General features: G+C 68.9%; 102 protein-coding genes, 1 tRNA gene and 2 pseudogenes (1 of these 105 running past the window's edge). 65 read left to right on the top strand and 40 right to left on the bottom strand.

The features are described 5' to 3' along the window. Positions 1-856, bottom strand: the 5' portion of a protein-coding gene (locus ABZ345_RS27965; protein ID WP_359854792.1) for an oxygenase MpaB family protein. It extends 272 nt beyond the left edge of the window; the window shows 856 of its 1,128 coding nt (coding positions 1-856); it begins with the start codon at positions 854-856; the stop codon falls past the left edge of the window. 173 nt (positions 857-1,029) lie between these two features. Here ABZ345_RS27965 and ABZ345_RS27960 point away from each other — a divergent pair, with 173 nt between their 5' ends. From ABZ345_RS27960 to ABZ345_RS27935, 6 genes are all read left to right on the top strand, one after another. Continuing rightward, entirely contained in the window at positions 1,030-1,686 is a 657-nt protein-coding gene (locus ABZ345_RS27960) for a TetR/AcrR family transcriptional regulator (RefSeq protein ID WP_359854790.1), read from the top strand. Positions 1,687-1,913: 227 nt separating this feature from the next. Continuing rightward, positions 1,914-2,789, top strand: coding sequence for an SDR family oxidoreductase (locus ABZ345_RS27955; RefSeq protein ID WP_359854788.1), 876 nt, complete (start codon positions 1,914-1,916; stop codon positions 2,787-2,789). A 55-nt stretch (positions 2,790-2,844) separates the two neighbouring features. Next, the gene (locus ABZ345_RS27950) at positions 2,845-5,997 is read left to right on the top strand and encodes a cytochrome P450 (RefSeq protein ID WP_359854785.1); all 3,153 of its coding nucleotides are present in this window, start codon (positions 2,845-2,847) and stop codon (positions 5,995-5,997) included. 3 nt (positions 5,998-6,000) lie between these two features. Then, complete coding sequence (locus ABZ345_RS27945) at positions 6,001-7,155, top strand: hypothetical protein (protein ID WP_359854783.1); 1,155 nt, start codon at positions 6,001-6,003, stop codon at positions 7,153-7,155. 51 nt (positions 7,156-7,206) lie between these two features. Further along, positions 7,207-8,529, top strand: a complete 1,323-nt coding sequence (locus tag ABZ345_RS27940; RefSeq protein WP_359854780.1) for an NAD(P)-binding domain-containing protein — start codon at positions 7,207-7,209, stop codon at positions 8,527-8,529. Next, positions 8,526-9,929 carry an aldehyde dehydrogenase family protein gene (locus ABZ345_RS27935; protein WP_359854778.1) on the top strand — a complete coding sequence of 468 codons (1,404 nt, stop codon included), beginning with the start codon at positions 8,526-8,528 and terminating at the stop codon, positions 9,927-9,929. The genes ABZ345_RS27940 and ABZ345_RS27935 overlap by 4 nt, the downstream gene beginning before the upstream one ends. Here the strand turns inward: ABZ345_RS27935 and ABZ345_RS27930 are convergent, their stop codons facing one another. Further along, positions 9,930-10,991 carry an AraC family transcriptional regulator ligand-binding domain-containing protein gene (locus ABZ345_RS27930; protein ID WP_359854775.1) on the bottom strand — a complete coding sequence of 354 codons (1,062 nt, stop codon included), beginning with the start codon at positions 10,989-10,991 and terminating at the stop codon, positions 9,930-9,932. A 141-nt stretch (positions 10,992-11,132) separates the two neighbouring features. Here ABZ345_RS27930 and ABZ345_RS27925 point away from each other — a divergent pair. After that, a pseudogene (locus tag ABZ345_RS27925) lies at positions 11,133-11,330 on the top strand (IS982 family transposase); the annotation flags it as partial. Between the two features lie 8 nt (positions 11,331-11,338). Here ABZ345_RS27925 and ABZ345_RS27920 read toward each other — a convergent pair. Further along, positions 11,339-11,677: a hypothetical protein gene (locus ABZ345_RS27920; protein ID WP_359854772.1), complete on the bottom strand. Its 339-nt coding sequence runs from the start codon at positions 11,675-11,677 to the stop codon at positions 11,339-11,341. 77 nt (positions 11,678-11,754) lie between these two features. Here ABZ345_RS27920 and ABZ345_RS27915 point away from each other — a divergent pair, with 77 nt between their 5' ends. Next, entirely contained in the window at positions 11,755-13,707 is a 1,953-nt protein-coding gene (locus tag ABZ345_RS27915; RefSeq protein ID WP_359854769.1) for a tetratricopeptide repeat protein, read from the top strand. A 92-nt stretch (positions 13,708-13,799) separates the two neighbouring features. Here ABZ345_RS27915 and ABZ345_RS27910 read toward each other — a convergent pair whose 3' ends face one another. The 3 genes from ABZ345_RS27910 to ABZ345_RS27900 all read right to left on the bottom strand — a co-directional run bounded on the left by ABZ345_RS27910 (position 13,800) and on the right by ABZ345_RS27900 (position 16,821). Continuing rightward, complete coding sequence (locus ABZ345_RS27910; RefSeq protein WP_359854766.1) at positions 13,800-14,339, bottom strand: FAD-dependent monooxygenase; 540 nt, start codon at positions 14,337-14,339, stop codon at positions 13,800-13,802. 124 nt (positions 14,340-14,463) lie between these two features. Then, on the bottom strand, positions 14,464-15,276 hold the full coding sequence (locus ABZ345_RS27905) for a hypothetical protein (protein ID WP_359854763.1): 813 nt from the start codon (positions 15,274-15,276) through the stop codon (positions 14,464-14,466). Positions 15,277-15,885: 609 nt separating this feature from the next. After that, positions 15,886-16,821, bottom strand: a complete 936-nt coding sequence (locus ABZ345_RS27900; protein ID WP_359854761.1) for a CPBP family intramembrane glutamic endopeptidase — start codon at positions 16,819-16,821, stop codon at positions 15,886-15,888. A 483-nt stretch (positions 16,822-17,304) separates the two neighbouring features. Between ABZ345_RS27900 and ABZ345_RS27895 the strand changes: the two genes are divergently transcribed. Both ABZ345_RS27895 and ABZ345_RS27890 read left to right on the top strand, forming a co-directional pair. Further along, on the top strand, positions 17,305-17,460 hold the full coding sequence (locus tag ABZ345_RS27895) for a hypothetical protein (protein ID WP_359854758.1): 156 nt from the start codon (positions 17,305-17,307) through the stop codon (positions 17,458-17,460). Beyond that, positions 17,453-18,286, top strand: coding sequence for an NB-ARC domain-containing protein (locus ABZ345_RS27890; protein WP_359854756.1), 834 nt, complete (start codon positions 17,453-17,455; stop codon positions 18,284-18,286). Before ABZ345_RS27895 ends, ABZ345_RS27890 begins: the two co-directional genes overlap by 8 nt. Here ABZ345_RS27890 and ABZ345_RS27885 read toward each other — a convergent pair. After that, the gene (locus tag ABZ345_RS27885; RefSeq protein ID WP_359854753.1) at positions 18,226-19,608 is read right to left on the bottom strand and encodes a lysine 2,3-aminomutase; all 1,383 of its coding nucleotides are present in this window, start codon (positions 19,606-19,608) and stop codon (positions 18,226-18,228) included. The two genes, ABZ345_RS27890 and ABZ345_RS27885, sit on opposite strands and share 61 nt — an antisense overlap. 130 nt (positions 19,609-19,738) lie before the next feature. Here ABZ345_RS27885 and ABZ345_RS27880 point away from each other — a divergent pair, with 130 nt between their 5' ends. Together ABZ345_RS27880 and ABZ345_RS27875 are read left to right on the top strand one after the other, a co-directional pair. Continuing rightward, positions 19,739-20,197 (top strand): FxsA family protein, encoded by a 459-nt coding sequence (locus ABZ345_RS27880; protein WP_359854750.1) that lies wholly within the window; start codon positions 19,739-19,741, stop codon positions 20,195-20,197. Further along, on the top strand, positions 20,194-20,754 hold the full coding sequence (locus ABZ345_RS27875) for a GNAT family N-acetyltransferase (protein ID WP_359854747.1): 561 nt from the start codon (positions 20,194-20,196) through the stop codon (positions 20,752-20,754). Before ABZ345_RS27880 ends, ABZ345_RS27875 begins: the two co-directional genes overlap by 4 nt. A gap of 186 nt (positions 20,755-20,940) precedes the next feature. Here ABZ345_RS27875 and ABZ345_RS27870 read toward each other — a convergent pair whose 3' ends face one another. Continuing rightward, on the bottom strand, positions 20,941-21,336 hold the full coding sequence (locus ABZ345_RS27870; protein ID WP_359854744.1) for an SsgA family sporulation/cell division regulator: 396 nt from the start codon (positions 21,334-21,336) through the stop codon (positions 20,941-20,943). A gap of 152 nt (positions 21,337-21,488) precedes the next feature. On the opposite strand from ABZ345_RS27870, the gene ABZ345_RS27865 reads away from it, so the two are divergent. From ABZ345_RS27865 to ABZ345_RS27810, 12 genes are all read left to right on the top strand, one after another. Then, the gene (locus ABZ345_RS27865; RefSeq protein ID WP_359854741.1) at positions 21,489-22,448 is read left to right on the top strand and encodes a TIGR03885 family FMN-dependent LLM class oxidoreductase; all 960 of its coding nucleotides are present in this window, start codon (positions 21,489-21,491) and stop codon (positions 22,446-22,448) included. Then, positions 22,445-23,953 carry an alpha-amylase family protein gene (locus ABZ345_RS27860; RefSeq protein ID WP_359854738.1) on the top strand — a complete coding sequence of 503 codons (1,509 nt, stop codon included), beginning with the start codon at positions 22,445-22,447 and terminating at the stop codon, positions 23,951-23,953. The genes ABZ345_RS27865 and ABZ345_RS27860 overlap by 4 nt, the downstream gene beginning before the upstream one ends. Positions 23,954-24,023: 70 nt before the next feature. Then, positions 24,024-25,034 (top strand): L-erythro-3,5-diaminohexanoate dehydrogenase, encoded by a 1,011-nt coding sequence (locus ABZ345_RS27855; protein WP_359854736.1) that lies wholly within the window; start codon positions 24,024-24,026, stop codon positions 25,032-25,034. Beyond that, positions 25,027-26,574, top strand: coding sequence for an amidohydrolase (locus ABZ345_RS27850; protein WP_359854904.1), 1,548 nt, complete (start codon positions 25,027-25,029; stop codon positions 26,572-26,574). Before ABZ345_RS27855 ends, ABZ345_RS27850 begins: the two co-directional genes overlap by 8 nt. Before the next feature lie 3 nt (positions 26,575-26,577). Further along, positions 26,578-28,146 carry a lysine 5,6-aminomutase subunit alpha gene (locus tag ABZ345_RS27845; protein ID WP_359854733.1) on the top strand — a complete coding sequence of 523 codons (1,569 nt, stop codon included), beginning with the start codon at positions 26,578-26,580 and terminating at the stop codon, positions 28,144-28,146. Further along, positions 28,143-28,886 (top strand): OAM dimerization domain-containing protein, encoded by a 744-nt coding sequence (locus tag ABZ345_RS27840; RefSeq protein ID WP_359854730.1) that lies wholly within the window; start codon positions 28,143-28,145, stop codon positions 28,884-28,886. Before ABZ345_RS27845 ends, ABZ345_RS27840 begins: the two co-directional genes overlap by 4 nt. Before the next feature lie 26 nt (positions 28,887-28,912). Continuing rightward, positions 28,913-29,281: a hotdog fold domain-containing protein gene (locus ABZ345_RS27835; RefSeq protein WP_359854727.1), complete on the top strand. Its 369-nt coding sequence runs from the start codon at positions 28,913-28,915 to the stop codon at positions 29,279-29,281. A gap of 59 nt (positions 29,282-29,340) precedes the next feature. Further along, the gene (locus tag ABZ345_RS27830) at positions 29,341-30,756 is read left to right on the top strand and encodes a DUF4331 domain-containing protein (protein ID WP_359854725.1); all 1,416 of its coding nucleotides are present in this window, start codon (positions 29,341-29,343) and stop codon (positions 30,754-30,756) included. A gap of 15 nt (positions 30,757-30,771) precedes the next feature. After that, positions 30,772-31,809, top strand: coding sequence for a tetratricopeptide repeat protein (locus ABZ345_RS27825; protein WP_359854722.1), 1,038 nt, complete (start codon positions 30,772-30,774; stop codon positions 31,807-31,809). Next, on the top strand, positions 31,806-33,104 hold the full coding sequence (locus ABZ345_RS27820) for a sulfite exporter TauE/SafE family protein (protein WP_359854720.1): 1,299 nt from the start codon (positions 31,806-31,808) through the stop codon (positions 33,102-33,104). The genes ABZ345_RS27825 and ABZ345_RS27820 overlap by 4 nt, the downstream gene beginning before the upstream one ends. Before the next feature lie 15 nt (positions 33,105-33,119). Further along, positions 33,120-33,428 (top strand): membrane lipoprotein lipid attachment site-containing protein, encoded by a 309-nt coding sequence (locus ABZ345_RS27815; protein ID WP_359854718.1) that lies wholly within the window; start codon positions 33,120-33,122, stop codon positions 33,426-33,428. Positions 33,429-33,503: 75 nt separating this feature from the next. Next, positions 33,504-33,857 (top strand): GntR family transcriptional regulator, encoded by a 354-nt coding sequence (locus tag ABZ345_RS27810; protein ID WP_359854715.1) that lies wholly within the window; start codon positions 33,504-33,506, stop codon positions 33,855-33,857. A gap of 6 nt (positions 33,858-33,863) precedes the next feature. Here ABZ345_RS27810 and ABZ345_RS27805 read toward each other — a convergent pair whose 3' ends face one another. Beyond that, positions 33,864-34,847 carry a methyltransferase gene (locus tag ABZ345_RS27805; protein ID WP_359854712.1) on the bottom strand — a complete coding sequence of 328 codons (984 nt, stop codon included), beginning with the start codon at positions 34,845-34,847 and terminating at the stop codon, positions 33,864-33,866. Between the two features lie 121 nt (positions 34,848-34,968). Between ABZ345_RS27805 and ABZ345_RS27800 the strand changes: the two genes are divergently transcribed. Further along, on the top strand, positions 34,969-36,081 hold the full coding sequence (locus ABZ345_RS27800; RefSeq protein ID WP_359854709.1) for a LuxR C-terminal-related transcriptional regulator: 1,113 nt from the start codon (positions 34,969-34,971) through the stop codon (positions 36,079-36,081). Position 36,082: 1 nt separating this feature from the next. Here ABZ345_RS27800 and ABZ345_RS27795 read toward each other — a convergent pair whose 3' ends face one another. Continuing rightward, positions 36,083-36,490, bottom strand: coding sequence for a DUF6228 family protein (locus ABZ345_RS27795; RefSeq protein WP_359854706.1), 408 nt, complete (start codon positions 36,488-36,490; stop codon positions 36,083-36,085). A gap of 119 nt (positions 36,491-36,609) precedes the next feature. On the opposite strand from ABZ345_RS27795, the gene ABZ345_RS27790 reads away from it, so the two are divergent. The 5 genes from ABZ345_RS27790 to ABZ345_RS27770 are packed head-to-tail and all read left to right on the top strand — an operon-like array spanning position 36,610 to position 47,357. Further along, a complete protein-coding gene (locus tag ABZ345_RS27790; protein ID WP_359854703.1) occupies positions 36,610-37,776 on the top strand; it encodes an acyl-CoA dehydrogenase family protein in 1,167 nt (388 codons plus the stop codon). After that, on the top strand, positions 37,773-39,995 hold the full coding sequence (locus tag ABZ345_RS27785) for an acetate--CoA ligase family protein (RefSeq protein WP_359854700.1): 2,223 nt from the start codon (positions 37,773-37,775) through the stop codon (positions 39,993-39,995). The genes ABZ345_RS27790 and ABZ345_RS27785 overlap by 4 nt, the downstream gene beginning before the upstream one ends. Then, positions 39,992-41,599 carry a 5-guanidino-2-oxopentanoate decarboxylase gene (locus ABZ345_RS27780; protein ID WP_359854698.1) on the top strand — a complete coding sequence of 536 codons (1,608 nt, stop codon included), beginning with the start codon at positions 39,992-39,994 and terminating at the stop codon, positions 41,597-41,599. Before ABZ345_RS27785 ends, ABZ345_RS27780 begins: the two co-directional genes overlap by 4 nt. Positions 41,600-41,649: 50 nt before the next feature. Further along, positions 41,650-46,737 (top strand): NACHT domain-containing protein, encoded by a 5,088-nt coding sequence (locus tag ABZ345_RS27775; RefSeq protein ID WP_359854696.1) that lies wholly within the window; start codon positions 41,650-41,652, stop codon positions 46,735-46,737. 59 nt (positions 46,738-46,796) lie between these two features. Further along, a complete protein-coding gene (locus tag ABZ345_RS27770; protein ID WP_359854693.1) occupies positions 46,797-47,357 on the top strand; it encodes a DUF4360 domain-containing protein in 561 nt (186 codons plus the stop codon). Here ABZ345_RS27770 and ABZ345_RS27765 read toward each other — a convergent pair. Next, positions 47,320-48,927, bottom strand: coding sequence for a ribulokinase (locus ABZ345_RS27765; RefSeq protein WP_359854690.1), 1,608 nt, complete (start codon positions 48,925-48,927; stop codon positions 47,320-47,322). The two genes, ABZ345_RS27770 and ABZ345_RS27765, sit on opposite strands and share 38 nt — an antisense overlap. A 30-nt stretch (positions 48,928-48,957) precedes the next feature. Here ABZ345_RS27765 and rho point away from each other — a divergent pair, with 30 nt between their 5' ends. Further along, positions 48,958-49,983 (top strand): transcription termination factor Rho, encoded by a 1,026-nt coding sequence (gene rho, locus ABZ345_RS27760; RefSeq protein WP_359854687.1) that lies wholly within the window; start codon positions 48,958-48,960, stop codon positions 49,981-49,983. Positions 49,984-50,044: 61 nt separating this feature from the next. Further along, a complete protein-coding gene (locus tag ABZ345_RS27755) occupies positions 50,045-51,286 on the top strand; it encodes an RNA-guided endonuclease TnpB family protein (RefSeq protein ID WP_359854685.1) in 1,242 nt (413 codons plus the stop codon). Here the strand turns inward: ABZ345_RS27755 and ABZ345_RS27750 are convergent. Next, complete coding sequence (locus ABZ345_RS27750; protein ID WP_359854683.1) at positions 51,267-52,763, bottom strand: APC family permease; 1,497 nt, start codon at positions 52,761-52,763, stop codon at positions 51,267-51,269. The two genes, ABZ345_RS27755 and ABZ345_RS27750, sit on opposite strands and share 20 nt — an antisense overlap. 90 nt (positions 52,764-52,853) lie before the next feature. Between ABZ345_RS27750 and ABZ345_RS27745 the strand changes: the two genes are divergently transcribed. Further along, entirely contained in the window at positions 52,854-53,984 is a 1,131-nt protein-coding gene (locus tag ABZ345_RS27745; protein ID WP_359854680.1) for a Glu/Leu/Phe/Val dehydrogenase dimerization domain-containing protein, read from the top strand. 148 nt (positions 53,985-54,132) lie between these two features. Continuing rightward, positions 54,133-54,750, top strand: a complete 618-nt coding sequence (locus ABZ345_RS27740) for a DUF1062 domain-containing protein (protein WP_359854677.1) — start codon at positions 54,133-54,135, stop codon at positions 54,748-54,750. Here ABZ345_RS27740 and ABZ345_RS27735 read toward each other — a convergent pair. From ABZ345_RS27735 to ABZ345_RS27715, 5 genes are all read right to left on the bottom strand, one after another. After that, positions 54,693-55,250, bottom strand: a complete 558-nt coding sequence (locus ABZ345_RS27735; RefSeq protein WP_359854674.1) for an EF-hand domain-containing protein — start codon at positions 55,248-55,250, stop codon at positions 54,693-54,695. The genes ABZ345_RS27740 and ABZ345_RS27735 overlap by 58 nt on opposite strands. A 17-nt stretch (positions 55,251-55,267) precedes the next feature. Beyond that, complete coding sequence (locus ABZ345_RS27730; RefSeq protein ID WP_359854671.1) at positions 55,268-57,646, bottom strand: excinuclease ABC subunit UvrA; 2,379 nt, start codon at positions 57,644-57,646, stop codon at positions 55,268-55,270. A 53-nt stretch (positions 57,647-57,699) separates the two neighbouring features. Beyond that, on the bottom strand, positions 57,700-58,416 hold the full coding sequence (locus ABZ345_RS27725) for a GNAT family N-acetyltransferase (protein WP_359854668.1): 717 nt from the start codon (positions 58,414-58,416) through the stop codon (positions 57,700-57,702). Position 58,417: 1 nt separating this feature from the next. Then, on the bottom strand, positions 58,418-58,972 hold the full coding sequence (locus ABZ345_RS27720) for an EF-hand domain-containing protein (RefSeq protein ID WP_359854666.1): 555 nt from the start codon (positions 58,970-58,972) through the stop codon (positions 58,418-58,420). A gap of 75 nt (positions 58,973-59,047) precedes the next feature. Then, entirely contained in the window at positions 59,048-61,120 is a 2,073-nt protein-coding gene (locus ABZ345_RS27715; protein ID WP_359854664.1) for a hypothetical protein, read from the bottom strand. Positions 61,121-61,376: 256 nt separating this feature from the next. Between ABZ345_RS27715 and ABZ345_RS27710 the strand changes: the two genes are divergently transcribed. The 4 genes from ABZ345_RS27710 (at position 61,377) to ABZ345_RS27695 (ending at position 65,949) form a co-directional block, all read left to right on the top strand. Continuing rightward, complete coding sequence (locus ABZ345_RS27710) at positions 61,377-62,165, top strand: hypothetical protein (protein ID WP_359854661.1); 789 nt, start codon at positions 61,377-61,379, stop codon at positions 62,163-62,165. Between the two features lie 86 nt (positions 62,166-62,251). Continuing rightward, positions 62,252-63,499: a hypothetical protein gene (locus tag ABZ345_RS27705; RefSeq protein WP_359854658.1), complete on the top strand. Its 1,248-nt coding sequence runs from the start codon at positions 62,252-62,254 to the stop codon at positions 63,497-63,499. Positions 63,500-63,538: 39 nt separating this feature from the next. Next, a complete protein-coding gene (locus ABZ345_RS27700) occupies positions 63,539-64,738 on the top strand; it encodes a MoxR family ATPase (RefSeq protein ID WP_359854655.1) in 1,200 nt (399 codons plus the stop codon). Between the two features lie 2 nt (positions 64,739-64,740). After that, on the top strand, positions 64,741-65,949 hold the full coding sequence (locus ABZ345_RS27695; protein ID WP_359854901.1) for a VWA-like domain-containing protein: 1,209 nt from the start codon (positions 64,741-64,743) through the stop codon (positions 65,947-65,949). Positions 65,950-65,954: 5 nt separating this feature from the next. On the opposite strand, the gene ABZ345_RS27690 is transcribed toward ABZ345_RS27695, so the two are convergent. Further along, positions 65,955-66,149, bottom strand: a complete 195-nt coding sequence (locus ABZ345_RS27690; protein WP_045313734.1) for a PspC domain-containing protein — start codon at positions 66,147-66,149, stop codon at positions 65,955-65,957. A 134-nt stretch (positions 66,150-66,283) separates the two neighbouring features. Between ABZ345_RS27690 and ABZ345_RS27685 the strand changes: the two genes are divergently transcribed. After that, positions 66,284-67,540: a hypothetical protein gene (locus ABZ345_RS27685; protein ID WP_359854652.1), complete on the top strand. Its 1,257-nt coding sequence runs from the start codon at positions 66,284-66,286 to the stop codon at positions 67,538-67,540. Here the strand turns inward: ABZ345_RS27685 and ABZ345_RS27680 are convergent. Further along, positions 67,444-68,049 (bottom strand): TetR/AcrR family transcriptional regulator, encoded by a 606-nt coding sequence (locus ABZ345_RS27680; RefSeq protein ID WP_359854649.1) that lies wholly within the window; start codon positions 68,047-68,049, stop codon positions 67,444-67,446. The two genes, ABZ345_RS27685 and ABZ345_RS27680, sit on opposite strands and share 97 nt — an antisense overlap. A gap of 27 nt (positions 68,050-68,076) precedes the next feature. Next, a complete protein-coding gene (locus ABZ345_RS27675; protein ID WP_359854646.1) occupies positions 68,077-69,465 on the bottom strand; it encodes a class I adenylate-forming enzyme family protein in 1,389 nt (462 codons plus the stop codon). 37 nt (positions 69,466-69,502) lie between these two features. On the opposite strand from ABZ345_RS27675, the gene lnt reads away from it, so the two are divergent. Together lnt and ABZ345_RS27665 are read left to right on the top strand one after the other, a co-directional pair. Next, a complete protein-coding gene (gene lnt / locus ABZ345_RS27670) occupies positions 69,503-71,050 on the top strand; it encodes an apolipoprotein N-acyltransferase (RefSeq protein WP_359854644.1) in 1,548 nt (515 codons plus the stop codon). After that, the gene (locus ABZ345_RS27665) at positions 71,034-71,798 is read left to right on the top strand and encodes a polyprenol monophosphomannose synthase (protein WP_045313704.1); all 765 of its coding nucleotides are present in this window, start codon (positions 71,034-71,036) and stop codon (positions 71,796-71,798) included. The genes lnt and ABZ345_RS27665 overlap by 17 nt, the downstream gene beginning before the upstream one ends. A gap of 1 nt (position 71,799) precedes the next feature. On the opposite strand, the gene ABZ345_RS27660 is transcribed toward ABZ345_RS27665, so the two are convergent. Together ABZ345_RS27660 and ABZ345_RS27655 are read right to left on the bottom strand one after the other, a co-directional pair. Next, on the bottom strand, positions 71,800-72,849 hold the full coding sequence (locus ABZ345_RS27660; RefSeq protein ID WP_359854641.1) for a hypothetical protein: 1,050 nt from the start codon (positions 72,847-72,849) through the stop codon (positions 71,800-71,802). A gap of 1 nt (position 72,850) precedes the next feature. Next, on the bottom strand, positions 72,851-73,009 hold the full coding sequence (locus ABZ345_RS27655) for a hypothetical protein (RefSeq protein ID WP_359854638.1): 159 nt from the start codon (positions 73,007-73,009) through the stop codon (positions 72,851-72,853). 75 nt (positions 73,010-73,084) lie between these two features. Here ABZ345_RS27655 and ABZ345_RS27650 point away from each other — a divergent pair, with 75 nt between their 5' ends. Genes ABZ345_RS27650 through ABZ345_RS27635 form a run of 4 tightly spaced genes read left to right on the top strand, consistent with a single transcriptional unit; the run spans position 73,085 to position 75,653 of the window. Further along, positions 73,085-74,041, top strand: coding sequence for an aldo/keto reductase (locus ABZ345_RS27650; RefSeq protein ID WP_359854636.1), 957 nt, complete (start codon positions 73,085-73,087; stop codon positions 74,039-74,041). Positions 74,042-74,087: 46 nt separating this feature from the next. Then, positions 74,088-74,873: a MerR family transcriptional regulator gene (locus ABZ345_RS27645; RefSeq protein WP_359854633.1), complete on the top strand. Its 786-nt coding sequence runs from the start codon at positions 74,088-74,090 to the stop codon at positions 74,871-74,873. Between the two features lie 10 nt (positions 74,874-74,883). Further along, a complete protein-coding gene (locus ABZ345_RS27640; protein ID WP_359854630.1) occupies positions 74,884-75,180 on the top strand; it encodes a hypothetical protein in 297 nt (98 codons plus the stop codon). Beyond that, positions 75,177-75,653 (top strand): TspO/MBR family protein, encoded by a 477-nt coding sequence (locus tag ABZ345_RS27635; RefSeq protein ID WP_359854627.1) that lies wholly within the window; start codon positions 75,177-75,179, stop codon positions 75,651-75,653. The genes ABZ345_RS27640 and ABZ345_RS27635 overlap by 4 nt, the downstream gene beginning before the upstream one ends. Here the strand turns inward: ABZ345_RS27635 and ABZ345_RS27630 are convergent. Together ABZ345_RS27630 and ABZ345_RS27625 are read right to left on the bottom strand one after the other, a co-directional pair. Beyond that, positions 75,646-76,011 carry a hypothetical protein gene (locus ABZ345_RS27630; protein ID WP_359854624.1) on the bottom strand — a complete coding sequence of 122 codons (366 nt, stop codon included), beginning with the start codon at positions 76,009-76,011 and terminating at the stop codon, positions 75,646-75,648. The two genes, ABZ345_RS27635 and ABZ345_RS27630, sit on opposite strands and share 8 nt — an antisense overlap. Continuing rightward, complete coding sequence (locus tag ABZ345_RS27625; RefSeq protein WP_359854621.1) at positions 75,972-78,560, bottom strand: AAA family ATPase; 2,589 nt, start codon at positions 78,558-78,560, stop codon at positions 75,972-75,974. Before ABZ345_RS27625 ends, ABZ345_RS27630 begins: the two co-directional genes overlap by 40 nt. 103 nt (positions 78,561-78,663) lie before the next feature. Between ABZ345_RS27625 and ABZ345_RS27620 the strand changes: the two genes are divergently transcribed. From ABZ345_RS27620 to ABZ345_RS27595, 6 genes and pseudogenes are all read left to right on the top strand, one after another. Then, positions 78,664-78,743, top strand: a tRNA-Tyr gene (locus ABZ345_RS27620). A 79-nt stretch (positions 78,744-78,822) separates the two neighbouring features. Next, on the top strand, positions 78,823-79,314 hold the full coding sequence (locus ABZ345_RS27615; RefSeq protein WP_359854618.1) for a Gmad2 immunoglobulin-like domain-containing protein: 492 nt from the start codon (positions 78,823-78,825) through the stop codon (positions 79,312-79,314). 10 nt (positions 79,315-79,324) lie between these two features. Next, positions 79,325-80,542: an MFS transporter gene (locus tag ABZ345_RS27610; RefSeq protein ID WP_359854899.1), complete on the top strand. Its 1,218-nt coding sequence runs from the start codon at positions 79,325-79,327 to the stop codon at positions 80,540-80,542. A 159-nt stretch (positions 80,543-80,701) separates the two neighbouring features. Beyond that, entirely contained in the window at positions 80,702-86,170 is a 5,469-nt protein-coding gene (locus tag ABZ345_RS27605) for a carboxyl transferase domain-containing protein (protein WP_359854615.1), read from the top strand. Between the two features lie 68 nt (positions 86,171-86,238). Beyond that, positions 86,239-86,499 (top strand): annotated as a pseudogene (locus tag ABZ345_RS27600) (DUF2625 family protein); the annotation flags it as partial. Positions 86,500-86,635: 136 nt separating this feature from the next. After that, entirely contained in the window at positions 86,636-87,106 is a 471-nt protein-coding gene (locus ABZ345_RS27595; RefSeq protein ID WP_359854907.1) for a hypothetical protein, read from the top strand. Here ABZ345_RS27595 and ABZ345_RS27590 read toward each other — a convergent pair. Then, a complete protein-coding gene (locus ABZ345_RS27590) occupies positions 87,075-87,965 on the bottom strand; it encodes a 5'-nucleotidase (RefSeq protein ID WP_359854612.1) in 891 nt (296 codons plus the stop codon). The two genes, ABZ345_RS27595 and ABZ345_RS27590, sit on opposite strands and share 32 nt — an antisense overlap. A gap of 41 nt (positions 87,966-88,006) precedes the next feature. Here ABZ345_RS27590 and ABZ345_RS27585 point away from each other — a divergent pair, with 41 nt between their 5' ends. Continuing rightward, positions 88,007-88,231, top strand: a complete 225-nt coding sequence (locus ABZ345_RS27585; protein WP_359854609.1) for an SMR family transporter — start codon at positions 88,007-88,009, stop codon at positions 88,229-88,231. 75 nt (positions 88,232-88,306) lie between these two features. Here ABZ345_RS27585 and ABZ345_RS27580 read toward each other — a convergent pair whose 3' ends face one another. The 3 genes from ABZ345_RS27580 to ABZ345_RS27570 form a co-directional block, all read right to left on the bottom strand. Then, a complete protein-coding gene (locus ABZ345_RS27580; protein WP_359854606.1) occupies positions 88,307-89,641 on the bottom strand; it encodes a glycosyl hydrolase family 18 protein in 1,335 nt (444 codons plus the stop codon). A 115-nt stretch (positions 89,642-89,756) separates the two neighbouring features. Next, positions 89,757-90,494, bottom strand: coding sequence for an SDR family oxidoreductase (locus ABZ345_RS27575; protein ID WP_359854603.1), 738 nt, complete (start codon positions 90,492-90,494; stop codon positions 89,757-89,759). A gap of 4 nt (positions 90,495-90,498) precedes the next feature. After that, positions 90,499-92,181 carry a serine/threonine-protein kinase gene (locus ABZ345_RS27570; protein WP_359854600.1) on the bottom strand — a complete coding sequence of 561 codons (1,683 nt, stop codon included), beginning with the start codon at positions 92,179-92,181 and terminating at the stop codon, positions 90,499-90,501. 93 nt (positions 92,182-92,274) lie between these two features. Between ABZ345_RS27570 and ABZ345_RS27565 the strand changes: the two genes are divergently transcribed. Continuing rightward, positions 92,275-92,925, top strand: coding sequence for a Clp protease N-terminal domain-containing protein (locus ABZ345_RS27565; RefSeq protein ID WP_359854597.1), 651 nt, complete (start codon positions 92,275-92,277; stop codon positions 92,923-92,925). Here the strand turns inward: ABZ345_RS27565 and ABZ345_RS27560 are convergent. Next, a complete protein-coding gene (locus tag ABZ345_RS27560) occupies positions 92,879-93,847 on the bottom strand; it encodes a WYL domain-containing protein (protein WP_359854594.1) in 969 nt (322 codons plus the stop codon). The genes ABZ345_RS27565 and ABZ345_RS27560 overlap by 47 nt on opposite strands. A 107-nt stretch (positions 93,848-93,954) precedes the next feature. Between ABZ345_RS27560 and ABZ345_RS27555 the strand changes: the two genes are divergently transcribed. The 5 genes from ABZ345_RS27555 (at position 93,955) to ABZ345_RS27535 (ending at position 97,068) form a co-directional block, all read left to right on the top strand. Next, positions 93,955-94,368 (top strand): VOC family protein, encoded by a 414-nt coding sequence (locus ABZ345_RS27555; protein WP_359854592.1) that lies wholly within the window; start codon positions 93,955-93,957, stop codon positions 94,366-94,368. Positions 94,369-94,449: 81 nt separating this feature from the next. Beyond that, positions 94,450-94,839: a response regulator transcription factor gene (locus ABZ345_RS27550; protein ID WP_359854589.1), complete on the top strand. Its 390-nt coding sequence runs from the start codon at positions 94,450-94,452 to the stop codon at positions 94,837-94,839. A 144-nt stretch (positions 94,840-94,983) separates the two neighbouring features. Continuing rightward, entirely contained in the window at positions 94,984-95,547 is a 564-nt protein-coding gene (locus ABZ345_RS27545) for a sigma-70 family RNA polymerase sigma factor (protein WP_359854587.1), read from the top strand. 1 nt (position 95,548) lies between these two features. Further along, positions 95,549-96,598, top strand: a complete 1,050-nt coding sequence (locus tag ABZ345_RS27540) for a carboxyl transferase domain-containing protein (protein ID WP_359854584.1) — start codon at positions 95,549-95,551, stop codon at positions 96,596-96,598. After that, positions 96,595-97,068: a hypothetical protein gene (locus ABZ345_RS27535; protein WP_359854581.1), complete on the top strand. Its 474-nt coding sequence runs from the start codon at positions 96,595-96,597 to the stop codon at positions 97,066-97,068. The genes ABZ345_RS27540 and ABZ345_RS27535 overlap by 4 nt, the downstream gene beginning before the upstream one ends. Here the strand turns inward: ABZ345_RS27535 and ABZ345_RS27530 are convergent. Then, on the bottom strand, positions 97,034-98,362 hold the full coding sequence (locus tag ABZ345_RS27530) for an FAD-dependent oxidoreductase (protein ID WP_359854578.1): 1,329 nt from the start codon (positions 98,360-98,362) through the stop codon (positions 97,034-97,036). The two genes, ABZ345_RS27535 and ABZ345_RS27530, sit on opposite strands and share 35 nt — an antisense overlap. 43 nt (positions 98,363-98,405) lie before the next feature. Beyond that, the gene (locus ABZ345_RS27525) at positions 98,406-99,392 is read right to left on the bottom strand and encodes a helix-turn-helix transcriptional regulator (protein ID WP_359854575.1); all 987 of its coding nucleotides are present in this window, start codon (positions 99,390-99,392) and stop codon (positions 98,406-98,408) included. A gap of 89 nt (positions 99,393-99,481) precedes the next feature. Between ABZ345_RS27525 and ABZ345_RS27520 the strand changes: the two genes are divergently transcribed. After that, the gene (locus tag ABZ345_RS27520; RefSeq protein WP_359854572.1) at positions 99,482-99,871 is read left to right on the top strand and encodes a cupin domain-containing protein; all 390 of its coding nucleotides are present in this window, start codon (positions 99,482-99,484) and stop codon (positions 99,869-99,871) included. Next, complete coding sequence (locus ABZ345_RS27515) at positions 99,868-100,257, top strand: DUF1304 family protein (protein ID WP_359854569.1); 390 nt, start codon at positions 99,868-99,870, stop codon at positions 100,255-100,257. Before ABZ345_RS27520 ends, ABZ345_RS27515 begins: the two co-directional genes overlap by 4 nt. Here the strand turns inward: ABZ345_RS27515 and ABZ345_RS27510 are convergent. From ABZ345_RS27510 to ABZ345_RS27500, 3 genes are read right to left on the bottom strand one after another with little or no spacing between them, the layout of a single operon-like run. Beyond that, complete coding sequence (locus ABZ345_RS27510; protein ID WP_359854566.1) at positions 100,254-100,907, bottom strand: response regulator transcription factor; 654 nt, start codon at positions 100,905-100,907, stop codon at positions 100,254-100,256. The two genes, ABZ345_RS27515 and ABZ345_RS27510, sit on opposite strands and share 4 nt — an antisense overlap. Next, on the bottom strand, positions 100,904-103,432 hold the full coding sequence (locus ABZ345_RS27505) for a histidine kinase (RefSeq protein WP_359854563.1): 2,529 nt from the start codon (positions 103,430-103,432) through the stop codon (positions 100,904-100,906). The genes ABZ345_RS27510 and ABZ345_RS27505 overlap by 4 nt, the downstream gene beginning before the upstream one ends. Before the next feature lie 6 nt (positions 103,433-103,438). After that, positions 103,439-103,648 carry a hypothetical protein gene (locus ABZ345_RS27500; protein ID WP_359854560.1) on the bottom strand — a complete coding sequence of 70 codons (210 nt, stop codon included), beginning with the start codon at positions 103,646-103,648 and terminating at the stop codon, positions 103,439-103,441. 124 nt (positions 103,649-103,772) lie between these two features. On the opposite strand from ABZ345_RS27500, the gene ABZ345_RS27495 reads away from it, so the two are divergent. After that, positions 103,773-104,180, top strand: a complete 408-nt coding sequence (locus ABZ345_RS27495; protein WP_359854557.1) for a protein-tyrosine phosphatase family protein — start codon at positions 103,773-103,775, stop codon at positions 104,178-104,180. Here ABZ345_RS27495 and ABZ345_RS27490 read toward each other — a convergent pair. Continuing rightward, positions 104,177-104,845 carry an MOSC domain-containing protein gene (locus ABZ345_RS27490; RefSeq protein WP_359854554.1) on the bottom strand — a complete coding sequence of 223 codons (669 nt, stop codon included), beginning with the start codon at positions 104,843-104,845 and terminating at the stop codon, positions 104,177-104,179. The two genes, ABZ345_RS27495 and ABZ345_RS27490, sit on opposite strands and share 4 nt — an antisense overlap. Positions 104,846-104,855: 10 nt before the next feature. Then, a complete protein-coding gene (locus ABZ345_RS27485; RefSeq protein ID WP_359854551.1) occupies positions 104,856-105,245 on the bottom strand; it encodes a MerR family transcriptional regulator in 390 nt (129 codons plus the stop codon). 283 nt (positions 105,246-105,528) lie between these two features. Between ABZ345_RS27485 and ABZ345_RS27480 the strand changes: the two genes are divergently transcribed. Beyond that, the gene (locus ABZ345_RS27480; protein WP_359854897.1) at positions 105,529-106,563 is read left to right on the top strand and encodes an aldo/keto reductase; all 1,035 of its coding nucleotides are present in this window, start codon (positions 105,529-105,531) and stop codon (positions 106,561-106,563) included. Position 106,564: 1 nt separating this feature from the next. Here ABZ345_RS27480 and ABZ345_RS27475 read toward each other — a convergent pair whose 3' ends face one another. Genes ABZ345_RS27475 through ABZ345_RS27465 form a run of 3 tightly spaced genes read right to left on the bottom strand, consistent with a single transcriptional unit; the run spans position 106,565 to position 109,727 of the window. After that, a complete protein-coding gene (locus ABZ345_RS27475) occupies positions 106,565-107,686 on the bottom strand; it encodes a hypothetical protein (protein ID WP_359854548.1) in 1,122 nt (373 codons plus the stop codon). Next, on the bottom strand, positions 107,683-109,197 hold the full coding sequence (locus tag ABZ345_RS27470) for an alkaline phosphatase D family protein (RefSeq protein ID WP_359854545.1): 1,515 nt from the start codon (positions 109,195-109,197) through the stop codon (positions 107,683-107,685). The genes ABZ345_RS27475 and ABZ345_RS27470 overlap by 4 nt, the downstream gene beginning before the upstream one ends. 11 nt (positions 109,198-109,208) lie before the next feature. Next, the gene (locus ABZ345_RS27465) at positions 109,209-109,727 is read right to left on the bottom strand and encodes an FAD-dependent oxidoreductase (protein ID WP_359854542.1); all 519 of its coding nucleotides are present in this window, start codon (positions 109,725-109,727) and stop codon (positions 109,209-109,211) included. Positions 109,728-109,793: 66 nt separating this feature from the next. On the opposite strand from ABZ345_RS27465, the gene ABZ345_RS27460 reads away from it, so the two are divergent. Beyond that, entirely contained in the window at positions 109,794-110,276 is a 483-nt protein-coding gene (locus ABZ345_RS27460) for a MarR family transcriptional regulator (protein WP_359854539.1), read from the top strand. Here the strand turns inward: ABZ345_RS27460 and ABZ345_RS27455 are convergent. Continuing rightward, positions 110,200-110,763 carry a helix-turn-helix domain-containing protein gene (locus tag ABZ345_RS27455; protein ID WP_359854537.1) on the bottom strand — a complete coding sequence of 188 codons (564 nt, stop codon included), beginning with the start codon at positions 110,761-110,763 and terminating at the stop codon, positions 110,200-110,202. The genes ABZ345_RS27460 and ABZ345_RS27455 overlap by 77 nt on opposite strands. Positions 110,764-110,871: 108 nt before the next feature. On the opposite strand from ABZ345_RS27455, the gene ABZ345_RS27450 reads away from it, so the two are divergent. Together ABZ345_RS27450 and ABZ345_RS27445 are read left to right on the top strand one after the other, a co-directional pair. After that, positions 110,872-111,822, top strand: coding sequence for an SDR family NAD(P)-dependent oxidoreductase (locus tag ABZ345_RS27450; protein WP_359854534.1), 951 nt, complete (start codon positions 110,872-110,874; stop codon positions 111,820-111,822). Then, positions 111,819-112,751, top strand: coding sequence for an SDR family NAD(P)-dependent oxidoreductase (locus ABZ345_RS27445; RefSeq protein WP_359854532.1), 933 nt, complete (start codon positions 111,819-111,821; stop codon positions 112,749-112,751). Before ABZ345_RS27450 ends, ABZ345_RS27445 begins: the two co-directional genes overlap by 4 nt. Positions 112,752-113,630 lie beyond the last annotated feature (879 nt).

Raw genomic sequence — 113,630 nt, 5'->3', positions numbered from 1 at the left:
GACTCAGCAGCAGCTGGGCCTGGATGCGCAGTTGGGAGACGTGGAAGTTCTTCTTGACCGAGTCGTGCTGGATCTTGTGGAAGCTCTGTCCGGTCGCGGGGATGACGTCCATGGTCCGGCTGGGCGTGAACATGTCGTCGTACTTCTCGTAGAGCGCCTTCAGCTCGGCCATCGTCGTGGGGATCTCTCCCTCGGGCGAGTCGAAGAGGCGGCAGTACACGGCCACCTCGGCGATGTACTGGTCGCGCTGCTCGGGGGTGAGGCGGTGCGGGGCCTTGCCGTCGCGGAAGGCGAGGTTCTCGTAGACCCACAGCATGGTGTGCATCTCGGTGAGCGCCGCCCACATGGCCTCGCGCGGGCCGTTGGCCTGGTAGCCGCCGAGCTCGGGATGGGCGATGTCGATGAGGTCACCGGCCACCTTGGCGTGGATGTTGTGCAGGTGCCGGGCGACGCGGCGGGCGGTGGGGGTGTCACCGAGCCACATGGGGGCGTGGATCCCGGAGTTCCGCTGCTGCCGGTCGAAGCGGTCGAAGATGGTGAGTTCGCCCTTGCGGGCCTTGCGCGAGATCGGGTCCCAGTCGCGCACCCCCGCCAGGATCGGCTTGTACGTCAGCTGGAGCACGAACTGCGCGGGGCTCTGGAAGAAGACAGTGGCCGGGTGCAGCAGCACGTCCCACGCAATACTGCCCGGTCCGAACACGCCGTAGTCCGGCGTCCCGTCCTCCTTGAGGGAGCCGCCCGCGGGGGTCGGCTCGCCGAACCGGCGCCACCGTGACTCGGTGCCGAGCATGCGCTCTTTGGTGACGACCGGGTCGACCCGGCCGGCGGTCTCCGGGCTCTTGTCTGTGGCAGCCATACCGAACTCCTTTGTTCACCGCTGGGCGAGGAAGGCGCTGGACCGGGCGGCCGTCGTCTCCGGCGCAACGCTCCCGAGGGGGCGCCGAGTCGGGCCGTATGAGACCGAGGCGACTCTCCCAAAGTTGCTTGTTAAGCGTTCAGCAACCATTCGGAAGGTAATAGGCTCGGCGCATGTCGTCAACCCCGCTGAACTCCGAAACCGCAGCTCCCGTCCCGCCGCGCACCAAACAGGAGCGGCGCGACCAGGCGGAACGAGCACTCCTGGACGCCGCGAGTCGGCTCGTCGCGCGCAGGGGCGTTGACCAGACCTCGGTGGCGGATGTCGGCGCGGAGGCCGGATACAGCCGAGGACTGGTCAACCACCACTTCGGATCGAAGGTGGTGCTGCTGCAACGCGTGGCGCGAGAGAGCCAGCGGGGGATTGTCGAGATGATCGACGGCCTCACCGGGGATCCGCTGGAGTTGCTGGTCGGGATGGTCCGCTCCTACCTCACCTGGGCCGCCCAGGAGCCAGAGGCTGCCCGTGCTTTCTTCGCGCTGTGGGGTGCGTCCCTGCCAGAGGAATCGGTCGTGCGAGAGGTGTTCGTGGAGTTCGACCGCGCTATCCGAGCCAAGGTCGAGACGTACGTGCGCTCCGGTCAAGAGGACGGGACGGTCAGGACGGACGTCGACCCGGCCGGCGTGGCGACCGCGATCACCGGGATGCTGCGCGGCACCGCGGCCCAACTACTGGTGGCACCCGAGGCGTTCGCCCTGGAGGCCGCGTCTACCACATGTGAGCAGTTCGTCCGCCGGATGCTGGCCGCGCGAGGTGAAGCGCGCCGCTGAACGTGAACGGGCCGTCGCGCGCAGCACAGGATCGGCGAGACAGGCCGCTGCCGGATCCATGGCCGTCCGTCGAAGGTGGGGCGAGGTATGGCCGCCGACGGGCGGTTTCGTTTTGCCGGCGTGGCCGCTGCGGTTCCCTCTCTGGCCGCGTCGGCCAGTTCCAGGCCCGCCGCACCCAAATAACTTCGTGACAAGAGATGAACGGCCGTCACGAAGGGGCACCCGCCATGAGCTACGACTTCCGGGACAAGGTCATCGCCGTCACGGGAGGCGCGGGCGGCATCGGCAGCGCCATGTGCCACCGGTTCGCCTCCGGTGGCGCCCAGTGCGTCGTGGTCGACATCGATGAGGCCCGCGCGCAGAAGGTCGCGGGTGAGCTGCCCGGCGCTGGCCACCTCGGCGTGGGCTGCGATCTCCTGAACTGGACGCAGATCAAGCAGCTGTTCGAGCGGATCGGCGAGGAGTACGGCCGGCTCGACGTGCTGGTCAACAACGTCGGCATGACCAGCACCGAACGGTTCGACGAGCGGGACATCCCCAGCATCGAGCGCGAGATCGCGCTCAACATGACCTCGCCGCTGGTCACCACGCGGCTCGGGATCGGGCTGCTGTGGAAGTCGCGCGACCCGCGGGTGATCAGCACCGTGTCGCTCGCCGGCCTCTTCCCGCAGGGCGAGACGCCGGTGTACTGCGCGTCCAAGTTCGGGTTGCGCGGCGCGATGCTGTCGATCGGGCTCGACCTGCGTGAGAAGGGCATCCTGGCCGGATCGGTGCTGCCGTCCGCGACCGACACGCCGATGCTGCGCGGCGAGGCCGTCGAGGGCGGCAACTCCATGCAGTTCCAGGAGCCGCCGCAGCAGCCGTCCGACGTCGTGGCCGCCGTGGTCAGCATGCTCGACAAGCCGCGGCTGGAGGCCTACGCCCGGCCGCGTGAGTCGTTCAGCGCACGACTGGCGATGCTCGTGCCCAACCTGCTGCCGAAGATCCTTCCGTTCTTCCGCAAGCGCGGTGACGCCGGGCTGGTCCGCTACCTCGAGGACCTGGAGCGCCGCGGGCTCGCCCGCCGCACCGGCGGCCGCTGGGAGCTCGTGCACGAGCGCTGACGCTCGCACGCCCTCACGAACCTGAACCACCACAGCGCGAAAGGCACAACCTGCGATGACGCACGTCTCCGCCACCGAGCCGATTCCCGAGCGCCGGTCCTGGCCACTGGTCGGCCACGCCCTCGACATCCCCAGTGGCGTCGACGGTCTGCTGCACGTCATGGCAGAGGCCAAGGAGCTCGGACCGCTGTTCAAGCTGCGCGTGTTCGCCCGGGAGATCAACTTCGTCTCCGGGCTCGACCTCGTCACCGAACTGTCGGACGAGACCCGGTTCCGCAAGAACCTGCACCCCGATCTGGTGCTGCTGCGCGACATCGGCGGCGACGGGCTCTTCACCGCCTACAACGACGAACCGAACTGGCAGAAGGCCCACGACGTCCTGATGCCCGCCTTCTCGCTCGGCGCCATGCGCGGCTACCACTCGACGATGCTCGACGTGGCCAAGACGTTGATCGAGAAGTGGGACAACGCCGAGGACGCCGTCGACGTCGCCGAGGACATGACCCGGCTGACGTTCGACACGATCGGCCTGTGCGGGTTCGGCTACGACTTCGAGTCGTTCGCCCGCACCGAGCCCCACCCGTTCGTCACGGCGCTGACGCGGGCGCTCGACTTCGCCCAGGCGAAGGGCGAGGCGTTGCCGTGGAGCGGGCTGTTCCAGTGGGGCAAGGCCGAACAGTTCCGCGAGGATCTGGCCTGCATGCAGAACCTCGTGGACGACGTCATCCGCCGCCGCCGCGCCTCCGGTGACACCGGCACCGACGACCTGCTCGGCCGGATGCTGCACACGCGCGACGAGCGGACCGGTGAGCCGCTGGACGACGTGAACATCCGCCACCAGGCGATCACGTTCATCATCGCCGGTCACGAGACGACCAGTGGTGCGCTGTCGTTCGCGCTGCACTACCTGACCAAGCACCCGGAGGCACTGGCACGGGCACAGGCCGAAGTGGACGCGCTGTGGGGCGACACCGAACCCGAGCCGGAGTACGGCGACATCGGCAAGCTGACCTACCTCCGGCAGGTGCTGGGCGAGAGCCTGCGGCTGTGGCCGACCGCGCCGGTGTACGGCGTCGAACCGGTGGAGGACACCGTCATCGGCGGCAAGTACGCGGTGCGCAAGGGCGAGGGCCTGCTCGTGCTGATCCCGCAGCTGCACCGTGACCCGGCTTGGGGCGACAACGTCGAGCTGTTCGACCCGGAGCGGTTCGCACCGGAACGCGAGGAGACCCGGCCGGTGCACCTGTTCAAGCCGTTCGGCAGTGGTGAACGCGCCTGCATCGGCCGCCAGTTCGCGCTGCACGAGGCGACGCTGGTGCTCGCGTTGCTGGTGCACCGCTACCGGTTCATCGACCACACCAACTACCAGCTCAAGATCAAGCAGTCGCTGACCCTCAAGCCGGATGCCTTCACCTTGCAGCTGGCGCGGCGCTCCAGCGGTGAGCGACGCCGTCCGGCCGCCATCGTGAGCACCGGCCACACGACGGCCGGGGCCACCACAGTCAGTCGTGCAGCAGGTACCGCGCTGGCCCTGCTGCACGGCTCCAACCTCGGCACCTGCACGGGCATCGCCGGGGACCTCGCCGTCGACGGCGAAGAGCGCGGTTTCGCCACGACGGTCGCGCCGCTGAACGACCTGGCGGGCAAGCTCACCGCGGACAGCGGTCCGGTGGTGATCGTGGCTGCCTCGTACAACGGCCGTCCCACCGACGACGCGGCGCGGTTCCTCGCGTGGACCGAAGAGCTGGAACCCGGTTCGCTGCAAGGACTTCCGTACGCCGTGCTCGGCGTCGGCGACCGCAACTGGGCCGCCACCTACCAGCGCGTGCCCGCGTTGATCGACGAACGGCTCGCGGCGGCGGGCGCGGTCCGACTGCTGGAACGCGGTGCTGCGGACGCCGCCGGTGACTTCGCCGGCACCGTCGACCGCTGGACCTCGGACCTGTGGACCGCGCTGCTGGAGCGGTACGGCACCGCTCGAGCCGCCGCGGTCGCAGACGAGCCCAGCACCGGGGTCTACGAGCTGGAGGACGCCTCCGAGTCCGTCACCGGTGAGCTCGCCGCGCGGCACGGAGTCCAGCCCATGGAGGTGCTGGAGGCCTACGAGCTGGTGGACGTGGACCACCCGCTCGGCCGGTCCAAGCGGTTCCTGCGCGTGCGGCTGCCGGAAGACGTCACCTACCTCACCGGCGACCACTTCGCGGTCCTCCCGCACAACCCGGACGATCTGGTGCAGCGCGTCGCCGCCCGCTTCGGGCTCGACCTCGACCGCACGGTGCGGGTCAAGTCCCGCCGCCGCGGCCGCAACAGCCTGCCGGTCGACCGCCCGTTGACGCTGCGCCGCCTGCTGACCGACCTCGTCGAGCTGCAGGATCCCGCCACGGCCGAGCAGATCGCCGTGCTGGCCGAGCACACCACGTGCCCGCCGGAGCGCGCGCCGCTCGCCGCGACCGAGGCCGGCGCTCACAGCGTGCTCGACCTGCTGGAGCGGTACCGCGCCTGCGAGCTGCCCTTCGAGCGCTACCTGGAACTGCTGCCGGTGATGCGGGCCCGGCATTACTCGATCTCGTCTTCCGCGCACGCGTCACCGGGGGAGGTGGACCTGATGGTGTCGCTGCTGTCCGCACCGCACCGCGGTGGTGAGGGCACGTTCCAGGGCATCGCCTCGCGCTACCTGCAGACGGTGCACGCCGGCGACGTGATCCAGGCCAGGGTGCTGACCGCCGGCGACTCGTTCCGCCTACCGCTCGACCCCGATGTCCCGGTCATCCTGGTCAGTGCCGGCACGGGTGTCGCGCCGTTCCGCGGCGTGGTGCTCGACCGGATGCACACCGGCGAGCGCGGCCCGCTGCTGTCCTACTTCGGCTGCGACCACCCGGACGTCGACTACCTGCACCGCGCGGAGATGGAGGCGGCGCAGGAAGCCGGTGCGGTGAGCATGCGCCCCGCGTTCTCACAGGCACCTGCCGACGGGATCACGTTCGTGCAGGACCGCATCGCCGCCGAGGGCGAAGAGGCCTGGGAGCTGCTGTCGCGCGGTGGCCGGGTGTACGTCTGCGGTGACGGCCGGCGGATGGCCCCGGCGGTGCGCGAGGCGTTCATGGAGCTCTACCGCAAGCACACCGGCGGCGACGAGCGTCAGGCCGCTTTGTGGCTCGCCGGGTTGCAGGAGTCCGACCGCTACGTCGAAGACGTCTGGGCGGGCTGACCGGTGACGAAGTTCCTCGGTGTCGCGGCCGCGTTGATCGCCGGCGTCGCGATGGGCAGCGCGGGCACGAACGTGATGCCGGTGTTCATCGACGACTTCGCGTCCCGCGCCGGGTTGTCCGGCGCGGGAGCGGGACTGGTCGGTGCGGCCCAGCTGACGGCGACCGCCGTCGTGACCCTCCTGCTGGCGGCCCGCGCGGCCAGGACGGGCCGGGTCGCGATGGCGCGCCTCGGCCTCGTGCTGACGGCGTTCGGAGCGCTGTGGGTGGCCCTGGCCGACGACCCGGTCACGCTGCTGCTGACCAACCTGCTGCTGGGCGCCGCACTCGGGATCGTCTACGCGGCGGCCACGGCGGCGCTGGCGGCGACGGAGGACTCCGACCGGGCGGCGGCGGTCGCGGTGGCGGGCACGGTGGTGGTCGCCGCGCTGATGATCGTGGCGGTGCCGCTGGTGAACGAGCAGTGGGCAGGGGCCGGGTTCTTGCTGCTCGCGGCGTGCTGTGTGCCTGCCTGCTTCCTGGTGGGGACGCTGCCGGAGGGTCCTGCCGCCACAACGAAAGCGGCGACAGGGCGGCCGTCTGCCGTGCTGCTGATCGGGACCGCGGTGCTCTGGACGATCACCCAGGGCACGTGGGCCTACGCCTCCGTCCTCGGCCGCGAGCACACCGGCCTGGACGCCACCGCGGTGTCGCTGATCCTCGCGGTGTCCAGCGTCGTGGCGCTGGGCGGAGCGATCGCGGGCGCACCGGCGGCCCGCAGGTTCGGCCGGCTCCGGTCGATGGTCGTCTTCGTCGTCGTGGAGGCCGTCGCGATCGCGGTCGTCGTGATCAGCGACGAGCCGGTGCTCTTCACCGCGGCGGCGGTGGTGTGGCAGGCCTGCCAGCTGGCCGTGCTGGTGCAGATGGTCGCCGCTGCGGCGGTGCTCGACCCGTCCGGGCGGTGGGTGGCCTCGCTCAGCGGCGCCTCGGCGCTGGGCACCGGCGCGGGCCCGTTGGCCGTCGGCCTGCTGCTGCACCACGCGGGGCCGGAGGTGCTGGGCGTGGTGTTCGTGCTCGGCGTGGTCGCCGCCTCGCTGCCGTTGCTGCGGATGACGACGGCGGCGGACAACCGGTTGGCCGCTGAAGTCCCCATCCCGGCCGGTGACGCCAGTTCCCGCTGAGCGCCGAGTTCCTACGTTGAGTCGCAGAGTCGAAGCAGAAAGGCGGGGTCCGTGGACATCCAACCCGACACGTGCGTCATCGGAGCCGGCCCCGCCGGACTCGCGGTGGCCCGCGCACTGGCCGATCGGGGCCTCCCGTACACCCACGTCGAACGGCACACCGCGGCCGGCGGCATCTGGGACATCGACAACCCCGGCAGCCCGATGTACTCCTCCGCGCACTTCATCTCCAGCAAGACCCGGTCGGGCTTCGGCGGCTGGCCGATGCCGGACCACTTCCCCGACTACCCGTCACACCGGCAGGTGCTGAGCTACCTGCGGTCGTTCGCCGACGCGTACGGGCTGACCGAGCGCATCGAGTTCGGGGTGGAGGTGCGTGATGTCGTCAAGAACGCCGACGGCACCTGGACTGTCACGCGGGCAGACGGCCGCAGCACCGTGCACGGGAAGGTGGTGGTGTGCACCGGTTCCCAGTGGCACCCCAACATCCCGGAGCTGCCGGGCAACTTCACCGGCGAGGTCCGCCACACGGCGGGTTACCGCGACGCCGCCGAACTGCGCGGCAAGCGCGTGCTCGTCGTGGGCGCGGGCAACTCGGGCTGCGACATCGCCTGCGACGCGGCCCGCACCGCCGACCACGCCGTGATCAGCATGCGCCGCGGCTACTGGTTCATCCCGAAGCACCTGTTCGGCCGCCCGGTCGACACGTTGTCCGACAGCGGGCCACACCTGCCGAAGTGGCTGGAGCAGAAGGTCTTCGGCGCGCTGCTGAAGATGTTCGACGGCGACCCGGCCCGGCTCGGCCTGCCCGCGCCGGACCACCGCCTGTTCGAGACGCACCCGGTCATCAACTCGATGCTGATCCACCACCTGCGGCACGGCGACATCACCGCCAGGCCCGGCATCGCGGACACCGACGGCACGACCGTGCACTTCACCGACGGCACCTCGGACGACTTCGACCTGATCCTCTTCGCGACCGGCTACCGGCACGCGGTTCCGGTGGCCCAACGGTACTTCGGCGACGAGCAGCACCCGGACCTGTACCTGTCTGTGTTCTCCCGCGAGCACCACGGGCTGTGCGGAGTCGGGTTCATCGAGACGAATTCGGGCGCCTACCGGCTCTTCGACCTGCAGGCGCAGTTGATCGCCGCGTACGTCCAAGATGGACCGGAACGGTTTGCGCGCATGATCCGTGAGGATCGGCCCGACCTCACCGCGGGGCTGAAGTTCGTCGCTTCGCCCCGGCACACCGGGTACGTCGACAGTGGCGCGTACCTGAAATACGTCACGAAGCTCGCCAAGGAGATGGGGTGGCCCACCGAGGGCAGGGCTCCGGTGCCTGCGGTCTTCCGGTACGAGGAGGCGGTGTGAGCACGACCCTGGAGGTCCGCAACCCCGCCACCGGCGAACTGATCACCACCGTGCCCGCCGCCGGCGAAGCCGAAGTCGCGGAGGCCGCCAGACAAGCCGCGAAGGTGCACGAGAGCGGCGTCTGGTCGCAGCTGCCGCCAAGAGAACGTGCGGCGACCCTCTTGCGGCTGGCCGACCTGATGCACCGCGACGCCGAGCTCCTGGCCCGCCTGGACAGCGAGGACGCGGGCAAACCGATCACCGAGTGCCGCACCGGCGACGTGCCCGGAGCGATCGAGTCGGTGCGCTGGTTCGCCGAGGCGGCGGACAAGATGTTCGGCCGCGTCGCACCTACCGGACCCGGCCACCTCGGCGTGATCACCCGCGAACCAGTTGGCGTGGCAGCCGCGATCCTGCCGTGGAACTACCCGCTCGCCATGGCCGCGTGGAAGATCGGTCCCGCGCTCGCCGCCGGCAACTGCCTGCTGCTCAAACCCGCGGAGCCGACGCCGCGCTCGGTGCTGCACGTGGCGCGGCTGGCCGCAGAAGCGGGGTTGCCGCAAGGTGTGCTGACGGTGCTGCCTGGGCTCGGTGACGTCGCCGGCGCCGCGCTCGCACGGGATCCGGTGGTCGGCGCGTTGTCGTTCACGGGTTCCACTGCCACCGGGCGGCACGTCCTCGCGATGGCGGCGCTCACCAACTTCAAGCGCGTGTCGCTGGAGATGGGCGGCAAGAGCCCGCAGGTGCTGATGCCCGACGCGCTCGAGTTCGACGACCTCGTCGACAACATGATCGAGGCCGCCTTCCTCACCTCAGGCCAGAACTGCACGGCGGGCTCCCGCGTCCTGGTGCACCAGGACATCGCGGACGAGGTGGTGAAACGGTTCACCGCCGCGGCATGCGAACTAGTGATCGGTGATCCGTCCAATCCGGACACCAGGATCGGACCGCTGATCAACCGCGCCGCGGTTGCCCGTGTCACGCGAGCGGTCGAGGACGCACAGAAGGCGGGCGCGCGCGTGCACGCCGTCGAGCTACCGGAAGGTCTGCACCCCAACGGCTCCTACTACCCGCCGACGGTGCTGATCGACGTTCCAGCCGGGACGGAGCTGCTCACCACCGAGCTGTTCGGGCCGGTGGTCAGCGTGCAGACCTTCGCCACCGAGCAGGAAGCGGTCAGCCTCGCCAACGCCACCGACTACGGCCTCGCCGCCTCCGTGTGGACGCGGGACATCGACGTTGCGTGGCGGCTGGCTCGGGGGATCCACGCGGGCGTCGTGTCCGTCAACTCCTACAGCGAAGGCGATATCAGCACGCCGTTCGGCGGCTGGAAGCAGTCGGGGTTCGGCGGCGCGGAGAAGTCCACCACCGCGTTCGACCAGTGGAGCAGGGAGAAGACCGTCTGGATCCGCACCAGGTGATCAGGAGTGGTGCACCGTGTCGCGCAGTTCCACCGCGGTCATGTCGTGCCAGCGGCGGATCGCCCGCCGCAGTGCGCGGACGTCGGAGAACCCGGCCTGGCGGGCGATGTCGGTCAGCGTCACGTCCGGGCGGCGCAGCAGCAGTTCGACCCGCTCCCGCCGCACGCCGTCGACGAGTGCCTCATAGGTCGTTCCGCACTCGGCGAGGCGGCGGCGCAGCGTGCGTTCGCCCGTCGCGTGCTTGCGGGCCTGCTCGGCGAAGGTGGGCACGTCCGGAAGGCTCTGCGCGATCGAGATCTCCAGCACCTCCAACAGGTCCTGCCGAGTGCGCCGGGACGCCAGCTGTTCGTCCAGCAACGTCGTGAGCGACGCGAACGTGACGGGGTCGCGGCCGGGCATCTCGGTGCGCACCCACGTGGCGGGGAACACCAGACCGTTGCGCGCAGCGGAGAAGCGGACCGGGCAGCCGAACAGCTCGGTGTACGGCACGGGGTCGGGCGGGGCGGGGAAGAGGAAGTCCACGTGGCGCGGGCGGAACTCGGCGCCGAGCGCGAGCCTGGTGACCGTGACGACGCTCGCGAACGCCTCCTGGACCAGGAACGTGCCGACGCCCGCGTCCACCGCCGGATCGGGCTGGTCGGCCCACAGCGTGAAGCCCGCGTCCGCCTGTCCAGCGGACCACACCACCATCGCGCCGGACAGGTTCTGGAACCGCACACCGGTCTCGACGGCGTCACGCAGGGTGCCGGCCGCCATGAGGGCGAACCCCATCAGGCCCCACGCTGTCGGGTGCTGCCGCGCGCCCACCCGCAGCCCCAAGTGGTCACTTCCGGTGAGCTGCAGGGCACAGCGGATGACCTCGCTGCCCTGACGGTAGGACACCCGCAGGTCGGTCGACTGCAACATCTGCTCGTCGAGTCCGACCCGAGCCAGCGCCGGCCGCAGATCGGCACCGAGCTCGTCGGTCACCGCGGTGAGGTACCGCAGGATGGTGGGCGGGATCGTCGCGGACGTGCTGCGGCTGGTCGCGCCGGCAGTGATTTGCGGCGGGTCGGCGGACATCGCACAGGTCCTTTCTGGGCAGGACGCCGATGATGCCCCATCACCCGTTCGCCGTACCAGCGGCGCCAAGTCGTGAGCTCATTTTCGCAGGCGTACCCGTCGCTTCCGCTGGCGGCCGACCGGGCGCGGCCGAGGGCGTTCAAGCCGTTGCGCCAGACCATCGAGTCGATCAACCAGACCTTCAAGGCGCAACTCGACCTCGAACGCCACGGCGGACGCACCCCGGCCGGCGTCATCGTCCGCGTCCTGCAACGCATCCTCGCCCTGACCGCCGCGATCTGGCACAACGACAAGACCAACCAGCCAATCAAACGCTCACTGATCGCCTACGACCACTGACCTTGGAATCAACCATCTAGAACGAACCGGTCGCCCTGCAAGGCAGCTGCGGCATCCTCACCCAGTCGGCTACGGATCTGCGGCGGATTCAGCATGCAGCCGATTCTGGCGGCTTCGCGTCCAACGGTCATCTGAGTTGAACCGGCCGCGGCCATACGAGGCCGGCCGAGCAACGTCGTGTCATGCCGCTGGTTGGGTGATGTCTCGTGCCGGGCCGCCAGATAGAGCGTTCCGCTCGACACACTGGCAATGTGAGTGGCGGCAGGCAGATCCACAACGACGTGGCGGGCACCATCACGGGCGCGCTGATCCAGACCGACACCTTCACGGGTGGGCTGCACCTGCATCCTGCGGCTGGCATCCTGTCGTGCCGAGGCAGTTGCCTGCGCCACCGCGCTTGTTCACCGGCCGTACCGTTGAACTGATGACGCTTACCGCCGAGCTCGACGCCGAGGACGAGCCCGGTGCGATGGTGGTGATCTCGGCGATCGGTGGGACAGGTGGAATCGGGAAAACTTCGCTCGCTCTCCACTGGGCGCACCACAACCTCGACCGTTTTCCGGACGGCCAGCTGTACATCGACCTGCGTGGGTTCGCTCCGGGTGGCGTTCCGATCTCCTCTGCTGCGGCGTTGCGCTGCTTCCTGGACGGGCTGGGGGTCGGCTCGGCGGCCATCCCGGTCCAACTGGACGCCCAGATAGGCCTGTACCGGAGTTTGGTCGCAGGCAAGCGCATGCTGATTCTGATCGACAACGCACCCGACACCGAACACCTCGTGCCCTTGTTGCCCGGCAGCCCCACGTGCACGGTTCTGGTCACCAGCCGACGCTCGCTAGCCGGGTTGACCGCCATGCACGGTGCGCGGTCGCTGAACCTGGACGTGTTGACTGACACCGAAGCGCGGGAGTTGCTGGCACGCCACCTCGGGGAAGCCCGATTGGCCGCGGAGCCTGCGGCGGTGACAGGTCTGGTGAACTTCTGTGCGGGGTTGCCGCTGGCGTTGAAGCTCGTGACGGTCCGGGCCGCAGGCCATCGCAACTTCCCACTCGGCGTGTTCGCCGACGAGTTGCGCGATCACGCCGCACGTCTGGACGGGCTGGACACCGGAGACACGAACTCGAGCATCAGGGCGGTGTTCTCCTGGTCCTACGACGCGCTGCCCGCTGCGGCCGCGTCGCTGTACGGACTGCTCGGCCTCGCTCCGGGGCCTGACATCAGCTTGCCTGCCGTCGCCAGCCTCGCGCAATCCCCAGCTACCGAAGTCACAGGGTTGTTGCGAGAGCTGGAAAGCGGATATCTAGTGACGCAACGGGTGCCGAACCGCTACGAGATGCACGACCTCGTCCGCCTCTACGCTGCCGAGGTTTGCGCGCCGGAGGTCCGCGCGCCGGCACTGCGGCGGCTGGTCGACTACTACCTGCGTGGTGCGTACGCAGCCGACAGGTTGATCTATCCCCACCGTCAGCCGATTGAACTGCCCCGGCCCCGAGTGGGCGTCTGTCCACCTCTGTTGCGAGACGAGGCCGCGGCACTGCGCTGGTTCGACGCGGAGCGTCCCTGCCTCCCCGCGATCCACCGTCTCGCCTCCGCGCACGGCTGGCACGAAGTCGTGTGGCAGCTCGCGTGGGCGTTGCACACCTACTACCTGCGTCGCGGACACCTGCATGAGCAGGTCGACGCCTGGAAGCTCGGGTTGCGCGCCGCCGCGCAGATCAACGACTCGGCCGTCCTCGCGTTGGCGCACAGACGGCTCGGCCAGGCCAGGGCGAGGGTGGGAGAACACGACGAGGCGATGCGTCACCTTCAGGACGCGCTGCGCCTTGCGGAGAAAGCTGGAGACGTTCCCGGCCAAGCGCACACCCACCTCGCGCTCATGCGCGCCTGGGAGCAGCGGCAAGACGACTATCAGGCGCTGGCGCACGCCTCCCGCGCCCTGCGGTTGTACCAGCGGGAGGGAACACCCGTCTGGGAGGCCGAAGCCCTCAACGCGGTTGCCTGGTTCGAGGCCCGGCTGGGGCACCACTCGGAGGCCGGTACACACTGCCGCCAGGCGATGCTGGTGTTCGACGAACACCACTACGTGGAAGGCACCGCCAACTCCTCGGACACCCTGGGCTACATCGCCTACCGAGCCGGTCGATACACCGAGGCGCAGGGCTTCTACCAGCGGGCTCTCACGATGTATCGCGACATCGGCCACATCTACTTCGAGGCCGACGCTCTCTCACACCTCGGCCAAGTGATGCTGGCGGCCGGACAACGTGCCGAGGCGGAGAGGACATGGCGACAGTGCCTGGCGCTATATCAGACCCAACACCGCATCACCGAGGCCGACTTCATACGCGAACAATTGACTGCTATCCGGCCAACACCCTGACATCCGCCATCGACGAAGAGGCCGGACGTTCTGAGTTTCGCAAGTCAAGCACTCAATCGCGCGCTCATGCCGATGTCCGCGCAATTCGGTTCCTACCGGCCGACCGCGACCGGCTGGAGCAGCTGGTTGCGCGCGAGGATCGCTTCCTGAGCGGGTGGCACGAGAAGCGCACCACCACCTTCGACCGTGCCCTGGGCGACATCGACATAGGGCCGTTGGCGGGCCTCGTACCGCGGGAACGCCGTGACGTGGTCGCCATCCGATCGCTCGAGTTCCTCGGCGAGGAACTGGGCTCCCGTCAGCGCCAGCGCCAGGGACGTGCCCCGGCCCGCGAGAGGGGACGCGCAGTGGGCGGCGTCGCCCACGAGCGCGACCCGGCCCCGGTGCCAAGTCGGCAGGTGGATCTGGCTGACCGAGTCGAAGTAGAGGTCGGGATCGACGCCCACCGCGTCGAGGATCGCCGGGACCCTCCACGAGCGACAGTCGGCGAACTGGTCGAGCAGGATCCGCTTCTGTGCTTCGACGTCGCGGTAGTCGTAGTCGAGGGGATCGGACGCGAACATCAGCAGACCGATCGCCCTGTCCTTGAACCGGGTGCGGCTGAGCGAGTCGGTGACCACGATCGCCGACAACGACGGCCGGGTGGACGTCCGCTTCGCCTCCGGCGGTTCGGAGAGTTACGACCTCGTCTTGGGTCTTTCCTTGACACGTAGGGAGATTCGTTACTGGTATCGCCGGAAGGTGCGCTTCGTCTGGTCAGCGGTTGGGGATGCGGGTCAGAGACAGTTGCACCGGCGCGGGGCTGCTGTCGGTGGTTCCCTGGATTGTGAGCCGGTCGCCAGTGAGTGTGTAGGTGCCGCGGAACAGCAGTGGTGTGTCCTTGCGCAGCCAGACTTGGCGTATGCGCAACTCTTTCCGGTCGGAGTCGACCTCGAAGTCGTGCCAGATCCACTGCTCTCTGCAGCGGAAGACGACCAGCCTGGCGCGGTTGTACTCGAAATACAGGCGGTCAAGCGGATCGGCAGTGCCGGTGGGCTGATACGTTCCGGCCTCGACCTGCCAGGCGCCGTCGAGCGGGGTCGGTGCGCGGTTGTTGTCGTTGGCGAGCCAGTAGGTGCCCGCGAACGCCACTGCGAGTACGGCTGCCTGGGCGGCCACCTTCACCGCGATCCGCCGCCGGCTTGTCGTGTCGCCGGCGGGCCGCTCGGTCCAGAGCACCCGCACCAGTTCGGCACGGTGAGTGAACACGATGAACCCAAGGCAGGCCGCAGTGAACAGCGCCATGACCGAGCCGCCCAGGTCGATCGCGTAGGTCAGGTCGATCAGCGTGATCGTGAGCATGATACCCAGGCCGGCGCAGGCCGCCGGCAACGCCGACTTGCGCCAGCACAACAACACGGCGAGGCCGATCTGGGCCAGTGCGATCAACGTGCCGAAGACCGGTGAATAACCGAAGTATCGCCAAGTCAGCCAGAAGCCGGACACGTCACCCAGCGGCTTGTCCAGCTCGGACGACAACACCGTGAACTGCGACCCGTTGAGCTTCGCGAAGCCGTAGAAGGTGAGCACGAGCGCGGCTGCATATCGACAGAACCTGTACAAGTCACCCCCACACACGAGACAGGACTCCAGACTCGAGCCAGGTGAACGCTATCGGATACCGCGGATTGCCGGCGTTGTCTCCACCTGCGGTGCGATTCCTCGCACCTGACACCGGTCCGCGGGCTCACGGCGAAGCGTGGTCATCCGACCGCCGATGCCCTTCCGCCGTCGAACACGGCTACCGACGGCCGAACCCAGGGCGTGGACTGCGCCCCGCAAGGCGTTCGCTGCAACACGGAGATCCTTCGCGCCGCCCTTGTCGTACACGTGCCGCAGGAATCTCAGTCGCAGCCAGAAGTTTCAACAGCCGAATCGCTGGACCGGCAACAGCCGCCAACTCCACCGACACACCGCCCGCCGCATAGCCCAAGCATTCCGCCGCGACGCCCATCGTGAACCCGCAGCGGATCGCCTACTCCGGAGGATGGCGCTCCTTCACCGAGGACGAGCGGATCAGAGCTGCCTCGTCCGCGCTGCTGAACTGACCGCCTGGTCGAGTGCAGAACGATGAACTTGTTGCCACTGAGCCGTATCGCATCTCGAAGATCTTGGTGAGCCCTTCAAGCGGCGCAGCGCTCAGGCTGCTGAACCGCGAATCGACGCGGCTGGCTGGATTTTCGTGTCGACACGACCGGTGTAGCCGAGCCGTCCCTTGGTGACGACGATGACGACGATGCTCAGCACGCCGAGACCGAGCGCGGGCCCCCAGAGCAGTTCGTCGCTGGCGTCGGGGAAGAACTCGGAGAAGGCGACGGACTGGAAGTTGTTGATCGAGCAGTGCAGCAGCATGACCAGGGGCAGGCTCTGGCGTCCCTTGTTGTAGACCAGGGTGATCAGGAAGCTCATCTCCATGGCCATGACGGCGAAGCGGACGATCGTTTCGGGGGTGACGTCGGGGCCTGCCCAGGGCGTGAGGAACAGCGGCAGGTGCCAGATGATCCACAGGATGCCGAGGACGAACGTGGCGATCATCGGCTGATGGCGCTGCTGGAGGCGGCTGAGGGCGAAGTCGCGCCAGCCCGGTTCCTCGGCGAGGCCGGTGGTGAAGAACTGGAGCACCAGCATCGGCACGTAGATGGCCAGCACCATCAGCGAGGGCACCTGGAAGGCTTGGGCGTCCGTCACCGCCAGCGTGCCGAGCAGGACCGCCACGGGGACGGCGAACAGAGCGAACGCGTACCAGAGGACGCCGGCGCGGAACTGGAAGAGCCGCTTGCGCCACCGCCGTAGACCTTCGCGGCCCTCGGTGACGGCGGTGACGGTGAACGCGGCGGTCAGCGGGCCGAGGTAAGCGCCGGGCAGGATCGCGGTGAGCTGGTTGCCCATCACCAGGTCCGGGTACCGGAAGTGCAGGACGCCGAAGCCGTCCAGCGACAGGATGTAGGGCACCCAGGCCAGCCAGCTGATGCCGTTGGCCAGGGTGAAGAACGTGATCAGCGGGAAGCGCTGGACCAGTGCCTGCCAGCCGTGGGAAGCGGGGCGGCCGGAGTCCGCAACAGGGATCGAAGTCATGGTCGGAACACTAGGAATCGATCTTGCGCGAGTCAGTGCAGTCAAGGGCCGTTCTCGTGGTGGAGTCTGCTCTACCGCCATGGACGTCGCTGCGCACGGCTGGCCGTCCAATGCAATCTCATAGCCGCCGAGGGTGCACGCCGGGCCTCAGAGGAGACAGAGCCGATGGGCCTTGGGAGCAAGCAGTGGGAGCAGATTGGGAGCAACGTCGCGCGTTGAACATGCCTGAACGGTCCTCAATGGACCTGAACGGACCAGCACCGACCTGCAAGAGTCACGTTTCCGCAGTTCGGCGCGGTATCGGTGCCATAGTTCACGCAGAAGGAGTCCTCGAAACGACCTCAACTGCACTGAAGGCACCAAACCGCTGGTCAACAGTCCTGAACGGACGCGCACGGCGATCACGGCACAGGTGAGCACTTAGTACTTCCGGGAGCAGGCGACACGACCGGAACTCGTAGCTCCGAACGCACGCTCATGTCGATGAGCGGACGTTTCTGGGCACTGCAGTCGACCACGAAGGACGGACGCCCCTCAGCGCTTTGCCCGGTCGCGCTGGTGGTGCTCCTCCGTTCGGGCAGCGTGTCGGTTTCCTGCTACCTGTGGGCGGCTGTGTCGGGATACTGGATCGATGAGTGACGGCCCGGCCACGCCAGCGGACGGAGTCGCCGCCACCAACAGCGTGGACGGGAATGTGTCCGGAACTGTGTTCCAAACTGCCGCGATCCACGGCGATGTGCATGTCCACCAGCAGGCCCAGCGGCCGGTCGTGACGTTGCCTCATCGGGCTGGTGTCGCGCCGCTGCAGGCGGCGGCCTTTCAGGCCCGCGAGGAGACGGCACTTCTGCTGGAGCAGGCGCTGGAACGCGGGGACGCGGCGGTACTCACTGGTCAGGCACGTATACACACCGGCGTGGTATCGGGGTTGGGCGGGGTCGGGAAGACACAGGTCGCGTTGGACTACGCCCAACGGCTATGGGCCGCGGGTGAGGTGGAGTTGTGGGTGTGGGTGACTGCGACCTCGCGTGAGGCGATCGTGTCCAGCTATGCGCGCCTGGCCACCGACCTCACCGGCGTCGACGACCCCGATCCCGAGCATGGTGCGCTGCGTCTGCTGGAATGGCTGTACACACCGTCGGCACGGTGGCTGATCGTGCTCGACGACGTGCAGAACCCCGCAGACCTGCGCGGGCTGTGGCCACCAGTCGCTGCGGGCGGGCGTGTGGTGGTGACCACCCGGCGCCGCGATGCCGCGCTGCGCGGGCATGGCCGCTGCCTGATAGAGGTCGACGTATTCACACCGCAAGAAGCCGAGGCGTACTTGCGGTCCGGGTCTGAACAGGCAAAACATGCCGATGGGGCCGCCTTCGGAAGATGTCCCGAAGACGGCCCCATCGCGGCCTGTCAGGTCTGGTCGGCCCACCACTTCTGGCCGGCCTCGCCGAGCGTGGAGATCGGGTCGTAGTAGGGGTAGCGACGGTCCAACGCTTCCGGGTCCTCGAGCTCGATCCCGGTCCGGTAGTTCTTCGTCCAGTAAGAAATGCCCAGCTCACGGTCATATTCAGTGAGCTGGTGGACCCACCGCTTGCCCACGTACGGCACGTCGCACACGATCCGCGGCGTCGCGTAGCCGGGCAGATAGCCCATGATCGCGTGCTGCAGCTCCTGCGCCTCCCACACCGACACCCTCCAGTGCTCGGCGTTGGGGATCATGTCGCACATGTAGAAGTAGTACGGCAGGATGTTCGCTTCCCCTTGCAGCGCAAAGCAAAGGTCGAGCAGATCGTCGGGCGTCGCGTTGACGCCCTTCATCAGTACGCCCTGGTTGCGCACGTCCCGTACGCCGACCTCGAGAGCCGTGCGCGCGGCCTCGGCGACGAGGGGCGTGACGGACTGGGCGTGGTTCACGTGTGTGTGGATGGCGAGGTTCACGCCGCGGCGCGAGGCGGTGCGGGCCACGCGCTCCAGGCCTTCGACTACGCGCGGCTGGAGCCAGTGCTGGGGGAGGCCGGCTAGTGCCTTGGTGGCCAGGCGGATGTCGCGGACGGTCTCGATGTCCAGCAGGCGCATGAGGAACGACTCGAGTTGCGGCCAGGGGACGTTGGCCACGTCGCCGCCGGAGACGACCACGTCGCGGACGCCCGGGGTCTTCTTCAGGTAGTCGATCATCTGGTCCTGGCGGTCGACCGGCTTCAGCGACAGCTTGTGCTTGTCGATCAGCGGGGTCGAGTTGCCGACCAGGTCCATGCGGGTGCAGTGGCCGCAGTACTGCGGGCAGGTCGAGACCATCTCGGCCAGGACCTTGGTCGGGTAGCGGTGGGTCAACCCCTCGACGACCCACATCTCCGCCTCGTGCAGCGAGTCGCGCTGGGAGTGCGGGTGCGACGGCCAGCGCGGGTCCCGGTCGGACTTCACCGGGAGCATGTAGCGGCGGACCGGGTCGGCCAGGAAGGCGTCGGTGAAGTCCGCTGGTGCCGCGTCCACTGCCATGGTGTTGAGCATTTGCGGCGGGATCAGCATCGACATGGTCGCGAAGTTCTCCTGGTCCGCGGCCAGGTCGTCGTAGAACTTCTCGCTCAGCAGGTCGCCGGTGACCTTGCGGAGCTGCTTGACGTTCTTCACGCAGTTCACGCGCTGCCACTGGGCGTCGCGCCACTGGGCATCGGTCACGTGGGACCAGCCGGGGAAGCGCCGCCAGTCGGGTTCGACCAGCTCACGGCGCACGTACGTGTACGGCTGGCGGTCCAGCCGTTCCAACGCCGTGGGGGCGTCGTGAAGCGCAGTCATCCGTACTCCTCAGCGTCGAGGTCGCGTAAAGATATCCTGTCATATCGCTAGCGTGCCGTAAATATTTCAGCTTGAGCCCTGGTGGAGGGTGGTGCGGGAGCAAAGTCACGGGCCCGTGCGTTCAACAGGCATGCCTGTCTTCGCGCTGGTGCTCGTCGGGATGTTCGCCGAGATCGCGGTCATGATCGCCGTCGGCAACGCCATCGGCGGGCTGTGGATGATCGCGCTCCTCCTGGTCGGCACGCTGATCGGCCTGCAGCTCGTGCGCAGGCAGGGTGCGCAGACGATGGCCGCGTTCTCCGAGGCGGTGTGGAAGCGTCAGCAGCCGCACCAGGAGATGGCCGATGGCGTGCTCATCGCGGCGGCCGGGGCGTTGATCATGGTGCCGGGGTTCATCAGCGACGTGGCGGCGTTGTTCCTGCTGTTCCCGCCCACGCGCAAGATCGTCAGCCGCCGGATCGCGCGCAAGGCCGAGGCGGCGGCGCTCAAGTTCGAGCACGACCGGCGGTTCGGGCCCGGTCAGGTCGTCGAGGGCGAAGTAGTCGACGTCGAGCCGGTGATCATCACGGATCGGCGCGAGCTGACGTGATCCGCGCGTACCGGCCCGCTGACCTGGACGCGCTCTACGACATCTGCCTCGACACCGGCAACGGTGGCAAGGGCGCGCGCCATCTGTTCGATGACCCGCGTCTGCTCGGTCACGCCTACGTCGGGCCGTATGTGGCGTTCGAGCCTGACCTCGCGTTTGTCGTCGAGGACGACGAAGGCGTGTGCGGCTACGCGATCGCGGCGGCCGACAGCGAGGCGTTCGAAGATCGCTGCGACCGCGACTGGTGGCCGGACCTGCGCGTTCGTTATCCGCTCAGGCCCAACCCGAACCGCGTCGTGCAGCACATCCACCACCCGGTGAAGGTCGACCCGTTGCTGGTGAAGGACTATCCGGCGCACATGCACGCGAACCTCCTGCCGCGCGCGAAGGGCAAGGGCTTCGGTGGCGCGCTCGTACGCACCGTGCTCGAACGTCTGGAGAAGGGCGTTCATGTGCACGTGCGGCACCACAACACGCACGGCATCGGATTCTGGGAACACCTCGGGTTCCGCGTGATCGACTCGGCCGACAAGCTCGTCCTGGGGTTGCGTCTCTGACCCCGGCCGGGGGAGCGGTTGGACGCCAAGGCGTCGGCCGGATGTCCGAGTACCTCAACGGCGTGACGCTGCCGCCGACCGAGAAGCTGATGTACGCGGCAGCCGTCCCCGTGCCGGACAGGCCGAGAACCAGCGCGGGCGGAACCCTGCCCGAGCGGCAGGGGGAGGGACTGCTGTTCCGGAACGTCAGGCGAGGAGATCTTTCAGCAGCAGTTCGAAGTCGAGGACCTCACGCCCGGCCGGAACCACGGCGTAGGTCGACTCCAGGAACCGGTGCAGCTCGTCGGCCGACAGGTGGAACACGGCGTGCGAGTCCTCGGTGAAGAGCTCCAGCACGAGCACGTCGCCGTGGTCCGGCCGCAGCCGCACGTCCCCGACGCCCGCCGGCGACAGGATCCCGTCCGACAGCAGCTCGCGCCCGCACAGCCAGGTCGACTCCTGGTCGCGAGCGTGGAACCGCATCGTCACCGCGTGCGGATCGTCCGAGCGGTATTGGAGGTCGACGTTCATCGGCTCGACCGTGCCGTCCGGCCTGATGAACTGGACGACGGTGGCGGTGCCGATCCGGGTCTCGTTGAACATCGCCGTTCCTCCTCCGCGAGGGTGCTGCAGTCCACACGGACGCTGTTCGGGATCGGTTCAACGGATCGGAAAAAGAATTTCTGGCACGACGCGACCACGCTCGGACCGCCACCGAGGTTGCCTTGATCTTCGTGCGGGGTACCTGAACTCGCATGACCGTTTACGGCATCCACGCTTCACACGAGCAGATCCACCCCGCCGCCCTGCTCACCGCCGTGCGCAGGGCCGAGGAGGCCGGGTTCGGCGCCGCGATGAGCTCCGACCACTTCTCCCCGTGGAGCGGCAGACAGGGCCACTCCGGGTACGCCTGGTCCTGGCTCGGCGCCGCGCTGCAGGCCACGGCCCTGCCGTTCGGCGTGGTCACGGCGCCCGGCCAGCGCTACCACCCGGCGATCACCGCCCAGGCCATCGGCACGCTGGCCGCGATGTACCCCGGCCGGTTCTGGGCCGCGCTCGGCACCGGCGAGGCCAGCAACGAGCACATCACCGGCGACGGCTGGCCGCGCAAGGACGTCCGCACTCAGCGCCTCCGCGAGTGCGTGGACGTCATCCGCGCGCTCCTCAAGGGCGAGGAGGTCAGTTACGACGGCTTGGTCCGAGTCGACCGCGCTCGGCTCTGGACCTTGCCCGACGAGGTGCCGTTGCTGATCGGTGCTGCTGTGAGCCCGCAGACCGCCCGTTGGTGCGCTGAGTGGGCCGACGGACTCATCACCGTCAACGCCCCACCTGAGCGGCTGAAGGAACTGGCCGACGCCTACCGGGACGCGGGCGGGCGCGGCAAGCTCCACCTACAGGTGCACCTGAGCTGGGCGCAGGACGACGACACCGCCCTGAAGATCGCGCACGAGCAGTGGCGCACCAACGTGTTCCGCCCGCCCGTCTGCTGGGACCTGGAGCTCGCCGAGCACTTCGACGTGGCCGCCGAGCACGTCACGCCGCAGGAAGTCGCCAAGGTCGTGGACGTGTCGTCTGACCTGAAGTGGCACATCGAGCAGTTGCACACCTACGCCTCGCTCGGCTTCGAGGAGATCTACCTGCACCACGTAGGCCAGGACCTGATCCCGTTCGTCGACGCGTTCGGCGAGCACGTGCTCCCGGAGGTGTCGCGATGATCCGCACGTCAGACGTCTGGTGGAAGAACGCCGTCCTTTACTGCCTCGACGTGGAGACCTTCTCCGACAACGGTTTCCGCGGCGCCACCGAACGCATCGACCACCTCCACGCCCTGGGCGTCACGTGTGTGTGGTTGATGCCGTTCTACCCGACGCCCGAACGCGACGACGGCTACGACATCACGGACTTCTACGGCGTTGACCCGCGTCTGGGCACGCACGGCGATTTCGTCGAGTTCGTGCGCGCGGCCCGCGACCGCGGCATGAGGGTGATCGCGGACCTCGTCGTGAACCACACGTCCGACCAGCACCCGTGGTTCCACGACCCCGAGAAGCGCGACTGGTACGTCTGGGCCGACGAGCCCCAGACCGACGGCCCGCAGGGAATCACGTTCCCGGACAAGGAGAACAGCCTCTGGCAGTACGACGAGGAGGTCGGCAAGTACTACCTGCACCGCTTCTACAAGCACCAGCCCGACCTGAACGTGTCCAACCCCGAGGTCCGCGACGAGATCGCCCGGATCATGGGCTTCTGGATGGAACTGGGGCTGAGCGGCTTCCGCGTCGACGCCGTCCCGTTCCTGCTGGAGCACAACGACCCCGCCGACGCCCTGTCGTTGCCCGACCCGCACGACTACCTGACCGACCTGCGCGCGTTCCTCAACCGGCGCAACGGCGAGGGCGTGCTGCTGGGCGAGGTGAACCTGCCCTACAAGGACACGATGGCCTACTACGGCCAGGGTGTCGGCGACGAGCTGACGATGTGCTTCGACTTCGTGGGCATGCAGGCGATGTACCTGGCGCTGGCGCGGCAGTCGAGCGGCCCGCTGGTCAAGGCGTTGCAGGAACGCCCGCAGCCGCCGCGTGACGGCCACTGGGCGACGTTCGTGCGCAACCACGACGAGCTGACGCTGGACAAGCTGCCCGAGGACGAACGCCAGGAGGTCTTCGACGCGTTCGGGCCCGACCCGTCGATGCAGCTCTACGGCCGCGGCCTGCGCCGGCGGCTGCCGTCGATGCTCAAGGGCGACCAGCGCCGCATCCGCATGGTCTACAGCCTGCTGTTCACGCTGCCGGGCACGCCGGTGCTGTTCTACGGCGAGGAGCTCGGCCTGGTCGAGGACCTGTCGCTGGAGGGCAGGCTCGCGGTACGGGTGCCGATGGACTGGGAGGCCGAGAAGGAGCAGCGCCACGACCCCGACTCGCTGCTGATCTGGATGCGGCAGTTGATCCAGCTCTACCGCGAGTGCCCGGAGTTGGCGTGGGGCGAATTCCAGGTGCTCGACGCCGGCGACCCGACCGTGTTCGCCCACCGCGCCGACTGCGACGGTGGCACGGTGATCGCTGTGCACAACTTCGCCAACAGGGAGATCACCGTGCGGATTCCGGCGGAAGGTGTGCTCGTCGACCTGCCGACCGGCAAGAAGGTGAGGCCCGCGAAGAGCGGTGCCAAGATCGACCTCGCGTCCTACGACTGCCGCTGGTTCCGCCTCGTCGCTGAGTGATACTTGCGGGATCTTTACGCTTCACGTGAAGATATCTTCGAGACAGCGTCGTCGACCGAAGGATTTTCAGGTGAGCGCGTACGGACTGCACCGCGTCCTCGAGCCCGCGGGTGTGCTGCCCCAGCAGGCGTGGCGGCTCGACGCGGAACCGGTTCCCGCCGCCGACGAGGTGATCGTCGCGGTCGAGCGGCTCAACCTGGACGCAGCGTCGTTCCGGCAGCTCAGGGAGCAGCACGGCAGCGGTGCGGCCGTCCGGCAGGCCGTGCTGGACATCGTTTCCGAGCGCGGCAAGATGCAGAACCCGGTCACCGGCTCGGGCGGCATGCTGCTCGGCACGGTCCTCGAGGTCGGGCCGGAGTCGCCGCTCGGGCTGAAGGCGGGCGACCGGATCGCCACGCTGGTCAGCCTCACCCTGACGCCGCTGAAGATCAACGACGGCCTGCAGGACTGGGACGGCGAGGACGAGCAGGTGCCGTGCCGGGGGACCGCCGTGCTGTTCGGACGGTCCATCGCGGCTGTTCTGCCCGCTGACATGCCGAACGAGCTGGCGCTGTCGGTGCTGGACGTGTGCGGGGCGCCGGCGCTGACCGATCGGGTGGTTCGCAAGCACCCCGGTGGGTCAGTGCTGGTGCTCGGTGGGGGCGGCAAGTCTGGATCGCTCTCTCTCGCGGCTGCACGTCAGGCCGGTGCGACGCGCCTCGTCGCGTTGGTGCCGACCGAGCGTGAAGCAGCGTCCGTACGTGAAGCTGGCCTCGCGGACGAGGTTGTTATCGCGGACGCGCGCAACCCCGTCGCCGTGGCCGAGGCGGTCGGCAAGCAGGTCGATGTCACAGTCGTGTGTGTGGACGTGCCGGGGTGCGAGCACGGCGCCATCCTCGCGACCGGGGACGGCGGCACCGTGATCTTCTTCTCCATGGCGACGTCGTTCAGCGCCGCGGCACTCGGCGCCGAGGGGCTGGCCGCGGACGTCGAGATGCTGGTCGGCAACGGGTATGTGCCTGGTCACGCGGCGTTCGCGCTGGACCTGGTCCGGACCCAGCCGGGTGTGCGGGCGCTGTTCGAGCAACGGCAGACTGCGTGACGTGAGTACGCAACTTTTGGTCGGCGGCCGCATCTACGCACCGGATGCGACGGCCATGGCCGTCACGGACGGCATCATCGTGTGGATCGGCCAGGACTCGGTGGGCCGCGCGCTGCACCCCGACGCCGATGTGACCGACCTGCACGGTGCCTTCGTCGCGCCCGCGTTCGTCGACGCCCACGTCCACGCCACCAGCGCCGGCATGCTGCTGACCGGCCTCGACCTGACCCGCACGTCGTCCGTCGAGGAACTCCTCGAGCTGGTTCGTGAGGCCGAGGGACCGCTGGTGTGGGGGCACGGGTGGGACGAGACCCGCTGGACCGAGAATCGGCCGCCGACGCGGGCGGAGATCGACGAGGCCGCGGCGGGCAAGACGGTCTACCTGTCGCGCATCGACGTGCACTCGGCGCTCGTCTCGTCGGACCTGATCACTGACGAAGCGCGCGCGTTGGACGGCTTCTCGTCAGACGGCCCTCTCTCGCGCGCCGCCCACCATGTCGCGCGTGGCGTCGCCAAGGCCAAGATCACGCCTGAACAGCGTCAGGCCGCGCAACGAGCGTTCCTGCGTCACGCGGCGTCGATGGGCATCGCGTCGGTGCACGAGTGCGCGGGCCCGGACATCTCGGGCGAGGACGACCTGCGCGAACTGCTCCAGCACACCGAAGGCCCCGAGGTCGTCGCCTACTGGGGCGCGCACGACAAACCCGGCGTCGAGGTCCGCGGCCTCGCCGGTGACCACTTCGTCGACGGCGCGCTCGGCTCCCGCACCGCTGCTCTCACCGAGCCCTACGCCGACGCGGACACGTCCGGCGCGCTCTACCTGACCGGTCGGCAGATCGCGGACCACCTGATCAAGTGCACGGAGAAAGGCCTCCAGGCGGGCTTCCACGTCATCGGTGACGCCGCCATGGCCGCCGTGATCGAGGGCTTCGAGCTCGCCGAGAAGGCACTCGGCACGCCAGAGCTGGCTTCCGCGCGGCACCGCCTCGAGCACGTCGAGATGGTCGACGCCGAGCAGGCCCAGAAACTGGCCGGGTGGGGCGTCATCGCCTCGGTTCAGCCCCTTTTCGACGCCGAGTGGGGCGGCGAGACTGGAATGTACGTTCAGCGCCTCGGGGCCGAGCGCGGAGTGGGGCTGAATCCCTTTTCACGTCTTGCGGCCGTGGGCGTGGTTCTCGCGTTCGGCTCGGACACCCCGGTGACCGCTATCGACCCGTGGGCCGCCGTGCGCGCCGCGGTCCACCACAAGACTGACGGGCACGGCATCTCACCCCGTGCGGCCTTCACCGCCCACACGCGCGGCGGCTGGCGTGCGGCGGGCGTCGACGACGGCGTGACCGGCACGCTGCAGCCCGGCGCTCCCGCGACCTACGCGGTGTGGGAGACCGGCGATCTGGTCGTGGCCGCGTCCGACTCGCGCGTGCAGCGCTGGTCGACCGACCCCCGCTCTGGTGTTCCCGGGCTGCCCGACCTGACCGGTCCGGCTCCCGTCTGCGTGCGAACCGTCCTGAACGGCCGGACAATTTACGAGAGGAAGTGACTCATGGCGTTGCTCGACCTCGACCCCAAGGTCGTCGCCACCGCGCGCAAACTCGCGGCGCGGGCGGCGGAACCGGTGGTGTCCCTCGCGAAGGCGCACACCACCGTCGCCGTCGAGCGCGCCACGCTTCGCCTGGCCGGCATCACCGGCGCGGACTCCACCCACCGCGCCGGTGACGTGCCGTGGGTCAACCGCGTGATCGACACGGTCCGCGAGCAGTGCGGGCTGGAGCACGGCGTGGTGCTCCCGGCGTTCCAGGCGCTGAAAGAGCACAACCTGGGCAGCCTCACCGAGCTGGCGGAAGCCACCGCGGCGGGCCAGATCCAGTTCAGGATCCCCACCGGCAAAGAGCTGACGGCAGCCAAGAAGGCAGCCACGTCCGCCGTCGCCAAGGGGCTCAAGACGGTCGACCGCAACCGGGCCCAGCGCGACAAGCTGATCAGCAAGTGGGGCGACCCGGCGCAGCGTCCGTGGATCTACCTGATCGTCGCGACCGGCGACATCGACGAAGACGTCGTGCAGGCCCAGAACGCGGCACGCGCGGGCGCCGACATCATCGCGGTGATCCGGTCGACCGGCCAAAGCCTCCTGGACTACGTGCCGGAAGGCGCCACGCACCACGGGTTCGCGGGCACGTACGCCACCCAGGAGAACTTCCGCATCATGCGGGCCGCGCTCGACGACGTGTCGAAGGAGGTCGGCCGGTACGTCCGGCTGACCAACTACGCGTCCGGCCTGTGCATGCCGGAGATCGCTGTGCTGGCAGGGCTTCAGCGGCTCGACATGATGTTGAACGACTCGATGTACGGCATCCTGTTCCGCGACATCAACCCGATCCGCACGTTCGTCGACCAGCGCTTCTCCCGCCAGGTCCACGCCCGCGCGGGCATCATCATCAACACCGGCGAGGACAACTACCTCACCACCGCGGACGCCGTCGACGCCGCCCACACGGTCACCGTCAGCCAGCTCCTCAACGAGCACTTCGCCCACGAGGCGGGACTGCCCGACCACCTGCTGGGCCTCGGCCACGCCTTCGAGATCAACCCGAAGGTGCCCGACTCGTTCCGCCTCGAACTCGCGCACGCCCTGCTGGCACGGGAACTCTTCCCGGACGCGCCGCTGAAGTGGATGCCGCCCACCAAGCACATGACGGGCGACGTCTTCAACGGCTACCTGCTGGACGGGTTCTTCAACCTCGCGGGTGTCCTGACAGGACAGTCCATTCTGCTCGTCGGGATGATGACCGAGGCGGTCGTGACGCCGTTCCTGTCGGACCGCGACCTCGCGCTCCAGAACGTCCGGTACGTGCTCAACGCTGCGGGCAGCCTCGCGGAGGACTTCCGGCCGGCACCGGACGGGCTCATCGTCAAGCGTGCCCACCAGGTGCTCGGCGAGGCCGTGGACCTCCTCGAGCGCATCGTCGACGACGGTCTGCTGAATGCGATCGCGGACGGCACGTTCGGCCTCATGAAACGCCCTGCGGACAAGGGCAAGGGCACGGACGGCGTCATCGTGAAGGCCGAGCAGTACTTCAACCCGGCGAGCGAGATGCTGGAGGCCGCAGAATGAGCAGGTATGTGAGGCCGTACGGCGACACCACCGGCGACGGCATGATCCAGACGTCGTTCACGCTGCCGATTCCCTTCGGGCCCAAGGCGGACGGCGCCGCGCAGCAGCTCGCGAACAAGATGGGCATGGACCCCGCGATGGTGGTCCACTCGAACCCGATCGGCGACGACTTCACGTTCTTCGTCGTCTACGGTTCGGTCAAGCACCTCGTGGACCTCGACGAGGTCAAGGTCGTCGAGCGCGAGTACCCGCTGCTGTCGCCGAGCGAGGTCAACACGACGCTCAAGAAGGTGTTGCGGCGCAAGCTGGTCGTCGTCGGCGGCTGCATCGGCACCGACGCGCACACCGTCGGCATCGACGCGATCCTCAACATCAAGGGCTTCGCGGGCGAGAAGGGCCTCGAGTACTACCGCGAGCTGAAGGTCGTGAACCTCGGCGCGCAGGTCTCGGTCCCCGAACTGGTGCGCAGCGCTCGTGCGGAGAAGGCCGACGCGGTGCTGATCTCCCAGGTCGTCACGCAACGGGACGCGCACATCCTGAACACGCAGGAGATGTCCGCGGCGTTCCGCGAGGCGATGGGGGACAAGCGGCCGCTGCTCGTGGCCGGCGGTCCGCGGTTCGATCCCCTCATGGCGGGGGAACTAGGGGTGGACCGCGTGTTCAGCCGGGGGACCACTCCGGGTGAGGTCGCGAGCTACTTGGTGCACGCGATGCAGGAGAAGAAGGGGGTCGCCGCGTGAGCGGGGCTTTGGTCGAAGGTTTTCAGGTGACGCACCGCCGTTACGTGCCGCACTCGCACGCGCACTACGGCGGCAACCTGGTCGACGGTGCTTACGGGCTCGGCATGTTCGGTGACGTGGCCACCGAGCTGCTGATCCACACGGACTCCGACGAGGGGCTGTTCGCGGGGTACAGCTCGGTCGAGTTCGCGGCGCCGATCCAGGCCGGCGACGTCGTCGAGGCCACGGCAACGTTGGTGCGCATAGGAAAGCGCTCGCGTGAGATCGAGTTCGAGGCACGTGTGGTGTGCCGGTCGGCGCCCGATCGCGGACCTTCGTCGGCGGACGTACTGGCTGAGCCGATCGTCGTAACGCGTGCCCGCGGCACCGTCGTGGCTCCGAAAGCCGCCGAATAAAGTTCGAACCGGCAGGCGTCCTGCTTCCGAATCCCCGGCCGTGGGAAGGGAGCAGGACAATGCCAACTAGCAACAAACAACGATTACGGCGCGGTGCGATCGCCGCCGCTGTGGTCGCGGTCGCGGCGGCGATACCGGCGGCTCAAGCCTCCAGCCACCGCGAGGCACCGTTGATCGCGGCGGACCCGGCGGTGGACAACACCGACGTCTACGCCTTCACCAGCCCCGACAGACCCGACACCGTCACGCTCGTGGCGAACTGGTTCGGGCTGCAGGAACCCAATGGTGGCCCCAACTTCTACCCGTGGGCCACGGACGCCCGGTACGACCTCAACATCGACGCCGACGGCGACGCGATGCCGGAGAAGGTCTTCCGGTTCACGTTCACCACTGACGACCGGCGCGGCGGTAAGTCGCCGACCTTCCTCTACAACAACGGGCCGGTCACGTCGATCAACGACGACAACCTGTTGTTCCGGCAGAACTACAACCTCGAGCTGATCGAGGGCAGCAAGACGACTCCGTTGGTGCGCAACGGAAGGGCGGCACCGTCGAACACCGGGCCCGCGTCGTTCCCGAACTTCGCGACGATCCGCGACCAGGCCACGTCCAAGATCCCCGGTGGCGGTCAGGTCTACGTCGGACCGTCGGAGGACTCGTTCTTCCTGGACCTCAGGGTGTTCGACCTGCTCTACGGCGGGAACCTGAAGGAGGTCAACCAGGACACGCTGATGGGCTACAACGTCAACACCATCGCGATCCAGGTGCCGAAGACGATGCTGGCGCTCAAGGGCGACCCGAAGCGCAACCCGGTGGTCGGCGTGTGGAGCGACACCGAGAAGCGCTCGCTCAAGCTCGAACCGGGCAGGGCGACCCCGCAGGGTGACTTCGTGCAGGTGTCGAGGCTGGGCAACCCGCTGGTGAACGAAGTCGTGTCGTCGGCACCCATCAAGGACGCGTTCAACGGGTTGCAGCCCGTCAACGACGCGAAGGTGCAGGCGTTGCTGGACCGGGTGAACGACCCGGAGCTCGCGCGGCTGATCCAGCAGATCTACGGCATCCCGGCACCGAAGACGCCGCGGGCCGACCTGGTGGAGATCTTCCTGACCGGGATCACCACGAAGGCGGGCGGCCCGATCAAGGCCGATCTCAACTCGCAGCTGAACAACGCCGACGTCGACCCGAAGAAGTTCGCGCCGTCGGAGATGTTGCGGCTCAACATGTCCACGCCGGTGACGAAGGATCCGAACCGGCTCGGCGTGCTCGGCGGTGACCTTCAGGGCTTCCCGAACGGCCGCAGGCTCGCCGACGACGTCGTGGACATCGAGATCCAGGCCGTGGTGGGTGCGGCGCAGACCGGCAAGCTCGTGCCGGCGCTCGCCAAGGGCGACCGGGTGAACAAGAACGACGTTCGCTTCGGGGACAAGTTCCCGTACGTCGGCCTGCCCAGCAACAGGGCGGTCAACTCCAACTGAGCAAGGGTGCCTGACATGTGGAAAACCATTCCGCTGCTGGCAGCCGTGCTCGCTGTTGCCGCCTGCGCCTCCCCGCAGGCGGCAACACCCGCCGCCACGCAGACCGCTTCTCATGCCCTGCAGCGCAACGCGGAGTCGTTGCAGGCCAAGCTCCGCCGAACGCCTCAGGACGCCGCAGCGTGGGCTCAGCTCGGTGCCACGCACGTGGAGCTCGCCCGCGTCACCTTCGATCCCCAGCACTACTCGCGTGCCGAACGTGCTTTGACGGAGTCGTTGCGGCTCAGGCCGGAGAGCAATGGCGAGGCGTTCATCGGCCGTGGTGCGCTGGCGAACGCCAAGCACGACTTCGCTTCTGCTCGTGATTGGGGTCAGCGCGCGGTTTCGGCTCTTCCGGACAACGCTCAGGCTCAGGGCGTGCTCGTTGACGCGTTGACGCAGCTCGGCGACGACGCTGGTGCTTCCGTTGCGCTGCAACGCATGCTGGACCTGCGACCGGGGGTCGCGTCGTTCACCCGCGCTGCGTACCACTTCGAGTTGCACGGCCGCGTGGACGACGCGCGGGAGGCTTTGAACCGGGCGTTGGAGTCGGCTTCTTCGGCGGACGAGAAGGATTTCTGCCGCTTCCAGCTCGACGAGCTGAAGGGGCGGACCAACGAGGAGGCGCTCGAGGTCTATCGCGGGCTCGTGGCGAAGGCGCCGTCGCCGGACTACCTGGTGAAGTACGGCAGGGCGCTGGACAAGGCGGGCATGCCTGATGAAGCGCGGGCGCAGTACGACCTCGCGTTGCAGCAGTTGCGCGCACTCGGTGGCGACGATCTGACGGCGGCTTTGATCGCTGCTGACCACGGGGATCCCGCCGAGGCGTTGAGGTTCGCCGAGAAGGAGTGGGCGAAGCGGCAGAGCGTGTTCACCGCCGACGCGGTGGCGTGGGCGTTGCAGGCCAACAAGCGTTCCGCGGAAGCCCTGCGGTACTCGGACAGGGCAGTTGCGCTGGGATGGCGGGACCCGGAGGTTCTGCGGCACCGCGAGGCGATTCTGGGGAGTCTGCGATGAGGGTGTTCCTGCTGGTCGTGTTCGGCATGCTGCTGATGGGCGGGGTTGCGCAGGCGCACCCGTTGAGCAACCTGAGCGTGAACCACTACGACGGGCTGCGGGTATTTCCCGACCGGGTCGAGCTGCGGTCCGTTGTGGACAGTGCGGAGATCCCGACCCTGCAGGACCGGGACTTCGTCGACGCCCGCAAGCGCTGCGCCGAACGCGCGAAGTCGTTGAACGCCATGGCCGACGAGCAGGAGCTGCGGTTCGAGGTGCGCGACGCCGACGTCGTGCGCCCACCCGGTGAGGCAGGCCTGCCGACCATGCGCTTGACCTGCGAGTACACGGCGTTCCTGCCGGTGCGGGGCGAGGTCGAGGTGACGTTCAGCGACTCGTATTTGAAGGACAAGCCGGGGTGGCGCGAGATCACCGTTGCCGGTGTCGACGTCGCGGTGTCGGGCGCACCGGCCGAGTCGATCACGAACGAGCTGCGCACGTACCCGTCCGACCTGCTGTCGTCGCCTTTGGACGTGCGGGCGGTGCGGTTCGTCGCGAAACCGGGCGAGGGAACGGTCATCACCCCGCCTGGAGTGTTGGGAGAAGCCACGAAGGCGGCCGTCGGACTGGTGGGTAATCTCACCCCGGTGGTCGGGATAGGTGCGGTCCTGCTGTCTCTGGTGCTGGGCGCGTCGCACGCGGCGTTGCCCGGCCACGGCAAGACCGTGATGGCCGCCTATCTGGCGGGTTCGAGGGGAACCCGCCGCGACGCATTCCTCGTTGGGGCCACGGTCACCATCACCCACACGGCGGGGGTCTTGGTGCTGGGGCTGCTGCTCAGCGTGTCCAGCGTGATCGCCGGCGAGTCAGTTCTGCGCTGGCTCGGCGTGGCGAGCGGTCTGCTGGTCGCGGTGATCGGAGGAGTGCTGCTCCGCTCGGCGGTGCGGTCCCGTGGTCGTATGCGACACGACCACGGTCATGGCCACGGACACGGCCATGGTCATGCGCACCGCCGGGCGGGGCTCGTCGGAATGGGCGTGGCGGGCGGCCTGGTGCCGTCGCCGTCTGCCCTGGTCGTGCTGCTCGGCGCGATCGCACTGGGCCGCACGTGGTTCGGCGTGGTCCTGGTGTTCGCCTACGGGCTGGGGATGGCGGCGACGCTGACCGCCGCGGGGCTGCTGCTGGTGTCTTTGAGGGACCGCTTCGGTTCGCGCCTGGCCCGTTTCCGCAAGTACGCGGACTTCACGCCGTTGGGCACGGCGGCGCTGGTGATGCTCGTCGGAGTCGGTCTGGCCACGCGTGCGCTGGCCGGTTAACAGAAGAGAGAGATCATGAAGAAGCTCGTTGTGTTCTTGTTCGCCGCTGTCGCCCTGACCGCGTGCTCGACGTCCGGTTCGACCGCCTTGTTCGACGACGAACACCAGTCCGACATCTCCTGCATGAAGCACCAGGAGCAACAGCCGGGGGAGGAGTACTTCGACGAAGGTAATTGGGACACCGTCGTCTCGTTATCCCTCCTGCGCTACTACACCTCGAACGGCGCGAAGTCCTACTGCGACGGCAAAGAAGCCACGCCCGCGGACCTCGGCTGGCGCAAGCTCTACGTCCAGATGGGTGCGGACCAGACCAATCTTCGCTGAATTGACCGCAACCTCTGCCGCACTCCTCCGTTGGTCAATACAGAGGTAGTGACATGCCGGGGAGGATGGGGCGCAGTGAAGATCGACCACCACGGGGACACACCGCCGTACGAGCAGGTGCGGGTGCACTACGCCCACGCCATCTCGAACCGGGAACTGCCGGTGGGCGCCAAACTGCCTACGGTGCGCGCATTGGCGAAAGATCTGGGTTTGGCGGTCAACACGGTGGCCCGCGCCTACCGTGAGCTGGAGGAGGCCGGCCTCGTCGAAACGCGAGGCCGGGCGGGCACTGTGGTGAGCGCGAACGGTGACAACAACCGTGAGCGCGTTCGTGCGGCGGCGGCGCAGTACGCGTCGATGTCGGTGGAATTGGGCCTGACGCCGCAGGAAGCCCTGGAGATCGTCGGCGCGGCACTGCGCCGGTTTTGACCGGGGTCAGACCGCTTCGGCCGTGACGAGGCTGATCGGTCCGGCCAGCGGCAGGTGCCCGCTGAACGACCAGCCGCAGTCGGCGAGCCACGCGGCACCTTCCTCGACGCTGTAGACGTCACCGTCGTTGACGTGGATCGCGAACTCCCCGGCCATCAGTGCCGCGGGCAACGGCAGCGTGTGCGTCGGGTCGGTCCAGAAGTCCGCGAGGAGCAGGCGTGCTCCCGGCTCGGTGGCGGCGCGGATCTTGCGCAGGATCGCCTGGTTGGTGCCGGGGGTGAAGTAGTGGAGGACGTTGGCCAGCAGGAAGGCGTTGTGGCCGGCCGGGAGCTCGTCGGTCAGCAGGTCGCCGGCGTGCACGGTGATCCGGGGCGAGTGCAGCCGTTCGCTGGCGACCGCGGCCACCTCGGGCAGTTCGAACACCGTCGCGGTCAGCGAGGGGTCGGCGTCCGTGAGGGCCGCGGACCACGAGCCCGTCCCGCCGCCGATGTCGAGCACCCGGCTGCCTGACGGCAACCCGGCCACGTGGGGGAGCGCGCGGCACGCACCGGCGGTGGCGGCGTCGATGCCCGCCGACATGACGGGGACGAGATCGTCGTCGATCTCGAAGATCTCGTGCGCGGGTTTGCCGCGGCCGAGCGCTCCGGCCAGGTCCGTCCACGCCGGATAGCTGAGCTTGTCCCAGAACCTCAGCAGCGGTCTGAAATCGGCGGGCGTGGCTCCCGACAGGAACGTCGCGGCCACCGGTGTGTTCGCGTACCGGTCGCCGTGGCGTTCCAGGAGTCCGAGCGCGACCATGGCGTCGGCGCTGATGCGTGCCGTGCGCCGGGGGAGACCGGTGCGAGCGGCCAGGGCGTCGAGGTCGGCTGGTCCTTCGCCGAGAGCCTCGAACAGGCCCAGCTCGTTGGCGGCGAACAGGTGCTTGCTGGCCATGAACCCCTGGGCGAGCTGGAAGATCTGGTCCGGGGTCACGGTGGAAGTGGTCGTCATCGTTCGAGCCTGCGGCGCCGGCGGTCGCGTCCGCCATCCCAGAACGCTGGGTGATCGCCGCAGGTGGGAGCCAGATTTCTGGGGGTGTCGCGGGCGCGGCGCGGGCGTAGTGTCACGACCCGTGACGCTGGTGCCCCGAATGCGTGCCGACCTCGCGCGCATCGACGCGAGCCGGCTGAACTGGGCCGACTTCACCGCGGGCGTCGCGGAGACGTTGCGGCCCTTCATCCCGTTCGACGCCTACTGCTGGCACACCGTCGACCCCGGCACGATCCTGTTCACCGGCACCGTCACCCGCGACGTCGGCTGCTCCGGCTCCTGGCTGGCCTACCACGAGTACGTCGTCGACGACGTCAACAAGTGGTCGTTCCTCGCCCACAGCGGCCGCATCGCGGGGGCGATCGGTATCGACACCCACGGCGACCCCACCCGTTCGGCCAGGCACCGCTCACAGGAGGCGTTCGGCTTCGGCGACGAGTTGCGCGTCTCGCTCGTCGCCGACGGCGTCTACTGGGGAGCGGCAGCCTTCCTGCGCCACGCGGGCGAGCCGTGGTTCACCGAGGCCGAGGTGGCGGCGCTGTCCGCGTTGTCGTCGTCCATCGCCACCGGCCTGCGTCGCACCATCGCCGCGTCGCCCGGCGGTCCGCGCGTGGACTGGGGACCGGGCGTGGTGGTGTTCGACGACGACGGCAGACCCGAGTCGACCTCGGCGGCGGCGGAACGCTGGATCGGCGAGCTCGTCGAGGATCCCGCGCCGGACCACCCGAGCGAGTCGAAGATCGTGCAGGCCGTCGCCGCGCGCGCCAGGGTCATCCCGCCGGGAACCGATCCCCTCGAACTGGCCGCACGCGCCCGTGTCCGCACGCGCGGCGGAACCTGGCTGCTCCTCTACGGCACCCGCCTCGGCCCCGGCGGCCGGACCGCGGTGATCATCCATCCCGCCACGCCTCAGGACGTCGCACCCGTGGTGGCGCTGGCGTACGGGCTGACCGACCGCGAGGCACTGGTCGCGATGCAGTGCATCCAGGGGCACTCCACCAAGGAGATCTCCAAGGCGTTGTCCCTGTCGCCATACACCGTGCAGGACCACTTCAAGTCCATTTTCGACAAGACCGGCGTGCGGACGCGGGGCGAGCTCGTCGGTCAGATCTTCCTCGACCACTACGCGACGCGGTGGGAGAAGCCGGCGTCCGAGACGCCAGGGCTGTTCGTACGAGGCATCGAGACCACCTGAGTCAACGCGCGTCGAGCAACTCGCGCACCCGGCCCGCGAGGTCGCGCATGTCCTCGCCCGCGTGGATCCACGTCGTGACGTTCGCCGACCACGCGTGGCTCGCGTTGTCCGCGAGGCTCCACCGCAACTCGACGCGCCCACGTGAGTGAAAGCGTGCTGTCACCCCGAATTCCTCGTCGTACGTCCGCCACGTGCGTTCGTCGTCCCAGCCGAGAAAGTCGTCCGCGAGCCGCTCGAAGAACCGCGCGAGACCGTCGTGGTCCAGCAGCAGCTCGACGCCGCGCCGTGCCTCGAGGCCGTTCGTGTTCAACTCGACGGACATCGTCGTGATGTCCTGGTCGAACGCCACGCAGTCGCGCAGCCGCACCTGGGCACCGGTCGTCTCGACGCAGGTGATCACTACCTCCACGACACTCAAAGTACGCCTTCGGGATCACCCGTTCGCGCACCTCCCGATACGTCTTGACACAACTAGGCTGCCCCGTGGATCGTGAATAACTGATTCGTCAGTCAATTTAGGGGTGCGAGATGGGGCGGACCGTCAGGGACGGCCTGCGGCTCACGGCCGAACAGGAGCAGTTCGTCGAGCTGGCCCGGGAGTTCGCCGCGAAGGAGATCCGTCCGCGCGGGCGCGCCGTCGACGAGGCCGACACCGAGTCGCCGCTCGACGTGTGGGAGAAGGCGTCGAAGCTCGGGCTGACCTCGTTCATGATCTCGGAGAAGTTCGGCGGCGGGGGCGTCACCGACCTGCTCACCCAGGTGCTCGTGCAGCAGGAGCTGTGCCACGGCGACATCGGCATCGGCAACCTGATCACGTCCAACGGCTTCTTCAGCGCACCGGTCGAGCACCTCGGCACGCCAGAGCAGCAGGAACGCTTCCTCGGTCCACTCGGGACGGACCTGCCGCCGCTCACCGCCGTCGCCGTCACCGAGCCCGGCAGCGGGTCGGACGCGGCCAGCATCCAGACGTCGGCGCGGCGCGAGGGCGATTCGTATGTCCTCAACGGACAGAAGACCTGGATCTCCAACGCCCCCTACGCCGAGACGTTCGTCATCTTCGCGACGGTGGACCCGGCCAAGCGATCCCGCGGCGTCACGGCGTTCGTGGTGCCGCGGAAGACGCCAGGGCTCGAGGTCGGGCCGCCGTTCCAGAAGATGGGCCAGCGCGCGATCGTCAACGCCGAGGTGTTCCTCGACGACGTGCGCGTGCCGGTGGAGAACCGGCTCGGCGAGGAGGGGCAGGGGTTCGCCGGGCTGATGCGCACGTTCGACGCCTCGCGCATCCTCATCGGCGCGGCGACCACGGGGCTGGCGAGGGCGGCGCTGGACTTCGCGACCGACTACGCGCGGGAACGCGAGCAGTTCGGCGTGCCGATCATCCAGCACCAGGCGGTGGCGTTCCGGCTCGCGGACATGGCCACGCGCGTCGACACCTCGCACCTGCTGACCGTGCGGGCGGCGTCGCTCTACGACGAGGGCCATGCCGTGGCGCAGGAGTCGGCGATGGCCAAGCTCGTCGGGTCCGAGAACGCGATGTGGTGCACGCACGCCGCGGTGCAGACGTTCGGCGGCTACGGCTACTCGCGTGAATACCCCGTCGAGCGCTGGATGCGCGACGCCAAGCTCGAGGAGATCGAGGAAGGCACGTCGGACATCCAGCGCCTCATCATCTCCCGCGGCCTCGGTGCGAGATGATCTTCTCCGACCCCGCGTCCGTCGCGGTCGTAGGCGCCAGTGACGACCCCTCCAAGTGGGGTCACTGGCTGGCGCGCGGTGCTTTGACCGGCCTCGACCGCCGTGCGGTGCACCTCGTGAACCACGGCGGTGGCTCGGTTCTCTCGTACCCCACAGTGCGGTCGCTCTCGGAACTGGCCGAGGCGCCCGAACTGGTCGTGCTCGCCGTGCCCGCCGCGCACGTGCCCGCGGTGGTGGACGAGGCGTTGGCGGTCGGGGTGCGGGGGTTCGTCGGGATCACCTCGGGCATCGACGACGGGGTGATCAGCCGGATTCGGTCCGCCGGAGCCCGTTTGCTCGGGCCGAACTGTCTAGGGGTGTTCGACGCGGCGACGTCGCTGCACCTCGCGTGGGGGCGGTTCCAGCCCGGTTCGCTGGGGGTGGTGTCGCAGAGCGGGCAGGTCGGTCTGGAGATCGCCGGGCTCGCGGCGTCGTCGGGCATCGGGGTGTCGCGGTTCGTGTCGGTCGGCAACCAGGCTGACGTGACGGCGACGGAAGCGTTGCTGGACTTGGTTTCCCACGACATGACGACGGTCGTGGGGGTGTACCTGGAGAGCTTTGGGCCGGGGATCGTCGCGGCGATGTCGGAGCTGCGTGCGGCCGGGAAGCCCGTGATGTTGCTGACGGTGGGGTCGTCGTCGGCCGCTCAGGAGGCTGCTCTCTCACACACGGGGGCTCTCACGTCCTCTTTGGACGTTGTGGACGCGGCGTGCCGGCGGGCCGGTGCGGTGCGGGTGGCGACGCCCGCCGCGATGGTGGATCTCGGGGCGGTCCTGGCGTCGGGAACGCCGCGTGGCGGTCGGGTCGGAATCATCTCCGACTCCGGTGGGCAGGGGGCGATCGCGGCGGATCTCGCCGTGGCCGCGGGGCTTTCGGTGCCTGCTTTGTCCGCTGTGGACGGACTTCCGGCGCTGGCGTCCACGCGGAACCCGGTGGACCTCGCCGGAGCGGGGGAGCAGGACCTGGCGAACTACGCCCGCGCGGTCTCGGCTCTGGTGCGTGGAGGCGAGGTCGACACTGTCGTGTTGTCCGGTTACTTCGGCAGCTACGGAGCGGATACGCCGTCGCTGGAGCTCGCCGAGGTCGCGGTGGCCGCCGAGATCTGTTCCCTGGCAAGGGAAGCGGGTGTCCTGGTCACCGTGCACAGCATGTGCGCGGACTCGGCGGCCGTCCGGACCTTGCGGGCCGGCGGCGTGCCGGTGCAGCACACGATCGAGCGAGCTGTGGCTGCGCTGGGTGACGCGGCACGTCTCGGCGCGCTCTCGCGGGTGGTCGCCGGCGTGGGCAGCGGCTCGGGCAGTAGCCCGGAATTGTCGGTGCTGGCTGGGAGAATTGAATCAGGGGACCCCTTCGGAGGGGACCCCTGCGCGAGCCTGCCGTACGAGCCCGGCCATCCTGCCGCCCGCGAACTCCCGCCGCACCAGCCCGGCCATCCTGCCGCCCGCGAACTCCCGCCGCACCAGCCCGGCGATCTTGCCGCCCGCGAACTCCTGCCGCACCAGCCCGGCGATCTTGCGGCCCGCGAATTCCTGCCGTACCGGCCCGGCTATCTCGCCGCCCGCGAACTCCTGCCGTTCGTCCGGTTTCCCGAGGCCCACGCCGTCACCACGGCCGCCGAGGTCAAGGCCACCACGCTGAACGGCCCCTACGCGCTCAAAGCCGACTGGCTGGCCCACAAGAGCGAGCACGGCGGCGTGCGGCTCAACCTCACCGACCCCGCCACGGCGTTCGAGGAGATGCAGGCCAGGCTCGGCCCCGGCACCTACGTCCTCGAAGAGATGGACACGCGCGAGAACACCGTCGAACTGATCATCGGCGCCCGGCGGGATCACTCGTTCGGCCCAGTGATTCTCGTTGGGGCGGGCGGCATCCACGCAGAGTTGTTCAGGGACACCGCGATCGAGCTCGCGCCCGTGACTCCCGCCACAGCGCGGGAGATGCTGGCACGCCTCGTCTCCGCCCCGCTCCTGTCCGGCTCGCGCGGCGCGCAACCCGTGGACGTGACAGCGTTGGCCCAGGTGATCGCCCAGATCTCCGAGATGCTCGCAGCCCGGCCGGACTTGGCCGAGATCGAGCTGAACCCCGTGCGAGTGGGCCCGGACGGCGTACTGGCCGTCGACGCGCTGATCATCCCTTCGGGGGACACGTTGAACGATACGAGTGGACAACGCGTGGCATGAGCATGACCGTTCCTCGCAGCAGCGGGGGTGACGCGCTGGTGCGCGCACTCGTCGCCCACGGCACCGAGCTGGTGTTCGGCATCCCCGGCACCCACAACCTCGGCATCTACCGCGCCCTGGCCGACCACGACATCAAGACCGTCACGCCGCGCCACGAGCAGGGAGCCGGTTTCGCCGCCGACGGATACGCCCGCGTCACCGGCAAACCCGGCGTCTGCCTCACGACGAGCGGCCCGGCCGTCCTCAACGCCATGACCGCGGTGACCCAGTCGTACTCCGACTCCGTGCCGGTCCTGCTCATCTCACCGGGAATGCCCCTGCGGCACCCCGGCCGAGGCAACGGCACCCTGCACGAAGCCCGCCACCTGAGCGCCGCGCTCGAAGCCGTCATCGGCTACTCGAACCGCGTCCACAGCGTCGCCGAAATCCCGCTCGCCGTGGCCCAAGCGTTCGCGCACATGACATCCGGCCGCCCCCGCCCCGCCCACCTCGAGATCCCGCTGGACCTCATCGACGCCTTCGACAAGGTCATCGACGTCGCCCCGGTCCTGGTCGCCCACCCACCGGCCGACGCCGTCACCATCGCCGCGGCCGCGGGCCGTCTCAACTCCGCGACGCGCCCGGGCCTGATCATCGGTGGCGGCGCGAAGGGCGCGGCCGAGGAGATCACCGCCCTGGCCGAACGCCTCGGCGCCCCGGTGGTCGCGACCGCCAACGGCAAAGGCACCTTTCCCGAACGCCACCAGCTCTCCATCGGCGCGGGCCTGCACCACAAGGCCGTAGCCGAGTTCGTGGCCGAGTGCGACGTGGTCGTCGCCATCGGCACCGAGCTGGCCTCCACCGACCTGTGGAACGGCCCGCTGAAGTTCGCCGGCGACCTGATCCGCATCGACGTCGACCCTGCCCAGATGATCACCAACGCCCTCCCGGACTACCGCCTCGTCGGCGACGCCCAAGCCACCGTCACCGCCCTCAACCAACGCCTCGGCAACGGCAAAGCCACCCCCGAAGCCACAAAACGCGCCGAACGCTGGCAAAAGCTCTTCCGCAAACACGCCCGCTCCCAAGGCGCCCCGTGGCTCCCACTGGTGGAAGCCATGCAGGAAGTCCTGTCCCCAGGCGCCATCATCGCCGCCGACAGCGCAATGGCCTGCTACTACGGCACTTTGTCCAACCTGCCCCTGGAAGGCCCGGCAAGCTTCCTGTACCCCACCGGCTTCGGCACGCTCGGCTACGGCCTCCCAGCGGCCATCGGCGCCAAGATGGGAGCCCCGGACCGCCAGGTAGTAGCCCTGCACGGCGACGGCGGCGTGATGTTCACCCTCCCCGAACTGGCCACCGCGGCCCAGGAACGCCTGCCCCTGCCCGTGATCATCGCCGACAACGGCGGCTACGGCGAGATCCGCCGCGAGATGACCGACCGCAGCGACCCAGTCCACGGCGTGCACCTGCCCGGCGTCGACTTCGCGAGGGTCGCCAAGGGCCTCAACTGCCACGGCCTGACCGTCGACGACGAGGACAAGCTCGCCACGGCCCTGCGCAAGGCCTTCACCGCCGACCGCCCGACCGTCATCCACGTGGTGGGCGACCTGGCAGGCGCATAAGTCCTTGTTTTGTCCGCAAATGACGTAGCTCGCCATGGGATCATCCCCCGATGGCGCACGAGGACCGCTCGCTGAACACCACCGGTGACGTCCACGGCTTCGTGGTCCAGGCCCACAACGTCTATCTGAACCGCGCCGTACCGGAGACCCCGCCGAGGCCCTGCGAGCCGCCGGAGAACTGGGCGGCGGCAGCGGTTCTGCCCGTGGAGATCCAGCGGCTGCTGTGGGCGCAGGAGCAGGCCGCGAAGTCGCCGCCCTACCAGCTGCGCGGTGCCCGCAGGCCGTCCCTGGGGGCCGTGTACGTGCGGCAGGACCTGAGCAGCGGGGTGGAGGACGGCCCTGCCGACCACCTGCGCACCGGCCCGGTGCTCGACGAGTTCGGCCGGCTGGTGGAGGTGCCGGGTGTCGCGTCGATCCGCGTGTCGGTCCGCCCGCCGTCGAAACCGCTGCGCGCCGCGCTCGACGCCGAGGAACACCTGATCGTCATCGGCGGCCCGGGGCAGGGCAAGTCCACGCTCACGCTGCGGCTCGCCGCGGAGATCGCCAGTCATTGGTCCGCGCGGACGAGCGAGCCGCCGATCGAGGAACCGGTGGTGCCGTTGCGCGTCACCGCGCGGTTGCTGGCCGCGCACCTCGGTCCGAGCTTCTCCAGGGCCCTCGCGGACAGCGTGAGCGCCGAGTACGGCCTCTACCTCACCGAACCCGTCGATGCGGCCTGGCTCGCCAGCCGTGTCTCGGGCTGCCGCTGGCTGCTCATCGTGGACGCCCTCGACGAGGTCGCCGACGTCGAGCAACGCGCGAAGCTCCTCGACGCGCTGGCCGCGTGGGCGTCCAGCCCCACGTACCGCATCGTGCTCACGACCAGGCCCTCGGAACGGGGCGCGCTCGCGGCACTGCAGCGCGCGGGAGCCGCCCGCTACGAGCTCCAGCCGTTCGACGAGGAGTCGATCGACCGGTTCGCGCAGGGGTGGTTCGAGGACGAGGACCTCGCGCACCGCTTCCTGCAGCAGATCCGCGAGGCGCACCTGTCCGAGCTCGTCGAGGTGCCGCTGCTCGCCACGATCGCCGCGATCGTCTTCGAGAAGTACGGCCAACGACCGTTGCCCGGCAACCAGTTCGAGCTCTACGAGTCCTATTTGGACTACATCAGGTCGTCCCGCGAGGTGCCGGACTCCTTCGAGTGCTACCGGGTGGCGCTCGTCGAACACCTCGGCCGTACCCGGCTCGCCGCCGACACCTCGCTCATCGACGTGGTCGAGGAGTGGGCACGGCTACGGGACACCCCGGCCGACGAGTTGATGGCCAACCTCAAGGCCACCGGGCCGTTCGTCGAACGCGGCAACGACCTGGTGTTCCTGCACCACAGCTTCGCTGAGCACGTGGCCGCCACCGCGCAGGCCCGTGAGCTGCCCGCGCCGTTCAACCCGGAGCACGGGGCGTTCGCCAAGCTCCTGCACGCCACCACAGCCCTGGAGGAGGGCCGGTTCGCACGGGCGGTGCTCCTGCACTACACCTACCTGCACCCCGCCGAGGCCGACCGGATGCTCGCGTGGCTGCACGGCGGCGGTTCGGAACAACACCTCCTCGCCGCCCGGCTGCTCGCGCGCCACCTCCCCGTGAGCGCGCCGATGGTCGACGAGTTCCTGGTCACCGCACGGCAATGGGCGATGACGACGCAGTTCCGCAGCGGACCGATCCTGCAACAGACCAGCCGGGCCACCCACCACCACGGCCTCGTCGAGTGGTTGCGGGACCTGATGGACGACGAGGCGGCCCCTCGGCGCTCGCGGGCGGAGGCCGCCACGGCACTGGCCGTGCGCGTGCGGGGAGCGCACGCGGCCACCGCCCTGGCCTTCCTCAGGTCCACAGTGGACGACGCGAGCGCCCGCGTCGAACACCGGTTGACCGCGGCCGAGGCACTCGCGCAGGCCGGCGTCGGCGAGCGTGCCGCGGCGGAACGCGGGCTGCGCTCGGTGCTGGCGGACCCCTTGGCGAGCGGTGCGGACTGCCATACCGCAGCGGTCGTGCTCTCGGCGTTCGGCACGCAAGCGCGTGCGGTCGCGGTGGCACGCTTGAACGACTTTCTGTCCGATGAGGACGGTGACACCGCCGATCTTGTCGAGGCGGCCACCGGCCTGGTCGAGATCGGCGCCGAGTTCCACGAACGCTGCGCCGCGGTGTTCCGCGCCGTCCTCACCGATCCCGTGAGCGACTTCGCGGGCAAGCGGAACGCGGCCATTGGCATGGCGTCGCTCGGCGCGCGCGAGGAGGCGGCGGAGGTGCTGGCCGGCTTCGCTCGTGCGCGCAAGCACAGTTCGTCGGCCAGGGCGAACGCGGCGTCCGCGTTGGCCGCACTCGGTCCGGATCACCGCGCGGCGGCGGGAAGTCTGTTGCGGGCGGAGCTGGAGGTGCAGATCCCGGACTCGAGCGACCGCGCCTTCTTCGCACCTGTCCTCGCCAGGATCGGGCACCGTGGGCTCGCGGTGGAGCTGCTGCGGCAGGTGCTCGCGGACCGCACGATGATGTGGAGCGAGGTCGTCCTGGCCGCGTCGTATCTCGCGGAGCTGGGGCCGTCGTTCCGGGACGAGGCGGCCGACCACTTCGAGAACGCGCTCGCACATGTGCCTCCAGCCAGACTTGAACACACGTACGCGCTGCAGTATCTCGCGCGGCTCGGTGAGCCCTATCGGCGTGGCGCCGTTGCCCGGATGGACGAGCTGTTGTCGGATCGCAGCATCGAGCCCGAGAACCGGCTCGGGCTGGCGAACGAGATGGTCAGGTGCGCGCCTGACCTGATCGCGCAGATCAAGGACCGTGTGCTGGCCATCGCGACGACTGACCTGGATCCCAAGGTGATCGTCAAAGCGTGGTCCGTGCTCCGCCAGTTCGGGGCGGAGCTGCAGGAACGGGCGTGCGAGAGGCTGCTCGCTCTCGCTCATCGCGACTCGGAGGCACCCGCCCAGGTCGGTCTGGCCTTCGGTTCCGCGGCGGCGTCCGGCCGTGCGGCAGCGGGCGAGGTGTTGCTCGGCATCGCCCGTGATGACGAGCGTGATGTCGCAACGCGCCTGTCCGCTGCCGAAGGGCTGCGGTATCTCGGGCCTATCTACGTCCGGGCCGGGGCCGAATGCGTGTGTGCGCTCATCGCCGCGGACTGGATCATCGATTTCCCCGTCGCCGTGAACCCGTTCACCGGATGCGGGCGAGGTGTCCGGCGGTTGCTGGCGGACGAGGTCGTCAGAGCGCTGGGCAGGTACGTTTTCGACGCCGAGCTGTCGTGGTCTGCGGCAGAAGCACTGGACCTGCTCGGGTTTCCCGTCCCCGAACCGGTGCTCCTGCGCATCGCTGATGACGAAGTCGCGGACTGGGGACCGCGGGCTCGGGCCGCGGCGGCACTCGCCAGAACCGACCCTGCTCGCTGTGAGAACGCGGTGGAAGTGGTCTTCCGCGCGGCAGCGAGCATGGCGACAGTGGAGTGGCGCCGGGTAGTCGGTGAGCTGGCGAAGATGGGAGTGGACGTGCGCCGGCGTCTCCAGACGCTGGCGATGGACCTGAACAACTCCCGGACGGCCACCAGGACCGCGGCCTACGTGCTGGGCGCCGAAGGCCTGGACGTGTTGAGAGCGCAGGCAGCTGATCCGTACATGCCGTTCGGCTTCAGCGGACATCTTCGCTGGCTGCTGGTGAAGGTGGATCCGGGGGCACATCCGGAGGCGATCACCTACCTTCGCACCGCGCTGGGCGATCCGAGACTGCCGATCGCAACACGGTCTGAGGCCGCGAAGAGGTTGTACTGGCTGGATCGCACGTGTTTCGTCGAGTCGACGGAGGCGCTCTTCGGATTCGCGGAAGATCCACAGCGGACCTCAGGGGACCGCGCGACTGCGGCTGTGGCTCTCGCCACGTTCTTCGGCACCGCCTGCCCGCCTCGCCTGACTCGCCTGCTCACCGGACTGGTGCACGATCCGGAGACCCATGACGGCAGACGGCAAGACCTTGTCGCTCTGGTGCCTCCAGCACAGCGCGCGGGACTCGACCTGATCTTGCTGATGGACCATTCGGCGTCAATCGCCCGCCGCATACCGGGACGAAGTGCCCGCTGGAACAAGGCTTTGCGGGAGAAGGCCGAGCAGGTGGCGCGGGAGGTGCTGCACGCGCCGGAGATCCGCATCCGGGAACGCAGAGAAGCCGCGGTCGAGCTGGCAGCCGTCTCGCCACGCCACGTCGAGGAGGCACGCGCGTTCCTCCTGTCGGACGGGTCGGATGACGCACTCTCCAGAGTCGCGTTGCTCGGTGCGTGGCCTCAGGTGCACGAGAGTGCGCGGAAGATCGTCCTGGACGAGACACGAGATCCGCGGGAGCGCAGGGCCGCCGCTCTGGTCATCGGCAAACTCAGCAAGACGCCGTCGGTGCGGGACTTTCTGCTGTGCGACCGGGAAGCGTCGTGGCGTGACCGAGTCGACGAGCTCTGGTACGCCGATGCCTTGGACGAGCTCAGGGCCATTCGCGACGACACTCGGGCGCCGGCGGCCCAGCGTGCGCGAGCGGCTGACCGTCTCGACGCCTGCACCGTCGACGATCGTGCGGCGGCTGCGCGGACGCTGGCCTCGATCGCCGCTGACCGGTCCGCCCGGCCGGCACTGCGCTGGCGGTCCGCCCGCGATCTGGCCGCCTACGGGCTTCGCGGCCGTGCCGAAGCCGTGCACTTGCTCGACCAGATCGCCCGTGACGAGTCCTTGCCGATCACCACGCGCGCTGAGGCGGCGTACCAGCTCGGCTGGTACGAGCCGCCCCGCCGCGGTGAGATGCTGGACGTCCTGCGAGGTCTGCTGCCGGCGGCGAAGCCGTTGCAGCAGCTGAACGTGCTCGAGTCGATCGACATGTGGTCACCGCAGGAGGCGATCGGCGAGCTCTTCCGGATGACCGCCGACAAACGGCTCGGGTCCCTGGTGCGGCTGCGCTGCGCGATGGAGATCGTCGCGACCCGGCGTGATCTGCGGGACCGGTGTGCGGTGGTGGCGAGGGAGATCGCATTCGACACCGAAGTGCCTCGGCACGTCCGGCGGCGCGCGGCCCGGTACCTCGCCGAGTGGAGCGACGTTTGCCGCGAGGAGGCTCGTGCGCTGCTCGTAAAGCTCTGAGCCGTTCGCGTGATTGCGGGGCTCGATAGGTTCTCCTGCAACGATGTGAGGAGGCCTCGATGCTGGCGGCGGCGATGGCGTTGGTGGCGGTGGCGGTTGTCCCACCTGGACCGGTCACGGTTGAGGTGGTGAGCGTGGGCGGCACGGGATGTCCGCTGGGGACGACGAACGTGGCGATGTCGGAGGACAACGAGGCGTTCACGGTGACCTACAGCGACTTCCTGGTGCAGGCCAGGGGTAGCGAGGCGAAGAAGAGTTGCACGATCGAGCTGAAGCTCAATCACGCGGCCGGGTATGCGTACGGGATCGCCGCTACGGATTACCGCGGGTTCGCCAACCTGACGGACGGGGCGCGAGGCGTTGAGCGCAACAGTTACCACTTCCCCGGATTTCCGACGCGGCACAGCATGCACACGTATCAAGGGCCGATGAGTGACAACTGGCAGGTGACGGACAAGCCTGATTCGGTGGCGCACGGACCTTGCAAGGACAAGAAGCCGCTCACGATCGAAGCGGAGCTGAAGGTCACCGGCAAGGGTGCTGCCACGAGTTTCATGACGATGGACTCGACGGACTCCAGTGTCAGCACGACGTTCCGCCTGCAGTGGAAGAAGTGTTGAACGAGCGCAGGCGGTGCATGACGGAGTTGCCGCCGCGTCCGAAGTAGTCGTGCAGCGAGACGTACTCGGCGTACAAGCGGGTGTAGTCGGAAACCCTTGAAGGCGAGGGGGAGTAGACGTCGCGGCGCACTGAACCCATGGCAACGGAGGCATCCGAGATCGATGGGTACGCGCCCGCGGCGACGGCTCCGTGGATCGCGGCACCCAGGGCGGCGCCCTCCGAGGAGCCGATCAGAGACACCGGCATGCCCAGGACGTCGGCGTAGATCTGCATGAGCACCGGGTTTTGCGTCAGGCCGCCCGCCGCCACGAACGACTCCACGGGCAGGCCGGCGGAGCGGAACGCGGTGACGATCGTGCGCGTGCCGAACGCGGTGGCTTCCATCAAGGCTCGATACACGTCTTCGGCACGGGTGGCGAGGGTCTGGCCCAGCACGAGACCGGACAGCGCGTGGTCGACCAGGAGGGAGCGGTTGCCGTCGTGCCAGTCCAGGGCGACCAGGCCGTGTGAGCCCACCGGGCGGTCGTCACCGAGGCGCGAGAGCAGCGTGTGGACCGAGATGCCCTCATCCGCAGCCCTGGCGGAATAAGACGCGGGCACCTGATGTTCCACGTACCAGGCGAGGATCGAACCGGCACCGCTCTGGCCCGCCTCATAGCCCCAGTGGCCTGGGACTATGCCGCCGTCCACGACGCCGCACATGCCGGGCACGGGACGCAGCGAGGAGCCCACCATCATGTGGCACGTCGAAGTGCCCATCACGGCCACCAGTTGACCTGGCGAGGCCGCGCCGGCCGCCGCGACGGTGGCGTGGGCGTCGATCACTCCGCAGGCGACAGGGGTGCCTTCCAGCAGGCCTGTCAGCGCGGCGCCGGAAGCGGACAGACCGCCGGCGCGTGTGCCCAACGGCACGATCGGCGCGTCGAGCTTCTGAGCTGCGAAGGAACCGAAGTTCGGGTGCAGTTGTGCCAAAAGGGATTGCGACGGGTAGCCGGACTGGTACAGTCCCTTGTAACCGGCGGTGCAAGCGTTTCGCACATAGGTTCCGGTCAGCTGCCAGACAATCCAGTCAGCGGCTTCAACCCAGTATCTCATCTGGGCGTAGACATCAGGTGCCTCTTCGAGCACCTGCAGCGCTTTGGGGAACTCCCACTCCGCTGAGGTCAGTCCTCCGTACATCTCCATCCACTGCTCCGAAGCGAACACGGCGTTGAAGCGCGCGGCCTGCGAAGAAGCCGCGTGGTGGCGCCAGAGTTTCGCCAGGGCGTGGGGAGACGAGGACTCCAGCGGGGTGCCGTCCGCCTGCACCGGAAGCACGGTGCTGGCGGTGAAGTCGGTGCCTATGCCGATCACGTCGGCAGCGGAGGCACCGGCCGCGGCAAGGGCCTCGGGCACACAACTCAGGGCGTCCACGTAGTCGGACGGCACCTGAAGTGCCCACTGCGGCTCGGGTTCCAGCACTCCGTGGGCGTACTCACGGGAAGCGCTGCCCAGCTCGGCTCCATCGGACACGCGGACCACCACGGCCCGCGCCGACAGGGTGCCGAAGTCTATCCCCACCACCAACACTCTCAAACCCTCCCGAAAGGACAGTCACCAATGCACATCGGTGTACTCGACATCCGAAACAACAAGGCCTCGCTCGTCGACGGTCCAGTCGTACCGCAAAACCTCGTCAAGCAACACGACCTGAGGCGAGGTGACCAGATCAGCGGACAGGCCGAGGACGGCAAGCTGGTCAGCGTCGACACCGTCAACGGGCGCAAGCCGCACAAACGGCCCAGGTTCGCGGACCTGACGCCGCTCTACCCCAACGAACGGCTGCGGCTCGAGCACGACCCCGACGAGCTCACCAGCCGCACGATCGACCTGGTCATGCCCATCGGAAAGGGGCAGCGGGCGCTCATCGTGGCGCCTCCCAAGGCCGGCAAGACCATCGTGCTGCAGCAGATCGCCGCGGCGATCGCCAAGAACAACCCCGAAGTCCACCTGATCGTCACGCTCGTCGGCGAACGGCCGGAAGAGGTCACCGACATGCGCACCACGATCCCGGGCGAGATGTTCACCTCGACGTTCGACGAGCACCCCAGGGAGCACGTCCGAGTCGCCGAACTGGCCGTGGAACGGGCCAAGCGGCTCGTCGAGGACGGCCAGGACGTCGTGATCCTGCTCGACTCGCTCACGCGCCTCGGCCGTGCCTACAACCTCGCCGCACCGAACGGCGGCCGCATTCTCAGCGGTGGCATCGACTCCAGCGCGCTCACGCCGCCGAAGCAGTTCCTCGGTGCCGCCCGCAACATCGAGGAAGGCGGCAGCCTCACGATCTTCGCCACCGCCCTCGTCGAGACCGGGTCGCTGGCCGACACGGTGATCTTCGAAGAGCTCAAGAGCACCGGCAACGCCGAACTGAAGCTCGATCGCAAGGCGGCCCAGAAGAGGGTCTACCCCGCGGTCGACCTCCACCAGTCCAGCACCCGCAAGGCGGAACTGCTGGTCTCCCCGCAGGAACTCGCCATCACGGACACGATGCGCCGGGCCATGGCGGACCGCGAGATCGACGTGCTTCTCGAAGGACTGCGCAAGACCCGGAGCAACGCGGAGTTCCTCATGCAGATGTCCTCCTAGCTGATACTGCATCCGCTGCCCGGTTGCACCGAGTTCCACAGTGGACTGATAGGTTGCAGACATGGGCGGGCAGGTGAAGCGGTCGTTCAAGTTCCGCTTCTATCCGACCGATACGCAGGCGGCGGAGTTGTTGCGCACGTTCGGGTGTGTCCGCAAGGTGTACAACCTGGCCTTGCAGGCCCGCGCGGAGGCGTGGACGTTGCGCGGGGAACGAGTCGGCTACGAGGCTACGTCAGTGTTGCTGACTGCGTGGAAACGCACCGAGGAACTGGCGTTCCTCAACGAGGTGTCGTCGGTGCCGCTGCAGCAGGCCTTGCGGCATTTGCAGATGGCCTTCTCTCACTTTTTCGCCAGGCGTAGCCGACATCCGCGGTTCAAGTCCCGGAAGAAATCGCGTGCCTCGGCGGAGTACACGCGTTCGGCGTTCCGATGGCGTGACGGGGCTTTGACACTGGCGAAGATGGCTGAGCCGCTGGACATCCGCTGGTCCCGGCCGCTACCAGAGGGTGCGACACCGTCCACGGTGACCGTGTCGCGGGATCCGGCGGGGCGCTGGTTCGTGTCCTTGCTGTGCGAAGATCCCGCAGTAAAGCCTTTGCCCGCCACCAATGCGGCGGTGGGCATCGACGTCGGCCTCGACCATCTGCTGGTGCTCTCGACCGGCGAGAAGATCGGCAATCGCCGGCCCGAGCGCCGCGACCGACTAGCTCTGGCCAGGGCTCAGCGGTCGTTGTGTCGCAAGCAGAAGGGCAGTAGTAACCGGGACAAGGCGCGAGTCAAGGTCGCTCGCGTGCATGCTCGGATCGCCGACCGGCGTGTTGACTTCCTGCACAAGATTACTACTCGGCTCGTGCGTGAGAACCAAACGCTCGTGATCGAGGATCTTGCCGTGTCGAACATGATGGGCAACCGGCGCTTGGCTCGTGCGATCGGTGATGCGGGCTGGCGGCAGTTTCGGCAACTGCTCGAGTACAAGGCACGGTGGTATGGGCGGGACGTGATCACCGTGGATCGCTGGTTCCCGTCGTCCAAACTGTGCTCGGCCTGCGGCGCACTGGCGGCGTCGATGCCGTTGCGCGTGCGTGTGTGGACTTGTGGCTGCGGTGCGATCCATGATCGGGACTTGAATGCGGCGCACAACATCTTGGCCGCCGGGCTGGCGGTGTCTGTCTGTGGAGCCGGTGTAAGACCTCAACGGAACACTCCGGGCGGGCAGTCGGCGGCGAAACAGAAATCCCTCGGCGCGAGCCGTAGGACCCCCCTTGTTCACGAGGGGGCGGAGGTCAAGCAGATGTCGAAATGAAGTCCCGCTCCAGTTCCCGGTCCAACGCCCGCGTAGGCGCCCCGAGCGCGTAGAACAGGAACCCGATACCGATCACGATCAGCAACGGCACCACCTGCGACAACGTGTAGGCAGTCCGCTCACCCGCGAACGCCGAAGGCAGCTCCAGCGGCCAGATCAGCACGACCACGGTGAACGCCACCAGCCCGGTCGTCAGAACCGTTGTCAGCAAGGCAAAAGGAGCGCGGAACGGTCGAGCGGCGTCAGGCAGCTTACGACGCAGCACCAGCATCGACGGGAACGTCAGCAGGTAGCTGATGAACGTCGTCGAGATCACCAGCGCCAGCCCGGCGGTGAAGTACTTCTCGGAGTCGCCGCCCGTCAGGTTCAACGCCGTCACCAGCACGACGGAAGCCAGCAGTCCGGAAAGGACGTTCACGCGCAGAGGCGTGCCGTAGCGAGAGGACAGCCGCCCCAGGTACGCGGGCCCGGCGCCGTCCGCACACGCCACCGCCTGCGCCCGGTGCGCGCCGATCGCCCACGAGACACCGGACGTCAGCACGCCGATGATCAACCCGGCCGCGCAGATCGAACCGAGCACCGCGCCCGCGCCGGTCAAAGTCACCGTGCCGTCCTCGGCCACCGAACCGCCGTACACGGTCAGCACCTGCTTGGCGGCGTCGATGAACCCGCCCAGCCCCTGGATCCGGGAGGCCGGAACCACCAGCAGAATCCCGAGAATCGGTCCGCCGTAGAGCAGGAACGACGCGATGCCCGCCCGCAGGATCGCGAACGGCACGGTCTTCTGCGGTTCGGTCATCTCCTCCGTCGCGGCCGAGGGCAGCTCGAACCCGACGTAGTTGAAGATCAGCACGGGTACCAGCGCCACGAACCCCGCCCACGTCGGTACGAAGTCCCCGCCGGACAACGGTTGCACGCCGTTCTTCACGGCGTAGACCACGACGGAGATCGTGAAGAAGCCCAGCAGCACGATCCGAGCGAACGCGCCCGCGATCGGCACCCACTTGCCGATCCGCAGCGACGCGGCGACGGCGAGAACGCCGATCCAGATGAACGCGAGGCCCGCGATGTGCTTGCCGACCATCCCCAAGGGCAGGAAGAACGTCTCGAACGTCGTCACCGCGATGATCGCCAGCGTGCCGCCCATCCACAGCGGGTTGGACAGCCAGTAGAGGACCTGGTTCACCCCGGCCGCGAGACGGCCGAACGCGAGCTTGGTCCACACGTAGGGCCCGCCCTCGACCGGGAACGCCGTGCCCAGTTCGGTGGTCAGGAACCCGTACGGCAGGAAGAACACCACCGCCAGGATCACCATCCAGACGAGGCCCTGGGGCCCGTTGGCGGCGACGCTGCCGATCGTGTCCAGGCCGACGAGGGTGCAGAGCAGGTAGAACGTGACATCCACCCGGCGGAGTGACTTGCGCAGGTGTGTTCGTTCGCTGAGCCAGTTGCCGCTGAGAGGCTGTACCTCGCTCACTGGGCCCTCCAGATGGTTAACTGAGTCGTCAGTCAGTTATCGGTGGACCATGTGACCGCGGTCATACGCTGAAGTCAAGAGGTGTGTTCGATGAGTTATCTCCAGGTCACCTGGACCGACCCGGCCACCGCAGCGCGCGGTTACCTCGTCATCGACCGTCTCGTGCGCGGCGTGAGCAGCGGCGGACTGCGCATGCGGGCCGGCTGCACCCTCGACGAGGTGCGCGGACTGGCCGAGGGGATGACCGCGAAGGAGGCCCTCAACTACGACCCCGGCGCGCGCTACGTGCCGCTCGGGGGCGCGAAGGGCGGCATCGACTTCGACCCGTACGACCCGAGGGCCGAGGAGGTCCTGACGGCGTACCTGTTCGCCATGTCGCCCTACATCGAGCGGTTCTGGACGATGGGGGAGGACCTCGGGCTGCGTCAGTCCACGATCGACACGGCCATTGAGAAGATCGGCCTGCAGTCGTCGATCCAGGCCGTGTACCCGCTGCTGGACGACGAGCAGAAGGCCCGCCAACGCCTCGCGGACGCCTTCGCGGTCGACGTCGACGGTGTCAGCCTGGACGAACTGGTCGGCGGCTACGGCGTCGCGGAGGCGGCGCTGGCCGGCATCGAACACCTGAACCTGCCGAACCCCACCGCGTTCGTCCAGGGCTTCGGCTCGATGGGCGGCGCCACGGCCCGCTACCTCGCCCGCGCCGGCGTCAGGATCGTCGGACTCGCTGATGTCCATGGTGTCGTAGCCAACCCTGACGGGCTCGACGTGGAAACCCTTTTGCTGTCCCGGGACGCGCACGGCGCCATCGACCGCACGAAGCTGCGCCCGCAAGACCTCCAGCTCGCGCGCGACAAGTGGCTCGACGTCCAGGCGGACGTCCTGGTGCCGGCAGCGACGTCGTACGCCATCAACGCGGACAACGCGGCGGCGGTGCGCGCCAGGCTGATCGTCGAAGCCGCCAACATGCCCGTGACCAGAGAGGCCGAGGAGATGATCGACGCGCTGGTCATCCCGGACGTGGTGGCGAACTCCGCGACCAACTCCTGGTGGTGGTGGACGTTGTTCGGCGACGTCGAGGCCACCGCGGAGTCGGCGTTCGCGAAGATCGGCACGAACATGCGCCGCCTGGTCGGCAAGATCATCGACGCACCCTCGCCGCGCCAGGCCGCGGCGGAGATCGCGGCCGAGGCCGTGAAGGAGATCGAGCAGAGGTTCTGACGGCTCGAAATTGCGTTGCACGCCAACCCGGCGGTTGGCCATTGTGACGTCCATGTGGTCCTGACCCAGTGAGCAGCTCACCCGCACCTGTGTGGACGGTGCGGGTTTTTCCGCACACCCACTGACTCCTGGGGAATCACCGAATCACATGAGCTCTCTTCGCCATGCCGAAAACAAGTCGATCTGGGTCGTCCGCGAGCTCGGACTGCCCGCCATCGTCAAGACCTGCGTCTCCTGCGGGCACACTCGTCACCACGCGACCGGCAAGATCCGCGTCAACGCCAACGGCAAGCAGCTCGACGTCTGGTTGCTGATCGGCTGCGAGCGGTGCGACCGCACGTCGAAAATCCCTGTCCACGAACGGGTTCACGTCTCCGCGCTCGACCACGACCGGCTGGTGCGGTTCGAGGAGAACGACCCGGCGATCGTGCGCGAGTTGGTCCACGCACAGCGCCGGCTCGACTGGACCGGCACGTGGGCGCTGGAGACCGACCTGCCGTTCTACGAGATCGAGAAGGCCGCGGAACCGCTGGACGTGATCGTCAGGTTCGAGCTGCCGGCGCCGATCCGGGTCGAAAAGCTGCTGATGGCCGGGTTCGGGCTGAGCCGGTCAGCGGTGAAACGTCTGGTCGACTCTGGCCGGATCCGGCTGCCGCTGGCCCTCGACGCGAGGGCCCGCGGCGACTTCCGCCTGGAAGTCGAACGCCGTCAGTCCAGCGGGCCGAACAGCCACGCACCCGGACCGTCCAGGTCCTCCGAGAAGTAGTACGCCCTGATCGCGGCCAGCAGATCCTCGGTGCCGACCAGACCGTCACCGTCGTGATCGAGCCGCGAGTGGACGATCCGCGCGTCGGCCGGGGGCAGGTTCATCAACGCCCCTGACCACCGCACGTACTCGTCCACGCCGAGGTGGCCGTCGCCGTCCTGGTCGGCGACGGCCATCAACGCGTCGAGGAACGGCATGTAGCTATCGTCGAACGACTCCGGCCGCTCCAGCAGCCGCCGGGTGAACGCCAGCTTGTACTCGGTGAGGCTGATCCGGCCGTCGTCGTTGGTGTCGGTCATGGCGGAGAGGTGGTCCCACACGCCCAGCAGATGCTCGTGGAACCGCCTCGCCCGGCGGTCGTCGTCGCCCAGGCTGAAGGCCGCGGTGGTCCGCGACCCTGCCCGTTCGAAGTCGGAGCGCTGGATGAACCCGTCCTGGTCGCTGTCGTAGGTTTCGAACCTGCGGGTGAGCTTGCGGTCCAGGAAAGGCGAGATCTGCATGCCCCCTTGTTACCCCGTCAGCGCTTCTTCCTGCTGGCCGGGGCACCAACGTAGTCCGCCAGGTGCTCGCCGGTCAGCGTCGACCGGTCGGCCACCAGGTCGGCGGGCGTGCCCTCGAACACGACCTTGCCACCGTCGTGACCTGCACCGGGACCGAGATCGATGATCCAGTCGGCGTGCGCCATCACGGCCTGGTGGTGCTCGATCACGATCACCGACTTGCCCGACTCGACGAGCCGGTCCAGCAACCCGAGCAGCTGCTCGACGTCGGCCAGGTGCAGGCCGGTCGTCGGTTCGTCCAGGACGTAGATGCCGCCCTTGTCGGCCATGTGCGTGGCCAGCTTCAGGCGCTGACGCTCACCACCGGACAGCGTGGTCAGCGGCTGCCCCAGCGACAGGTAGCCCAGACCGACGTCGGCCAGCCGCGACAGGATCGCGTGCGCGGCGGGCGTTCGAGCCTCACCCGCGCCGAAGAACTCGACCGCCTCGGCCACCGGCATCGCCAGCACTTCGGAGATGTCCTTGCCGCCGAACTTGAACTCCAGCACCGCCTGGTCGAACCGCTTGCCCTCGCACACGTCGCAGGGGGACTCGATCGTCGCCATGATGCCGAGGTCGGTGAACACCACGCCCGCGCCGTTGCAGTTCGGGCACGCGCCCTCGGAGTTCGCGCTGAACAGGGCGGGCTTCACGCCGTTGGCCTTGGCGAACGCCTTGCGGATCGGCTCCAGCAGGCCGGTGTAGGTCGCGGGGTTGGACCGCCGCGAGCCCTTGATCGGCGTCTGGTCGACCACGATCGCGCCGGAGTCCTTCGGCATCGACTGGTGGATCAGGGACGACTTGCCCGAGCCCGCCACACCGGTGACCACGGTCAGCACACCCAGCGGGATGTCGACGTCCACGTCACGCAGGTTGTTCTTGGCCGCGCCCCGGATCTCCAGCACGCCGGTCCTGGCGCGCACCTCGGACTTCAGCGACGCCCGGTCGTCCAGGTGACGCCCGGTCACCGTGCCGCTCTTGCGCAGCCCGGCGAGCGTCCCCTCGAAGCAGATCGTGCCGCCGTTGCGACCGGCGCCGGGTCCGAGGTCGACGATGTGGTCCGCGATCGCGATCGTCTCGGGCTTGTGCTCGACGACGAGAACGGTGTTGCCCTTGTCCCGCAAGCGAATCAGCAGGTTGTTCATGCGCTCGATGTCGTGCGGGTGCAGCCCGATGGTGGGCTCGTCGAACACGTACGTCACGTCGGTCAGCGCGGATCCGAGGTGCCGGATCATCTTCACGCGCTGCGCCTCGCCACCGGACAACGTCCCAGCGGGACGGTTCAGCGACAGGTACCCGAGGCCGATCTCCACGAACGAGTCCAGCGTGTGCGCGAGCTTGTCCACCAGCGGCGCCACGCCCTTGTCCTTCACCGAACGGATCCAGTCGGCCAGGTCGGTGATCTGCATGTCGCACAGGTCGGCGATCGACACACCCTTGATCTTGGACGACCGGGCGGCCTCGGTCAGGCGCGTCCCGCCGCAGTCGGGGCAGGTGCCGAACGTGGCGGCGCGGTCGACGAACGCGCGGATGTGCGGCTGCAGCGCCTCGCGGTCCCTGGACAGCATGGACTTCTGCAGCTTCGGGATCAGGCCCTCGTAGGTCAGGTTGATGCCGTTGACCTTGACCTTCACCGGGTCCTTGTAGAGGAAGTCGTGCAGCTCCCTCTTGGTGTACTTGCGGATCGGCTTGGCCGGGTCCAAGAACCCGGACTGCGCGAAGACCTGCACGGTCCACTGGCTGTCGACGCTGTAGCCGGGCACCTTGATCGCGCCCTCGAGGATCGACTTCGACTCGTCGTAGACCTCGGTGAGGTCGATGTCGGAGATCTGGCCGCGGCCCTCGCAGCGCGGGCACATGCCGCCGGTGATGGAGAACTCGCGGCGCTCCTTGACCTTCTGGCCCGCCTTCTCGATCGTCACGGCACCCGCGCCGGAGATCGAGGCCACGTTGAACGAGAACGCCTGCGGGCCGCCGATGTGCGGCGTGCCAAGGCGGCTGTACAGGATTCTCAGCATCGCGTTCACGTCGGTCGCGGTGCCGACGGTGGAGCGCGGGTCGGCGCCCATCCGCTGCTGGTCGACCAGGATCGCCGTGGTGATGCCCTCCAACAGGTACACCTCGGGGCGCGGCAGGGTCGGCATGAAGCCCTGGATGAACGCGCTGTAGGTCTCGTTGATCAGCCTCTGCGACTCCGCGGCGATGGTGCCGAACACCAGTGAGCTCTTGCCGGATCCGGACACGCCGGTGAAGACCGTCAGGCGCCGCTTCGGGATCTCGACGTCGACGTCGCGCAGGTTGTTCACCCGCGCGCCCTGCACGCGGATCAGATCGTGGGTGTCGGCATCATGCGTCATGGCGCAAAGCTAACTCCGGCACCCCGGTTTCGCGCTTCTTCATTCGTGATCGGTTACGCGCGAATGCGGTAGTGGTAGGTGCAGACCTCGCGGAACCCGGTCCGTTCGTACAGCCTGAACGCCGTGGAGTTCGCCTTCTCCATCTGCAGGTACAGGTGGTTGGCCTCTCTCGCGGCCGCCCATGAGGCCAGTGCGGCGAGCACGGACCGCGCGGCGCCCTGACCCCGTGCGTGCGGCAACGTCGCCATCCCGAACACACCGGCCCAGCCCTGCTCGGCCACCGCACGTCCCACGGCCACCACCTCGCCGTCGACCTCGGCGTACGCGTACGCGCTCGGGTGCTCGACCCGGCTGAGCAGGTCGCGCTCGGCGCTGACGTCCCGTGTCGTCACCGCCTGCCACGCCGCCAGCCACTCGTCGGTCGGCCGCGCGCTCACCTCTCCGGCGTCTGCGTGGGACTGCCTGAGCACCTCGGCGGTCGAGGCGATCTGCAGCGACATGTCGTGGCCGCGCGAGTAGCCGCGCTCGTCCAGCTGCGCGTCGAGGTCGTCCGCGCACACGCCCGGCGTGATCTGGAACCGCGCCCCGGATCCGCGTTCGGCGCAGAACTCCTCGGCCAGCGCGACCCGGTCCTCGCGGTCGTGCGGCAGCACCGCGCTCACCCACCAGGCGTCGCCGGGGGAGTGCCGCAACCACCAGCCGCCGGCCTCTTGCACGTGCGCGGCCGGCTGGGCGCGCGCCGCGTACTCCTGCAGCGTTTTCAGCAGCATGTCAGTCAAGCGAACCCAGCAGCCAGTTGCCGGCCGCCGCGGGATCCTCGGAGAAGTAGAACTCGCGGATCGCCTCCAGGAGTGCACTGGTGGACATCAACCCGTCGTCGTCGGACAGGATGTCGTGGATCATCCGCGCGTCCGCCTCCGAGAGGTTCAGCAGCGCGCCAGTCCACGTGATGTGCTCGTCGACGGTCAGCTTGCCGTCGCCGTCCTCGTCCGCGATCGCCATCACCACGTCGAGGAACGGCACGTACCCCTCGTCGAACGACTCCGGCGTCTCCAGCAGCCCGTTCGCGAACGCCTTCTTGTACTCCTCCAGGCTGATCCGCCCGTTCTGGTCCTGGTCCGTCGCGGCGTGGAACTGCTCCCACAGCCCGGCCAGCATGGCGTGGAACCGGACGGCCTTCGGGTCGTCGTCGGCCAGCCCGAACGCCTTGGTGGTGCGCTCTCCCGCCTGTGTGAAGTTCTCGCGCCCGATGAACCCGTCGCCGTCCGAGTCGTACGTTCGGAACCGGCGGGCGAGCTTGCGGTCCAGGAAGGCGGTGATCTCCATGAGGTCCTTCTACCGCATTCCGGGCTAGAGGAACACGTCCGTCTCCAAAAGGGGATTGTGACGTTTTTCAGGGAGTTAACGCTTGCCGAGCCCGGAAAACGCGCTCGCGACGATCACCATGCCGATCACGCCGATTACCGCGGTGACGCCACCGACCGCTGGTTTCGACACTTGCTGAACGTGCGCGACCGGGCGTGGAGGCGCCGGATCGTCAGTCCGCGACTGGGGCTGTCGCGGGTCCGGAGGCAGTGCAACGGCGGTCGATTCGATTCGAACAACGGCGCTCTCGCTGATGGCCTGGCCCGCTCCGGCACCGGACACCGTCAACCGAGAATTCACCGGGGCCGTGACCTGGCAGGTGTAGGTGAGACGTTCTCCCGGCCGCAGTTCCGGGAACGTCCGGCGGCACGCTGCGGGTTCGCCGTCCACCGTCACGTCCTTGATCGGCAGGTCGGACGGGTTTGCGACCGTGATGGTGACCGTGACGAGCTCGCCGTCCGCGGCGCGGTCCTTCGACCACAGCGCGGTGATGGTCAGCCTCGGGTAGATCACCCTGACCTGCACGGACGCGCTCGCCTCCACCTTGCCGCCGATCTTGTCGGTGGCGGCGACGGTGGACGTGAGGGTGCCGGTCTCGTCGCCTGCAGGGGCGGTGCAGTCCACGGTGGAGGTGGCACCGGGATCGAGTTGGCCTTGCATTGGGGTGCAGCCGGTGATGGCTGTGCGCGCGTTGAGGTCGAACAACGGGGTGTCGCCGGTGTTGGTGACAGTTGTTGAGAATTTGACGTTTTGCCCGGGGAGTGAGGTCATCGGTTCGGTTGGCGTCGTTGCGCGCAATGCCGGATGGAGAACGTCCACCTTTGCGGTCTTCTGGGCGGTGAGTTCGTCACCGGCGAGGCTGGTGGCGTTTGCGGTGACAGTGATCTGGTAGTCGTCTTCGGGTGCTTGCGACGTGCAGGTGCGGGTGGCTTTCGATCTCGGTGCGATTGTGCCGATTTTCTGGCCGCACACCAACACGTCCGCTGCCGGGGCGTCGCCGGTGTTGGTGACGGTCGCGGTCTGGGTGACGTTGTCCTTCGGGTGAGCGGCCGGTTGTTCCGGGTCGACGCCCAGGGTCAGTTCGGGGAGCGGGAACGACCAGGCGATGCTCTGGACCAGGAAGGCGTCCTCGGCCCTGCGGAACGTCAGCTCAGCGCTCCTGGAGCCTGGCCTCAGCACGTCCTCGTTGATCGTGAACGTGCGGGCGTCGACGCTCATGTTGTTGGGAGAGTTGGGTTGCAGAGAGCCTTGGGCCTGCGAGACGAAGGCGTTCCGGCCGCCGATCGAGGCGTCGTCGACCAGCATCTGGTCGCCGTCGGTGGCCCAGTCGCCCTCGTACGCGGTGATGCCCATGCGGATGACCCCGCCGGCCGGGTGCGTCGGGGCGATCGGGGTGGTCAGGACCGGGAGCTTCGTGGGGAGCCGGACGTGGCCGCCGTGCACCGAGACGTGACGCTTGGCAGGGGCAGCGGTGGTGGGGCCGGGGAACCTCCAGACGACGGTCAGCGACCAGCCGCCGAAGCAGTCGAACCCTTGGGGCGCCCAGACGTTGCCGACGGTGACGGTGCCGCTCCTGATCATTGTGGTGACGTCGGCTTCGGCGCTGTAGAAGGTGGTGTCGGTGTGCGCGAGGTCGTCCGGTGGGTCGCTGACGAACCGGTCGGGGCTGACGCGGATACCGTTGAGGCTGACGGGGTCCTGCGGCTTGCCGGGCGGTTCGGTGCTGTCGTGGCAGGTCGCGCTGCCGGCCCAGCCCAGCTTGGCGAAGGCGATCGTGGCCTTGTCCGGGAGAATGAACTGGGCGCTGGACGAGTTGAACGTCGCCGGGTCGCTGTCCACGTCGGTCCAAGACATGCGGTGGCCGTTGTTCAGCGCCGCGGGCCCGTGACCCTTGCGGTTCAGCGCGTCCACACAGGACTGCGGCGGATACTTGGGGGTGGGGCCTGCCTGCTCGGGCGTCGGGCAGGTCAGGACGGTGTTGCCGACGATCGTGACGTCTCCGTACACCGCCTCGTCGAACTGGGTGCGCCACACCTCGGCCGCGGCGACCGGGCCAGGGGTGAGCAGCGGAATCAGCAGAACGACGGCGATGAGGATCGGTACGCGCATGCGACGCCTTCCGGTCGGGGCCGGCGCACAGGTTGACACGGTTCGGCGGCCTTGTCACCGGTCGTTGATCAAGGCGTCCTCACTTTCCGTTGAGGACGGTCGGCCCGCGGTTCTCCTATTCGTGTCCAACGGGTTCCTGTTAGCGCTCCCATGTGGACCAGCGGTGGCCTTGATCAACCTCGGTTGCTCTTGATGGGCGTCCCAAACTGCCGAGAAGCGTGGTGTTGGTGGTCAAACGGTGTCCCTCTGTGGGGAGATGGACCTCATGTGGATCGCGTTCGTCATCGTCGTCGCATCGGTGGTCGTCACCATCGCCGCCTGCCTCCTGTTCGGCCGCTCGCGCGTGCACGACCAGGCCGACGACCGCGATGCCGACTCACGTGGATTTCTGGGTGCGGTGATCAGCGGCCTGTTCATCGTGGCGCTGGCGTTCTACACGGTGATCGTGTGGGAGGACAACGGCACCGCCGAGGACAACGCCGCCCGCGAGGCCGCCGCCGTCGCCGATGCCTACTGGCAGACCGGTGTGATGCCGCAGCCGCAACGCGACCACATCCGCTTGTTGCTGGCCGAGTACCCGAAGCTGGTGGCGGACGAGGAATGGCCGAAGCTCGCTCACGGCGAGGCGGACGACCGCACGACCGAGACGCTGAACTCGCTGCACACCGAGATCCTGTCGCTGCCCGCGACGCCGGATGAGGTGAAGTCGGCGCGGGAACGGGCGCTGGAGCGGCTGCGGGAGATCACGGATCTGCGGCGCGATCGGCTGGATCAGGCCGGCGGGCTCGACAACATGGGGAAGCTGACGCTCATCGCGACGATCGTCGGCGCGGTGGGGATGGTCGTCTTTCCGTTGCTCATCGGGTTCACGGCGCGGTTGCGGCACGTCCTGCAGATGGGCGTGATGGCGGCGGTGCTCGCGTTCGTGTGCGTGTTGTGCCTCGGGATGACCCATCCGTTCAGCGGGGTGTTGCGGGTGCGGCCGGACGCGTTCACGACCGTCACGGAGGAGATCGCGGGCATTCCAGCCGACGCGGACGGCTGAAATTCGCGTGCGCGCCCTGGTACGGTTGCCGCGATGATCACCCTCCTGAGCAGATCGGGGGTTCCGTTCACACAAGGTGAGTGCTGATGCACCCCTTGACCGTGGACGGCCACTCCCGCCTCACTTTCTGGTCGCACGTGCGCGAGTTCGCCGTGCCGGCGTCGATGATCGAGTCCGCGACTGCCCGCCGTGAGACGGGCGACTGGTCGGGAGCCTGCGCTGCCGCGCGGGTCGACGTGGATCTCAACCTGCGTGCGGTGGGTCGCGCCCATGGCGAGCAGTTCGCGGCAACGGTCCGCGCCGATCTGCGTCATCTGGCTCCTGACCTGCTTCGCTGGCACTTTCCGAGAATCAGTCCCGACGGCCTGCTGCGGCCGGGTCTCACCGTGTCCCTGGCTCGCTACCCGCAGCACGCGGGGATCCATCTCGTGGCACGGACGCCACCGGCGTGGGCGAGTGCGGGTCAGCGGATCAGCCTCTCGCTGTGGGAGCCGGGCTGGCCGGCGGACGGGGCGCGCGGGCATCCCCATCCCCGGCCCGACCGGCGTTTCCGCCTCGATCTGCACCGTCACCTGTGGGATGCGCGCAGGGCCTCTGAGCTGGGCGAACGGTCTGAGGCCGATCCCGCGACCCGGTGGAAGGGAGAGGCCGCGCTGCTGCTGCGCGCGGAGGGACGTGCCGACGGGCCCGTCACCGTGCGGCTCAGTTCGCGGCAGCGGCTCGTGCTGAATCCGGACGCGCCGGGCGCGGCACTCGTGCTGCCGGACGCGGCGACGTGGGCACCGCCGGATCTGGAGCTGCTGCGCGCCGGGTGGATCAGCGCTGATCGGCTGCATCCGCTCGTCGCGTCGGCGCTCGTGCCGGAAGAGCGGACCGCAGTCTCACGAAATCCGGACGCCCCAAGGGATTCGCGCTTCGTCGAGTGCCGTGGCGCACCACACCGGATCGGCGTGGTGAACGGCGTGCTCGTCGCCCTGGACCACGATCCCGACGAGATCCGCCGCGAGGAGCTGCTGGTCGCGTTGGGCGGCAACCCTTTGCCGTGCCTCCAATCGATCGACGTGGCGAACCGGCGCCCGGAAAGCCTTGCTGAGGTGCGCGCCCGTCTCGACCACGGTGACACCGCCGGTGCCCTCGCAGTCGTCGAAGATCTGCTCGGACCGGACGCGCACCTGCGCGACGGAGAGTTGCGCGACGAGCTGGAGATGGCCGTGCGTCGCCGAGTGGTGCACGGGCTGTACCGGGCCGGACTCGTCTGCCCCGACCCCGTTGCGTCCACAAAGGATGCTCGTCGCCGCGGTCGTGCTCGTCCGCGTTGCGCAACCTTTTACTGACCGCGCCTTTCGCGCCACGACTTCAAACCCAAGGTGATCATGACGACGTCTGCTGCCCGGCCGCTCGACACCGCTGCCGATCTGCTCGCCCTTCTGCACGACACGACCACCGAGCCGCGTGCCGACACCCAGCTGGAAGCGTTGACGCTGGCCGTGTCCGCCGACCTGCCGGTGCTGCTGTGGGGCGAACCGGGAATCGGCAAGACCGCGGCCCTCACCCAGCTCGCCGACGCGCTCGAACTGCCGCTGACCACGGTGATCGCCAGCGTGCACGAGCCGTCCGACTTCGCCGGCCTGCCCGTGGTCGGCGACGATCCCGCGACGCAGGGCGTGCCGATGGCTCCGCCCGACTGGGCCGTGCGCCTGGTCCGGGCAGGCGAGGGACTGCTGTTCCTGGACGAGCTGTCCACCGCGCCCCCGGCCGTCCAGGCAGCGCTGCTTCGCGTTGTGCTGGAACGACGAGTCGGCGCCCTGACGCTTCCACCGGGCGTCCGGATCGTGGCCGCCGCCAACCCGCGCTCCTCGGCCGCCGACGGCTGGGAGCTGAGCCCACCGCTGGCCAACCGGTTCGTCCACCTGCAGTGGACGCACGACCACGACGTCGTGGTGCGCGGCCTGGGCGGAACGTGGCCGAAGGCGGCCTTGCCCCGGCTGGACCCGGCGCGGCTGTGCGACTCCGTGGCGTTCGCTCGCCGGGTTGTGTGCGAACTTCTTGCCGCACGGCCGAATCTTGTGCACCAACTGCCGAAGAACGAAGCCCGCCGCGGCGGCGCGTGGCCGTCGCCACGCACGTGGGAGATGGCATTGCGCCTGATCGCCTTCGCGACGGCGGCGGGCACCTCCCGGGAGGTGCTGTCCATGCTCGTGCGAGGCGTGGTGGGAGACGGCCCGGGCCTGGAGTTGCTGGCGAGCCTGGACCGGATGGACCTGCCGGACCCCGAGGTGCTGCTCGCGGATCCGGCGGCGGCCGTCCTTCCCGAGCGCGGCGACCTGCGTCAGGTGGTGCTCGACGGCGTGGTGGCGGCGGTGCGGAAGCGCCCGGAGCGGGCCCGGTGGGACGCGGCGTGGGAACTTCTGGTGCTGGCACTGGACACCGGAGCCCCGGACCTGGTCGTCGTCCCGGCGGCCTCGCTCGCCGCCCTGCGCCGCGACGACTGGGAGGTGCCCGCGGCCATCGACCGGCTGGCCGGGGCGGTGTCGGTGTCGCGACGGGCGGACCAGGTCGGTGCCCGCCCGTGATCATGGACTCGGAGAAGCTCTTCGCCGCCCGGTTGCACGCGGTCCGGTGCCGCCCCTATCTGGCGACGGCGTTGTTCGCCCTGCACGTGGTGGAGTCGCGGCGGGTGCCGACGATGGCCGTGGACCGGCACTGGCGCTGCTACGTCTCGCCGGCGTTCGTCGACCGCACCCCGCTGGAGGATCTGGCCGGGGTGTGGGTGCACGAGGTGTCCCACCTGCTGCGCGACCACCACGGCCGCGGCGACCGGTTCGCGGTGAAGCACGAGCTGACCGGGCCGGGCGAGCGGCTGCGCATGAACATCGCCGCGGACTGCGAGATCAACGACGACGTGTTCGGCGACGGACTCGTGTGTCCGGAGGATGCCGTCCTCCCGGCTCTGCTCAGGTTGCCGGAAGGCCAACTGATGGAGGACTACCTGCGTCAGTTCCGGCTCGGCCCGCACACCAACGGGTTCGCCTGGCTGGACTGCGGCAGCGGCGCCGACGGGCTCGAGCGGGAATGGGATCTGGGACCCGACGGCGCGCACGGGCTCAGCGCCGAGGAGCGGGACGCGGTCCGGTTCCGGGTGGCGCAGGGCATCACCGCCAGTCCGGGCAGCGCTCCGCGAGGCTGGCAACGGTGGGCGGAGGAGGCGTTCCAGCCGCCGCAACCGTGGCGGGAACTGCTGGGAGCGGCGGTCCGGTCGGCCGTGTCGAGCCCCGGCGTGGGCGAGGACTACACCTACGCCCGGCCGTCACGCAGATCGGCCGGCCTGTCCGGGGTGGTCCTGCCGAGCCTGCGGCGCCGGCCACCTCGTGTCGTCGTCATCGTCGACACCTCCGGCTCGGTGAGCGACACCGAACTGGGGAGCGCGATCGTCGAGATCGCCGCGATCGCCCGCGCCGTGGGCGGACGGCGTGATCTCGTCTCGGTGCTGTCGTGCGACGCCGCCGCCCACATCACCCATCCGCTGTGCAACGCGGAGGGGATCCCGCTGGTGGGCGGAGGCGGCACAGACCTGCGGGCGGGCTTCGCCAAGGCCCTGCGCTCCAGTCCCCGCCCCGACGTCGTCGTCGCCCTCACCGACGGCCAGACCCCCTGGCCCGCCACGAGACCGCCCTGCCGGACGGTGGTGGGCCTGTTCCCGCGGACGGGCCGATCAGGCGAGGACGACCCCGACTACGTTCCGGACGCACCACCCGACTGGGCGCGGGTGGTCGCCATCGGCTGAAGCGATCAGTAGCCGCGGTCGGGCATGATCACCCAGAGCACGAGGTAGACGACGAACTGCGGTCCCGGCAGAAGGCAGGACAGCAAGAACAGAAGGCGCACGGTGCCCGCCTTCATGCCCCAGCGCTGGGCGAGCCCCGCGCACACACCCGCGATCATCCGGTTGGTCCTGGGCCTGCTCAAAGCAACTGTCGTGGTCATATACCGAGAATGCCCAATTTCGTCCATCTGTTGCATCGGGGATGAACCCTGATTTCACCCGGACGTGTTACAGCACGTAACCCCGAGGCTGTGACCTGCGACTCCACGGTTGTCCCGAACCTTGGGGAGGCGAGATGGGCGTTCATTTCCTCGTCGACACCGTGTTCATCGCGGTCTACGCGCCGCTGCTGTGGCACGCCTGGCAGTGGCTGCGCACGAAGGAACGAGAAGCCGCGCCGTCGCCGTTGCGAAGCCTCACGCTGACCGGCAGCCCGTACCCGCGGGCGGTGCCGATCACGGTCCTGGCTGTCGCGCACCTCGCGCACAACCCCGTGAGCTTCGTGGCGCTGGGGTTCCTCGCGCTCGTGGCCGTGGAGTCCGCCTGGCGCAACCGGGACAGGTGGGTCCGGCAGCACCTGTGGGCGTTGGGGCGCCTCAGGGTTCCCGCGGTCGTCGTGCTGCTCACCGCGGCGATCCTGCTGTTCGGCGACACGTCGTCGTTGCGGCAGCCGGGCGTCGGGCTGGCGATGTGGATCGCCGCGCTCGCGATGGGGGCGAGCATCTGGTTCGTGGCGCGAAGGCTCGTCCTGACGTCGTGGCCGCAGAAGACGTGGCGCAGCGCGAGGCCGGAACTGGGGTCCCTGATCAGGCTCGGGTTGTGCGTGCTCGTCGGCGTCGTCGGGTGGATCTACGGTCCGAGACAGCTCACCGGGTACGCGGTCGTGCTCGGGTTCGTCGTGCTGCTCGGCCTGGTGTGGGCGGTCTGGGAACTGGAGGACACCGACGCCGCGAAGACCAAGCTCGGTGAGGCCGACAGGATCAGGGCCCGCGCGGCGATGAGGCCGAACCCGCACCAGAGGCCCGCGGTCATGCGGGTGTCGCGGGTGCTCGCGATGACGCCGCTGATGGCACTTGCTGTCGCGTACCTGCCGATGGCCTACGAGCCGGACGGTGTGCTGACGGCGATGCGGGTGCTGGTGCTCACCACCGTCGCCATCCTCTTCGGCGACTGGCTGATGGCCCGCAGCTCCAAGGGCGCCGAACATGCGCCCCACCACTGGTGGTTCACGGCCGCGATCGTCACCGTGTCGGCGACCAGTCTCGTCGCCGTCACGGTGATCGGGCGGACGTTGCCGCTCGCGGTGGTGTTCCTGATGTTCGCCGGGCTGCTGCTGAGCGAGGCGCAGCGGTTCGCCGAGACCGTTCCGGTGCCGAAAGGGTTGCTGTTCCTCGGGTTCACGCGCACGCCGGTGGCGTTGCTGATCGTGCTGTGCGTGCTGACGAGCGGCCTGGGCTACCCGACGGACGCGGTGGAGAGCTGGTCGACGAACCTCAGGCAGGTGGTGCGCATCGCGTCGACCGTCATGGCCTTCGAGCCCGCCAGCACCTGAAGCGCCAGCCCGTCGAGCATGCTGACCATCATGTTCGCCAGCTCGACCGGGTCGCCGCCCGAGTGGATGTCGCCGGAGGCCTGGCCGTCGCGGAAGATGCTCGCGACGATGTCGCGCCACTCGCCGTAGAAGCGTTCGTTGAGCTCCTGCAGCTCGGGGTTGCGGATGGCCTCGACCCAGAGCTCGGCCCAGACCTTCCACGCCTCGACCGTCTCGGCGCCCTCGGGCAGGTACGACTCGACGACCATGCGCAGCCGGGACAGCGGCGGTTCGTCGGACTCGAGGATCCAGCGGCGGCGCGACACCGACAGTTCGAAGCAGTGCTCGAACGCGGCGTCGGTCAGCTCCCGCTTGGTCTCGAAGTAGTAGTGGACCGTGCCACCGGAGACTCCGGCGTCCTTGGCCACGTCGGACACCCGGAGGTGGCGGAAACCCTCGGCCGCGATCACCTTGCAGGTGGACGCGAGGATCTGGGCCTTGCGTTCGGCTTCCACGCTTGGACGGGGCATCCGTCACCTCCTGATTTACTCCGAACCTTACCGAAACAGGGAGCGAAGCTTGCGCTTGTCGACCTTTCCCACCTTGGTCAGCGGGAGCTCGGGCACGATCGTGACGCCTCTGGGCTGGTAGAGCTCGCCCAGTTCGGCGACGACCGAATCGCGAATCCTGTCGAATTCGACAGCGTCATCCGGTCCGTCGGTGACGAGGAACAGGTGCACCACCTCGCCGAGCGCGTCGTCCGGCTTCGCGACCGCCGCCGCCTGCCGGATACCCGGAAGCGTGATGAGGAAGTCGTCGAGCAGGCGTGAGTAGACGTTGTCCGACGTGCGGCCCGTGACGATGACGTCCTTGCTGCGGTCGTTGAGGTAGAGGTAGCCGTCGTCGTCGAAGTAGCCCACGTCGCCGGTGTTGAACCAGCCGTCGGACGTCTCGCTCAGCGGCGGGTCGCCCCAGTAGCGCTCCATGACGAACGGGCCGCGCACCCACACGTCACCGCCCTCGCGGGTCTCGACCTCCATCAGCGGGTTCCGCTTGCCGACCGTGCGCAGGGTGTCCGGACGGCCGAGATCGACCTCGGCGGCGGGCATCATCGTGATGGCGTGGGCCTCGGTCATGCCGTACCCCTGGTTGACGACCGGGCCCCACTTCTCGATCGCCTGCCGCAGGCGCTTCGGGGCGAGCGGCGACCCGCCGACCATCACGTGGAACTGCGGGCCGGGACAGTCCGGGTGGTCGAGGACCTCGTACATCATCGGCGGCACGAAGATCGTCATGGTGATCTGCTCGTCGCGGGCCAGGCGCACGAACGTGTCCGCGTCGAACTTCGACGGGCCCAGCACGAGCTTCGACCCGGTGAGCAGCGCGGTCAGCGTCGCGCCGGCACCACTGCCGTGGGTGATGAGGGTGTTGGAGAGCAGGTTCATGGGAGGCAGGCTCGCGCGCGTCTCCCACAGGCCGGTCTTGCGGGAACGGTGCACCGCGAGCTTCGGCAGCCCGGTCGTGCCGCCGGTGTAGGAGACGGTCGCGAACTCCGGTGCCGGGGTGCGTTCGACGGGGTCGCCGGGGAGGTCCTGCAGGTGCCAGCCGTCGATCTGGGTGCCGAACGACGGGTCGACCACGACCGCGGCGACCTCGGCGCGCTCGACGAGGGCTTTGAGTTCGGCGGCGCCGGGCTCGGGCGGCACGTACACCAGCTGGCCGCCGAGCAGGTGGACGGCGACGTTCAGCAGGACGGCCTCGGGGGTGTTGCCGACGTACACCGCCACGCCGTCGCCGGGCTTGATGCCGCGGCGGACCAGACCGTCCGCCAGTCGAAACAGCAGGTCGCGGGCTTGGGAACGGGTGAGGCGGGTGTCGCCGCCGATCACCGCCTCGCGATCGCCATCCGTGGAAAGCTTCTCGAGGACAAGATCCACGTAGGTCATAAGTCCTGTGTACTCCTGGGCCTCGTAGGCTGATCGGGTGGTCGCACCCCCCATCGCGCCGGAATCGCCGGAATTGCCCGCTCGCAGACGGCGGTTGAGCCGCCCGCTGCTGATGCGCGTGGCACTCGCCGTCGCCGGCGGCGTGCTCGTCTACCTGAGCTTCCCGCCGCGTCCGCTGTGGTTCCTGGCGCCGGTCGGGTTCGCGTTGCTGGCCTCGGTGATCCACCAGAGGCGCGCGCGGGCCGGGTTCGGGTACGGCCTGCTGTTCGGGCTCGGGTTCATGGTGCCGTTGCTGCGGTGGACCGGGGAGTTCGTCGGGCTGATTGCGTGGCTGCCGCTCGCGCTGGCGTGTGCGCTGATGATCTCGATCGGCACGAGTGCGATGGCCTTCGTCTCGCGGGTGCCGGGGTGGCCGTTGTGGGCCGCGTGCCTGTGGGTGGCGGACGAGGCGTTGCGGGGCGTGTTCCCGTTCGGCGGCTTCACCTGGGGCAAGATCGCGTTCGGGCAGCCGGAGGGGTGGTTCCTGCCGCTGGCGTCGCTGGGCGGGGCGCCGCTGGTGTCGTTCGTGGTGGTGCTGACCGGGTTCGGGCTGTTCTGGGTCTTCCGCAACTGGAAGCTCGGGGCGCCGTTGTTCGTGGTGCCGCTGCTCATCGGGTTCGTCGTGCCGGTCGGGGTGGACGCCTCCGCCGGGACCGTGACGGTCGCCGCGATCCAGGGCAACGTGCCGCGCGCCGGGCTCGACTTCAACTCCCAGCGCCGCGCGGTGCTCGACAACCACGCTCGCAAGACGGTGGAGCTCGCGGCAGACGTGGCCGCGGGCAAGGTCAAGCAACCGGACATCGTGATCTGGCCGGAGAACTCGTCCGACATCGACCCGTTCCGCAACGTCGACGCCGCCGCGGTGATCGACGCGGCCGCGAAGGCGATCAAGGCGCCGATCGCGGTGGGCGCCGTGGTGGTCGACCGGGGCGACGGGCTGCCGCGCAACCAGGTGGTGCTGTGGGACCCGGAGAAGGGGCCGACCGACACCTACACCAAGCGCAAGCTGCAGCCGTTCGGCGAGACGATGCCGATGCGGTCGTTCTTCCGGCTGTTCGCGTCCGAGGTGGACCGCGCGGGTGTGTTCCAGCCTGGTTCGGACCCGGACGGTTTCGTCATGGGGCCCGCGAAGGTCGCACTTGACACATGTTACGAAGTGGCGTTCGACTCAGTGGTCCGCGACTCGGTGACGGCCGGCGCGACGATCATCGCGATCCCGACGAACAACGCCACGTTCGGCTACACGGAGATGACCTACCAGCAGCTTTCCATGTCACGGGTGCGCGCGGTGGAGCACGGCCGGGCGGTCGTCGTGGCGGCCACCTCGGGGGTCAGCGCGATCGTCCAGCCTGACGGTTCCGTCACTCAAAAGACTGGCCTGTTCGTGCCCGGCGCCCTGGTCGCGACACTGCCGCTGCGGTCACAGACTACGCTGGCGACTTGGCTAGGAGCCTGGCCCGAGTGGGTGCTGACCGCTGCGGGCCTTGTCGCATTGGCGCTGGGCTTCACCCGACGACGGAAGGACTCGAATGGCGCAGCAGCCTGACCAGGAACTCGGGCAGGTGCTGGTGGTGATCCCGACCTACAACGAGCGGGACAACATCGGAAAGATCGTCAAGAGACTGCACACGGCACTGCCCGACGTGCACGTGCTGGTGGTCGACGACGGCAGCCCCGATGGCACCGGCCAGCTGGCCGACGAGATGGCCGCCGCCGACGACCGCGTCCACGTGATGCACCGCACCGAGAAGGCCGGCCTGGGCGCCGCGTACGTCGCGGGCTTCCAGTGGGCGCTCGACCGGGAGTACGGCGTCATCTGCGAGATGGACGCCGACGGCTCGCACGCGCCGGAGCAGCTGCACCGGTTGCTGGACGCGCTGCCGTCCGCGGACCTCGTGCTGGGCTCCCGCTGGGTGCCGGGCGGCGAGGTCGTGAACTGGCCGGCGAAGCGCAAGTTCCTGTCGCTGGGCGGCTCGCTCTACTCGCGGCTGGCGCTGGGCGCGTCGATCCGGGACATGACGGGCGGCTACCGGGCGTTCCGCGCGGACACCCTGCGCAAGCTGAACCTCGTCTCGGTCGCGTCGGCCGGCTACTGCTTCCAGATCGACCTGCTGTGGCGGACCCTGGAGCTCGGCTTCCGCGTGCGCGAGGTGCCGATCACGTTCCTGGAGCGCGAGTTCGGCGAGTCGAAGATGAGCGGCAACATCGTCCGAGAGGCGCTGATCCGCGTGACGAAGTGGGGGCTGCGGCGTCGCGGCAACCAGGTGAAGGCCCTGTTCTCCGGCAAGAAGTAGCTCACGAGCCACTTCGGACCGTCTGATCAGGACGGTCCGAAGTGGCCAGCACCTGCCCCGCGCGTTCGATCATGTCGGTGGCGAACCGCTCGCTGAACCCGGACACGAACCCGAGCAGCGCGAACACGCCGAACGACGGGTTCACGGCGCCGCCCAGCAGGCCGCCGGTCAGGATGAACTGCACGACCGCTCCGAAGATCGCGCCGACGACCGGGCGGAACGATCCCAGGATCACGAGCTGCCGCTTCGGCGCGTTGTAGTCGAGGACGAGGTTGTCCTTGGCCATGCGTTGCACGACGCTGACGATCGCTCCCAGCGCGCCGAACAGCGTCGAGGCCAGCACGGCACCCGGATCGACGCGGGCCGCCCAGAACCGGGCGCTCAGCCACCCGATCACGGCGCAGACGATGATCATCGCGGCGCCGCCGGCGAGTGCGCCGAAGAAGTACGTGAGCCGGGCCTGCCGCTGCACGGCCGCGCTCACCCGTTCCGTGGCCTGGGTGACGTCGGTCTTCGCGGTCTGCAGGGCGTTGAGCTTGTCGTCGGCGGTGGAGTTCGGCGCGGCGATGACGTCGGCGGCGGCGAGCACGCGGGAGGCGGCGGAGTAGACCGCCTCACTCAGCACGCGCGTCGAGTCGCTGTCGCGGTCCGGCCGGGTGAACACGGTCCGGATGTCGCCGATGAGCCGATGGCACTGGGCTTCGAGCGCGACGAGCTCGGCCGACCCGGTGTTGAGCACGGTGTGCAGCTCGAAGGACTTGTTGTGCAGTCGTAGCAACGCCGCTCCGCCGCGGATGTGGGTGCACACGAACTTGTTCAGGATCTGGCCGGTGCGTTCCTCGAAGGCGTCGAGCAGCAACGGTGCGAGCACCCTCGCCTCGGCTTTGAGGTCTTCTTCTTCGTGCTTGCGCAGCTCGTGGATGCCGACGTAGTTGCCGAAGGTGATGAGCCTGTCCGGCTTGGCCAGCGCCGACCACAGGCCCAGCCGGGTCTTCTGCGTCCAGCCGTAGAACGCGGGCGAACCCGGTTCCGGCGAGGGCTGCTCGGGCACGTCAGTCGATTTCCGGGTCGGATTCCGAGTAGCCGGTGAAGTCGGGCTCGGAGGGCTCCTCGTCGTGGTACCCGCGTTCCTCGTCGGGTGCCGGATCCGGTTCCAGCACCGGAACCGGATCGTCCTCGTCGGGAAGAGGTCTGCCGTCGCGCTCGGTCATGTTTTGACCTCGTTCACACCGATTGGCACGTTACGTTGAATGCGACAGTCTTTGTCGGCTCTATGGGGGAGCGACGTGGAACAGCGTTTGATGTCCGGACTCGGCGTGAGCGCGTTGTGCCTGGGCACGATGTACTTCGGCACGACGGTGGACGAGGAGCGGGCGTTCGCCGTGCTCGACCGGTTCGTCGAGGCGGGTGGCACGTTCATCGACACCGCCAACACCTACTCGTTCTGGGTGGACGGCGGTACCGGCGTGGAGAGCGAGGAGCTGCTCGGCCGGTGGCTCAAGTCGCGCGGCATCCGGGACGAGCTCGTGCTGGCCACCAAGGTCGGCGCGCTGCCGGACCCGCCTGGCGCCGCGTGGCCCGAGCACGCGGAAGGGCTCTCGCGGGAGGTGGTCCGCAGGCAGGCCGCGGCCAGCATGCAGCGGCTCGGCACTGATCATCTCGACGTGTACTACGCGCACATCGAGGACCGCCGCACGCCGTTGGACGACACGGTGGCGACCTTCGGCGAGTTGGTGACCGACGGGCTGGTCCGGGTCACCGGTCTCAGCAACCACGCGGCGTGGCGCGTTGCCGCGGCACGGGAGATCGCCAAGGCCCAAGGGGTTCCGGGGTTCTCGGCGGTTCAGCAGCGGCACACTTATCTGAGGCCGCGGCCGGGCGCGGAGTTCGGCGCGAACCCGCACATCAGCGACGAGATGCTGGACTACGCGCGCACGGAACCTGATCTGACCGTGCTCGGCTATTCGGTGCTGTTGTCCGGCGCTTATACCCGTGCTGACCGGCCGTTGCCCGAGCAGTACGACCACGAGGACAGCAGGCGGCGGCTGAAGGTGCTGGCCGAGGTGGCCGGTGAACTGGGAGCGACACCGAACCAGGTGGTGCTCGCCTGGCTGCTGGGCGGCGACCCGCCCGTGCTGCCGATCCTCGGCGTGAGCTCGGTGGAGCAGCTCGACGAGTGCCTCGGCGCGCTTGACGTCGTGCTGGACGACGAGCTGCGGCAGAGGCTCGACACCGCGCTCTGACCCTCCGCGCATTACGATTCAAAATCGTTGCGGCGGAGGTGAGCGGGTGGAGTGGAGTGCCGGTGCGGTCGCGCGGATGCTCGGCATCTCGCCCACCACCCTGCGCACGTGGGACCGTCGCTACGGCCTCGGTCCCACGACGCGGCACGAGGGCAAGCACCGTCGCTACAACGATGACGACGTCGCACGGCTGAAGCGCATGGTCGAGTTGACCGCGTCGGGGGTCGCGCCCGCGTCGGCCGCCGCCTCCTTGGCGACCGGTGACCCCGACTTCTCCGCGGCAGCCGACCAGCTCGACGCGGCCCGGATGCGCCGGGTCGCCGTGGGCCTGATCGCTCGCCATGGTGTCGTGCACACGTGGGACGCGGTGCTGATGCCGTTCCTGATCGAGCTGGGCGAACGGGTGTCGTCGAACGTCGTCGGCATCGAGGTCGAGCACGTCGCGAGCCTCAGCATCTCCGACGCCATGCGGGTGTCCGGGTCGGCGGCGGAGGTGCCGTCGGTGTTGCTGGCGTGTGCGCCGGACGAGCAGCACAGCCTGCCGTTGGACGTCCTCGCGGCCGCGCTCGCCGAGCAGGGGCGTGCGTCCAGCAACCTCGGTGCGCGGGTGCCCGGGGCCGCGCTGGTCAGCGCGGTGGAGCGGCTGCAGCCGACAGTGGTGTTCGTCTGGGCGCACGATCGGGCGTACGCGGACCGGGTGCCGTTGCCGGAGCTGGCCGGGACTCGGGTGCTGGTCGCGGGGCCGGGATGGGACGGCGTGCCGCTCACCGCGAGCGTTCAGCGGGTGGACACGCTCAGCGCCGCCGTTGAAACGATTTTGAATCGAATCTAGACTACTGGGCATGGGCCTCGCCGACCGGATGATCCGCCTGCTGTGGGCGGTCGGTGGCGAGGAGGTGGCCGAACGCGTCCTGCGCGCGCACTGGCGGGTGCTGCCGTCCGACGACCCGGCCGGGCGTGCTTTGAGAGGCCGGCTCGTCGAGGCGCTCAGCCTGGAGTCGCCGGGCCTGGCCGACCGGATCCGTCAGGCCGTGCTGGCCGACGAGGTCTCCCTGCTCGACGACGCCGAACGGGCGGCCCCGAGCCGTGCCGCGGTGCTCGCCATCGTCCGTGCCCTGCCTGTCGGGAGTTCTTCGTGACCGCGTTGCCGCTGAGGCACCACCCGGTGCGGGTGCTGTGCTACTTCCTCGCCGCCGTCGTCGTGACCGCCGTCGTGGGGTCGCTGTTCTCGATCGGCGCGGGGCAGGAGTACGCCGGCCTGCGTCAGCCGTCCTGGGCACCGCCCGCCTGGCTGTTCGGTCCGGTGTGGACGGTGCTGTACGGGATGATCGCGTGGTCCGGCTGGCTGGCGTGGCGGAACGGGGCCGCGCGCGGTGAGCTGACGTTGTTCGGGGTGCAGCTGGTGCTGAACGCGGCGTGGACGCCGTTGTTCTTCGGGCTCGGCTGGTACCGGGCTGCGTTCGCCGAGATCGTGGTGCTGTGGATCGCGATCGTCGCGGTGACGGTCGTGTTCTGGTGGCGCAGCAGGACCGCCGCGCTGCTCCTGCTGCCCTACCTGGCGTGGGTGAGCTTCGCGGCGGCCCTGAACGTCTCGATCGCGGTCCTCAACTGACGGGGACGAACTCCCGCAGCACCTCCAGGCCGGTGACCGCGGGCGCACCGGAGGGCTCAGGGCCGAGGACGCGGGCGAGGACCGGGCCCAGCGACTCGCGGAAGAAGCGGTCGGCGTGGTCCTTGGACTCCCAGACGGCGATGATCTGGAACTTGCCGTCGGCCTGGCAGGCGTAGCGGGCGCGCAGGCCGTCCGGGGTGAACGAGCCCATCATCTGGTCGAGCTTCTCGAGGGAGTCGGTGGGCGGGGTCGCGATGGTGAGCCACATGGTGTTCCTCCTGAGGTCGTGTGGCTCGAAATCTAGGAAGTTCGCGCTGCTCAGCCATCCGCCGTAGTACTCGGCCGGGTACTCATCCACGCCGCGATCTGGCTGCGGGTGCTGAACCCGAGCTTGGTCAGGATGTGCTGGACGTGGTTCTGCGCGGTGCGTTCGGAGATCACCAGCCTGTGCGCGATCTGGCGGTTGGTCAGGCCGTCGGTGACCAGGCGGGCGACCTCGTGCTCGCGGCTGCTCAGCTCCGTCACCGTGAAGGCGGTCATGCCGAGCGTGCGGATGGCGCGGTCGGCGGCGCGTTGCACGGTGTCAGCGTCCTTGCCCAGCGCGCGCAACGCGGCCGCGAGGTGCCAGCGGGCTTCGGCCGCGAACGCCGGGGCGCCTGCCCGCAAAGCATCGTCGACCGCTTGGGCGAGGTCTGCGGCGGCGTCCTCGTGCTGACCCAGAGCGAGATGGCCGCGTCCCAGAGCCAGCGAGGCGGGACCCATGTAGGCGACGCCGTTGCCGGCCGCGTGCTCGCCGCGGAACGCCTCCAGCCGGGGCAGGATCTGCGCGAGGTCCTCGAGCAGGCCCAGACCTGACGTGACGAGCACGGCGTCGACCAGGCCCGGCACCACGAAGAACGCGGGCAGGTCCCACTCCGCGATCGGGCCGGCGCGGCGGTACCACTCCAGCGCCTCGTCGCGAAAACCCGCGCGCAGCAACAGGAACGCCCGCGTCAGCTTCGACATGAGTCGGAACCGCGGCGGCGGGTCGTGGAAGTGACGGGCGAGCGCCAGACCGTCCTCGGTGGCGCCGAGGTGGCACGCCAGCCCGCACTGCAACGCGAAGTACGCGCCGGAAGCCGGTTCGCGCTCGATCACCCGCATCCGGTCGTAGGCCTGCCGCCCGACCTCGCGTGCCTCTGCGAACCGGCCCTGCGCCTGAGCCAGACACGCCGTGACGACCTCCAGGTGCCACAGCGGAACCTGGCCGCCGACGCGTTCGCACGCCAGTCGCAGCGCGGGTAGTTCTTCTTGTGCGGCAGCGAGTTCGCCGCTCTCGATCAACGCGTGGATGCGCCACAACGAGCCCCACATCGCACCGCGCGGGCTGCGGGTGCGGTGGGCGAGGTCGATCATCTCGGTGGCGAGCCCGAGTCGTTCCGCACGGCCGGACGGGCCGGGGCACGCCTCCTGCCGTGCGTGCAGAGCCTCGGCGAGCGCCCGATCGTCGTCGCTCTCGCGCGCCAGGTCGAGGGCTTCGGAGCTGAGCTCGCCGAGACGGTGTTGTTCGCCGCGGTAGAACGCGAGGTGGCTGCGCTGGGCGAGCAGCCGGGCACGGGTCGCGGGACTGACCGGCTGGCGGAGCGCATTGTCGCACAACGGGGTCGCCACCGCGTTCACGCCGGCGCCCGGTGCGGCTTCGAGCACCAGCGCGGCCTCGGCGAGCTGTTCCGGTGTGGCGGCCAGTTCGGCGGCGCGCTGGGCGGCCTCGACGCACGCCGCGAGATCGCCCGCGAAGTAGGCGGCCCGGCCCAGCGCCACCTGCACCTCGCAACTGTCCTCAATGGACGCTGCCGCTCGGTACAGGAGCGCGCCTTCCTCGTAGGCCAGCCGTCGCACCGCGTCCTCGGCCGCCCGAATCGTCCACACACGAGCTTCTGACGTTGCGCCACAAGCACGCCAGTGCCGGGCGACGTCGGCGTAGTGCGTGCTACCGGTCATCGCCTCGGCGATCCGGCGGTGGATCGTTCGGCGTTCGGCCGTGGTGAGCGAGGCTTCGACGGCGTCCCGCGTCAGCGCGTGCACGAACCGGTGACCGGTGGCGTCGATCAACGTCGTGGCCTCGTCCAGCGCGCTGAGGGGCTGACCGGACGCCGCGGCGGCGAGGTCGACGTCGAAGTCGCGGCCGACCAGCGCCGCGGTCTTGATGAGCTCCCGCGCCGGCGGGCCGAGCCGGGCGAGCCGCGCGGTCACGATGTCCCGGACGCTGCGCGGTGGCTGGTCGGGACGCCACGTGCCGTCGTCGACCGCGCGGGCGATCTCCGTGACGAACAACGGGTTTCCGCTGGTCAGCTCCATGATCGTGGCGCAGTGCTCAGGCCCGACCAGCTCGGCCACCTCGTCGGCGGACAGGCCGTGCAGGTCGATCCGGCTGGCCGAGCGCATCAGGTCCGCGACCGCCGGGCACGGGTCGCGGAAGGTCGCGAAGATCAGCACGGAACGCAGGTGCGTGGCGAGGTGCGCGAGGACGAGCAACGACGCCTGGTCGGCCCAGTGGACGTCCTCGACGACGATCACCAGCCCGTCGCGGTCCAGCGCCGAAGCGATGGCGTCGAACACCCGGAACCTGTCCTGCGGCACCTCGGCGTCGTGTGCGAGCACGAGATCGGGGTCGGCACCCGTTGCCTTCAGCACCTGCCGCCACGGCCAGAACGCCGGTGCTCCCGAGGTTTCGACGCAATGCCCCCACACGACCTCACGGCCCACCGCGAGCGCGTGCCCGGCCAGTTCCTGGGCGAGCCGGGTCTTGCCGATGCCGGGCTCACCACCGCACAGCACCAGCCCGCCGGTCTCCGCCGCCAGCCACGACCGCACCATCGCGAGCTCGCGGCTCCGCCCCACCACCTTCACGTCCGGGATATCGCGCACGTGCCACCCGGCGTTTCGAATAATCGGTTGAGCGCAACCCGTGCGCGGCCTCAAGATAGTGGCATCACCGCAGCTCAGAAGCTCGGAAAAGGAATTGCACAATGGTGGAGATGGGGCTGTGGAGCCCCGCCCGTCTGTAAAACGGGAGCTCCGGCAAAGGCGGTTCGACTCCGTCCTCCACCACCGACCGTTGCGCCACCGGGGTGACCCTGGGCAACGACCCCGACCCGCCCCACGACTACATGGGTGGAAGGGGGAACACATGTCCATTGATGTTCAGCAACCACGTCCCCTGGGCCTCGTCGGCGGCCAGGTGCAGATCGCCGGCACCGCGGGCGGGGCGTTCGAGGCGCAGTTCGGCTACCGGATCCACGAGGGCCACGACGAGGTCACCGGCGGGTTCATGGCGGGCGACGGGACCGGCGGTCACGGCCAGTTCCAGGTCAGCGTCGACGTCTCCGGCGCGTCGTTCGCGCTCGACCGGCTCTTCGTCGAGGTGTTCTGGTCCTCGCCCAAGGACGGCACGGAGCTCGACAAGATCATCGTGCCCGTCGTGTACGGGCCGCGGATCGTGCCCGGCTACCGCGTCTACCAGGAGTACACGATCAAGCCGGGTGACACGCTGTTCGCGATCGCCCAGCACTTCTACGGCAACGGCAACCTCTACACGCGACTGGTGCGGGCGAACCCGCACGTCATCACGAACCCCAACCTGATCCACCCCGGGGATGTGATCAGAATTCCGCAATCCTGATCTCAGGACGCTGCGGACCGACCGCGAGTTCGGGAAGCTCTGGCTCGCCAGGGTGATCTCGACGGCGGGGTCCGCGGTGTCGGGCGTCGCGCTGCCCGTCCTCATGTACTCGCTCACCGGCAGCGCCGTGCACACGGCAGCGCTCGCGGCACTGACCGCCGCGCCCTACCTCGTGTTCGGGCTGGTCGCGGGTGCGCTCGTCGACCGGATGCACCGGCGTGCGGTCATGGTCGTCACGGACCTCGTCAGCGCGGGACTCCTCGCGAGCGTGCCCGTGGCGGCGGCACTGGAAGCACTGTCGCCATCACACCTCCTGCTGGTGGCCGGCGGAGTGGCGAGCGTGACCGTGTGGTCCGACGCGGCCACCTTCGGCGCCCTGCCCGCGCTCGTCGGCACCGGCAACCTCACCAGGGCCAACAGCGCGATCTGGAGCTCCGCCACCGCCGTCCACATCGCGGCGCCGTCCGCGGCGGGCGTTCTCATCTCGGTCATCGGCCCGTCGGGAGCGATGGCGCTGGACGCCGTCAGTTTCGCCGTGTCCGCCGCGTTCGTCCGGATGATCCTGAGACCCATGAACCCGGCGAGGGAACCGCGCACCTCGCTCAGGGCGGACATCCGGGAAGGACTCGAGTTCCTGTGGAGGGAACCCACAGTCCGGCTCTTCACCGCCTTGGGAGTCGGTCAAGCGATCGCGGGCGGTGCCGTGTCCGGGCTTATCGTCGTCTACGCCTTCCGGGTTTTCGACGTGCCGGAGCACGACGCGCGGGTCGGGGTGCTGTTCAGCGCCCTGGCCGCCGGGTCGTTCGCCGCGACCGTCGTCATGCCCAAGATCAGTGACACCTGCCAGCCCCGGCGTGTCACCACGATCGGGCTGTCGGCCGGGGTGGGTGTGCTGAGCTTGCTGGTGGGGGTGGAACTGTGGTGGCTCGCGGTGGTCGGCATGGCGTTGTGGGGACTGACCTCGACGATCGTGATCGTCAACGGGCTGACGGTGCGCCAGCTGGCGACCCCTGACCAGCTGCAGGGCAGGGTCGGCCTGGCCGGGCGCATGGTGACGTTCGGAATCGGGCAGCCCGTGGGGGCGCTGGCCGGGGGAGCCCTGGCCGACGCGCTGTCGGTGAGGACCGCATTGGTGATCACGGCGCTACCGCTCGTGTTCGCCGCCGGGGTCGGGTGGTCGCGGCTGAAGCCCCGGCCAGGTCGTGAGTTGGGACACGGGCTCAAGTGATCCTGTGCCGAGGACCTGGTTGCTTGTTGGTTTCATACAAAGCACGCTGCTCAACTCGCTTCGATCTAGCGGTTTTCCTACCGGGTAGTAGACGAGAGTGTGTACATCGATTGGGCGGCGACTGCCGCTGAGGTTGTACGTCCGCGAGGAGCCAAGTCGTTGTTCAGTCGTGTTGCGATCGTCAATCGCGGGGAAGCCGCAATGCGGCTGATCCACGCCGTCCGTGAGCTCGCCGCCGAGTCAGGGGAACGGATCGAGACCGTCGCCCTGTACACCGATGTGGACAAGTCGGCACCCTTCGTCAGGGAAGCCGACCTGGCCTACAACCTCGGCCTGGCGGCCGACCGTCCGTACCTGAACCTCAAGGTGCTGGAGCAGGCTCTCGTCGAGACGAAGGCCGACGCCGCGTGGGTCGGCTGGGGCTTCGTCGCCGAGATCCCCGAGTTCGCCGAGCTGTGCGAGAAGGTCGGCGTCACGTTCGTCGGCCCGTCCGCCGAGGCCATGCGCAAACTCGGCGACAAGATCGGCTCGAAGCTGATCGCCGAGGAGGTCGGGGTCCCGGTCGCGCCGTGGTCGCGCGGCGCCGTCGAGAACCTCGAGCACGCGCTGAAGGTGGCCGAGGAGGTCACCTACCCGTTGATGCTGAAGGCGACCGCCGGTGGTGGTGGCCGCGGCATCCGCAAGATCACCTCGCCCGAGGAGATGGAAGAGAACTTCGACCGCACCAGCCAGGAGGCCGCGCGCGCGTTCGGCTCCGGCGTGATGTTCCTGGAGCGCCTGGTCACCGGCGCCCGGCACGTCGAGGTGCAGGTCATCGCCGACGGCCAGGGCACGGCGTGGGCGCTCGGCGTCCGCGACTGCTCGGTGCAGCGGCGCAACCAGAAGATCATCGAGGAGTCCGCGTCCTGCGTGCTCGAGCCCTCGCAGGTCGACGAGCTCAAGGCGTCGGCCGAGCGGCTCGCGAACGCGGTGGGCTACCGCGGCGCGTGCACCGTCGAGTTCCTCTACCACCCCGGTGAGAAGCTCTTCGCGTTCCTGGAGGTCAACACCCGCCTGCAGGTCGAGCACCCGATCACCGAGATCACCTGCAACTTCGACCTGGTCAAGGCACAGCTGCACGTCGCGGGCGGCGGCAAGCTGGAGGGCGCCAAGCCCGTCGAGCTCGGGCACGCCGTCGAGGCCCGGCTGAACGCCGAGGACCCGGACCGCGACTTCGCGCCGTGCCCCGGCACGATCGTTCGGCTCGAACTGCCCGCCGGCCCCGGTATCCGCGTCGACACCGGTGTGGCCGAGGGGTCGCAGATCCCGTCCGACTTCGACTCGATGATCGCGAAGATCATCGCGTACGGCCGCGACCGCGACGAGGCGCTCGGCAAGTTGCGCCGCGCCATGGCCGAGACGACCGTGATCATCGAGGGCGGCACGACCAACAAGAGCTTCGTGCTGGACCTGCTCGACGAGCCCGCCGTGATCGACGGCTCGGCCGACACCTCGTGGATCGACCGCGTCCGCGCCGAGGGCGGCCTGATCTCGCACCGCCACTCCGCGATCGCGCTGGCCGCGGCCGGTATCGAGGTGTACGAGGACGAGGAGCAGATCAACCGCACCGAGCTGCTGGCGTCCTCCCGCGGTGGCCAGCCGCGCACGAACCACGAGGGCGCGGTCAAGCTGGAGTTCGTGCTGCGCAGCCAGCCGTACGTGGTGCAGGTCGCCCGCGTCGGTGCCGCGAAGTACCGAGTCGGTGTGTCCGCCGCCGACTCCGGCGTCGTGCTGACCGGTGACGTCGACGTCGAGCGGTTCGACCACCACGTCGGCCAGATCACCGTCAACGGCACGCGGTTCCGCGTCGTCACCGGCACGCACGGCCCGGTCCACCAGGTCGAGGTCGACGGCGTCACCCACCGCGTCACCCGTGACGAGGGCGGTGTGCTCCGCTCGCCGATGCCCGCGCTGGTCGTCGCGACCCCGCTGGAGGTCGGCGCCGAGGTCGAGGCCGGTGCGCCGGTGCTGGTCCTCGAGGCCATGAAGATGGAGACGGTGCTGCGCGCGCCGTTCCGTGCGCGGCTCAAGGAGCTGAACGTCGTCGTCGGCACCCAGGTGCCCGCCGGTGGCGCGTTGCTCAAGCTGGAGGAGATCGAGGACGCCGACGGCGCCGTCGAGGAGCAGAAGTCCGAGTCGTCGGTCGAGCTGGAGCTGCCCGCGCCGCGCACCGACGTCCACGCGGAGGAGCTCGCCGCCCGCGGTCTCGACGACCTGCGCAACCTGTTGCTGGGCTTCGACACCACGGCCGCCGAGACCGAGCGCGTGCTGTCGAACTACATGGGCGCGCGGCACGACCTGCTGGAGCGGCCGCTCGTCGCCGAGGCCAAGCTGCTCGGCATCTTCGCCGACCTGTGCGACCTCTCGCGCAACCGTCCCGCCGGCGAGGAGTCCAAGCCGGAGAACCACATCCACTCTCCGCGCGAGCACTTCCACACGTACCTCAAGACGCTGGACGCGGACCGCGCCGCGCTGCCGGAGAGCTTCCGCTCCCGCCTGCAGAGCGTGCTCGGCCACTACGGCATCACCGAGCTGGACCGCACGCCGGAGCTGGAGCAGGCCGTCTTCCGCGTCTTCGTGGCGCTGCGCCGCGGCGTGTTCGACGCGGCCGTCGCGACGACCCTGCTGCGCCAGTGGGTGCAGGAGGCGCCGCCGGTCGAGTCCGAGCAGGTGCAGGTCGGCCTGGTGCTCGAACACATCGTCGCCGCGACGCAGGTCCGCTACCCGGCCGTGGCCGACCTGGCCCGCAGCGTCGTGTTCACGTGGTTCGCGCAGCCGTTGGTGCGCCGCAACCGCGCTCGTGTGCACAGCGAGGTCCGCAAGCACCTGATCCACCTGGACGTGCAGCCCCAGGCCGCCGACCGCGAGGAGCGGATCGCGGCGATGGTGGCATCTGCGGAACCGCTGGTGCGCCTGCTCGGCCAGCGGATCGGCAAGCCCGGTGCGGACAACACCCCGTTGCTGGAGGTGCTGGCCCGCCGCTACTACACCAAGAAGGCGCTGGAGAACCCGCGTCTGAGCGGCGCGTTCTTCATCGCGGAGAACGCACCGGAGCAGACCCGCCTCATCTCGACCGCGGTGGAGTTCCCGTCGCTGTCGGACGCTGTCGGCGAGGTCGTCGCTTACGGCAACGGAAGCGCGGTCGTCGCGGACCTCTACGTCAACTGGACCGACGGTCCGTCCGACCAGGACGAGATGGCCGCCGGTCTGGGCGCCGCGCTGGCCGCGCACCAGTTGCCTCCGACGATCACCCGCATCACCACCACGGTCGCGGGCCGTCGCGGCGAGTCGATGCACCACCACTTCACGTTCCGCCCGTCGTCCAACGGGTTCGCCGAGGAGAGGCTGGTGCGCGGGCTGCACCCGCGCATCGCCGAACGCATGCAGCTGGAGCGGTTGCGGGAGTTCGACCTCACGCGTCTGCCGTCCCTGGACGAGGACGTCTACCTGTTCCGCGCGGTGGCCAAGGCGAACAAGTCCGACGAGCGTCTGGTGGCGCTGGGCCAGGTTCGCGACCTGACGCCGTTGCGGGACGACGAAGGCCGGATCGTAGCGCTGCCTGCGGCCGAGGACGTGCTGGCGACCTGTTTGGACGGCATTCGCCGGGCTCGTGCGCAGGCTGGTGGCCGGACTCGCCTGGCCACCAACCGGGTCGTGCTGTACGCGTGGCCGCCCACCGATCTGTCCTCGAAGGACCTCGACGCGGTCGGCTCGCGCGTGCTGCCCACGACCACGGGCCTGGACCTGGAAGAGGTCCTGTTCCTGGCGCGCCGCAAGGACCCCGTCTCCGGTGAGCTCACCGACATCGGTGTGCGCATCGCGAACGACGCGGGTGCCGGCGTCTCGTTCTCGTTCGTGCAGCCGCCGACCGAGCCGATCCAGCCGCTCGACGACTACCGCCAGAACGTCCTGCGCGCCCAGTCGCGTGGCACGATCTACCCGTACGAGCTGGTCGACATGCTGGTCGGCGACGGCGGGTCCTTCGTGGAGCACGATCTCGTCGATGGCGCTCTCGTGCCGGTCGACCGTCCGCGCGGTGGTAACAAGGCGGGCATCGTCGTCGGTGTCGTGACGACGCCCAGTGCCGCGTACCCCGAGGGCATGAAGCGCGTCGTGCTGCTCGGCGACCCGACCAAGTCGCTGGGCGCGCTGGCCGAGCCCGAGTGCTCCCGCGTGATCCACGCGCTGGACCTGGCCTCCGAGCTTTCCGTTCCGCTGGAATGGTTCTCGCTCTCGTCCGGCGCGAAGATCTCGATGAGCTCCGGTGTCGAGAACATGGACTGGGTGGCCGCGGCGCTGAAGCGGATCGTCGAGTTCACCCAGGCCGGTGGCGAGATCAACGTGGTGGTCAACGGCATCAACGTCGGCGCCCAGCCGTACTGGAACGCCGAGGCCACGATGCTCATGCACACCAAGGGCATCCTGGTCATGACGCCGGACTCCGCCATGGTGCTGACCGGCAAGCAGGCGCTGGACTTCTCCGGCGGCGTCTCGGCCGAGGACAACTACGGCATCGGCGGCTACGACCGCGTCATGGGCCCGAACGGCCAGGCGCAGTACTGGGCGCCGAACCTGCGCGCCGCCTTCGACGTGCTGCTGGCCCACTACGAGCACAGCTACATCGCTCCCGGTGAGTCGGGCCCGCGCCGGGTGTCCACTTCGGACCCGTCGTCGCGCGACGTGTCGTCGTACCCGCACATCGTCGGCGACAGCCCGTTCACGACGGTCGGCGAGATCTTCTCGATCGAGTCGAACCCGGACCGCAAGAAGCCGTTCGACATCCGCACGGTCATGCGCGCTCTGTCCGACCAGGACCACGACGTCCTGGAACGCTGGGCGGGCATGGCGGACGCCGACACCGCGGTCGTCCAGGACGTTCACCTCGGCGGCATCCCCGTGACGCTGCTGGGCATCGAGTCGCGCGGCGTGGCCCGCACCGGCTTCCCGCCCACCGACGGCCCGGACACCTACACGGCGGGCACGCTGTTCCCGAAGTCGTCGAAGAAGGCGGCCCGCGCGATCAACGCGGCCTCGGGCAACCGTCCGCTGGTGGTCCTGGCGAACCTGTCGGGCTTCGACGGCTCCCCGGAGTCGATGCGCGAACTGCAGCTCGAGTACGGCGCGGAGATCGGCCGCGCGATCGTCAACTTCAGCGGCCCCATCGTGTTCTGCGTGATCTCGCGCTACCACGGCGGCGCGTTCGTGGTCTTCTCGAAGGCCCTGAACCCGTCCATGACCGTGCTCGCGGTCGAGGGCTCCTACGCCTCGGTCATCGGCGGCGCCCCCGCCGCGGCCGTCGTGTTCGCCCGCGAGGTGGACGGCCGCACGGCCAACGACCCGCGCGTGAAGAAGCTGGAGACCTCGGTGTCCGAAGCCGTCGGAGCCGAACGCGCGGCCCTGACCGCGGAGCTCGTGACGACGCGTCAGGCGGTGCGGACCGAGAAGCTGAACGAGATGGCCGCGGAGTTCGACCGCGTCCACAGCGTGCAGCGCGCGGTCGAGGTCGGCTCGGTCGACGCGATCATCTCGGCCGCGGAGCTGCGGCCGGCGATCATCGCGGCGATCGAGAACGGCCTCGCCCGGTCGTAAGTCGTCTGGCTAGGTTGTGCGGAGCCCTGGTCGCCAAGGCCGGGGCTCTTCGCTTCCTGGGGGATGCCGTGCGGAGTTTGCTCGAGCTCGTTGCCGATTCCGACTGCGCCGAGTACAAGAGGCGGGGCGAGCCGGGCCAGGTCGCCTACTTCGCGCCGGACGCGACGGCGTGGGAGGAGTTCGACGGCGGCGGCTTCAGCGACTGGCTGGTCTGGATGTTGTCCGGCGAGATGGAGTCGTACTACGGCACTCTGTTCTGGCCGTCCTGGCAGGACGAGGTGGCGAAGGTCGGCCTGGGGGAGGCGATCAGAGCGGAACCGCCGGTGTGGTCGCAGGAGGGCGCGTCGGACATCGCGAGCACCACCCGCACGGTGGTGCCGTTGCGCGACCAGTTGGTGTGTCCCACCTCGAGCCGATCGAGGAGTTCGAGCTGCCCGATCCCGGTCCGCTTGGGAAGGTATGAGCATGGACGAGTGGCAGAAGGACCGGATCGCGTCGTCGTTGCGCGGGCTGAACCCCACCGTGCTGAGGCGCCTGAGCGCGGGGTTCGCCACCATCGGCGACGTGCAGTTCCTGCCCGGCTACTGCGTTCTGCTGGTGGACACCCCGAACGTGGAGCGGCTGACCAACCTGCCCCGACGCCGGCGAACGGAGTTCCTGGCCGACATGGAACTCCTCGGCGAGGCGGTCGAACGGGTGTGTGCCAGGCGCGACACGGGATTCCGCCGGGTCAACCTGGAGATCCTCGGCAACACCGATCCCTACCTGCACGCGCACGTCTGGCCGCGCTACGACTGGGAGCCGCCGGAGATCGTCCACCGCCCGGTGTGGCTGTATCCGGCCGAACGCTGGTCCGACTCGAAGACCGCGCTCGGCCCCGAGCACGACGACCTCCGTGCGGAGCTCACGGCGGAGATTGACCGTCTGCGTTCGTGACGCCGAACGGGACGTGCACGCAGGGCACGGTCTGGATCAGGTGCCCGCGCTGGTCGTCGAAGAAGATGTGCGGCTTCAACACGTCCAGGATCGGCGCCTTCCGCAGCCCGCCCAGGAAGAACGCGTCGTTCACCGTCAGCCCCCACGCCTTGAGGCTGTTGATCGCCCGCTCGTGCGCAGGCGCGGACCGAGCCGTCACCACCGATACCCGCACCCGGTCCTCGGCCACCCGCTGAATCCGGTTGATCCCGGCGAGGAAGTTCCTGAGCGGCCCGGGATCCAGCGGCGTCACCACGTTCAGGGCCTCGTGCTGCTGGAACTGATCAAGACCGCCACTCTGATAGATCCGCTCGGCCGCGTCATCCGCCAGCACCCCGTCGAAGTCGAACGCGATCCGCAACGCAGGATCGTCGTCGTCCTTGAACGAAGACTTCAACACCTGTCCCGCGGGAAGCCCGGCCGCGGTCGCCCGGCGCACGTCGCTCTCGTTGGCCGACAAGAACAACGACATGTTCAAAGCGGGCATGAACTCGTGCGGCGCCCGTCCCTGCGTGAAGATCGCCCGCGTGATCGGCAGCTCGTGGTGCTGAGCCGACCGCAGAATGCGCAGCCCGGTGTCGGGGGAGTTGCGCGACAGCACGATCACCTCGACCAGCGGCCCCAACGAGTTGAGCCGCAGCAACCGCCGGATGAACGGGAACGCGACTCCAGGCGCGAACGGCTCGTCGAGGTGCGCCGACTGGTACTCGCGGTAGGCCTGCTCACCGGAGGAGGAGAACACGGCGTCGGACGCGGACAGGTCGAACAGCGCGCTCGACGCGACGCCGACGACCAGCAGGTTCTCCAGGCTGGGGGCCACGCGACAGATCGTAACCAAGCTTTTCTGGTACGGTCGTGCCAATGTACTGGTTGGTGTTGGTCCTGTCGGGAGTGCTGGAGGCCGTCTGGGCCACGGCGCTCGCGGCGTCACGCGGCCTGAGCAAGCCGTGGCCGGTCGTGGTGTTCGCGATCTCGATGATGGCGAGCGTCGTCGGCCTCGCCTACGCCATGCGCGGAATCCCGGTCGGCACCGCGTACGCCGTGTGGGTCGGCACCGGCGCCGCCCTGATGGTCGCAGGCCGATGATCACCGGCGAGGAAGCGATCTTCGCGTGGAAGATTCCTTGCCGGGATCAACGGCCTGAAGGTCCTCAAAAGACGATCAGTTGAAGTGCCACTGCTGGTTGGCGGATCCGGCGCAGTCCCAGAGCTGAAGCCTGGTGCCGTCGGCGGAACTGGGGCCGGTGGCGTCGAGACATCTTCCTGACGCCACGTTGCGCAGCTGGCCGTTCGCCTCGGCGGTCCACTGCTGGTTGCCCGCACCGCTGCAGTCCCAGAGCTGCGTCACGGCGCCGTTCGCCGTGCCCGAAGCGTCGAGGCACTTGCCGAGTGCGCGGACCGTGTTGCCTTCACGGGACCACGTCTGCGCGGCGGTGCCGTTGCAGGTCCACAGCTGAACCGCGGTGCCGTTGGCCGAGTTCGCGCCCGCCACGTCGACGCACTTGCCGCCGTAACCGGTGATGGTGCCGCCGGTGGGCGGGTTCGGGTTGCCGCCCGAAGCGGTCTCCCAGATGGCGTTGAGCAGGCTGGTGCTGCCGGTGGTGTCCTGGGACAGCTCCCAGTTCATGATGCCGCCCGCGTTGGACAACGCCCACGAGGTCTTGCGCTTGATCGTGGGGATGCCGTTGTAGCAGTTGCCGTTGTAGCAGTCGCGGTTGGCGTTGGCCGGGTCCTGCGCGACGAGGTCCTTGTAGGCGATGTAGGTCGGCCGGCTGTAGAACGGCACGCCCAGAACGGCCTTGGCGGCGGGAAGCCCGCGGCCCTTCCAGAAGTTGACGCTGTTGATCGACCAGTCGTAGTTCGCGTGCGGGCTGCCACCGTCGTAGGCCATGATGTTCAGCCAGTCGACCGCGTTGAACACGGCGGGCTGCACACCGTTGGCCGTGCCGCCCTCGCTGACGACCGCGGCCGTCAGCAGCTTGCCGCGCTGGTGCAACGCGGTGCTGAGCTGCTGCATCATCGCGGTGTAGTTGTTGCCCGACGTGCCGGGATCCGGGTACTCCCAGTCGATGTCGATGCCGTCGAGGTTGTATTGGCTGACGACGTTGATCAGCGAGTTGACGAACGTGGTGCGCGAACCGGAGTTGCCCGCCATCTGCTCGAACGCCGAGTCGTTGCCGTCGTTCCAGCCGCCCACAGCCAGCGAGACCTTGACCCCGTTCTGGTGGCCGAGGCTCACGATCTGCTGGAGCTTGCCGGTGTCGGGGATGCCCTGGAGCGTGCCGTTCCCGTTCGGCAGCACGAAGGCGTAGTTGATGTGCGTCAGCTTGCTGTACTGGATGGCACTGGCGCTGCCGGACCAGGACGGCATGTAGCCGACGCTCTTGAACCCAGCGGGATACGCGGCCTGCGCGGCAGGCGCGATGACCGTCATGGTCGCCGCGGCGGCGGCCAGCGCGAGGCCGGCGGCACCGAGGCGTGATCGGAGTGAACGCATTGCAGGGGTTGCCTTCCGCTTACGTCGAGCGCCCACCCGCGACGTTAGTGGTCTAGACCGGTTGTGCGGAAGATCAACTAGCGACCGGAACCAGTTCCGGTCGCTGCCAAGGGAATCAACGGAGGTAGGACGCGCCGTTGACGTCGATGATCGTGCCGCTGGCCCAGGTGGCTTTCTCGGACGCCAGCCACGCGACCGCCGCGGCGACCTCCTCGGGCTCGGCGACGCGGCCGAACGGGCTCTGCTCGCGGATTGCGTCACCCTCCGGGCTGGCGAGCAGGTCCGTGACCATGTCGGTGCGGACGAACCCCGGCGCCACACCGGCGACCGAGATGCCCTGTGGCGCAAGAGATTGCGCCAGCGACTGGGTCATCGCGTGCAGCCCGGCCTTCGCGGCGCCGTACGCGGGCGCGTCGGGCTCGCCGCGATAGGCACCGCGCGAACCGACGTTGACGATCCTGCCGCCCTCGCCCATGTGCCGGACCGCGTGCCAGGTGAGGTCGGCCGGGCCGAACAGGTTGAGCTCCATGGTGCGGCGCCAGGCGTCCTGCCAGTTCGCGAAGCTCGTCGTGGCGATCGGGTGGAGGAAGTAGATGCCCGCGTTGTTGACCAGGACGTCGAGGCCGCCGAGCTTCTCGACGGTCTCGTTGACGATCTGCTCGGCCCCTCCAGCGCCGAGGTCGCCTTGAACGGTCACATGTCCTTCACCTGCAAGGCTTTCGGCCACCGAGGCGGCCTCGTCCGCGCCGCTGCGGTAGTGGACGGCGACCTGGTGGCCGTTCTCCGCGAGGGCGTGGGCGATGGCGGCACCGATGCCGCGGGAAGCTCCGGTGACGAGAGCGCGTCGGGGCACGGTCCTAGTCCTGCCTGTCGATCATCCACTTGCCGCTCTGCTGCACGAGTGTGTACGTGTGCGTCTCGGTGTTCGTCACGGTCGAGCCCTGCATGAACTGCTGTGTCACGGTCACGACGTTCTCGCCCTGCGGCGTGACGTTCGACAGCTTCACCGCGGTGTAGTCGCTCCAGAACGTCTGGTAGTCCGCGAAGGTCTTCGCCCGCACGGACTTGAAGGTGTCGGTCAGCGCCGCGTAGCCGGCCGGGAGGTTGCTCGGGATCAACGCGAAGTACGCCTCGATCGCCTGCTGCGCGGTCTGCGGCGTCGCGGGCGGGTTCTGGCTCGGGGTGTTCGGCGGGGTTTCCTGGGAGGTGGTCTGCTGCGGCGGGGTTTCCGTCGTCGTCTGTGACTGGGGCTGCGACTGCGTCTGGGACTGGCTGGTCGCGGGCGGGTTCGTGGAGGCGCTCGACGACGGCGGGTTGTTCGCGCCGTTGTTCTGGTTGCCACCCTTGGGCCACAACAGGAACGAGCCGACGCCCACGGCCAGCACGAGGAGCACGATCGCGATGGGGACCAGCGGGAACTTGCGCCGCTTCTCCTCCGGCTCCGGCTGCGGGGGAACGGGTGGAGCGAGCACAGGGGTCGGTTCTGGTTGCGCCACAACGGGTTGCGGCGCGGGCTCCGGTTCAGGCTCGGGCAGCACTTCCGGCTCGGGCTCGGGCTGCGCGGGCGGCGTCGTCAGTTCAGCGGCCTCGGCGGCAGCGGCTCCCGCGACCAGTCCCGCGGCGGCCGCACTCGCCTCCTGCTTCGCCTTCTCCTCGGGCTGTGCCTCGACCGGTAGCTTTACCGTGGCCGGGATGACCACCGTCGCCTCGGACACCTGTGGCGAGTCGTTCACCACCGCGGCCAGCAGGTGGACGGCCTCCTGCATGGACGGACGGCGCTCGGGTTCGTTGGCCAGCAAGCGGAACAGCACGGGCGACAGCAGCGGACCGGCGGCGGCGGGCGGCATGATCGACCCGCTGGCCACGCGGTGCAGCATCGCGATGTGGTTGTCGGAGGTGCCGAACGGCGGACCGCCCTCGACGGCGTTGTAGAGCGTGGCGCCGAGCGAGAAGACGTCGGAGGCGAGGCCCGCGTCCTCGCCGCGGGCGACCTCGGGGGAGAAGAACGCGGGCGTGCCGACGGTGCCGGTCGCGGTGGCCGTGCCGTCGTCGATGGCCTTGGAGATGCCGAAGTCCGTGATCTTGACTTCCTGGTCGCCGATCAGCACGTTGCCGGGCTTCACGTCGCGGTGCTGGATGCCGTGCCGGTGCGCGGCGGCCAGGGCGGCGGCGGTGTAGCAGCCGATGCGGGCGACCTCGCGGGGCGGCAGCGAACCCTGCTCGGCGATGACGGCGGCGAGGCTGCGGGAGGGGAGGTACTCCATGATCAGCCAGGGCTGACCGTCGTCCTCCACCACGTCGTAGACGCGGATGGCGTTCGGGTGTTCGAGACGGGCGGCCAAACGGGCCTCTCGCATGGCCCTGGCCTTGGCGCGGTCGATCTTGGCGTCGTCGACGCCGTCGAGCGCGAGCAGCGCTTTCGCCGCCACCACACGGTGAAGCTGCTCGTCGTAGGCCTGCCACACGACGCCCATCGCGCCTTGGCCGACCTTCTCCTTCAACCGGTAGCGGCTCGCTATGAGCCTGCTCTTCTCCTCCACGCCCGCGCTCCCGTTCCCTTTGATCACCCGCAAGTGTGACGGTTGCCGCGTTCGGGATTGACTGTAACCCCACTTGGGGGTAGGTATGGGGTTATGCCGAAAATCAACGTGTACCTGCCCGATGAGCTGGCAGAAACGGTCAAGGACCTCAACATTCCGATCTCGGCCATCTGTCAGCGCGCCCTCGAGGTCTCCGTCAAGCGGATCACGTCGGTGCGCGGGCTCACGGTCGCCGATCTCGACGGCGACCGCGGTTCCCAGCTCACCGAGCGGATGCGCACGGTGCTCCGGCTCGCGTCGGAGTCGCCGGTGGTCACCACCGCCGAGCTGGCTCAGGCGATGGTCGACGAGGGCGCCAACCTGGCTCTCGACGTGCTGCGCGCGATCGACATCGACCCGCGCACGCTGCGTTTCCCCTCAGGAGCGGGCCAGGGGTCCGGGTTCGCGCCCGACGCGGTCAACGCGCTGGAGCTGGCCGTGGTCGAGGCGATGGCGCTCGGGCACAACTACGTGGGCTGCGAGCACCTGCTGCTCGGCATCATCGCCGAACCGGAGGGCAAGGGCGGCGAGGTGCTCCGGGAGCTCGGCGCGGACCTCAAGGGCACCCGCCGGGCCGTGCAGACCGCTCTCGCCGGGATCGTGCACCTCAAGAAGCAGCAGCAGGCCACGCCGGACGCGGCGAAGGTGCTGGCGATGATCATGTCCCGGCTGGACCGGCTGGAGAAGCAGGTGGGTATTGGCTGACCAGTTCGGCGCCGATGCGGGCCAGGTGGTCCCGCACCTCCGTGGGTGACTCGACGGTGACCAGGCTGCCCCAGCCGGCGACGTTGCGGGCGATGTCGAGGGGGCGTGGGGCGGTGAGCTCGACTCGGGTCTGTTCGCCGAGATCGTCGAGCACCGTGCAGTGGCGGCCGTGCATGTGCTGGAAGACCTTGAGGAACCTGGTGGCCACCAGCATGGTCGCGGCGGTCTCGGAGCGGCGTTGCTCGACCTCGGTGACGACCGAGTCCCACGCTTTCGCCAGCTCGAAGTCGGGCGGCTTGACGGACGGGGCGCTGGTCAGCGTGGCGCCCAGGATCCGGTCGATCCGGAACGTCCGCCGGCCGTCCTCGGTGCCGGCGAGGAAGTACCAGATGCCGTCCTTGTCGACGAGTCCCCACGGGTCGACCGTGCGTCCGGTCGGTGGTGCGCCTCGTTTCTGGTAGCTGAGTCGGACCTGTACCTGCTCCACGACCGCTTTCTGCAGTACCTCCACCAGCGCCGGGCGGTCTTTCGTGTCGTCGCCCCAGGCCGCGGTGTCGATCACGACCGCTTCCGCCGCGGCTTCGGCCTCGGCGCGGAACGTCTGCGGCAGGGCTCGCACGAGTTTTCGCAGGGCGGACTTCACCTGGGGAGCGACGGTCGCGGCCGGTCCGGCGATCAGGAACAACGCCTGCGCCTCAGCCGAGGTCAGACCGCTCAGGTCGGTGCGGGCGCCGCCGACGAGCGACCAGCCGCCGCCACGGCCTGGCTGGGGGTAGACGGGGACGCCCGCGGTGGACAGGGCCTCCAGGTCGCGGCGGGCCGTGGCCAGCGAGACCTCCAGCTCTTGTGCCAGCTCAGTGGCGGTCACCCGGCCTCTGGCCTGCATCAGCAGCAGCGTGGCGACGAGACGGTCTGCGCGCATGGCTTCAGATTCCTGTTCAAAGTGCTCACTGGATGAGCACTTTACGGCCGAAGCTGAAACCAGACACCGAAAATTTCGCTGAAGGGGATTCCGCCATGTTGCGAGGCATGTCCACCGTGACCTACTACGCCGACGACCTCTCGGAGGCGCGCGCCTGGTACACCGAGTTCCTGGGCGTGGAGGCGTACTTCGAGCGGAACACGCCGGACGGTGAACTGGGGTACGTGGAGTTCCGGATCGGGGACTACCAGGCCGAGCTCGGGCTGGTGCAGCGCCAGTTCGAGGTGACGCCGTCCGAAGGTCCCGGCGGAGCGATTCTGTTCTGGGCGGTCGACGACCTCGAGGCGACGGTGGCGCGGTTGCTGGAGCTCGGCGCGAAGACGCACGACGAACCGCGGGTGCGCGGCGAGGGGTTCGTGACCGCGTCGGTGGTCGATCCGTTCGGAAATGTGCTCGGAGTTATGACGAACACTCACTACCTGGCCGTACTTGACCAGAACCGCGACAAACGTCTCGGCTGAGAACCGTCATTCGCCGCTGCAACTGCGGCATCACCGGGCGTGTACTTCTTGGTGATGCCGTAGTTGCTGTAGGAGGGCCCGTTGACGGTTCCCGACGGGCGAGGGCCCATCCGCGTGCTGATCGTCGACGACGACGCGCGAGTGCGCAGCGCCATGCGGACTTTTCTGCTGGCGCACCCGGAGTTCGAGGTCGTCGGCGAGGCAGGCTGTGCGGAGTCGGCGGTGCGGATCGCCGAGGAGACCGCGCCGGGCGTTGCCATCGTCGATGTTCTGATGCCCACCGAACGGGACGGCCTGTCGTTGCTCAGGATCTTCGCCGAGCAACACGGGATCCCTGTGGTGGCAATGAGTCTGAACAACGCGTGCGCGGACAGCGCGATCGCGGCCGGTGCGTACGCGTTCCTCGCCAAGGACGGCTTCTCCGACCTCCTGGTCAGTGCGTTGCTGGCAGCGCACGAGCAGGACGGATGACGTAGACGCGGCTGGACTTGGGTCCCGGTCGGGGGTTCCGCAACTACGCGGGCAGGTTGGGTCGGCCGACCGATCCGGACGGGGTGTGGCACGGAGCACAGTTCTAGCCACCACCCCCGACGCCCGGATTGCGAGGCGAGCGAGATGACCACCACCGTGAGCGCTCTGAGCAACACTGCCGGGGCCTTCGGCGACACCATGGACAGCCGAGCTCTCGTGGACCTGTACCGCATGCACGGCCGGTCGGTGCACAAGTACCTGTGCACGCTCACGAACGGCGACGCCGGCCTCGCCGAAGACCTCCTGCAGGAGACGTTCCTGCGGGCCTGGCGCACACCGCGTCTCGCGCACCAGCCCGAGTCGGCCAGACCGTGGCTCGCGACCGTCGCGCGCAACCTCGTCGTCGACCGCGTCCGTCACCGCAACCGCCGCCCGAAGGAGGCCGGTGACGCCGCCCTGGCGCACCTTCCGGCGTCGCGCTGCGAGATCTCGCGGGTCGTCGACTCGATCACGCTCGCCGACGCGATGGCGAAACTGACCCCGAACCGGCGCGAGGTCGTCGTGCACATGTACCTGCACGGCCGCAGCCCTGACGAGGTCTCCGCGGTGCTCGGCATCCCGGTCGGCACGGTGAAGTCCCGGGTTCACTCCGCTCTGCGTTCTCTGCGGTCGCACCTGGCGACCTCGGACCTGTGCCTGGCTGCCTGAGATGGACCTGCGTTGCCCGGTCGCGCGGCTGGAAGCGTTGTGCGACAACGGGACCGTCCGGCTCCTGTCGGAGGTGGACAGCGCCGGCGTGGTGATCGCGCGAGGACGCGTGCTGGGGCGTCCCGTGATCGCCTATGCGACGTCGAGCGGGTCGCTCGGTGCCGATGGGTGCGAGCGGATCGTCTGGGCGGTGGATTCCGCTGCCCGCGAGCGCGTTCCTGTACTGGGGTTGTGGCACTCCGCCGGCGCGCGGCTCGCCGAGGGTGTCGAGGCGTCGGACGGTGCCGGGCGGGTGTTCGCCGCGATGGTGCGGGCGTCCGGGAGGGTGCCGCAGATCTGCGTGGTGCTCGGGCCTTCGTGCGCGGATGGTGGCTACGGGCCCGCGTTGTCGGACGTCGTGATCGCCGGGCCTGGAGGGTCTGCGGCGGACGTCGTGTGCTCGTCCGACGCGCTGGCCGTGGAGCAGGCGCGGTCGGTGGTGTCGTTGCTGGGGGATCGCGGGCACTATTCGGCAGTGCCGGACCAGGCCGTGCCGGCCGGTGGCCGGGATCTGGCGCTGGCGATGTTCGACTCGTGCGCTGTCGAGCTGCGGGCCCGGTGTGCGCCTCAGGTCGTGATCGCGCTGGGCCGAATGGGTGGCCACACGGTGGGAGTGGTCGCGAACGACGGACCTCTCGACGGTGCCGGGGCCGCCAAGGCCGCTCGGTTCGTGCGGATGTGCGACGCGTTGCGGGTGCCGTTGGTCGTGGTCGCCGACGTCTCGGAGATGGCCGGGCGTACGGCGAAGTTGTTGCACGCCTTTGCTTCCACGTCGATGCCGCGGGTGACCGTGGTGCCGCGCGGGATCTGCGGCGGGTACCTCGTGATGAACTCCCGGTCGCTGGGTGCGTCGGCCGTGCTGGCCTGGCCCGGCGCCGACGTGGCCGGTGCCGCCGACGAGGTGATCTCGCCGGGTTCCACGCGACGGCGGGTCGTCGAGGTTCTGGCGATGGCACGGGAACGGCGTTCCACCGGAATGATCCCGCTTTGGCCGCCTATCTTGTACAGATGACGCAGCTCGCCATCACCGGACATCGCGGCCTCTCCGCCGAGCTGGAGGCGGAGGTCGACCGGATGATCCGTGCCGCTGTGGCCGAGAGCGGCTCCGGTGTGGTGGGAGTGTCATGCCTGGCAGACGGGGCCGACGCGGTGTTCGCGCAGGCCGTGCTGGACGCGGGTGGCTCGTTGGTGGCGGTGCTGCCCGCCGCGGAGTACCGCGAGTCGCTGCCGGAGGACTACCGGCCCGTCTACGACCGGTTGCTCGCGCGGGCGGGCGAGGTCGTGCGGCTGCCGTTCGTCACGCCCGATCCGCGCGCCTACATGGAGGCGGGCAAGCGGATGATCGACGAGTCCGACTCGCTGCTGGCCGTGTGGGACGGGCAGCCCGGCCGTGGGCCCGGTGGGACGGCTGACGTGGTCGCCTACGCGCGGTCGCGGGGTGTGCCGGTCACCGTTCTTTGGCCCGAGGGCGCGATCCGCTGAGCACCCGCCACAGCACGGCGGGCCGGAACAGCGCCGCCGGGTGGTCGACCATCTGCGAGACGCGCAGGAAGGACCGGTAGACCTGCGGGTTGCCGGGGATGACCGCGAACAGGCGGCGGGCGTACCACTGCAGGAACCGTGTGCTCGGCGAGACCTTCTTCTCGCTCCAGCCGAGGTCGGTGGTCGTGGCGGACATCCACGGGATCTGGGCGGTCCTGGCGACCGCGCGCTGGAAGACCAGTGGCTCCTGGGCGAGATCGTGGTCCTTGAGGAGTTCCCTGAGTTCGGCGCAGTTCAGGGCGGCGAGCGTGAGGCCGTGACCGTAGACGGGGTTGAGCGAGACGACCGAGTCGCCGAGCGCGAGCAGGCCGCGCGGCCAGTCCGGGACCTTGTGGAACCGGTTCCAGCGGCTGCGCAGGTTGGCGGCGCGGTAGATCTGCGAGGCCGGGGTGGCGGTCTTGATGACCTCGGCGATGTCCTGGCACTCGAGGGTGGTCGCGTACGAGATGAAGCCGTCCTCGTCGGTGGGCGCCACCTCTCCGTCCGCGCCGAACAGCGTGACGAACCACAGTCCACCGTCCACTGAGGACACCGCTCCGCCGCGTTTGGTGGTGGGCGCGTGGGTGATCTCGTAGGCGGTCTTCCAGTCGAGCTTGAGGTCGTGGTTCACGTGGTAGAGGCGTGAGGTGTAGGCCAGGTGGCCGTTCACGATCATCGGGGCAGGGCAGTGGACGCCGAGCTCCGCGAGCCACGAGACCAGCTTGCTGGCGCGGCCGGAAGCGTCCACGACGAGGTCCGCGTAGTCGGTGAAGGCCGTGTCGTCGCGGCGGCCGTGGACACCGGTGATCGTGCCGCGGTCGTGCAGCAGCCCGTCGATCGTCACACCGTCCACCAGGGACACGTTCGGCAGCTTCAGCACCCGGCGCCGGATGATCCGTTCGAGGGTCACGCGCGTCATCGAGTGCACGGTCAGGCCGATGGGGTCGCGCGGTGCCCAGCCGGCCGGGGCGCGGCTCATGAAGTCGCTGCCGAGGTCGGCCTGGATCGCGCCCGCCGCCTTCAGTTCCGTGCCGAGCCTGGGGAAGAGCGCGTCCAGCACCTCGGCTCCGCGCGCCAGGAGAGCGTGCGGGTGGTGGGCCTGAGGAACGCCCGTGCGGTATCCGGTGTCGGTGGCCAGCTGGTCGCGTTCCACGAGCACCACGTCGCCGTACGACTCGGACAACACCCTGGCAGCCAGCAGTCCCGCGAAGCCGGCGCCGATGACCAGGGCGCGGTCGGAGTACATGGCGGTCATGCTGGCAGAGCAAAGCTCCCTTTTCGATCCCCCGAAGGTCCCGCTATGAGAGCTTTGCGACCAGCTCTGCGCGGCTGCGCACGCCGAACTTCGTGAAGAGCGACTTGAGATGGTCCTGCACGGTGTACGGCGAGATGCTCAGCCGTGCCGCGATCTCCGTCGTCGACTGTCCTGCCAGCACCTCGTGGCAGATGTCCTGCTCGCGCGCGGTGACTCCGTAGGCCTTCAACAGCAGCCCGGTCAGCTCCGCTCCGGACGCCCTGCTGATCGTCACGGCGGCTTCGAACTCGTCGTCGCTCACGAGCTCGCTGGCTTCGAGGAGGATCCAGCCGCCGTGTGCGTCCCGGACCCTGGCTTTGAACGTCCCGGCTCGTGCCCCCGAGGCAGCGGCCCTGAGCATCACGGCGAACCGTCCCGGTGCGACCTCTTCCAGTTCGTCGCGCCACTGGGTCGCGGAGGCCGTCGACGCTCTGACCGTGCCGTCCTTGCCGACGACGACGATGGCGTGCGCACCAGCGCGTTTGGCGGCGATGCGCGCGGCGACTCGGGTGGCGGCTCCCAGCGCGGGCGCCACCGAGGCCATGAACTCCAGCTCGCGCTCGCTGAACTCGCTGGTGCGCACGATGCCCGCCGCGCCCCAGCAGGTGTCGTCGGCGCGGAACAGCGCTCGCAGCTCGTGGCTGAGTCCCAGCGGTCGCCAGACCTCGTTGAGGCGTGTCGACCGCTTGTCCTCCAGCCGTGCCACGGTGTCGCCGCGTTGAGCCAGTGCCGCGAACGTGTGCGGCTCGCCGGGCGTGTACTCGCAGCTCGCGAGGACTGGTTCGTACTGGTGGGGGATCTGGTTGACGCCGCTGGTCATCGAGCTGATCGCGCCCGAGTCGGGGTCCATCGAGGCCCAGCACGTCAGCTCGCACGGGACCACCCGGTCCACCAGGGCGATGGCCGCCGCGTGCAGTTCCGCGACGTCCAGCCCGGAGCTCGCCAGCGCTGTCACGTCGCGTCGCACGCCCTGCGCCCGACCCTCCCACATGGTTGGCAGTATGCGCCGGTACCGCGTTGTCCGGGCATCCCAGTTTTCCGGGATACGCAGGTCGGCGCGGTGCGGAGACGCTTCTGGTCATGATGAGCACTGCAGGCGAGGGCGAGGAACTGACCGCCCCTGACGCGACGATCACCGTACGGATCTCCGGCAAGCACACCGGCGGCGCCTACGAGCTGTTCGAGGTGGACGCTCCGCGAGGCGAGGCCGCACCACCGCACCGGACCCCGTGGCCCAAGGTCTACTACGTGGTGCACGGACGCATGGCCGTGTTGCTCGACGGTGAGCTGCACGACCTGTCGCCGGGTGACGCCATCGTCATTCCGCCGAACGCACCGCACACGTTCACCGTGCACACGCCGTCCGTGCAGTTCCTGGCCTTCGCGGTCGGTGACGTGATGAGCGCGTTCTTCCGCGACCTGTCCGCTGACGGGTTCGCGGCACTGGAACGACACGGGGTGACGCTGTGAGTGTCGTGGCCCAGATCGCCGCAGTGGTGGCCGTCGTGATCCACGTCGTCGTGTGGGTGTGGGAGGCGTTCCTGATCGGGCGCGTCCACTACTCGGTGTTCCGGCAGCCGGCCGAGGACGTGCGGGCGATCCGGCTGTGGGCGTTCGGGGTGGGGTTCTACAACCTGTTCCTGGCCTGCGGCCTGGTCGCCGGTCTCGTCGCTGTGCACTCGGGTCACGAGCTGGTCGGGCGCACGCTGGTGATCTACGTGTCGTGGTTCATGGTGCTGGGCAGCGTCGTGCTGGCCGTCGCGGACCAGCTCTCGATGAGCAGGCCGCGCAACCAGGCGTGGGGAGGCGTTGCGGCAGAAGGTATTCCGCCGCTGGTCGTGCTGCTGTTCGTCTAAGGGCCGGTGACCAGGCCTTCGCGCACCGCCCACAGCGCGGCCTGGGTGCGGGAGGCGAGGCCGAGCTTGTTCAGCACGTTCGACACGTGGGTGCGCGCAGTGCGTTCGGAGATCACGAGGGCTTCGGCGATGTCGCGGTTCGATTTGCCGTGCGCCACCAGCACCAGGATCTCGCGCTCGCGCGGGGTGAGCGCGGTGGCGGTGCGCTGGGGTGCGACCAGGGAACGGGTGAGGGTGCGGGCGACGGCCGGGTCGAGGTGGACCTGGCCGCGCATCGCCGCTCGGACCGCGGCACCGACCTGGTCGGCCTCGGCGTCCTTGAGCAGATAGCCCGCCGCACCGGCCTCGAGGGCGACGTGGACGCGTTCGGCCTCCGAGAACGAGGTCAGCGCGACCACCTCGACCTGCGGGTAGAGCTGTTTGATCGCCTTGGTGGCACCGATGCCGTCGAGGCGGGGCATGAGCAGGTCCATCAGCACGACGTCGGGCAGGTCGTCGGTGGTGGCGCGGGCCGCGAGTTCGTCGAGGGCCGCCTGGCCGTCGCCCGCCTCGCCCACGACCTCGATGTCGTCCAGCATCTCGAAGAACGCCCGCATGCCGCGCCGGACGACCGCGTGGTCGTCGACGAGGAACACCCGGATCGTGCTCATCGCTGATCTCCTGCCGTTCCTGAAGGAAGCACGGCCCGGACCGTCGTGGATCCGGCCGGGGTGCTGTTGATGACGAGGTCGCCGCCGATGCGTTTCATGCGTTCTCGCATGCTCACCAGGCCCATGCCGTTGGACGAGACCGTAGCGGGGTCGAATCCGGTGCCGTCGTCGGCCACTTCGATGACCACCCCGTCTTCTTCGAAGAGCGTGATGTCGATGCGGCTGGGACGCGCGTGCTTGATCGCGTTGTGCACGGCCTCCTGCACGACGCGGAACATCTCCTCTTCCGCGCGGTCGTCCAGGGAGAGCCGGTAGCCGGGTGCCTCGACGGCGATGACGACGTCCTCGCGGGAGGCGATCGCGGCCGACTGCTTGCGGATCGCCTCGGCCAGGCCGTCTTCGCGCAACGCGTCGGGGCGGAGCTGGAACAGGGAGGCGCGCATCTCGGCGAGGGCGTCCTGGGTGAGGCTGCGGAGTTCGGTGACGCCGCGCGCGACCGGGCCGTCGGGGTCGCCGCCCTGCTTCTGCAGCGCGAGCTCGACGGCTCGGGTGTGCAGGGTCATCGAGAACAACGCCTGGGAGACCGAGTCGTGCAGCTCTCGGGCCAGGCGGTGGCGTTCCTCCAGTGCCGCCACCTGGGAGGCCTCGTCGAGCATCTCCATGACCTCTTCGACGCCGAGCTGTTCCTCGCCGGCGACCGAGGTGAGCATCATCCGGGCGGACGCGGCGCCGACCGCGCCCGCGAGCACGGTCTCCACGTGGTGCACCAGATCCGGGTCAGCGTCCTTTGTGGACTCGAGATCGGCGCCCTCCAGCGCTTTGTCCGCGGCCTGCCGGCCCATCGAACGGACCAGGACCTCGTGCAACGCCTGCACCGGCACGCGGTTGCGCCACAACCTGGGGCGCGTCGGGTCGTCCAGTGCGTCGACGAACAGGACGGCCTGGGCCTGTTCGCGGGCCTGCGGGCGGCCCAGCAGCGACACCCCGAGGTAGCAGCCGACGTTGACCAGCATGCTCCAGAACATGCCGTGGCTGATGTTGTCCATGCCGGTGATGCCGAGCAGGTGTTCCGGGCGCAGCGCCTCGATGCCGAACGGGCCGTGGTCGAGGAAGCCGCGCGGCACCCAGCCGGTGGCGGCGAAGTTGGGCAGCAGCAATGTGTACGTCCACACGGCGAACCCGCCGACGAGGCCGGACATGACGCCGTCGCGGGTGCCGCCCTTCCAGTACAGGCCGCCGATGACCGCGGGCGCGAACTGCGCGACGGCCGCGAACGACACCAGGCCCATCGACACCAGGGCCGCGCTCTCCCCGGCCAGCCGGAAATATCCGTAGCCGAGCAGCATGATCGCCACGATCGACAGGCGCCGGGTCAGCAGGATCAGGCGTGCCAGCCGGCCCTCGTAGCCGCGGCGCAGCAGCATCGGCACGACGATCGAGTTCGACACCATCGTGGACAGCGCGACGGTCTCGACGATGATCATTCCGGTCGCCGCGCTCAGCCCGCCGACGAACACCAGCAGTGCCAGCACGTCCAGGCCCGCGGCCATCGGCACTGTGAGCACGAACGTGTCGGCCTCGGCGCGGGAACCGAACTGCAGCAGGCCCGCCGCGGCGATCGGCAGCACGAACACGCTGATCAGCAGCATGTACAGCGGCGTCATCCACATGGCCTGCTTGACGTGGCGCTCGTCGACGTTCTCCACGACGCCGACCTGCCACTGGCGGGGGAGCAGCACGATGGCGAAGAGTGACAGCACGTTGAGCCACACCCAGGTGCCGGTCGAGTCGCCGAGCGTGAACAGGGAGTCGTGCCCGGCCTGCTTGGCCTGGCTGAACAGGTCGCCGAAACCGCTGTAGAGGCCCCAGGTCACGGTGATCCCGGCCGCGACGAACGCCACGAGCTTCACGACCGACTCGAACGCGATGGCGGTGACCATGCCCTCGTGGCGTTCGGTGGCGTCGAGATGCCTGGTGCCGAACAGGATCGTGAACCCCGCGAGCAGCAGTGCCACGTACAGCGCGGTGTCCTGGAACACCGGTACCTGGCCCAGCGTGGACGCCGGCGTGATCTCGGGCGCGCGGCGGATGATCTCGAAGGTGTTGGAGACCGCCTTGAGCTGCAAGGCGATGTACGGCACGACACCGACGACCGCGATGGCCGCGATCAGGCCGCCCAGCCGCACGCTCTTGCCGTAGCGGGCGGACACGAAGTCGGCGAGGCTCGTGATGCGGTGCCGGTGGCTGATGTGGATGATCCGGCGCAGCACCAGCCAGCCGAGCGCGAGCATGATCGTCGGTCCGAGGTAGATCGACAGGAAGCCCACGCCCGTCGAGGCCGCGCGGCCCACGCTGCCGTAGTACGTCCACGACGTCGCGTAGACGGCCAGGGAGAGCGCGTAGATGGTGCCGCGCCCGACGATGCTGCGACCCGCGTCGGCGCGGCGGTCACCGTAGAACGCGATCGCGAACAGCACACCGAGGTAGGCGACGGACACCCCGATGATCAACCACGTCTGGAGCACGTCGGCTCATCCCGACCGGCGGACGAGAACGAAGACCAGCGCGATGACGACGACCCACGCGCCGAAGAGGTAGACCGCTACCGCCGGCACGCCCGCGATGGTGCCCCCGCCGTTCGCGACGGTGAGCAGCGGCGGCAGGAAGAGCACGAAACCGGTTGTCGCCGCGAGGATTGTCAGCCCGGTGAACCGCCCGTCATCCCTGGCGCGTCTTCGCACCCGTCACCGCCTCACTCCCCGATAAGCCGATTTGCGAGCGTAGTACGAATGGGGGAACTGATTGAAGTGGACATGACAGAATTTCATGCTATTCGCGCAATACGACTGATGGGGGGAACCGTTCGTGAAAACCGTCGAACTGCCTGACGGAGCCGTGGTCACGGGGCGTGGTCTGCGGGAGGGCAAGATCGTGGAGCCCAGTCCCGAGTACGGGGTGTACCTGCAGCCCCGACCTGTCGACGTGCCGTGGCCGCACGACTGGATCGACTGGCCGGACTTCCGTCTGCCGCGTGATCACGACGCCGCGATCAGGTTGATCCGCGCCCTGCACGCCCGCGCGCTGTCCGGCGAACGCGTCGAGGTGGCGTGCAGCGGCGGCGTCGGGCGCACCGGCACTGTCATTTCGTGCCTGGCCGTGCTGGCGGGCGTGCCGGCGTCGGAAGCCGTGGCGTGGACACGCGCGAACTACCACCGGCGCGCGGTCGAGACGCCGTGGCAAAAGCGCTGGGTCAGCCGTTTTCCAGCCGGTTAGGAATCGAGCTCGATCACGCTGCGCTTGTGCACGAGCTCGATCACCTGGGGCGGCACGGAGTCACCTGCTTCGAGCAGCCGGGGGAGCAGTTCGGCCTCAGTGGTGAGCGCGCGGAAGAACAGTTCGACCGTGACGTCGTGGTCCGGCCGGCGCAGCACGGTGATCTCGTCACCTGGCGCGAACCGGCCGGCCTCGAGCACGCGGAAGTAGGCGCCGGGCCGCGCGACCTGCGTGAACCGCTTCACCCAGCCGCGCTGGCCGAGGAACTCCGCGAAAGTCCGGCACGGGATGCGTGCCGCGCTGACCTCCAGGGTCGCGGTGCCGACGCGCCACTGCTCGCCGATGCGGGCGTGCGTGTGGTCGATGCCCTGGGTGGTCAGGTTCTCGCCGAACTGGCCGTTGCGCAGGTCGAGGCCCAGTTCGCCCTGCCAGTAGTCCAGGTCCTCGCGCGCGTAGCCGTAGACGGCCTGGTAGTCGCCGCCGTGTGCGGTCAGGTCGCCGATCGTGTCACCCGCGACGCCACTGCCGGAGCTGCCCTTCTTGCCGGGCGGGCGGACCTCCAGCGGGCCGTCGACAGGACGCTTGTCGATGCCGGTCACGCCCGTGCGGGTGTAGTCGACCGGGATCGTCTTGGACGCGATGTTCAGCGAGAGCACTACTGGCATGCGCCCCAGGCTATTGGCCGACCGCTTTGGCTGCGATCGAATTGACGTAGTTCTGGTACTTGCCGACCTTGTAGGTGATCAGGTCCATGCACTCCTGCAGCTGGGCCATCTGCTGGCGGACGCGCTCCTGGTGCTCCTTGAGGATGTCGAGGCGCTGCAGTTCGTTGCCGTCGCCCTGGCGGACCAGTTCGGTGTAGCGGCGGATCTCCGGTACCGGCATGCCGGACATCCTGAGCATGATGCACATGCGGAGCCAGTCGACGTCCTGCTGGGTGTAGACGCGGCGGCCGCCCGGTCCTCTGTGGACCTGGTGGGCGAGGATGCCTTCCTTCTCGTAGAAGCGCAGGGCGTGCACGCTCAGGCCGGTGCGTTCGGCTACCTGTCCGATGCTCAACTGCATGGGGTCGAGCATAGGTGGCTTGGGTGTTTGGCTGATCGTGTTGGACGTGATCGGGCGGGTGGTCGGCTTGGGTTGGGCGGGCCGCGTTGCGTGCGCGGGTTGGGTGGGTGGGGACCTGAGGCACGACTCGTGACGGGACCCCACCCGAAGCGCACGGGAAAGGCAGCCTCGGCTTCGCCGTCGGTACTGCTCGCCTGCGGCGTCGCCTCGCCTCGGCTTCGCCATCGGGTGTGGGTGGTCTTGACCTAGAGTCGGGTCTAGTTCGTAGGTTTTCCGCATGACGATGCGTTATCGCGTACTTGGGGGAACCGGTATCGAGGTCAGTCACCACTGCCTCGGCGCCATGATGTTCGGCGATGTCGCCAACAAGGATCACGACGAGGGCGTGCGGATCATCCACCGTGCGCTCGAAGCTGGCATCAACTTCGTCGACACCGCCGACATGTACTCGGCGGGGGAGTCGGAGGAGATCGTCGGCAAGGCGTTGAAGGACCGGCGGGACGACGTTGTGCTGGCCACGAAGGTGCACTTTCCGTTGGGCGAGGGTCGCAACCGCAGCGGCAACTCGCGCCGGTACATCGTGCGGGCCGTCGAGGACAGCTTGCGGCGGTTGGACACCGACTGGATCGACCTGTACCAGGTGCACCGGCCGGACTACAAGACCGATGTCGAGGAAACGCTCTCGGTTCTCACGGATCTGGTGCGGGACGGGAAGATTCGGGCGTTCGGGTGTTCGACGTTTCCGGCTGAGGAGATCGTCGAGGCGCACCACGTGGCGATGAACCGTGGGCTGATGCGGTTCCGGACCGAGCAGCCGCCGTATTCGATGCTGGCGCGCGGGATCGAGCGGTCGGTGCTGCCTACGTGTGAGCGGCTTGGGATGGGGGTGCTGGTGTGGAGTCCGCTGGCCAGCGGGTTCCTGTCGGGCAGGCATCGGCGGGGGGCGTCGGCTGAGGCGTTCCGGGCTACGTTGACGCCGGATCGGTTCGACGAGACGTTGCCGAAGAACGCGGCGAAGTTCGACGCCGTGGAGGAGTTCGCGAAGCTGGCGGATGAGATGGGGGTGTCGTTGCCCGCGCTGGCCATTGCGTTCGTGACCACGCATCCGGGTGTCACGTCGGCGATCACCGGGCCGCGCACGATGGAGCAGCTGGAGTCGTTGTTGGAGGGCGCTGACCTGGTGCTGATCGACGAGGTGCTGGACCGGATCGACGAGATCGTGCCGCCCGGTACCGACACCTACGACGTGCACGGGTTCTGGAAGCCTGCGTCGCTGCTGGAGGTCCACCAGCGACGCAGGCCTGTGGATCAGCGCTGATTCACCACTGCTGGGTGGTCAGGCCGGTGCCGAGGTAGATCTGGTCGAACCCGTTGCCGTCGTTGTCGTCGGTGTAGACGACGGTGACGCGGCCCCACGGGTCGACGCCCGCGGACGGTTCGTCCTGTCTGCCGGTGGCGTTGGAGACCGTGAGCTGGCGGGGAGGGCGGCCGGTCGTGGTGCCGTCGGGGTTGTAGACCTGGGTGTAGATGTCCGCAGCCTCCGCCGTGGTCACCGCGATGCCGAGTTGGTCGTCGATGCCGATCTGCGGGTCGGTGCCGGTGGTGCTCGCGACGGCACCGCGTGAGGCACCGGTGGCGGTGAAGGACTGGGTCTTCACGCCGGACTGCTCCCAGGCCAGGGCGAAGTCGCCGTTGAAGTTGGCGGCCACGGCGGGGTGTTTGCCTTGCCCCGTCGTGGTTTGCGCCTGCTTCACGCCGCCGGACGGGGTGAGGATCTTGCGAGCCACGTTCGCGTCCGCCTCCCACGCGACGATCGCGTTGCCTGCTGCGCCCATCGCGACCTGGGGTTTCGCGTGGGTGCCGCCTGCGTTGTTGACCTGCGCCTCGTAGGTCTTGGACGAGATCGACGCGAAACCGCTGACGCGCACGGTGGGCGCGGCGGTGCCCTGCTTGTCCTCCCACGTCACCGCGAAGCCGCCGGTGTCCGGATCCGCCGCGACGCTCGGGAAGTACTGCTGGCCGTCGGCGCTCGCGTTGGCCGTGCCGGAACCGGAGACGGCGCCGGAAACCGAGACCGAGCGGACCGCGATGTTGTAGAAGCCGTTGCCGTCCGGGTCTTCCGACCACACGACGACAGCGGTGCCGTCCTCGTGCAGCGAGACGTCGGGCTGCCAGTGGCGCCAGTTGCCGGTGCCTCCGGTGCTGAGCTTCTTCTCGTAGAGGGACGTTCCCTCCTGATAGAGGCGGATCCAGATGTCGGAGTGGATCGGGTCCTCGGGGGCGGTCGTGTCGCGGTCGTCCTCCCACACGACGGCCGTGTAGCCGTTGCGGGTGGCCGAGACGGACGCGTTGTCCTGGTCGCCGGTCGAGTCGGTGTTGACCGTGGACCACGTCATCGGGGTGGGTGCCAGGAGAAGGCTGGCGATCAGAAGTGTCTTCACGGCGCCTGCAATCCGGGGTTGGCGGCCTCGACGACGTAGCTGCCGACGGTCTTCACCGGGTAGTCGCGGACGGTGACCTTGTCGACGTAGCGGAAGTCGACGTGCATCTCGGTGGAGGTGGTGCGGGTCTTCACGTAGCCGCGCAGGTTCTTGAAGTACTTCACGTGCGGGTTGAGCGTCGGGTTGAGGCTGTTGTCGGCCGCGTTGCCGTCACCGCCGGACGTGATCGACGTGGTGACGAGCTCGGTGCCGATGATCCGGTTCTGGGTGCCGTAGTTCTGCATGAGGTTGGCGGCCCAGCTGCGGTGCACGTCGCCGGTCAGCACGACGGTGCCCTTGTTGCCGCCCGCGTCCCACGCGTTCTGGATGCGGGTGCGGTTGGCGGTGTAGCCGTCCCACGCGTCCATGCTCTTCGAGCCGTCCGCGGCGGCGAGGCGTTGGGCGAAGAACACCTGCTGGCCCAGGAAGTCCCAGGTGCCGAGCTTCTGGCGCAGGCCGTCGATCAGCCAGGTCTCCTGGGAGGTGCCGGTGAGCGTGCGGGCCGGGTCGTCGGCGGCCGGGCAGACCTTCGTTCCGTCGCCGCACGCCTGGTCGTCGCGGTACTGGCGGGTGTCGAGCATGTGGAACGTGGCGAGGCTGCCCCAGCGGACCCTGCGGTGCAGCAGCATGTTCTCCGCGGTGGGGGCTTGGGCGGATCGCAACGGCATGTGCTCGTAGTACGCCTTGTACGCGGCGGCTCGGCGGGCCCTGAAGTCACCGGCAGGGCTGCTGTCGTTGCGGACGAGGTTGGCGTAGTTGTTCTCTACTTCGTGATCGTCCCAGACCACGAGCCAGGGCGCGGTGGCGTGCGCGGCCTGCAGGTCCGGGTCGGTCTTGTACTGGGCGTGGCGGACCCGGTAGTTCGCCAGCGTGCTGATCTCGGTGGCGGGCGCGAACTTGCGGACCTTCGTGGTGGTGGCGGCGCCCTCGTAGATGTAGTCGCCGAGGTGCAGGATCAGGTCGGGGTGTTCCTCGGCCATCCGGCGGTAGGCCGTGAAGTAGCCCTCCTCGTAGTGCGAGCACGAGGCGAAGAGCATGGTCAGCTCGGGTTGCGTGCCGACGGCCGGTGCGGTGAGGGCACGGCCGACGGGGGAGATGTGGCCGCCGGTGCGGAAGCGGTACCAGTACTCGCGGCCGGGTTCGAGGCCGGTGAGGGTGACGTGCACGGAGTGGGCGCCGGCCTGCTGCGTCGTGAAGGTGCCGGTGCGGGCGAGGGTCGTGAAGCGTTCGTCGGTGGCGACCTGCCATTCGACGGCGGTGTCGGTGTTCGGCATGCCGCCGAGGCCGTCGGCGTTGAGGGGGTTGGGGGCGAGGCGGGTCCAGATGACGAACCCGTCGGCCGCGGGCTCGCCGGAAGCGACGCCGAGGGTGAAGGGGTAGCCGATGGCGTTGGCCAGACGGGGAACCAGTACGCCGGCGCTCGCTCCCGCGAGGCCGCCCACGATGAAGGTACGTCTCCGTAACGTGGTCATGACCCGCAGGCTTACCGAACGCGGGTAAAGGTCCGCCTAACGGTGTGCGGCTTCAAAGTGGTTTCCCACCAAGAGAATGCGGCGTAGTCGTCGCTGTAGATGTCGAACGCGTCCGCGAGCAGCTCGGCGGCGCACAGCGGGATCCCGGTGTCCTGGACCGCCCGGTAGAGCAGTGCCACGTGGTCGCGGGACCAGGATTCGAGGCGCAGGCCGGGTAATCGGTCGGCCTCGCAGCACGGTTGGGCGCACACGACGATGTCGAACCACTCGTCCTCGTGGTCGTTGAAGGCGACCGTGACGCCGAAGCGGTCCGGCTGCAGCGCGGTGACCGAGCTGTGGCGGGTCTCGTAGCGCAGCGGGTAAGGCAGGGCCGACAGGCGGCGGGCGGCGTGCAGGTCCGGGCCTTTCAGCGGCACCGGATCGTGGTGTTTGCCGTGGTCGAGAACGACGACGTCCCAGGTGCTGCGAGTCAGTCTGAGCGCGGTCGCGAGGCCCGCGACACCTGCTCCGACGACGAGTGCTGTGGCCATGGCCAGCCCCTTCCCCCTAGGATTGAGGCTAGCGAACGTTCAGAAATTTCTGAAGACTGGAGCGGTGTGACGGGCGAGACAGAACGCAGGGAAGCGGCCGAGCAGCTGGCCCTGACGCTCGTGGGCGCCGGGATGCAGCGGATGGGTGCTCGGGCGCTGGCGGCGTTCCTGTTCTCCGACAAGGACTCGCTGACCGCTGGCGATCTCGCCGACGAGCTGGGCGTGAGTGCCGGATCGGTGTCCGGCGCCATCAAGATGATCGTGCAGATGGGCCTGATCGAGCGGATCTACGTGGCGGGCAGCCGGCGTGAGCACTTCCGCATGCGTGACAACGCCTGGACCACGTTGTACTCGCGGCAGCACTCGGTCGTCGACGACGTGCTGAGTGCGGTCGAGAGGGGTGTCGACGCGGTCGAGTCCGGCCCTGCGCACGACCGGCTCGTCGACATGCGGGACTTCTACACGTTCCTGCTCAGCGAGGCGCCGGCGCTGGTGGAGCGCTTCGAACGGCTTCGCGCTGAGCAGCGCCGTGGCGAATCCCGTCCATGATCAGATCCAGCATCCGCTTGGCTTGAGCCGGGTCGCCGTTTTGCGCGACGCCGATCAGCAGCGTCATCACGTCCATCGGCTCGGCCTGCGCGCCCATCGCGGTGAGCAGCGTTTCCACGGCGGTGGTCATCTTGGCGCGGCTGTGCTCAAAGGGGTTGATGCCCAGCGCGATCACGGCCTGCAGCGCGTCCTTGAGGTCCTGCTTCGTCGCGATGTAGGCGATGAAGAGGTCCATCCACTCTCGTAGCGCCGCTTCCGGCTCGTGCGTCTCCAGCAGTTCGGGGGCGGCACCGCAGAGCTTGTCGAGCTCGGTGCGGTAGACGGCCTCGATCAGGGCCTCGCGGGTGGGGAAGTGGCGGTACAGCGTGCCGATGCCGACGCCGGCCTTCTTGGCGATGGCGCCGAGCGTCACGTCCTTGCCGTGGGTGAACGCGTCCAGCGCCACCTCGATCAGCACCCCGCGGTTGCGGACAGCGTCAGCACGCACTTCATCACTCCATCGAGTCACTTGCTAAACGGAGGGCCCTCCGTTTAGAGTGGAACCCGAACCGGAGGAACCTCCGTTTCAGTGTACGACACAGGTTGGGGATTTCGGATGAGTGAGCGCATCACCACCCCGTTCGGCTTCGAGACGACTGCTCTCGAGGTCGTCGAGGGCGTCGACCTCTCGGGCCGTCGCGCCGTGGTCACCGGTGGAGCGTCGGGCATCGGCGTCGAGACCGTGCGGGCTCTGGCCGCCGCGGGCGCCGAGGTCACCATCGCGGCGCGCAACCTCGAGGCGGGCGAGCGCGTCGCCGCGTCTCTCGCGGACGCCACGGGCAACAAGAACATCTTCGTCGCTCCGCTGGAGCTGACCTCGCAGGACTCGGTGAAGGCCTTCGTCCGCTCGTGGGACGGCCCGCTGCACCTGCTGATCAACAACGCGGGCGTCATGGCCACGCCGCTGACCCGCACGCCGGAGGGCTGGGAGCTCCAGTTCGCCACCAACCACTTCGGCCACTTCACGCTGACGCTGGGCCTGTTCGACTCGCTGCGCGCCGAGGGCGCCCGCGTCGTGAACGTCAGCTCGGCGGGCCACCTCTCGAGCCCGGTCGTGTTCGAGGACATCCACTTCGAGCGCCGCGAGTACGACCCCTGGCAGGCGTACGGCCAGTCCAAGACGGCGAACGTTCTGTTCGGCGTCGAGGCGGGCAAGCGCTGGGCGTCCGAGGGCATCACGATGAACGCGCTGATGCCGGGCGGCATCCTGACGGCCCTGCAGCGCCACATCACGCCCGAGCAGTTGCAGGAGCGCATCAAGCTGCGCGGCGGCGACAAGCCGCTGCAGCTCAAGACTCCGGAGCAGGGCGCCTCCACCACGCTGGTGCTGGCCGTCTCCCCGCTCGTCGAGGGCCGCTCGGGCCTCTACTTCGAGGACTGCAACGAGGCGCTGCCGAACGTCGGCGGCATGACCGGCGGCCTCGCCGCCTACGCACACGACCCGGAGGCCGCCGCCCAGCTGTGGAAGGTCTCCGAGGACACGCTCAAGATCGGGGAACAGGCATGATCACCACTGGCTACGGCTTCGAGACCACCGCCCTGGAGGTGGCCCGGGTGGCCGACCTGGCCGGCCGCCGCGCCATCGTCACCGGCGGCGCCTCGGGCATCGGCGTGGAAACCGTCCGCGCCCTGGCCACCGCGGGCGCCGAGGTCACCATCGCGGCCCGCGACGTCGACGCCGCCCAGCGCGTCGCCACGTCGCTGGTCAAGGCCACCGGCAACAAGAAGATCTCGGTCGGCAAGCTGGACCTGTCCTCCCAGGACTCCGTGAAAGCCTTCGCCCGCAACTGGGACGGCCCACTCCACCTGCTGATCAACAACGCGGGCGTGATGGCCACCCCGCTGACCCGCACGCCGGAGGGCTGGGAACTCCAGTTCGCCACCAACCACTTCGGCCACTTCACCCTCACCCAAGGCCTCTTCAACTCGCTGCGAGCCGAAGGCGCCCGAGTCGTGAACGTGAGCTCCTCCGCCCACCTGATGGGCGCCGTCGAGTTCGACGACATCCACTACGACCAGCGCCCCTACGACCGCTGGCAGGCTTACGGCCAGTCCAAGACCGCGAACATCCTCTTCGGCGTGGAAGCCAGCCGCCGCTGGGCCTCCGAAGGCATCACCATGAACGCCCTCATGCCCGGCAGTATCGCCACCAACCTCCAGCGCCACCTGTCCGAATCCGAACTCCAAGAGCGCATCCGCCAAAGCGGCGCCGCCACCACCCGCCGCGTGAAAACCCCAGAACAAGGCGCCGCCACCACCCTGGTGGTAGCCACCAGCCCGCTCCTGGACAACGTCTCCGGCAAGTACTTCGAGGACTGCAACGAGGCCGCCCCAGCCGCCCCAGGCACCCACCTGCGCGGCGTGGCCTCGTACGCCCAAGACCCAGAAGCCGCAACCCAACTCTGGAAGGTCTCAGAAGCCACCCTGGGCCTCTGACCCCACCAAGTACGCCAGGCCCTCGGCCTGGCGTACCAACGGCTCCGGCCAAGCACTCCGGCCAACCCGCCAAGCAACCCGGCCCGCCGCCCTCGCCAGCCCCGCCGAGCGTCCCGGCCCGGCGGCTCGGGCCACGCTGGGTGTGGCGGCCCGGCGTGCTCGGTCTGCGCTGAGCGTGTCGGCCTGAGCGCGTTCGGACTACGCCGGGCGTCCTGGTCCGGTGCGCTCGCCAGCCGCGCTGAGCGTCCCGGGCTGGTGTGCTCTGACTACGTCCGGCGTCGCGGCCTGGCGTGCTCGGGCGTCGCTGAGCGTCTCAGCCCGGCGTGCTCGATAGCCACGTCGGGCGTCTCGGCTCGGCGCGCTTGGACCACGCCGAGTGCCCGGCCCGGCGTACTCGGATCACGTCGGGCGTCGCGGCCTGGCGTGCTTACCGCCCTCGCCAAGCGATACCGCCAAACGACCCGGACCGGTGCCCACGCCGCCCAAGCCAAGCGCTGCCGCCAACCACGCCGCGGTGCAGGGGTTGCCAAGTTGGCCGCCACCCCTGCACCGGCGTGCAGCCAAGCCACAACGCCACATACGAGTGCCAGCAGCGAGACCGAATTCCGGCCGCACATCTCCATTTCCTGCCGCCGCTTCGCCCCACTCCGCACGCCACCGAGCCGTCTCCTCGAGCCGATGCCGCCGAGTCGCTGACTCCCAGGGCCGGCGTCCCATTCGGCGCTTTCCTCCCGGTGCGCACAGGCCACGCCCCTGGAGCGCGCCGCAGTCCACGGCCGCACCCCTAGACGAGTAAGTCCTAAATCCAGGCGGTGTCTGGAGACGGACGAAGGGTGTTCAAGATCAGTTTGTGAGGACCGACCTGAACACCCTTCTGAC

Source organism: Lentzea sp. NPDC005914 (assembly GCF_040629405.1).
Classification (GTDB): domain Bacteria; phylum Actinomycetota; class Actinomycetes; order Mycobacteriales; family Pseudonocardiaceae; genus Lentzea.
Note: the sequence above shows the minus strand (reverse complement) of the source record. Positions and strands in the feature narration are given on the sequence as shown.

Bases quoted from the DNA above. Each gene is read 5' to 3' on its own strand.
- ABZ345_RS27960 (WP_359854790.1), top strand. From the start codon at position 1,030: ATGTCGTCAACCCCGCTGAACTCCGAAACCGCAGCTCCCGTCCCGCCG.
- ABZ345_RS27955 (WP_359854788.1), top strand. From the start codon at position 1,914: ATGAGCTACGACTTCCGGGACAAGGTCATCGCCGTCACGGGAGGCGCG.
- ABZ345_RS27950 (WP_359854785.1), top strand. From the start codon at position 2,845: ATGACGCACGTCTCCGCCACCGAGCCGATTCCCGAGCGCCGGTCCTGG.
- ABZ345_RS27930 (WP_359854775.1), bottom strand. From the start codon at position 10,991: ATGTCCGCCGACCCGCCGCAAATCACTGCCGGCGCGACCAGCCGCAGC.
- ABZ345_RS27920 (WP_359854772.1), bottom strand. From the start codon at position 11,677: ATGCAGGTGCAGCCCACCCGTGAAGGTGTCGGTCTGGATCAGCGCGCC.
- ABZ345_RS27915 (WP_359854769.1), top strand. From the start codon at position 11,755: ATGACGCTTACCGCCGAGCTCGACGCCGAGGACGAGCCCGGTGCGATG.
- ABZ345_RS27900 (WP_359854761.1), bottom strand. From the start codon at position 16,821: ATGACTTCGATCCCTGTTGCGGACTCCGGCCGCCCCGCTTCCCACGGC.
- ABZ345_RS27895 (WP_359854758.1), top strand. From the start codon at position 17,305: ATGAGCGGACGTTTCTGGGCACTGCAGTCGACCACGAAGGACGGACGC.
- ABZ345_RS27890 (WP_359854756.1), top strand. From the start codon at position 17,453: ATGAGTGACGGCCCGGCCACGCCAGCGGACGGAGTCGCCGCCACCAAC.
- ABZ345_RS27885 (WP_359854753.1), bottom strand. From the start codon at position 19,608: ATGACTGCGCTTCACGACGCCCCCACGGCGTTGGAACGGCTGGACCGC.
- ABZ345_RS27880 (WP_359854750.1), top strand. From the start codon at position 19,739: ATGCCTGTCTTCGCGCTGGTGCTCGTCGGGATGTTCGCCGAGATCGCG.
- ABZ345_RS27870 (WP_359854744.1), bottom strand. From the start codon at position 21,336: ATGTTCAACGAGACCCGGATCGGCACCGCCACCGTCGTCCAGTTCATC.
- ABZ345_RS27865 (WP_359854741.1), top strand. From the start codon at position 21,489: ATGACCGTTTACGGCATCCACGCTTCACACGAGCAGATCCACCCCGCC.
- ABZ345_RS27860 (WP_359854738.1), top strand. From the start codon at position 22,445: ATGATCCGCACGTCAGACGTCTGGTGGAAGAACGCCGTCCTTTACTGC.
- ABZ345_RS27845 (WP_359854733.1), top strand. From the start codon at position 26,578: ATGGCGTTGCTCGACCTCGACCCCAAGGTCGTCGCCACCGCGCGCAAA.
- ABZ345_RS27840 (WP_359854730.1), top strand. From the start codon at position 28,143: ATGAGCAGGTATGTGAGGCCGTACGGCGACACCACCGGCGACGGCATG.
- ABZ345_RS27830 (WP_359854725.1), top strand. From the start codon at position 29,341: ATGCCAACTAGCAACAAACAACGATTACGGCGCGGTGCGATCGCCGCC.
- ABZ345_RS27825 (WP_359854722.1), top strand. From the start codon at position 30,772: ATGTGGAAAACCATTCCGCTGCTGGCAGCCGTGCTCGCTGTTGCCGCC.
- ABZ345_RS27820 (WP_359854720.1), top strand. From the start codon at position 31,806: ATGAGGGTGTTCCTGCTGGTCGTGTTCGGCATGCTGCTGATGGGCGGG.
- ABZ345_RS27815 (WP_359854718.1), top strand. From the start codon at position 33,120: ATGAAGAAGCTCGTTGTGTTCTTGTTCGCCGCTGTCGCCCTGACCGCG.
- ABZ345_RS27805 (WP_359854712.1), bottom strand. From the start codon at position 34,847: ATGACGACCACTTCCACCGTGACCCCGGACCAGATCTTCCAGCTCGCC.
- ABZ345_RS27790 (WP_359854703.1), top strand. From the start codon at position 36,610: ATGGGGCGGACCGTCAGGGACGGCCTGCGGCTCACGGCCGAACAGGAG.
- ABZ345_RS27785 (WP_359854700.1), top strand. From the start codon at position 37,773: ATGATCTTCTCCGACCCCGCGTCCGTCGCGGTCGTAGGCGCCAGTGAC.
- ABZ345_RS27780 (WP_359854698.1), top strand. From the start codon at position 39,992: ATGAGCATGACCGTTCCTCGCAGCAGCGGGGGTGACGCGCTGGTGCGC.
- ABZ345_RS27775 (WP_359854696.1), top strand. From the start codon at position 41,650: ATGGCGCACGAGGACCGCTCGCTGAACACCACCGGTGACGTCCACGGC.
- ABZ345_RS27770 (WP_359854693.1), top strand. From the start codon at position 46,797: ATGCTGGCGGCGGCGATGGCGTTGGTGGCGGTGGCGGTTGTCCCACCT.
- rho (WP_359854687.1), top strand. From the start codon at position 48,958: ATGCACATCGGTGTACTCGACATCCGAAACAACAAGGCCTCGCTCGTC.
- ABZ345_RS27755 (WP_359854685.1), top strand. From the start codon at position 50,045: ATGGGCGGGCAGGTGAAGCGGTCGTTCAAGTTCCGCTTCTATCCGACC.
- ABZ345_RS27745 (WP_359854680.1), top strand. From the start codon at position 52,854: ATGAGTTATCTCCAGGTCACCTGGACCGACCCGGCCACCGCAGCGCGC.
- ABZ345_RS27740 (WP_359854677.1), top strand. From the start codon at position 54,133: ATGAGCTCTCTTCGCCATGCCGAAAACAAGTCGATCTGGGTCGTCCGC.
- ABZ345_RS27735 (WP_359854674.1), bottom strand. From the start codon at position 55,250: ATGCAGATCTCGCCTTTCCTGGACCGCAAGCTCACCCGCAGGTTCGAA.
- ABZ345_RS27730 (WP_359854671.1), bottom strand. From the start codon at position 57,646: ATGACGCATGATGCCGACACCCACGATCTGATCCGCGTGCAGGGCGCG.
- ABZ345_RS27725 (WP_359854668.1), bottom strand. From the start codon at position 58,416: ATGCTGCTGAAAACGCTGCAGGAGTACGCGGCGCGCGCCCAGCCGGCC.
- ABZ345_RS27720 (WP_359854666.1), bottom strand. From the start codon at position 58,972: ATGGAGATCACCGCCTTCCTGGACCGCAAGCTCGCCCGCCGGTTCCGA.
- ABZ345_RS27715 (WP_359854664.1), bottom strand. From the start codon at position 61,120: ATGCGCGTACCGATCCTCATCGCCGTCGTTCTGCTGATTCCGCTGCTC.
- ABZ345_RS27710 (WP_359854661.1), top strand. From the start codon at position 61,377: ATGGACCTCATGTGGATCGCGTTCGTCATCGTCGTCGCATCGGTGGTC.
- ABZ345_RS27705 (WP_359854658.1), top strand. From the start codon at position 62,252: ATGCACCCCTTGACCGTGGACGGCCACTCCCGCCTCACTTTCTGGTCG.
- ABZ345_RS27700 (WP_359854655.1), top strand. From the start codon at position 63,539: ATGACGACGTCTGCTGCCCGGCCGCTCGACACCGCTGCCGATCTGCTC.
- ABZ345_RS27695 (WP_359854901.1), top strand. From the start codon at position 64,741: ATGGACTCGGAGAAGCTCTTCGCCGCCCGGTTGCACGCGGTCCGGTGC.
- ABZ345_RS27690 (WP_045313734.1), bottom strand. From the start codon at position 66,149: ATGACCACGACAGTTGCTTTGAGCAGGCCCAGGACCAACCGGATGATC.
- ABZ345_RS27685 (WP_359854652.1), top strand. From the start codon at position 66,284: ATGGGCGTTCATTTCCTCGTCGACACCGTGTTCATCGCGGTCTACGCG.
- ABZ345_RS27680 (WP_359854649.1), bottom strand. From the start codon at position 68,049: ATGCCCCGTCCAAGCGTGGAAGCCGAACGCAAGGCCCAGATCCTCGCG.
- ABZ345_RS27675 (WP_359854646.1), bottom strand. From the start codon at position 69,465: ATGACCTACGTGGATCTTGTCCTCGAGAAGCTTTCCACGGATGGCGAT.
- ABZ345_RS27665 (WP_045313704.1), top strand. From the start codon at position 71,034: ATGGCGCAGCAGCCTGACCAGGAACTCGGGCAGGTGCTGGTGGTGATC.
- ABZ345_RS27655 (WP_359854638.1), bottom strand. From the start codon at position 73,009: ATGACCGAGCGCGACGGCAGACCTCTTCCCGACGAGGACGATCCGGTT.
- ABZ345_RS27640 (WP_359854630.1), top strand. From the start codon at position 74,884: ATGGGCCTCGCCGACCGGATGATCCGCCTGCTGTGGGCGGTCGGTGGC.
- ABZ345_RS27615 (WP_359854618.1), top strand. From the start codon at position 78,823: ATGTCCATTGATGTTCAGCAACCACGTCCCCTGGGCCTCGTCGGCGGC.
- ABZ345_RS27595 (WP_359854907.1), top strand. From the start codon at position 86,636: ATGGACGAGTGGCAGAAGGACCGGATCGCGTCGTCGTTGCGCGGGCTG.
- ABZ345_RS27585 (WP_359854609.1), top strand. From the start codon at position 88,007: ATGTACTGGTTGGTGTTGGTCCTGTCGGGAGTGCTGGAGGCCGTCTGG.
- ABZ345_RS27580 (WP_359854606.1), bottom strand. From the start codon at position 89,641: ATGCGTTCACTCCGATCACGCCTCGGTGCCGCCGGCCTCGCGCTGGCC.
- ABZ345_RS27565 (WP_359854597.1), top strand. From the start codon at position 92,275: ATGCCGAAAATCAACGTGTACCTGCCCGATGAGCTGGCAGAAACGGTC.
- ABZ345_RS27560 (WP_359854594.1), bottom strand. From the start codon at position 93,847: ATGCGCGCAGACCGTCTCGTCGCCACGCTGCTGCTGATGCAGGCCAGA.
- ABZ345_RS27555 (WP_359854592.1), top strand. From the start codon at position 93,955: ATGTCCACCGTGACCTACTACGCCGACGACCTCTCGGAGGCGCGCGCC.
- ABZ345_RS27545 (WP_359854587.1), top strand. From the start codon at position 94,984: ATGACCACCACCGTGAGCGCTCTGAGCAACACTGCCGGGGCCTTCGGC.
- ABZ345_RS27540 (WP_359854584.1), top strand. From the start codon at position 95,549: ATGGACCTGCGTTGCCCGGTCGCGCGGCTGGAAGCGTTGTGCGACAAC.
- ABZ345_RS27535 (WP_359854581.1), top strand. From the start codon at position 96,595: ATGACGCAGCTCGCCATCACCGGACATCGCGGCCTCTCCGCCGAGCTG.
- ABZ345_RS27530 (WP_359854578.1), bottom strand. From the start codon at position 98,362: ATGACCGCCATGTACTCCGACCGCGCCCTGGTCATCGGCGCCGGCTTC.
- ABZ345_RS27525 (WP_359854575.1), bottom strand. From the start codon at position 99,392: ATGTGGGAGGGTCGGGCGCAGGGCGTGCGACGCGACGTGACAGCGCTG.
- ABZ345_RS27520 (WP_359854572.1), top strand. From the start codon at position 99,482: ATGATGAGCACTGCAGGCGAGGGCGAGGAACTGACCGCCCCTGACGCG.
- ABZ345_RS27510 (WP_359854566.1), bottom strand. From the start codon at position 100,907: ATGAGCACGATCCGGGTGTTCCTCGTCGACGACCACGCGGTCGTCCGG.
- ABZ345_RS27490 (WP_359854554.1), bottom strand. From the start codon at position 104,845: ATGCCAGTAGTGCTCTCGCTGAACATCGCGTCCAAGACGATCCCGGTC.
- ABZ345_RS27485 (WP_359854551.1), bottom strand. From the start codon at position 105,245: ATGCAGTTGAGCATCGGACAGGTAGCCGAACGCACCGGCCTGAGCGTG.
- ABZ345_RS27480 (WP_359854897.1), top strand. From the start codon at position 105,529: ATGCGTTATCGCGTACTTGGGGGAACCGGTATCGAGGTCAGTCACCAC.
- ABZ345_RS27470 (WP_359854545.1), bottom strand. From the start codon at position 109,197: ATGACCACGTTACGGAGACGTACCTTCATCGTGGGCGGCCTCGCGGGA.
- ABZ345_RS27465 (WP_359854542.1), bottom strand. From the start codon at position 109,727: ATGGCCACAGCACTCGTCGTCGGAGCAGGTGTCGCGGGCCTCGCGACC.
- ABZ345_RS27450 (WP_359854534.1), top strand. From the start codon at position 110,872: ATGAGTGAGCGCATCACCACCCCGTTCGGCTTCGAGACGACTGCTCTC.
- ABZ345_RS27445 (WP_359854532.1), top strand. From the start codon at position 111,819: ATGATCACCACTGGCTACGGCTTCGAGACCACCGCCCTGGAGGTGGCC.